This is a genomic window from Peristeroidobacter soli, from assembly GCF_004138485.1.
GTDB lineage: Bacteria > Pseudomonadota > Gammaproteobacteria > Steroidobacterales > Steroidobacteraceae > Steroidobacter > Steroidobacter soli.
The window spans coordinates 1,440,727-1,523,009 of the sequence record NZ_RYEV01000004.1; the positions used below are offsets into that span (position 1 = coordinate 1,440,727).

Below are 82,283 nucleotides of genomic sequence, written 5' to 3' on the forward strand. Positions count from 1 at the left end.
CGGCAGGTTACTCATTGTCGCGACCTTGTGAGATTTCCTCGGCGGCAGCTTCGATGATCCGGCGCACGCGCTCGGTCTCTGCTTCGCTCCAACCGCCACGATGAAACATCAGCGCCGCCCGCAACGTATGCATGGCGTGATGCAGATCTTCCGGCGGCATTTCGCCCGACGCCGCGCGCGCCGCCATCGCCATGCGCTTTCTGACGCTGTTCAGCATCGCTTCGTTCTCGCGCAAGTAACGCCGACCCTCGTCGGTGATCTCGTACAGGCGCTTGCTGCCTTCGGTCGTGGTGGAGCGCACCTGCCCCAACTCTTCGAGCAGCGTGAGCGTGGGATACACCGAGCCGGGACTCGGCGCATACGAGCCACCGAACTTCAGCTCGAGCTCCTTGATCAGCTCATAACCGTGGCGCTGCTTCTCCTCGATCAAAGACAGCAACATCAATCGCAGATCGCCGGGCCCGAACCGGCGACCACCGCCGCCACCGCCCCGCCCGAAACCGCCGCGGCCGCCCGGGCCGCCGAAAAACATGCCGCGCGGCCCGCCGCCGCCCCCTCGACCACCCCAATGACCGAAGTGATGGTGATGAGCATGGCGCTCGAAACCCTGGCCATGGTGGCCAAAAAACATTCTATGAAACATGAACTTAAACCTTTATTGGTACTTGAGTACGGGACAAACGATATATCGTTCCAATGTATCTTTCAAGAGCATCTTTCATCCGACCAACCCGTAAGGCCCGTCCGCGCGCCACCTCATGGCAAGATGCGCGCGCCCAGAACAAACACTCCAGTCCGCGCTCATACCGAGCGGTCGTCCATGCTCACCGATCCAACGTTCTATCTACTCGCCATCCCCGCGGTCATCCTGCTCGGCCTCGCTAAAGGCGGCTTCGCCGGCGTCGGTGCCATCGCCCTGCCCTTGCTCGCGCTCAGAATTTCGCCGGTGCAGGCGGCCGCGATCCTGCTGCCGGTCCTCGTCGTGCAGGACGCGGTGGGGGTGTGGGCCTTTCGAAAGAATTGGGATCGCGAGGTGCTCGCGTTGATGATTCCATCCGCGATGGCCGGCATCGTCGCAGCCTATTTTCTGGCCGCAAAAGTATCCGCGACCGTGGTGCTCGCGGTTCTCGGCGCGATCTCAGTCGTGTTCGCGTGCTATCGCCTGTGGATTTCTCGCGGCGGCCGCGTGCCCGTTTCCAGCAATGCCCCTCGCGCACTCGGCGCAGCGCTTGGCTTTGCATCGGGATTCACATCGCAAGTCGCGCATGCAGGCCAGCCCCCTTTTCAAATGTGGGTGCTGCCGAAAGGGTTGTCGCCTCAAGTGCTGGTCGGCACCACGGCGATCTTTTTCGCGGTCATCAACCTGTTCAAGATTCCGGCGTACATGGCGCTCGGACAGTTCACGCACGAGAACCTGACCGCCGCGGCGGTGCTGGTGCCCCTGGCAATCGCCTCGACCCTGCTCGGCGTGTGGCTGGTCAGGCGCGTCAACGCCGAGCGCTTCATCACTATTATTTATGTGTTGATGATCGTGGTGGGACTGGAATTGCTGTTCAAGGCGTGGCCCCACCTTGACCTCATAGATTAGAACCGATAGGTCAGTGTAGCCCCGTACATTCGTGGCGCCCCGAGCGAACCCGCACGGGAGGGAGCGGCACCGGGCTTCACGTTGGCCTGACTCAGATAACGCTCATCGAACGCATTGCGTATCCAGCCGGAGAGCGACCAGTCATTGTCCGCTGAGCTGAGCGCGAGCGAGGCGTTGAGCAATCCATAAGAGTCCTGCACGTTCAACGCGTCGTTATAAATGTGCCGGCGTGCGCAACTGGGGCCGGGCCGACGAGTTGCTCGGATTGATCGACTCCGCCCGCCGCGAGCAACCCGTGCATCTCGATTGCTATCCCTATACAGCCGGCTCCACCATCATTCGGCCCGACCTGGCCGACGGCGAGGTCGAAATCCTGATCAACTGGTCCACCCCCCACCCCGAAGTGGCCGGACGCACGCTGAAGAGCATCGCCGAAGAGTGGGGACTGACCGAAGCGCTCGCCGCCGAGCAACTCATGCCTGGCGGCGCCAGTTATTTTCAGATGCGCGAGCAGGACATGCGGCAGATCATGCAACACCGCCGCTGCATGATCGGCTCCGATGGATTGCCCCACGATTCCTTGCCCCATCCGCGCTTGTGGGGCACGTTTCCCCGCGTGCTCGGTCGTTATGCGCGCGATCTGCAGGTGCTCAGTCTGGAGACTGCCGTTCACAAGATGACCGGTCTGTCCGCGGCAACCTTCGCTCTTCGCGATCGTGGCCGGATCGCGGTGGGCATGAAGGCCGACATCACTGTTTTCGATCCGGAAACGATCATCGACCGCGCCACCTACGAATCCCCTGCTCAGATGGCCGAGGGAGTGGTGCATGTTTTCGTCAACGGCGCACTCGCATGGACCGAGCGCGCCGCGACGCCGACACGCAACGGCCGATTCCTGCCTCGTACTCTCTGAGTCTCAATACGGCCCACCGCTGCTCCCGTTTGAATTCGGGTTCACATTCTTGATGCATGCGCAGGGACCGATGAGTGGCCCAAGCTTCTCTTTCGCAAGCTGTTGCATGATGCGGTAGCCCGCTCGGTTTGGATGCACACCGTCGTTGCCGAGCTCTGGCTTGAGCTCACCGGCGGCCCCAGCGAGCGCTGCATGATAGTCGATGTATTCCAATCGATTCTGGGCCGCGTACTCACGCAACCAGGTATTGAGCGCCCTGATTGCCGGCACAGGGTCGATCTGGGGGCGCCAGTTGAATGAGGCAGTGGGCGGAATGCTGCCTAGAACGACACGGATGCCATTGGCCCGCGCCAGCTCCACCATGGAAAGGATATTGTTCTTCACGTCCTGAGCCGTCGTTGGCCCGGTGTTGCCGGCAACGTCGTTGGTACCGGCCATGATGTGCACGACCGTTGGCTTGAGCGCAACGACATCGGCACGAAAGCGCACCAGCAGCTGCGGTGTCGTCTGCCCGCCGATGCCTCGATTGACCACACCCTGCTCGAAAAATTTGGGATCCGCGAGCAACCAGTTCTCGGTGATCGAATCTCCAATGAAAACCACGCGAGGCCGTTCACCGCTGGCCTGCAGAGCTTCGTTGGCCGCGCGGTAACGACACAAGCCCGCCCAGTCCTGGGCACCGAGCCGACGATTCGCCTCGACGAAGCGGCTGAAATCGGGATCCTTGATCAGCCGCTCGATGTCGGCAGGCTCGAGCCGGCGAGATTTCATGAACAGATCCTCGAGCAGATCGCGTGCGCCAGCACTGAGAGGCGTGGCGGCAGGGCACGGCTGGTCGACGATACCCACCGGCGCCTTGGTCTGCTGAGGGTCCGCGCTCTGAGCCTGGACCAGCGGTGCCAGCAATAGCGCGGTCAGCACCGGCATCGACGACCACATCGGTTTCATCAGTTCCCCGTTTACTCTGACGCGCCCCGCGAGCGACATTAATCCCTTATGCAAACGATTGCTACAACTTTGCAGACAGATCCGATACAGTGCTCCCGCTCAACGAATCCAGGGGGAGTTCATGCGCATCCATCGCCTCCGGCGTGGCAATCGTTGCCGCGCCATCCAGCTTCTGGCGCTCGCCGGGCTGTGCTTCGCCGTGTCGAATGCAAGCCTGGCCCAGACCGCCTCGACACCACCGGCGGTCGAAATCGACCAGGACGGCACTGTGCATGTTCCGTCGCACAGCGTACCGATGTCCGCGTTCCTGAGCCCAGCAGGCAAGGCGTACGTCACGGAGCATCTGCTGAACATGCAGAACCCCGCGATGCGCGGCGAAGAAAACGGCATTCCTGTGCTGCTGAAAGGCTATCTCGCGCGCCAGAAGGCGCTGTTCGAAGTCGAGCGCAAAGACATTTCACTAGGTGGCGTGCACGCCTACGAGTACCTGCCGAAGAGCGGCGTGTCCTCGCCCAATCGCAATCGGGTGCTCATCAACCTCCATGGTGGAGGATTCATGGGCTGCTGGCCGGCATGCGCGGAACTGGAATCCATCCCGGTCGCCGCAATGGGACGCATCCGGGTGGTGAGTCTCGATTACCGGCAAGGTCCTAAACATCGGTTTCCCGCCGCGAGCGAAGACGTCGCCTCTGCCTATCGCGAACTGCTCAAGAGCTATCGAGCCGAAGATATCGGGATCTATGGTTGTTCCGCCGGCGGCATGCTCACCGGCATGGCGGTGGCGTGGTTTCAGCAGCATTCGCTGCCTCGCCCGGGAGCGGTGGGAATTCTTTGTGCGGGTATGACGCTCGCGCCAAACGGATTCGGCGGCGACGCCGCGTATACGAGCGCTGCGATTGGCGAGAGCCGCGTGCCGCCGCGCGCACCTCGCGGAGACACACCTGCAACTTCCGCCCTTCCCTACCTTGCCGGTGTATCGATCACCGATCCTTTGGCCGCCCCAGCCAGCTCGCCCGCGGTTCTCGCCAAATTTCCTCCCACGCTCATCGTCTCGGGTACGAGAGCTTTCGATCTGAGTTCCGCCGTGCACACGCACGCTCTGCTCGTGAAGCAAGGCGTCGAAACGGACCTGCATGTCTGGGAGGGCATGTTTCACGGCTTCTTCTACAACGTCGACGTGCCCGAATCTCGCGACTGCTACGACGTCATCGTGAAGTTCTTCGACAAACATCTGGGGCAGAAGACATGACTCGCCTCGACCGCCGCCAGCTGCTCACCGCAGGAGGCTCGCTGCTGCTGGCAGCAACTACAGCCCACTCGGCCGCCGCAACGACCAAACCCAGCGCTCCGCGCCGTCCCAGAATCCTGCCGCAGAGCTGGATCGATGCGCCGACCCTTCCGGTCTGGCCGGGCGACGCTCCCGGCGCATCCGATTTCAAGCCCCAGCCATTGCCGCCGGACTCACCGCCGGTGTTCTTGCGTAATGTTCTGAAACCCGATCTTCACGTGTTTCGACCCGAGCGCGCCAATGGTCACGCCGTGCTCGTCATCCCCGGCGGCGCGTACTGGTTCGTATCGGTGGCCAACGAAGGTGCGGAGCTTGCAGAACGCTTGACTCCCATGGGAATCACGGTCTTCGTGCTCACGTATCGCCTGCCTGGCGAAGGTTGGAAACATCGTGCCGACGTGCCGCTCCAGGATGCACAGCGGGCCATGCGTGTCATACGTTCCAACGCGTCGCGATTCGCGATCGACGCCGACAAGGTGAGCGTATTGGGCTTCTCGGCCGGCGGACATCTGGCCGCGACGCTCGCGACAAGCTACGCCGACCCAGCGTACGCCCGTGTCGATTCAGCAGATGAGCTGAGTGCGCAGCCACTCGCCGTCGCGCTGATCTATCCCGTGATCACGATGGACGCAAAGTGGACTCATGAGATGTCACGCAAGCTGCTGCTCGGTGACCAACCCAGCGATGCCGAGATCCAGCGGCGTTCGGCGGAACGACACGTCAGCGCCGGCACACCGCCTGGCTTTGTCGTGCACGCATACGACGATGAAGCCGTCCCCGTCGAGAACAGCATCCGCTTCGTGGACGCGATGCGCGCCGCGAAGCGACCGGTCGAAGCGCATTTTCTGCAGCAGGGAGGCCATGCGTTCGGCGTCGGCATCCCCGGCACATCATCGGACGAATGGACGCCGACCTTTGCCAAATGGCTCGCCAGAACGGCGTGACGCCCCTGACCTGAGGTCAGGGGCTGGCGGTTTCGCCGATCAGGTCCAGCAAGCCGTCGACGATGGCGGTTTCGGCGCAGCCGGGCTTCAGTTTCGAAGACACGACCTCGAACGTGTTGTAGCCGAACGCCGCATCGTTGGGGATGTAACCCGACGGTGCCGCGCCATTGGTGAGCGTCGCCATCATCGTATGTTTCAGCGGCGATTCCGACTTCAAGCGCTGGGCGATGGTGTTGAAGACCTCTGCGTTGACGCCGGCGATCGCGATGTCCCCCAGCCTCACCAGGCTGAGCTGAATCGGAATCGGATCGGCGTCCACGTACGTGCCGGCAAATCCAGCGCGACCGGTATCCGTGCGCTTGCGCCCCGGACAGCTCACTGATTTCTGCGCGCCCGCAATCCGTGCCTCGGTCATCGGACGCTCTGCATTCGCGCGCATGACGTGCAGCACCTCTTCGCCGAGCATCTGCCCCATCGAGTTTGCCATCTGCCGCTGTTGTTTCATCAGCTTCGCAACTCGGGGGTCGCGCTTGTTCAGGCCCTGCCCTCCCGGTGGCATGGCATTACTGATGTCGATGCCGCGAGTCGCATGTTCCTTGATACGAATGTCCCGTAAATCGTAGGTCTGTTGAAAGTAGATCGGATTCTGATCCCCGGCCGCGCCCGTGGACCAGACCGCCACAGCTTGATCGTCGAGGGAGTCCTCGATGTATCGCGAGGCCGCGCCGGGAATGTCGCCGCTGATCTGATCGAGCTGTCCATTCAGCACGGCATGCACGGCGTAGTTGTAGTACACCGCGATGGGGCGACCATCGAGCGCCTCGAAATCGAGGACCGCGACCGTCTTGTCGGAAACGCCTTCGTAGTTCGGCCCCTCCCACCACCGATGCGTCTTGGGATCGATGATGTTGCGGTTGACATTGATATAGGAAACACCCGTGCCGTAAGCGATGCGCGCGGGCTGCAGCCGGCCAGCTGCTTGCGAGATCGCCGCGACGATACGCGGCGCTAACTCCCGTGCGATACCGAAGGGGACGCTGTGGGTATGAGTGGCGGTGAGCAGCACATGACTCGCAGGAATTCGAAGCTCACGCTCCGCCTGCTGACTGACCTGTGTATAGACATCCGTGGGTAGGCCGCCAGCATCGACTGTGACCAATGCGGCCCGAGTCGCTCCGTCATCGACCACGATGGCACGAATGAAAATCGGATCGTTGATGCCCTCGTACCCTTTCGGTAGCGCTTTCTCACTGGGCGTGATGTCGGCTCGCGCCGCACCGACGCTCAGCGCCGCGCTGACTGGCGGCGAAGCGAGACAGCCAACCACCAAGCCAGCGACCACGAGCGATTGAAATGTCATGCGAGCTCCTCGATCGGTTACTGGAAGTCCGCTCGAAACCGCAGACCGACCGTGCGAGGCGTCGGCCCCGCACCGGAGTCCCGCCCGGCGTTGCCGATAATCGAAGGTCCTCGCTCGTCGGTGAGATTGTCGCCAATGAGCGCAACCTCGTACGCGCCCAAGCGCACGCCGAGCGTTGCGTTTATCAGGCTGTATGAGTCGGCATACTGCCCAATCGACTGCAAACGGTTGCCGACCTGGCCATAGCCCACGTTGCCGAAGCCCTCCAGCGCGTCCGTGAAGCTGGTGCTGTAGGAAACATCGAGGCGCGAGGTGCGCTGGATCGAGTTGACCATGCGCGAGCCCGGCCGGAACAACGGCAGCGCGGCTTGCACCGCCGGAGCGACTCGATCGAACTCCGATTTGTTGGCGTTACCGACCCAGCCGACGATGAGTCCCTCGAGCGGCGTGTGCCATTGGATCTCATAATCCAGCCCCTTCGAGGTCGCATCGCCGAAGTTCGAGAATCCGTTCACGCCGACGATGCCACCGGGAGTATTCGTCTGCAGGTTTTTGTACTCGGTCTGGTATAGATTCAAGCCGATCGAGAGATCGCGGCTCGGCAGGCGCCATTTCAGTCCGACTTCATAGTTCTTGGAAGTCTCCGGCTCGAGCGCGATGTCCGCTGGCACGCCCGCCAGCCGCAGCGACTCGGCTTGCACCTGCGATTGGACGATACCCGCCCGGAAGCCGGTGGACGCAGTGACGAACATGGTCAGATCGTCGGTCGGGAGCCAGGAAAGGTTCACACGCCAGGTGTCGACATCCTTGGTCGACTCCAACGAACTGGTCGCATCCTCGAACGTGCGCTTGTCGTGATACGTGCGCAGTCCCAATAGCGGCACGAGCTTGCCATCGAACAGGTCGTAGCTGACTTCACCGAAGAACGCGTAGTTCTCCGTCAGGGTGTTGTTATCGGCATCGATGGAGACGCCGGGGCGTTCGAGCTGATTGTCCTGCGGTCCTTCACCGTCCTGGTAGGACGCACCAACGACCCAGTGCAGCGGTCCCGCGCCGGTCGAGTACGCGCGCAGCTCTTGAGCAAACATTTCAGGATAGAACTGACTCGAAAAGAAGCCCGACGGGGATTGCGGAATGTTGATGCCGAAGTGACCTTTCAGATCGCTGGTGGCACTGGTGATCGAGAAGCTCTCGAAGTCGATGTTGGCGGTGAAGCTCCACAACTCGAAATTGCCGTCCGCAAAACTGTTCTGTCCAGCCGTATTCTGATAGTACGACCCCGAGACCGAAGCCAGATTTCCCGTGAACCCCTGCCTCGGACGAAACTTCCAGTATTGACCGTGCAAGCTGATGTTGTCGGTGGGCTTGAACAGCGCGGCGACCCGGATGTCGTCATCGTTCACCTCGTTGACCCCCTTCCGATCCGGCGTGCCGTCGTAAAGCCCGTTGTACGCGTCCGCCCAGCCCGGGTTGTACGAGTGACCGCCGCTGATACGAACGGCAAGACGATCCTGGAGCAACGGGATCGAAACCGCGCCCGCAACGCCATAGTTCATGGAGTCGGCGCCCTCGGTCGATCCGACTTCGGCTTCACCGATGAACTTGAAATCGTTGAGGTCCGGATCGCGTGAGTGAAAGATGAAGACACCGCCGGAAGAGCCCTGGCCGTACAGCGTTCCTTGCGGACCGCGCAGCACTTCCACCCGCTCTATGTCGATGAATCGCACCGGCGGTGCGATACCAAAATTGGTGACGATGAACGGCACATCGTCGAGGTAGTAGCCGATCGGCGAATCGCCGTTGGCATTGCTGCCGCCGGCACCGCGCAGATTGTAGGACCGCGACGCGACCGACTGCCGCTGCCCTTCGAACGCGCCGGGGATGGCGGTCACCAGATCGTCGATGGTCGCGATGTTCCTTTCCTTCAGCGACTCACCGTCGAAAGCCTGGATGGCCAGCGGCACCTCCTGCAACGATTGCGCCCCGGTCTTCGCCGCCGTGACCGTGACCTCTTCGAGTCCGGTACGCGACACATTGGAACGTTCAGCGTTCTGCGCCAAGGCCAGATTGGACATGGTCGCAAGCATGCCCAGGCTCACCAATCTCACTCTATCCACGATGCGCCCCCTTCTCGTTCGTTATCGGCTCTTCTAATTTGCAATCGGCAGCTCGAGCGCCGCGACGCGCCGGCTCCATCGGTTGCGGATGACGATACCCCGACTTTCCCGGTAATGCAATCGATTGCGCAACCGATGCAGGCGAGCCTACAGTCAGGCCATGAGTACAACGGTAGCGTGCATCGGCGAGTTGCTATGGGACATCCTGCCGGCGCACCGCGTGCTGGGCGGGGCGCCCGCCAATGTGGCCCATCATCTGTCGCGGCTGGGATGGGACTCACGGCTCATCACTCGCGTCGGCACCGACGAACGCGGCGAAGCTGCGCTCAGGACCTTGAACCAGCGCGGCGTACGGACGACGGACGTTCAAGTCGACCTGGCGCTCCCCACTGGCGCCGCCTATGTGAAGCTGGAAGGCGCGCAGGCACAGTACGAGTTCGAGACCCCTGCCGCATGGGATGCGATCGAGGCACCCGCTGCTCGCATGGATGCCGTGATATTCGGCTCGCTGGCTCAGCGTGACCCAAGATCCGCTGCAGCGATTCGCAAGCTGGTGCGCGAAGCCTCAATGTCGTTCTACGATGTGAATCTGCGAGCGCCATACACCAAACTCGACCTCGTCATCGAATCGCTGCAGCTTGCCACGGTGGTGAAGGTCAATGAAACCGAGATCGCCGCACTGGCATGTGAGCTTCGTCTGCCGATTCAGCCAGCGGAATTCTCAGCTGCCATCGCTGGCATGTTTCCCGTACGGATGGTGTGTGTGTCGTTGGGAGCACGAGGCGCGGGCCTTTGGAGCGGTGGCCGATGGATCGAACTGCCGGCTCCGCGTATCGCAGTTGTCGACACGATCGGTGCGGGCGACGCGTTCTTCGCGGGCCTGGTGGACGGCCTGTTGAGCGCGCGCTCGCTCGACGACGCGCTGTCACGCGCCATCACATTGGGCAGTTTCGTCGCAACCCGCTCGGGAGGCACGCCCGACTATCAGGCGCAAGACCTGGCACTCTGAGGACTCAAGCCGACGGGGTGGCTCGAACCTCGAAGCGGCGGCGGCGCAAGTCCACGTCGAGCTCGAGCTTGTGCCGTTCGAGCGACCACTGCATCGACAGTACATGCGAGGGCGCATCGCGTAGCGTGAACGTACCCTGCATCGCCGGGTGATGATTGCGTAGCCGGATCAACTCGAACAGGCGCTGCGTCATCGGTTTCGCAAGCGCCTCCTGGATTTCTTCCGGCGAGAAATAGTGCCGGTTGATATCTCGCCCCACGCCCGTGCGCGCGAGCAGGTCCATGTCGTTCGTGCCTCCGAGCAGACCGACATAGTAGATCTGAGGAATACCCGGCAAGAAAAGCTGGATGGCACGCGCCGCAAGATATGCCTCGACATCACGGCCACAAGCATCGAAGTAAGTGCAGTTCACCTGGTAGAGGTCGAGGTTGGATGCCGACTCGCCCGTCGCGAGCCGGCTCTGCCCACGGCTGTTTTCGTGAATGTAGTCCACCAGCTGCTCCAGCTCGCCTGGCGGCACCAGCCCCGGCCGACTGCCGGCGCTGCCGATATCGACGATGCCGATACCGTCGTGTGTATCCAGCACCGTGATGGAATTGTTCGGACGCAGCTGGATCCAGCGGGCCAGTGGGCCGGCATTCCCATGGCAGAACGCGTGCAGAATGAGTGGCGGCAATGCGAAGTCGTAGACCCAATCCACTTGTGCCGCGATGGCGAGCTGAGTCTCATAGTGCGAATGAATTTCGACCAGCACTTCCATGCCCCGCCGGCGCGCGTCATCGGTGAGCTCGCGAATGAAGGCAAAGGTCTCGGGCAGCATGAAGCAGCTCGTGCCACGCCGTTTGATGGCGTATCCCACCGCATCGAGGCGGATCGAACGCACGCCCGAGCGCTCGAAGCGCTCGAGGATCGAGGCGAGATAAGCCTTCCCTGCCGCGCCCTCCACATCGATGTCGATCTGGTTGCGGGTGAATGTGGTCCACACCTCGCGGGTCTCCCCACTTGCCAGTGTTACCTCACTGAAGGGGTGTGCGGACTGTGTTCGGTAGATGAGATCGAGTTCGGCCTGCGTGGCGCCACCGGGAAACACGGCACCCGGCTTCAGGACCAGGCCGCTCCAGGGCGATGCATCTCCTCGCGCGATGAAGTCGAGAAACTGCGGCGACTCGCTCGAGATGTGATTCACGATCAGGTCTGCCATCACCTCGACGCGCTCGCTCAACGCAGCGAGGTCGCTCCATGTGCCGAGTCGCGGATCGATCTTGGTATGATCCTTCGGATCGAAACCCGCATCGGCGCCGTCGATGGGATCGAAGAACGGCAGCACATGGACGCCTCCGAACAAACCCGCCAACGGACCGTCGAGCAACGCCGAGAGCTGCGCGATGCCGCCACCCGAGAGTCGATCGACATAACATACCAGTTGGGTTTGCGGCTTCATGGAGGAGCATGCTAGCGGTTTTGCAACAGTATGCAAACGATTGTAATCTGTGTAAAGTACGCCATCGCCGCTAGTGGACACCATGACGCGCACAGATCATCCGGCCACCGACTTCGTGCTCCGCGCCCTGCTGTGCGCCATGTTTTTCGTATTTGCGATGACCACCGACGCGGTCGGCAGCATCATTCCGCTGGTCATCGATGAATTTCATCTGTCGCTGTCACAGGCCAGCGCCTTTCAGTACGCGACCATGGGGGCCATCGCCGTAGGTGCCGTGCTCTTCGGATCCCTGGTCGAAAAGCTCGGACGCAAAGCGACCATAGTGATCGGCCTGAGCGCTTACGCGGCCGCCTGCCTCGCGTTTCTCGGCGGCAACTCGTTTGTGATATTCACCGCACTACTCTCTCTCGGGGGTGTGGGGATTGCCGTGTTCAAGGTCGGCGCGCTCGCATTGCTGGGTGATATCTCCCCGACTCAGACACGGCACACCTCGACAATGAACCTGATCGAAGGATTCTTTGCCGTGGGCGCCATCGTCGGTCCGGCACTGGTTGCGCTCCTGATCGCAGCAGACATGCATTGGAAATACTTGTATGCAATCGCTGCCGGGTTTTGTGGGCTACTCATCGTCATTGCGATAGCCACGCCTTTCCCGCGATATCAGCACGCCGGCACGGAGCGCGTCAGCCTCTGGCGCACCCTCTCGTTCGTTCGCGATCCGCACGCGCTCGGCTTCTCCGTTCTCATCATGCTGTATGTCGGCATCGAAACCGCCATCTATGTCTGGATGCCTACCTTCCTGAAGCTCGGCCCGTCCGGCGCAGTGTCCGCCTGGGCACTGAGCGCTTTCTTCATGTGCCGCGCGATCGGCCGTTTCCTTGGCGCCTGGCTGCTGACCCGCTTCTCCTGGCAAGCGACGCTAGGCGTCTTCAGTGTGGCCATCCTCGCGTGCTTCGCAGGCAGCTTGTTCGGCGGCCCCGCGCTCGCTGCGTACCTCCTGCCGGCCTCCGGCCTGTTCATGTCCGTGATGTATCCGAGCCTCAATTCCAAGGGCATCAGCGGATTTGCGCGTCATGACCACGCGGCGGTGGCAGGACTGATTCTGTTCTTCACCGCGATTGCCGCTGCAGCGGCCCCGCTGGCGATGGGCGCAGTGGGTGACGCGTTTGGGGGCGTCGGCGCGGGCTTCGGGCTGGCGACAATATGGGCCGCCTTGCTCGCTCTCGCGCTCATCTATAACTGGCTGCGCGATCCCGCCGGCAGTCGGCTGGCCAGAGTGGAAACCGAACGCGCTTCAGCCGTCCCGGGCCTGTCGTAAGACATGGGGTACACTGCGCCCGACGCAGGTCACCGACTGCCGGCTCCGAATGACCAAACGCACTCGAAAAACAGCTGACAAAGCCCCAAAGATGGCCGACATCGCCCGGCTCGCGGGGGTTCATGTATCGACTGTATCGCGCGCGCTCGCCGGCAATCCGTTGGTGGAAAGCACCCAACGAGAGAAAATCCTCAAGATCGCCCAAGACCGTGGCTATGTGCCGAACACAGCCGCCGCCAACCTGAGACTACGGCGGACCCAAACCTTGAGCGTGGTCATCCCGCTTCATCACGAGGCCGGCCAGGCGCTCACCGACCCCTTCTTCGTCAGCATGCTCGGCCACCTCGCCGATGAGATTACGCAACGCGGCTATGGGATGTATTTGAAGAAGGTGCTGCCGCCGGCGACCAACTGGCTGCAAGGGCTGGTTCAGTCGCATCGTGCCGATGGCGTCATTGTCATCGGGCAAAGCACCGAGCACGCGGCTATCGAAGCCGTCTCGAAAACCTATCCTCCATTGGTTGTTTGGGGCGGCCACTTGCAGCAGCAATCCTATTGCACGGTGGGTAGCGACAACGTGGGTGGAGCGCGTGCAGCCGTGGAGCATCTCATCCAGAGCGGACGCAAGCGCATCGTGTTCATGGGCGATTCGAACATCCCCGAGATGCGCCTGCGTCAGGACGGTTATCGACTGGCGCTCGCACAAGCATCACGGAGCGCCACTGCGGATGTGCAGATTCCCTCACATATGACCGCAGACGCTGCATACGAGGCGATGCGAGCATACATCCGCGAGGGCGAGAAGTTTGACGCCGTTTTCGCGGCCACGGATGTCATTGCCATCAGCGCTATTCGCGCGCTTGCCGCGTCCGGCCTCTCTGTGCCGAAGGATGTCGCCGTTGTCGGGTTCGACGACATCCCGATGTCCGCCTATACCAACCCACCGCTGACCACGGTGCGTCAGGATTTGCAGCGTGGCGCGAAGATCCTGGTCGACCTCGTGCTACGACGCATCGATGGCGAAGACACGCCTTCGGCCACCATGCCGGCTGAGCTGATCGTTCGGGAATCGAGCGGAGCGCGCCGCAAGTAGGATGCTTTCGACCACGGCGCGGCGGTAAGCCGCTGGAAAGTGCTCCCGATGGACACTCCTCACTGCAACGGGCCGCCTCGTGAGGCGACGTACTGCGACAGACACAGAGCCGTTCATGGCCGATAGGCCCAAAAACGACCTCTAAGAAATAGCATAATAATCAATAAGATGCGTTGCAGATGGTCGCATTCAGTTGCAGCCTGTGACACGGCTGTTAACATGCGCGTCCCGTCGGGGCATGGCGCAGTCTGGTAGCGCATCTGCTTTGGGAGCAGAGGGTCGCAGGTTCGAATCCTGCTGCCCCGACCACCTCACCCTGGAGCAGGGTTGCAGGGTTTAGCCGGATCAGGCCGCTCGTTCGTTACCGGACAGTCTCCCTCAACGTCGCCACTGCTTCATCACGCGCCACCGCGCGTACTGCTCGACCTTCGCCGCATCGTCGTCTTCACGATCCAGCAACCAGAAACTGAACCAGTCCAGATTCCGCTGCATCGAATAAAAGCGGTGCTCGGGTCGGTAGAAGCTATGTCCCTCCGCTGGATAGACGTAGAGCTCGACCGGGACGTTGCGGGCACGCAAGGCTGCGTACATCTCCATCTGATAGTGGGCAGCGAACGCATCCGCCTCCACCAGCACGGGCGCGCGTACCCGATGAGTACGCAATGCCGGCGACCTGGCAATGTAGTTATCCAACGTTGGCGGATATGGCGGACCGCCCCAATAATGCTCCTGGACGATCCGTCCGGCTTCCTTGCCGGTGTACCAGTACGTGCCAGGCTCGGCGAGGCTGCCACCATTCAGCACGCCAGCGACGCGGATCAGATCCGGCCTCTCGGTGATAGCGAATTGCACCCAAAAGCCGCCCCAACTATGGCCCGTGAAGCCTACCTTGTCGCGATCGATGAGCCCCTCGCCGGCCAGCCGTTCGATCGCGGCTTCGAGCGTCGCCAACGGCTCGAGCGCCAGTGCCGCCAGGCCGCTGCTGCCGGTCACACCTTGGTCCACGCGAGGGCCGTTGATCAGTAGCACGGCGATGCCCCGCTCGCTCAAAGGCTGTGCGGGATAAGACGTGAGCTGAGCGCTGGCGGCAGTCACGAATTCGCCATTGAAGTTGTACGCCATCACCAGCAACGGATAACCACTTTCGGGACGCTGCGTGGTAGGCGTCAACAAATAGCCGGTCGCCTCCAGGCCGGAACGATTGCGCCAGCGCAGTTCCTGCACGTGAGTAAGCGTCGCCGTGTCGAGGTCGGGGTTGATGAGCACGTTCTTCAGTACACGCTGCTTGCCCGAACGCAGATCGACGATGGCCAGTCGCGGCGGCAGATTGGGTGACTGCACGATGCACGCCACCTGCGTGCCCACCACCACGCCGCAGTCCGACACCTTGAACTCTTCCGAGGACAATCGCTGCAGCCGCGAACCATCGCCAGAAAGGTGATACAGACCAGTCTTGGCTCGACGCTCGCGCGTACCGGTCAGCTCGACGACAAAACCCGCTGCGGATTGCAGGAACGGTCCGAACTGCGCTGCGATGTCATCACGGATCTGCGTCTCTCGACCCGAGGCAATATCGATGTCGCTCAGCGTCCGACGCTGCAACATCTCCTGATAATGCATCACGGCCAGGCGCGCACCGTCGTTCGACCACGCCAGAGCATCGTGAGATTCGGAGACGTCCCACGCCTTGGACAACACCCTCACCTGCCCGCTGTTCATCTCGAGCAACGCCACGCCTGCGCCGAGATCACTCTTCGTTTGCTGGCCCTCGAAGGCGAACGCAATGCTCGCCGCATCGGGCGCCCACCTCAGCAGCGTGATCGCGGCGCCTTGCGCGGCTGTCGTTTGCCACAGCAATCGCGGTGCCTGCGAGTCCAAACAGTGCACGAACAACTGCGCCACGTACTGGTGATAGAGCGAGCCCATCGACATGTTTCGGTCGTCATACAGCACGCCCGCCCGCACATGCTCATCGCCCGCGACGGGAAAGACCTGGCTTCGCGCCGTAAAAGCGATACAACGCCCATCGGGCGAGGCCACGTACTCAATGACGCCGATCGGTGTCGTCTGCCCCGGCGTCATTTGCTTCGACCAGTCATCGGGCGCCGTCGTTCGATGCTGAATCAGCGGCGTCACCGTCCCATTCAGCGACGTCCGCCACAGCTGCTTCGAACCGCCGCGCGTCGACAGAAACGAAAGCGCCTGACCGTCGCGCATCCAGTGCAGCCCCGAGATTTCCTCTTCCTCGATGAGTTTGCGTGGCGCCCCGCCCGACACATCGGCCAGGTACAAGGCCGCGCGATAACAGTCGCAATCACGGAACGCCTGCTTCACCACGAACGCCACCTGGCGACCGTCCGGCGAAAGCTGCGGTTCACGAAACTCACGCAGCGAAACGATCTCATCCAAAGTGATCGGCGCCGGCGCAGTCGACGACCGAGTGCGCGTCAGCGCGATACGTGACTGCGCCTGAGGCTCGGCGAGCGCCGGTAGCGAAGCTAATGAGCACAGTGCTATCGCGCTGAGTATGGCCACCCCCGCAGGAGTGCGCATCATTGCCACCGCCCCGTCAGCTGCACGTAGACGTAGCGGCCGCGAATGTCCCCTTGCGCCGGGTCGTAGCCGACGATGCTCGATTGGAAGCTCGACACTTGCGGCAGGCGATCGAGCAGATTGACCACTCCCACATCGATGGCGAACGACTGCATCAGCCGGGACTGCGGCAGATATGCGCCGGGGTTGATCTGAGCGCTGGCGTCCATCAGCCAGAAGTTTCCGATCCTACGGTCACCGTCATAGTCGGTGTAGCGCCCCACGTAGCGCCCCACCACCCTCGTGCTGAGTGCCGCGGACTGCCACGCGAGCGAAGCCGAACCTCGCCATCGGGGTGCCCAGTTGCCGCTACTCTGCGCAAAGCCCGCTGCGTCGACGCTTGGCGCGCCAGGAATCAAGCTCACGTCGTACTTGTAAGTCTGAGTCGCGGCAAGCGATGGCTGCAGCTTGCCGCGACCGATCGCAATGGCATACGCAGCTCGATAGTCGAGGCCCGCGACCTGCAACTCTCCGAAGTTCACCGCGGTCGAATCGACTCGCGTGATCGGACAAGGCAACCCGCCGATACAGCTCGACGCTCGTGTAACGTTCGCACCGAACAGCGGCTCGTTGTCGATCAACGTCTGTGGCGACAGCGACTGCACGGCATGCTCCAGTCGCAGGTCCCAATGTGTGATCGACAACTGCAGATCAGGATTCTGCTCATCGGCGTACACCACACCAAACGAGGTCGACCGGCCGGTTTCCGGATCGAGCCCGGGATTGCCGCCGCTCACACAAGTCGTGATCCCGCCCTCGTGGTTGCGCAGGGGATCGACGATGGTGCAGGTGTTGGACACTACTTGCGGCCGATGCAGCGCGTACAGCGACGGGGCCTTGAATGCCCGGCCGTAGTCGGCACGTATCAGCCATGCCGCATGCGGCCGCCACTCCAACCCGACTTGCGGCGTCCATTCGCTGCCGAAGTCGTCGTAGTCATCGAAACGACCGGCGAGCGTGATGCCGAGCGTGTCGCGACGAGCACCCGACGCGTCGCCGCCGATCAACGGCAAGCGAGCCTCGGCAAACACGCTGCTGTTCTGGCGTCGGTACTCGCTGTACGTGTTGAGCGGGTAGTACGGCAGCTCGTTGATGATGTTCGTCGACAGTCGGGTCCGGTTGTATTCAGCTCCCACGGCCAACTGCATCGCGCCCGCCGGCAGCATCAGAGGCTCGCCCCGAAGCAGCGCCGAGACGGTCATCGTGCGGCCCTCATAGGCACGCCGCCAGTCGAAGAACAGCGAATCGAGCACCGCGCTTCTGGCAGGCACACCCGTGGTCAACGGATTGAGTGCGGTGGCCGGATCGCTGGAGTTCAAGGCACTCTGAATCGCCGCGACGTTGGATCCGCCGTGAGTCTGTCGCGTGTCGCTGTCATCACGCGCATCCGTGAACACCAGCTCCCAATCCCACATGCTGCCGAACTTGCCTCGGGCGCCGCCGACGAGATTCATGAAATCGCTGTGCAGCTCCAGGGTCGGAATCGGCACGTGATCGAAGAAGTAGGTGACGCCGACGGCCTGCCCGAAAGGATTGAACGGATTGTTCGCACCCAGCGTATACGCGGAATAGCGCGAAGCCGGCACCCCGATCAGATTCTGGCGAACCACGGCACTGGCCTGATCGACACGCGTCAACATGGCATTGAAGAACAACTCGGTCGCAGGCGTGAGCGCGTACTCTCCTCGCACGATCATCCCTACTCGTTCCGACTTCGGAATGATTCCGCTCTCGCCACGCACGTTGCAACTGTTCAAGGTGCCCGCGGTTGGCAAGAAGTCCGCTGTCGTCAACGTGCCACTCGCGCCGCTCGGAACAGCCGCGTATGAAGCGCCGCCAAGACCGGGCAATGGCGAACCATCGAGGCTGAATACATTCCCTGGATTGCAGGCCAGCGGCTCGATCGAGCCCACTGCATTGGTCGTCACTTCGCGCTCATCGGCCGTGAGTGTGGACCGCGTTTGATAGCTGCCGATCACCGACAGGTTGCCGCGCTCCCAGGTGCGCCCCCAACCCAGGTCCGCAAACTGCTCGTCCGTATCGTTCGCCGCTCCGTAGCGCAGATGCCCTTCGAAACCGTCGAGGTGTTCCTTCAAGGCGATGTTCACGACACCCGCGATGGCATCGCTGCCGTAAATCGCCGACGAGCCTTGCGCCAGAATCTCGACTCGCTCGACCGCCGCCAGCGGAATGTTGTTCAGATCGAAGTATGTGCCCCCCTGCGCGCCGGAGGTCACCACCCGCCGCCCATCCACCAGCACCAGGGTCGTGCCGAGCGGCAGGCCGCGCAGTTGCACTGTCGTGGCGCCGCCGAGGCTGGTGTAACCATTCTCTGTCCTCGCGACCGAGACTTCGGGCAGCGTATTGAAAAAGTCCGCCAGCGTGGTCTGGCCGCTCTGTTCGATCTGCGCGCGGCTATATCGTTTGACGTCCTGCGGACCTTCGGCGGCTCGCGCAATACGCGAGCCCGTTACCACGATCTCCTGAAGCTGCGCACCTTCCTGCAACGACTGCTTTGGCTCCTTCACACGAATCGCCACGGTTTTCTCGCTCACGAATTCGAATTGCAAGCCGGTCCCTGCGAGCAGTTTCTCGAGGGCCTCCCGACTCGTGGCGGCCACGTGTAAAGCCGGCGCCATGACATCGGCAACGACCGGTGGATCGAACAGAACATTCAGTCGGGCTTGCGCACCCAAGGCGCGTAATGAATCTGCCAGCGGCTGCCGCGGCAAATCGAACTGCATGGCCGATTGAGCGAAGGCCAGCGTGGCCGCACCCATCAGCAGCGTGCTCGCCACGAGATGGCGAACATGACGACGAACATTGAAAGACATGTGGTTCACTCCCCATTGCCGCCTTCCCTTGCGACGTTGCTGTTATCGAGGAGTTAGACACCGCGGCACCAGGTAACCCCCTCGCTACCTGGCGTGCCCCGAAATGACGATGCGTTCGGGCTCTTCCCGAATCATCAGACCGTGCGTCCTGGCCAGAGCGCGGGCGAACTCCACTGAGTCGCCGGCTTGAAAAATGCCGCTCACGCGCACTTCATTCGCTCCGTCGCCGATCTCGATCGGCAGGCCACTATAGCGATTCATCTCGGCAACGGCTTCCGCCAGCGGCGTCCGGTCGAGGGAGATCAGACCACGCTGCCACGCCGTGGCGCGTTCGATGTCCGGCCGGTCCAGGGTCGCGGGTCGATCGGTCGACAGCGTCAGACGCTGCCCTGGCGCGAGCACGACGGCTTGCGATACCGCGGGGCCCGCGGTTACCGGGTCGGCAGGAGCAATCGACACTTTTCCCTCGATCAGAGTGATTGCAATGTCATCGACAATCTTCCGCACGGTGAACGAAGTACCCAGCGCGCGGACCTCCTGCTCGCCAACCGCCACCACGAACGGCCAGGCCTCGTCGCGGGCGACATCGAAGCGAGCCTCACCGGATTGCAACAGCACCCGCCGCTGCGATCGATCGAAGCTCACCCGCAAGCGAGTCGCAGTGTTGAGCGTGACTCGAGTGCCGTCATCGAGCTTCACCGTGCGCCGCTCTCCCACACCTGACGACAGCGTCGTGCCGCCCAACCCCGGCACCAGGAACGCAAACGCAAGCATGGCGATCAGTATGCAAGCCGCCGACGCGCGCAACCACGCTTGGCGCCTGGAGGCTGCTTGCGCATGGCTGTGCGCCAACTTGCCTCGCTGACGGCTGAGCACGTTGCTCTTCAGACGGGACGACTGTTCCCACAGCTCCGTCATACGCTCGAACACCACGGGATGCACCGGGTCCGCCGCCAACCAGCGTTGAAAACTCTGCTCGTCCGCTGCGGTCCGATCGTTGCCATGCAGGCGAGCGAGCCAGGCCGCGGCTTCGGCTCGAACCGCCACGGACGACTGCGCCGCCGCCCCTGACTCGCGCGTCATGTTTTCTCCCTCTCCTCGTCGGCCTGCGACAGCGCCAGCATCGCACGGGCAATGCGCCGCTCCACCGCCTTGGCCGTCGTGCCACAGAGCGCTGCGATCTGCGTGTAACTCAACCCCTCCACCCGATGCAGCAGAAAGGCCTCACGGGTCGGCTCGCTGAGGCACCCGAGGGTGCGCTCCATCCGCCGCAGACTTTGCTCGGCTGCGAGCAACTCGTCCGATCCGGGAGACGCAACCTCGTCCTCCAAGATCAACATGCCGGCCTCGGCATTGAGTCGACGGCGAACATCGCGATGGGCGTTGATCGACAGCCGTATCGCGGTTCGAACCAAGAAAGCCTCCGGCTCGCGCACTTCTCCGCCTTTCTGGTAGTACGCCTGCAGCCGCAGGAAAGCGCTCTGGATCACATCCTCCGCATCCTCGGCTCGCTGAACCCTGCCGCGCAGCAGTCGCTGCAGCCGAACTCGCAGACTCGCCAATACGGACGTCGCAGTCATGTCAACGCAGTATGGATAGGGGAGCGCTACGAACCAAGCTGATTATTTTTGTGGATGTCGCGGGGGTTTCGGGACGCGGAGGTGTCCTTGCAGACAGCAGGCCGTACCACGGATGCGCATGCTTCCGGCCCACCAAGCGGTGAGTGAAGCTCGCCTCCTATCACGAGGAACCGAATCGAACCGTGCCGAGCCGCGCGTCGGGATTGAACAGTCTCTGCAAGTCTCCCGCGATCGCCAGGCGGTTCGCGGCGGTGTAGCGCTCATACATGGCAACGTTGTAGGGCCCGACGCCGTGCTCGGCGCTGAAGCTGCCACGAAACTGCCGCACGAGAGCATCGTAAACAAACTCGCGCACATGCTGGATGGTTGCCGCATCGGGCGGCACGCCGCAATCGTGCGGCCACACCAGATTGAGATGCAGGCCGCCATCGCCGAGGTGTCCGAAATCGCAGACCTGCAGGTGCGGCCAACGTTGCCGCAATTCCTGGATCATGAAGTCGCGCAACGCCAGTATCGCCGAGCGACGCACGGAAATATCGAATGCGATGACCGTGCCGGCGTCCCGCAAACAGTCGCTGATCCCATGTCGCAACTGCCAACTCTCCTCTGCCCGTCCAAGCAGTGCGTCCGCCAACGGCGCTTCGTCGCCATCGGCCAAGGCAGCCAGAGCACTTTCGAGAATACGTTCCAGATCGACGCCCATCGACGTGGACGCCGCCGATGTGAGCTCGACCAGGATCGCCAGTTCCGGCACGTCCGCGTCGAAAGGATTTCGGACCTGCGGACGAAAACGAAACACACACTCCATCGCGGCACGAGACATTGCCTCGAACGACGTCAGCAACTCTCCACAACTCATTTCGAGGGTACGCAGCAGTTCCATAGCTGACGCAGCAGTCCGCGGCACCAGTAGGGCTGTTGCACGCTGCCGCGGCAACGGATGGACTTCGAGCACAGCCGCAGTGATAAATCCGAAAGCGCCACTGGTTCCGACGAAAAGTTGTTTGAGATCGACGCCCGAATTGTCCTTGCGCAGGCCACTCATCAGCTCGAGGTGGGTGGCGTCCTCGTTCGCCAGCACGACCTCCAACCCCAGCAGGTTGCGCCGGACATCGCCGTACTTCATCAAGCGGGCGCCGCCGGTATTGGCGGCAATCATCCCGCCGATCGACGGATTGGCGCCGAGATCGATCGGGAAACAAAGGCCATGCGGGCGGAGCCGATCGTTCAAGGACTGCAGCAGGACCCCGGCGCCGACACGAACGGTACGGTTGTGAACATCCAGATCGATCTCGTGCCGCATGCGCTCGAAGCTGACGATGACCTGATCGCCGCTGTCATCTGGCGAAGCGGCTGCGACCAGACCGGTATTTGCTCCCTGCGCGATCAGACGCAGCCCATGCTTGTGAGCCCATCGCACGATTTGCTGAACTTCAAGCGCATCGCGAGGGCGGACGACACACGCGGCGCGGCCTGAGCCATATCGCGTGCCGCGCTCATATCCCGCAAGCTCGGCGGGGTCGGACAGCACAGCCTTAGGCCCGAGAAGCGCGATCAACTCGGTAAGCGTCGCATCCCGATCGACCATGTTTCGAAGATCCTTACGCGACCGCAGTCATCTTGAAAATGCCCTGCGCGTTGCCGCTGTCGAAGCTCAAGTCGAGCCGGCCTTGTGAGTCTGGCAGCGGATCGCGCTCGATAAATTCATAGAACGAACCGGGCACTGCGCGCTTCACCAGAGCACCCTCCTGGGCAACGAAATCGCGCTTCACGCTGGCAGCAAAATACGCCGTCTGCCGCACGCGGCCTGAGCCGGAGATCTCGACCGCGGCCTTCATCGGGCGCCCGAGAGCCTTCTGAGCATCGGCCACGGCCCCGATGTGTCGCACCCGCTCAGTGACGTGATTGAAAGCGTTGCCTTCCGTCGCGATCCAGGCCATCTCCGCCGATTCACGCAGCAGGGTCTCATAGTCCGCCAGGTTTGGTGCCGCGTGCTGTCGCTCGAAACACGGCACGATCTGCGACAACAACGTGCGCGCCTGGTCATAGGGCAGCTCACGCTCATGACGCAGGCGAGCCAGGGACAAATGCGCCTCCTTCGGTAAGGGGTCACGAGAGGTGCCGATGACGCGCTCCGCCGCGGCTCGAAACTCAAACGAAAAATCTGTCAGCGAAATCTCGCTGACGAAGAACTGCGCGATATCTTCAGGGTGATCTTTGTGAGTAAAGGCCCGCCCCACCATGTGAATGCGCGGCAGCGGGTATGTTCCAGTCACCTCGAAGCCCAGCGGTTCGAGAATGCGAGCAAACGCGTGATGACCACTGGGCAGCGCGAGCGGCGTCGAGCATGCGACCGTGCGTAGAGCGCCGTGATCGAAGTGCACGCGACCGCCTTCACTCACAACGTCGCCGACTCGCTGCGCGGCCGCTGGCACACGTTCCAGCAGATCCGCGAACAGAATCATATTCATCGCTTGGGCGAGCACCGCGCGCGGGACGCGGGCGTGGTGATCCTCGAGCAAGGACGGCGCTACGAAAACCTGCGCCAGAAGATTTCCCGCCCGCACTGGACCGACGCAGTCACGCAGCAGCTTTTCGAGGGTCGACGGTGTTGGATTGGTCATGGAAATAGTGTCACGGCACGTCGGCACTTGCGCAAACGATGTTGTCTCGTGCCATCATTAGAAAAACTCATGACCCCGGACGACGACCCATGCTGCGCTTCCTGCCCTCGATGATCAGCCTGCAGGCTTTCGAGTCGGCTGCACGTCATCTCAGTTTTTCCAAAGCCGCGGAGGAGCTGAGCATCACGCAAAGCGCGGTCAGCCAGCAGATGCGCTCACTCGAGACGCTGCTGCGAGTGAAGCTGTTTCACCGCACGCGACAACGGCTGTCGCTGACCGAGGCCGGTCTCGCCTATCTTCCGGACGTGCGGCAATGCCTGTCGCGCATGGAAGCGGCAACGTTGCAGCTGATGTCGCATCAGGGCACCGGCGGCGTGCTCAACCTCGCGATTCTGCCGACCTTCGGCACCCGCTGGCTCATTCCCCGCATGAGCTCCTTCGGGCAGGCTCATCCTCACGTGACGGTGAACTTCTCCACTCGTGCGGTGAAATTCGATTTCTCGACGGAACGGCTCGACGCGGCCATCCACTTTGGCGACGTCGCATGGCCGGGAGTCATCGCACACCGCTTGATGGGCGAGAACGTCGTGCTGGTCTGCGCCCCTGCCCTGCTCAAGCGTCTGCGCTCACCGAAGGACCTGGCACATCACACGCTGCTTCAGCACGCGACGCGTCCACATGCCTGGCAGGAGTGGTTGGCCGCGGTGGGCGTACCGGACGTGAATCCCATGAAGGGCCCCCGCTTCGAGCATTTCTCGATGGTCATCCAGGCCGCTGTCGCGAAGCTCGGCGTCGCCATCCTGCCCGAATTCCTGATCCAGCAGGAACTCGCCGCCGGCGAGCTGGTTCAGCCTTTCGAACATCCGGTGCGCAGCGCCCATGCTTATTATCTGGTGTACCCGGAGGAGAACCGTGACTTGCCGGCGCTCAAAGCATTCCGCGAGTGGCTGTTGAATCAAGTGGCGGCCGCCTGAGGCCGGACTCCCGCTCACGTTGGAAATGCGCGCTGGATCAAATCGGTGCACCGGCAGGCAAGCCCCTGCCTCGATGGCTCACTACTCTGAGGGATCGCAACCGGGGATGCCTCAACGATGAAGACACAAGCCGCAGTCGCCTTTCAGGCGGGCCAGCCACTGGAGGTGGTGACGTTGGACCTGGAGGGTCCGCGAGCCGGTGAAGTTCTGGTGGAGCTCAAGGCAACCGGCGTCTGCCACACCGATGAGTTCACACGCTCCGGCGCCGATCCGGAAGGCATCTTCCCCGCCATCTTCGGCCACGAAGGCGCGGGTATCGTCGTCGACGTCGGACCCGGCGTGACTTCCGTCAAGAAGGGCGACCACGTCATCCCGCTGTACACGCCGGAATGCAGACAGTGCAAGTCATGCCTGTCACGCAAGACCAATCTGTGTACCGCGATTCGCGCGACTCAAGGCAAAGGATTGATGCCTGATGGAACCTCGCGATTCTCTTTCGACGGCAAGCCCGTGTATCACTACATGGGCTGCTCGACGTTCTCGAACTACACGGTACTCCCGGAAATCGCCGTCGCGAAGATTCGCGAGGACGCACCGTTCGACAAGGTCTGCTACATCGGCTGCGGTGTCACGACCGGAATCGGTGCCGTCATCAACACGGCCCAGGTCGAACCTGGCGCGAACGTCGTGGTGTTCGGGCTGGGCGGCATCGGTCTCAATGTGATTCAAGGCGCGCGCATGGTGGGCGCGAACAAGATCATTGGCGTCGACATCAATCCCGGGCGCAAGGCACTCGCCGAACGGTTCGGCATGACTCATTTCGTCGATCCCAAGGAAGTGGGCACCGATCTGGTCGCGCACCTGATCGGCTTGACCGACGGTGGTGCGGATTACAGCTTCGAATGTGTCGGCAATGTCGATCTGATGCGCCAGGCCCTCGAGTGCTGCCATCGCGGCTGGGGAATGTCCGTGATCGTAGGCGTCGCGGGCGCGGGCCAGGAGATCAAGACGCGGCCATTCCAGCTCGTCACCGGCAGAGTCTGGAAAGGCACGGCATTCGGCGGCGCGCGCGGCCGCACCGATGTGCCCAAGATCGTCGACTGGTACATGGAAGGCAAGATCAACATCGACGACCTGATCACTCACAAGCTGCCGTTGAACCGAATCAACGAAGCCATCGATCTCATGCACAGCGGCGCTTCGATCCGGTCCGTGATCACTTACTAACCCAGGAAACCGACTCATGCCAATTTCGCTCCACCCCGCCATCGATAACGGCATTCAACCGGGCGTGAAGGATTTCGCCGGCGGCACGCTCACCTGCAAATGCGCGAGCGCTCCGGTCTGCGTCAGTCTCAAAGGCAATGTCGCCTTCAATCACGCCTGCGGCTGCACCAAGTGCTGGAAGCCGGACGGCGCGAAGTTTTCGATCGTCGCGGTCATCTCGCGCGACAATCTGAAAGTCACGACGAACGAGAGCAAGCTGAAGATCGTCGATCCGGCCGCAGTCATCCAGCGCCATGCCTGCTCCGGCTGCGGCGTACACATGTACGGTCGCATCGAGAACAAAGCTCATCCGTTCTACGGCCTGGACTTCGTTCATGTCGAACTGTCGAAGGACCTCGGCTGGGCGGCACCGGAGTTCGCTGCATTCGTTTCTTCCATCATCGAAGGCGGCGGTGCCAAGCCGGACGAAATGAGCGCAGTCCGCAGCCGGCTGAGCGAGCTCGGCTTGACGCCCTATGACTGCCTGTCGCCGCCCCTGATGGACCTGATTGCCACGCACACGGCCAAACAGAAGGGTGTGCTGGCGGCTTGAGATCAGCAGTCGTGGCAGTTTCGGCGCTGAGCACTCAACATCGCGGACGGCGACTGGCCGTAGCGACGCTTGAAGCTGCGGCTGAAATGCGATGAACTGCTGAAGCCGGCGGCGAAGGCGAGCTCGGTCAAGCTTGCCGTCCCGCCGGCCTTGATGATCTCGCGCCGACATCGCTCCAGTCGCGACGCCCAAAGATATTCGCTGGCGGTCGTCCCCTCTTCCGCGAAAGCGAGCTGCAAATAGCGCTTCGAGCACGCGAGTGCGGCGACGACCCTCTCGATATCCAACGCCGGATCGCCCAGATGCTCATCGATGTATGTCTTCGCTCGCCTCAGCAACGACGCGCGAGGCGTCAGATGCGACCGCGACCCGGCCTGCTGGAGCGACAATCGCAACGATCGTAGCAACAGATCCGCCATCTGTTCGCTGGCGCCCGCATCGACCCCGTCGAGCGAAGCTTCCACCAGCTCGCGCGTGACGTGACCGATGCCGCGTTGAGCCGCGAACCTTTGCGAGCCTATGTCGGCAAGATGCAGATCGTAGCTGGCCGCAAGATCCTGTGGGATGACGACGACGAGATGCTCGCTCAACGACGGGCTCAGCACGATATGCGGTCGAGAAACATCGTAGGCGAGGCAGTCACCCGCGTTCACATAGACGCGCGTCGCGTCCTGTTCGAAGACCGAGCTGCCCCGAAGCTGCAACATCACTTTCACGACTGCATGCTGCTCATCGCCGCGCGCATCGCTCACCGATGACAGCCGATGCGGGCTTGCAACGATGCGACTGAGCTTCAATCGCTCCAACGTTCGCGTCTCGATGCGTCCATCGATCGATTCCACGCCGTAGCCGCCCACCCTCATCGGCCCACACAGGCCCGCGAGCGTCCTGCCCCAACGAAACAGCCGTTCACCCGCAGCGATGTCCGCAGTCTCGAATACAGTTGTGCTCACCAGCCGGCTCTCGTTAGTTGGCCTGCCGGGATTCTAGCCCGGCCGCGTCGCTATTTCGCCGCGCTCCGCAGCGAAATGCCGTGCAGCCCCGCCTTGTTGCGAATGGCCGACTCCGTTCTGCGCAACCGCAGGGCGATGTCGGCAGGCGCAACTCCTTCTTGCGCGAGCTGGCGCAACTCGCGCAAGTCTTCCGACTTCCAGAGCTTGAGAGAGCTCGACGGCCGGCGATACGACACGGAGGACTGTTCGGGCAGGGACATCGTCAACACAACTCCAATGATCGGATTGACTGGCGCGGTCGAGTCCGATTAACTACGTTAACTATGTGATCAAGAATGAAGTGCCCCGCTGTGCCCTGTCAATCGATCATTCCCCGACAGCGGCCGCGCGACGGGCATTGAACGACTGCTGACTTCGATCGAGGAAAGTCGATGCGCACGACAATGTTCGGCGGACTGATGACCATGTTCGCGACCCTCACATCGGCGGCCCCGCCGACACTCTCCCCGCTGCTCGGCACGTGGCAAGCGGACATTGATCATTCCACCTTTCAGGGCCGCGCACCGTATCGCTCCGGCACGATGACCTTCTCGGCCGTCGATGGATCGAAAGTCCGCGTCGTGTCGGATGTCATGACCGCGAGCAGCGTGCCTTTCCATTTCGAGTACCAGGGCGCGGAAGACGATACTGTCGTGCCAGTCTCCGGCAATCCTTACTACGACAGCGCATCGAATGCCTGGACGGACGAGCGCACGCTGACAAGAACCGAGCGCCGAGCCGGCAAAGTCACGGGCACGACGTCGATGCAGCTCGCGCCCGATCGAAAGTCCTTTACGGCGAAAGGCCAGCGCCTGACGCCTGACGGCGTGAACTACGTTACGTCGATCGTGTGGACGCGCGTCGCTGCGAACGACGCACCCGTGCCGACGAAATCGGCAGCCGCCTCATCATCACCTGCCGGTGATGCAGCGAGAGGCAAGTCACGAAGCGGCGAGCTGTACTGCGACGCCTGCCACGGCGTCAATGGCAACAGCGAGAACGCAGAGTGGCCGTCGCTGGCGGGCCAGAATGCAACATACATCACCAGACAATTGCAGCTGCTGCGTTCGGGTACGCGATCGAGTTCTGAGATGCAGCCGATTGCCGCCACATTGAGTGACTCCGACATCGTCGATCTGGCCGCGCATTACTCTGCTCAGGCCTTGCAAGCCAGCACCGCAGACACCTCCGAGTCGAAGGCCATCGAGTCGTTGTATCGCGATGGCGATCCGACGCGTGCGATCGTTGCATGCAGCTCGTGCCATGGCGCTGACGGCCGTGGCAACGCGGTGACGGGCGATCCGGCCCTTCGCGCCCAGCAACCGGTTTATTCCAGCCGGCAGCTCGAAGCTTATGCGAAGCGCACGCGCTACACATCCGAACAGAAGAGCGGAAATCTGGAGACCATGTACACGATCTCGGAGAAACTCACGGCCGAGGAGATGCGCGGCCTGGCCGACTATCTCCACGCCATGCATTGAGCTCTACACCTCGAGGAGCTCGATCAGCTCGCCGGCGTGACCGACGATGGTCGCGACCCGGCCGCCGAATTCCTTCCCCAGCGGATTGTCCACTGGCGCCGCGATGAACTTCGACGCATGCCGCTCGAAACTGGAGCATTCGAAAGTGGCGATGGCGAGTCCGGGCGGCAGGCCTCCGGCGACACGCGGTCGAGGACGGCCCGGGCCCCTGTGCTCATCCACCTCGAGCCTGGAGCCGTTACTCAAAGTGACCGTCGCCAGCGCGAACGATGGCAGTCGACGGATCGGACTCGGATTGTTGCCAAACGTGCTGCGATAGAAATCGATCGAGCCCTGCAGATCCGGCGATGTTTGTGCCGCCAGAAAGCAGCGCCCCACGAACGACTTCGCTGCTGCCAGGTCCGGTCGCGGCTCGGTGATCCAGGTGAAGGCCAGGCGCTCACCGCCCGGCCCTTCCGCGCCCAGCGGACGAAAATACGGATAGATGGGAATCGTTCCCGGCGGTCCGCGCATCTTGAAAGGCGAGTCTTTCAAACGCGCATAGAGCTCGTCGCCATTTTGAACGGTGATCTCGGTGGTGCGCCAGCCGAAGGTTTCTTTGAGATCCAGCCCACCCCTGCACCTATGAGCTGCCGTCTGCTGATCATGATTTCTTCCCGAGATCGATAATCTTTTCTCCCAGCAACTTCCCGAAGGTGAGCGCTGGAGTCACGCTCGCACCGTTGGTGTGCGCTTTGCCGCCGGTCGAGGCGCCGAGAACCTCGCCCGCGGCGTAAAGGTTGGGAATGACTTTGCCCGCCTTGGTGGTGACCTGCAGATCCTTGTTCACGCCCAGCCCGGCGTACGATTTGAGCGTCCAGGTCTGCGATCGGATCGCGTAGAACGGTCCATTGGTGAGCGACACGGGCCGATGCTCGCGCATCAAGGGATCGCTCTTTTGTTGCTCGATGGCCTCGTTGTACGTCGCCACGGTTTTCTGCAGCGTGGCGGGATCGACTCCGGCGCGTACGCCCAGCTCCGTCCAGGTCGCGCCACGATGAAACATCGGATGTTTGTTGAATGCCTCGATCAATTGCTCGCGCTTCCAGCGCGGAATGAGCAGCGGCGCCTCATCGAGTACACGCTGGTCGAACACGGCCCAGAAACGATGACCCGGTTGTCGATCCATCGTGCGATCGCGCTCGCTCATGCTCGGATGATCCTCGCGAACGAATCGTTCGCCGCGCATGTTCACGTAGATCTCCCAGGGCTTGCGAATGCGGTGATCGATCATCATGTCGGCCGCAGCCGTCGACGGCCACTGATCGCTCTGAGCGATGGAGCCGTAATAGCCCACGTAATTCTCGGCGCAGCGCAGATAGCCGCCGGCAGCGAGCCCGAGCGTGAGCCCCGCCCCCTGGCTCGAAGGCATTGCCGCCCGTCGATAGAGCGGCACGCCATGCAAGGCTTCGAACATGCTCGGATTGCCCGCGCAGCCCCCGGTTGCGACGACGGTGTTGAGACCACGCACGTCCGAACGTTTGCCATTGCTGTCCTCGACCACGACGCCGTTGATCGCGCCTTTCGCATCCTGGATCAGATCGACCGCACCGGCGTCAGTCATGAGCGTGATGCGCCCCGACTGCACCCGCTTGTCGAACTCGGGTTTCATCACGGCGAGGATGGAGCGGCCGTTCTGCGCGCCCCAGTGATAGCGGGGCACGGAGTAGTAATCGTAGAGAGTGCCGACGGAGGGTTGTTCGTCCGGAATCTTCAGGCCGATGTCGGCGAGCCAATTGACCATGGAACCTGCGTTGTCCGCCCAAAGCCGCGCCATCTCGGGGACCGCAGTGTTGCTGCTGATCTTCATGATGTCGTCGTAGTGCTGTTGGGCCGAGTCCCGAATGCCCTTGGCCTTCTGGAACACGGTGCCGGCAGCGCCCATCATGCCGCCGGAAACCACCAGCGTGCCGCCGACGCTCGCACCCTTTTCGATCACGATCACGTTCGCGCCGCGGTCGGCAGCGAAGATCGCCGCGATCATGCCGGCGGTGCCGCCGCCGATAATTACGAGCGGGTTGGCTTGTTGCGCGTAAGCCTTTCGCATCGACCACGGCAATGTCGAGAGTGCGGTGGCCGCCGCGGCCGCTTTCAGCACGGAGCGTCGAGAGAAGGACGGAGTGTGCTCGCTCCGATCATCGTGGTTCGGCATGGGCTCGCTCGAAGAATGGGAGATCAGATTCGTTCGTCTTGATAGCGGCGCATGGCGTCCGCTATCGGACCGGGGTTGTTGTGCAGGTCACGCAAGACGAAGTTGTCAGGCAGCACCTTGGCCTGCTTCGACGACTTGAGCATGCCGACGACCTTCTCGCTCATCTCGCGGGCCGAGAACTTGAACAGGCCCGACTCTTTCGAGCCGTCTTCGATCACGATGAGCGCCACCGGTTGCGTGAGTTGGGCGAGTCGGGCATCGAAGCGCTGGCTGTATTCGAACGCCGCGGCATGACCGTATTCGTAGCGAGTCAATGGCCGCAGTTCCTCCACCGCCATTCGGCCCCACACTGTATCGTCGACTCGAGATTTTTCGCGCGACTTGATTCGCTTCGGCAGTCGCTCACAGAACAGCGTGAAGGCTTCTTCGGAAGACTCGGGGTGATGGACATTGTCCAGCAGCTTCTTCATCTCTTCCGGCGGCACGACCGACACGCCCGAGAGCCCCATCATCACGCGACGGACCATCCCGGGCTCGGTGGCCGCAATCTCGGCGACGATGCGCGAGCCGGTGTGGAAGCCGAAGACATCGATCTGACGCTGCGGCCCGTAGCCCAGATTCTTCAGTGCGACGCGCATCGCCGCCGCATAGTCTTCGATGCGGGGAATTTCCTTCGGCCCGTCCGATCCGCCGTGTCCCGGAGTGTCGAGCGCGATCACGACCCGGTCCTTGCCGAGCGCCTGCACCAGCTCGTTGTACTCGACCGAGGAATTGGGCGACTGGTGGAATAGAACCAGATCCGGTTTGTTCTTATCGCCGCCGCCCGGCGGCGCGACGGTCGAGTAGTGCAGCTGACCGTACGGCATATCGACGTAACCGTGGCGCAACGCCGGCTCGTCGGCGGCGCAGGCCGGCGCATGCATCGCAAGCACGGCCAGGCATGCCAACGCGGATCCGCAGCGAAACATGAACTTCTCCTCTGACGGGGACTTTCTCTCTCGTAGTTAACTACGTTTTCTACGCCAACCCAGAGGCAAGAGTCGCCGCAACCCTCGACACCTGTCAAGAACCAAGATCAGCGTCGCGAGGACAGCGCGATACCGCCGACGATGAGCACGAACGCGACGCCGTGAAACCAGCGAGGGGGCTCGCCCAGCACGGCGGACGACAGAATCGCCGCGAAGACCGGCGTCAGATTGTTGAAGAAGGACGCGACCGCCGGCCCGGCCCGCTCCACGCCCACGCCCCAGCAGCGATAAGCGATGAGCGACGGTCCGATCGCAACGTAGATCAACAGCGCCACGATCCAGCCGCTCCATTCCACATGCGCCAGTCCCGCCGACCATTCCCCGAACGCCGCGAGGCTCGCCCACAGAGCGCCGAACATGACCTGGGCCAGCAGGAACTCGGCCCACGGCCAGGAACGAATCGACGGCTCGCGCGGCCGCGCCAGCATCCAGCTATAAAAAGACCAGGAGATGATGGCCACCAGCACGAACAGATCGCCCGTAACGAGCTGCACGTTCGCGAGCGACTTCCAGTCGCCGCGGGACAATACGAGAAGCACGCCGGCGAGCGACACCAGGGCGCCGAGGATCTGCATCCGGTGCGGCTTTTCGCCGTACCAGAACGCGCCCACGCACAGCGTCCACACCGGCAGGCTCGACGTGATCAGAGTGACATTGATGGGCGTCGACGTTTGTAGAGCCAGATACTGAAAGGCGTTGTAGCTGCCGACCCCGAGTAGACCGAGCAACAGGAAGTAGCCGGCACGGCGCCACAGCGGACCGTCGGCACGCAGGATCCGGTGCCCGAGCGGCAACAGGATCGCGAAGGCCAGCGCCCACCTGAGCGCATTCAGTAACAAAGGCGAGATCGATCCGACCGACATCCGTCCCAAGATGGCATTCCCCGCCCACAGCAGCGGCGGCAGCATCAACAGGAGCGCGGTACGAGCAGTGAGTCCAGGGGCCATCGAGAATCGTCAGCGTCAACTTGGCCGGCCATGGTAGTGCACGCGCCCGGTGCATAGGTAATTTCCGGCGCCCCCGAACCGCGCGATGTACTGCTCCACTATAACAACCTAGTGCACATAGATAACTAAGTGTTGACGGTTAAATAAGTGAAGAGTTAGCCTGATTTCGAGAGCGGCAGACGCGCCTCGCGTCGCATTCCGCTGGCGAACAACTTCAACATGGGGAGCTAACGATGCCGATCCGTTTACCTGTCCGCCCGTCCCTTCTTGCCACTCTCACCGCGCTCGTTCCGGCGGTAGGTGGCGCTCAAACCGTATCCACGCCGCAATCGGAGGGGACGACGCTGGAGGAAGTCAGCGTGACCGCGGAGCGCTACCGCGCTACCGTTCAGACCACTCCGGTTGCCGTCACCGCCATTTCCGCCGAAGCCCTCGCCGATCGTCAGGTCGGTAACGTGCTGCAGGCCGCTGCTGACATTCCAGGCACGGTCATCATGCCGAACATCAACAGCAGCAATAACGCGCGCATCGTCATGCGCGGCGCCGGCCAGGAAAACAGCGGCATCAACTTCGACCAGGGCGTCGGCGTCTATATCGACGATGTGATTCAGCCGCGCGTCAACGGTGCCTTCTTTGATTTCTTCGACGTGAGCTCCATCGAAGTGCTGCGCGGTCCGCAGGGCACGCTGTACGGGCGCAACTCATCGGGCGGCGCCGTCAAGATCATCACCAAGCGCCCCTCCTTCACCTGGACCGGCGGCGCCGAGGCGGCCGCGGGCAACTGGAATGCGCTCAACGGCAAGGCCTATCTCAGCGGTCCGTTGATCGGCGACAAGCTGGCCTTCTCGTTGAGCGCCTCGAGCAACGAGCGTGACGGTTATTTGTACAACCCTTACTACGACAAGCGCGTCGGCGACGTGAAGAACAGCGCCGAACGCATCAAGTTCCTGTACACGCCCACCGACAATCTCGAGTTCCAGCTCGAATATCACTTCATCCAGGATTATTCGGAGTCGACGTACGGGGTGCCCCTGCTGGTGGCACCGAATGTCGTCGGCACGCAAGCGAACGGCACGCGCAATCGCAGCCTCACGATCACGGAGAACCTGGGCACGCCGGGCAACCCGTTCCTCTACAACGACGGCGGCTCACTGCACGCGAGCTGGAACGACGGTCCGTTTTCGGTGAATTACATCGGCGGCATCGGCAATCTGCGCACCTTCAGCGACGGCACCGTGCAGCTCACATTGACCCGCGCAGCGCAAGTCGCCTACGAGAACGGTACCGAAGCGCCGGCCGGCGCCAACGAAGGCCGCGCCCGCGTGCAGTGGTATAGCCACGAGCTCAACTCGACCTACTCGACGGAGCGCATCAAGGGCGTCGTCGGTCTCTACTATTACAACGAAGAAGGCTCCAGCCGATCCTTCGCGGCCGACAGCCCCACGATCGACCAGGACCGCGGCGTCGATGCCTGGGCCGCATACGCGCAGGGCACCTACACGCTCGACAACGGCCTGGGCTTCACAGCGGGCGTCCGGCATACGGAAGAAACAGCCGACTTCACTCAGTACTACCGCTTGCAGCTCGCCGCCCCTCAGTCCGATACAAAGACCTTCACTGCCGACACCATCAAGCTCGGCCTCAATTGGCAAATCACGGATGACATCCTGACGTACGCCTCCTATACCGAAGGCTTCAAGTCCGGCGGCTTCAATCCCGTGCCGCCAGCCAACAGCATCGGCGGCGGACAGATCGGTCGTCCGGTGCCCTACGATCCGGAGAACGTGGAGAGTTACGAAGCCGGCGGCAAATTCACGATGTTCGATCGTCGCGTGCGCCTGAACCTGGCGGTGTTCCGAGCCGAATACTCCGGCATGCAGCTGCCGCAGTTCTTCCCTGGCACGACCACGAGCTACACCACCAACGCCACCGGCGCGATCGTCGAAGGCATCGAGTTCGAGCCCACCTGGCAAGCGCTGGATGACCTGCAGATCTACGCCAGCGGCTCGTTGATGAGAGGTCACTACACCGCCTCGTTCAATTGCTCCCTGTCGACCACGCAGGTCGTCGATTGCTCCGGCAACGACCTGAAGGCGCTGACCCCGCGCAAGATGACCTTGGGCGTCAAGTACACGCCGCAGCTCGCCTTCGTGCCGGGACAGCTGACGTTCAATGGTTCCTGGAATTACAACAGCAGCTTCTACACCAACCTGTCGAACGAGCGGGCGGTGTTCCAGCCGGAACAGGCGGACCTGTTCAACGCGTCCATCGCCTGGACGGATGACTCAGGCAAGTACAAGGCGGCGCTCGAGGGTCGCAACATTCTCGACGACCACTTCATCATGAACGGCGTGCAGCTCGCGAGCCCGACGGCGCCGCAGATCACGGGCTATCCGAACGAGCCCCGCACCATCATGTTCCGGCTCGGCGTGAACTTCTGAGACATCGGTACACGGGCGCGGAGCGATAACTCCGCGCCCTCTGCACACCGCCCGGCATGCGAGCCCGCACCTGAGAAAGGCCGCCCCCATCGCGAGACCGCCGCCCACCCATCGGACCCGAGCAACAAAAAAGCCGTGACGCCGGCGTATCGGCGTCACGGCCTGGTTTGGAAATTCTACGCTTGTTACCTGGCGATATAGGTCGGCGCCTCGATCGGCGTCGGCGTGTCGGTCCAGCGGGTGCCCTTCGCGTAAGTCACTTCCAACCACACGACACCGCCCGTGCTGGCGGCGCTGGGCGACAGACCGACGATGGCCATCGGCGGACGCTCGAAGTAGAAGTGCTTGGACAACTTGAAGGTCTCGGGCTTGCCGCCGGGCGCGGAGTACGCGTCGATCGACAGATCGCCGTTGATGACGAAGTTGAACTGATGAGCGTCCTTGTAATAGTACGGCCGCAGCTGCGCCGGCGTCTTGGCATTCGCTTCCAGGAAGTACATCGTGGCGCGATAGCCGTGCGAGGGATCGTCGATGAGATATTTGACGTTGAGGCCGGGCACATCCTCGACCGGCTGCCACGGCATCTTTTCGAGCGTATCGATGATACGCGGCGTCGACCAGTGCTGGATCTTCTTGTAGTCCGGGTTGTATTTCATGCCGGGACCGGTGCTCGGCGGGCTGTTACGAACCGCCGGATCGACCGTGAACGAGCCCGCGTTCACATTGCTCTCTTCCATGATCATGATGACCGCGCCGATCTGCGAGGCCATATGTTTCATACGGCCCTTCTCGCCACCGTGCAGGCTGTAAGGCGGCCGCGACAGGAAGTTGCCTTCGCGGAAACGCTGCAGTGGACCAGCGACGTTGTCCGGCGTCGTGGACTCGTTGTTGGTGAAGTCGCCCTGGATGTTATAGGCCCACTCGTGGAACTCGTGATAGTGCACGTAGGCACCTTCGGCACCGGGCGGCACATACAGGATTCTCAGCGCGCCGCCATCATTGGGGGCCTGGAACAACGTACGTGTCCCCCAACCCGAACCGGCGCGAGGCGCGGCGATCGGCATTTTCTCGACATCGATCACGCGAATGGCGGCATGCGGCGCGGCGGCCGTCGATCGCTTTTCGTGCGCGGGAACATCGGCAGCGATCGACGGCGTCGCTACCAACGCCGCCGTGGCCCAAAGGGCGGCCGCGGCCAGGCGGTGAGTGTGCACAACTGAAGGCATATTGTTCTCCCGGGTCATTCTCAGGTTTCCACAAGCTCGATCAGCTCCCCGGCATTGCCGTACATCGTCGCGCAGGTCTTGCCGGAAAAAGGTTCGAGAGCATTCGGAGCAGCGGGCGCAATGAAGTCGCGCGAGTGCCTGGCCAGGTCGGAGCAGGAGAAAGTGACAACCGCCATGCCGGCCGGCAGCCCCTTCCCGATGCGCTCACGTTTCTTGCCGCTCGGCCCGTGCTGGTCCACTTCGATCTTGGCGCCGTCTTTCAAAGTGACGACGGACAGCGCCATGCTGGGCAGCTTGCGGATGGGGCTCGCGGTGTTGCCGAAGCGGTCCTTGTACCACTGCAACGAGCCCGGCAGGTCCGGCGACAGTTGCGTGGCGATGAAACATCGACCCACGAACGATTTCGCCACGGCCAGATCGGGACGGGTCTCGGTGATCCAGGTGAGCGCCAGGCGTTCGCCTGCCGGACCGACGGCGCCCATCGCTTTCAGATAGGAATAGGTCGGCACCAGTTGCGGCGGCCCGCGGACGATGAACGGCGAATCCTTCAGCCGCTGATACAGCTCGTCGCTGTTTTGAACGGTGATCTCGGTGGTGCGCCAGCCGAACGTATCTTTATCGTCGTGGCCGGCCGGGGCTGCCTGTTCGACGAAACGCAGGTACGTCGGCTCACCGCTGTCCGGCCCGAGAATGACGTATCCCTTGCCGGCCAGATCGGGTGCGCCCCAACTCGCCGCGGTCGCGGCCGGCAGCTTGCCTCGACTGACGAGGCGATAGCCCATGTACTTCGTCCAGGCCTGCTCCACTTCGGGCAAGCTCTTCGCCGTATGCGTGACGGCACGAATCGCGCCGAGCGTCGCATTTGGCGCGGGCGGTGCCGGTTGCGCACGTGCCGACATGCCCACCGACAGCACTGCGCTGCCACCCAACATCTGCAACACATCGCGTCGATTGATCATCGCAGCTCCCGCGTTTGATTTGAGAAGTGGTTCGAGTCGTGGCCGCTCAGGGCAGCGGCACCAGGCTGGTCTCGATGGCCCGATACTGCATGTCCCAATGATTGAGTGCGTGGGGGAACAGCACTTTGGTGACGCGCTCGAGACGATCGCCCTGGTTGCCGAGCGCCTCCCAGTTCTTCTGCATGATCTCCAGCAGCTTCGCGCCCGGTGGCGTTTCGTAATAAGTGATGATGGTGTAGGTGTTCTTGAAGAACGATCCGAAGTTGATGGAGGTGTCGGTGCGCACCTCGCCGTCCATCGTCACGCCGGGCTGCGGCACATAGAGCTGCGAGGATCCGCCGAGCTCTTCATTCTTATAACCAGTGCGGGCCGCCTCCGCTCCCTGCGGCGCCAGGGTCGTCACGATCGTCACTCCCCGGTAGCCGGGAATGCCTTTCATCACGGCATAGGTTTCGTTGTACGCCTCGAGAAAGGCCGACAGCTGCTTCGCCTCGACCTGGAAATATTCCTTGAACCAGTTGGTGCTGGAAGGATGCGGCTCGAGCGACAGTCCATCGGCGTCCTTGCCGCCGCTGGCCGTGCCCGGCTCGACCGGCAGACCGGTCTTGATCAGATGAAAACGTTCTTCCCAGAAATTGTTGGCCAGCGGATAAAGCGTGCGCGCCAGATACTCGGCGTACTTCTCTCCTTTGTGAGCGGCCGCGTGCCGGCTCTCGAGGTTGCCGCGGAAGGTCGCGGCGTCCTGCCACGTCTGCAGACTGTGCACGATCACGACATTGTGAGTCCGGCGCAGCAGGTTGCCGACGTTGATGACCTTCCTGGTCAGCGTCTCGCCTTCGAGGTGCACGCCGTAGTGCCCGAGAAACATTTTTTCGCCGAACAGGTTCGGCCGCGACGGATTCTCCGGATCGGGCGTATTGGTGAGGAACGTGTAGCCGCGGTATCCGGGAATCCGACGAGCCAGCGAATACACATCGCGTTTATAGACTTTGACGAATTCATCGAAGCGCTCCGGCTTCACATCCCAGTATTCCTCGACCCAGGCGGCCGGCCCGGTGCGCAGCCCCGCGGGCTCCTCAGCCCGGGATTCATTGGTCAGAAAGGCGGCACAGAGCAATACCAGCGACAACGTCAGCAGACCGCGGCGTGATCGAATCACAATCCATCTCCCCTGGCTCTTGTTGTGACCGCGACTTGCATCGCAGCTGAAAGTCAGGCTAGCTCACCTAGTTATCTACGTCAATTACGTTATCCAGACTCAGTCGCGAGAGGCCGGCGTGCTCAGATCGATCGTTACATTCGCGTTGGTTGCATTGCTGACGACATTGGCGTCGCCGGCGCATGCGGCGAGCGATGCTCTGCTCGGCCAGTGGGTGTTCGACGCCAGCCGCTCGACGTTTGACGGCGCCATGCCCTACCGCAGCGGCAGATACACATTCACGCGCACCGCCGGTGGCGTGCAAGTGCTGGCGGAAATCGTCGAAGCGAACGGTCAGCTGTTGCGCTTCGAATATCTGGATCGCGAGGACGGCAGCTTCGTGCCAGTGAGCGGCAACCCGTTCTATGACAGTCAATCGACAGCCTGGGTCGACAGTCGCACCGCCGTGCGCACCGAGCAGCGCCAGGGCCAAGTCACCGGCACTACGACATTCAGTGTTTGCGCGGATGGACGCTCCTACTCGGCACGAGCCAGTCGCAGGCTGCCGAACGGGCGTTTGTACACCTCGGTGATCTTCTGGAACCGGGCGCAGACCGCGCCGGGGTCTCGGCGTCAGTGATCGCGGTGTATACTTACACCTAGTTAACTTTCATAGACATGGAAAACCAATATGACCAGGACGAGCGCCGCTCCCGTCAAGGCCGCACGCCCGCGGCAGGCCATCCAGAAGTCCACCAGCGTGGTGGCACCGAAGCTGTCACACATCATCGCCGACCGGCTGCGCGAGCAGATTGCCCGCGGCGAATTGCGCCACGGTGACACCCTGCCGCCCGAGGCAGAGCTGGTACGGCAGTTCGGCGTGTCCCGCCCCATCCTTCGCGAGTCGTTGCGCGTGCTCGAGGCGGAAAGTCTGATTGCGCTGGGCCGGGGGGCGCGCGCCGGCGCCATGGTGCTGTCGCCGAGCACCAACACAGCGGCGAAGTACGGCGGGTTATATCTTGCGACTCACGGCACGACGCTTGGAGAGATTCACGAGGTGCGCACGCTGCTGGAGCCGACACTGGCGGCGCTGCTTGCCGAACGCCACGACCAGACAGTCCTCGACGATCTGGCCGAATGCGTGGCGGACCAGCATACCGCGGCGGAGGCACGTGATCACGCCGCCACGATCGGCGCCATCAACGAATTCCATCAACGCATGATCGGCCATTCGAAGAACAGCGCCCTGCGCCTGCTGGTTGGCATCATCAGCGAGCTGTCGGTGTCGAGCTATCCGAAGCTGTTGCTGAGCCGGCCGAACCAGAAGGCCATCTGGACTCGAACCGAGGAGTCCGTCGCTGCCCACGAACAGGTGTTGAAGTTGATCGCGGGTGGCAAATCGGCCCAGGCGGAAACGTTCTGGCGCAAGTACATGCAGGAGACCGCGGACTTCCTGGTGAAGCACGGCCTGGCCAGCATGCGCGTCGACAGCATCTGACCCCCACTCCGAAGGGTCGACAGCACTGATCGCTGTCGACCGCTGCGCCGAGGGCCCGCAACTTCAGGCAGGCTTGCGCGCGCTGATATAAGTCCAGGGAAAGCGCCACGCCTTCACGGCCGCGAGATCGACGTCGGCCGTTTCGCTGAACGGTTCGATCCTGATATCCACGAACCCCTTCGCAGCGAGCGTCTTCGGCAGGTCCAGCTCCGCCAGCGGCTGCATGTAGGGTTCGTTGTTGCGACGGCCATGCCCGTAGTGCAGGAAGCGCGTGAACGGATCGGGCATGTGCCAGAAATCCAGGTGTACCATCCGCCCGCCCGGCTCGAGCAGCCGGAAACACTCATCGAGGACCCGATCCAGCACCTTGAGCGGGATCTCGTGCAGGAACATCGTCGATGTGACCAGATCGAAACTGGCGTCGGCGAAACCGGGATTGCTGGCATCGCGCTGGGCAAAACTGACATTGGTCAGTCCCGCCTTGGTCGCGTTGCTCGCTGCCAGCTTCAGGCAGGGCGCGGCGAGATCGATGCCGCGAATCGATGCCTCCGGCAGTTTGCTGGCAAACGGCATCGTGCTCTTGCCGAAGCCGCAGGCGAGATCGAGCACGCGCGCCGGCCTGCCGCCCTCGAGAATCTTGTCGGTGAAGCGGGCGTGCAGATCGCCGTGCGAGGCGCCTAACAGCGGCGTCGTGCTGCGCGCACCGTGTTGATACACAAGTCCTGCCGTGGGCTCGGACCACACACCGCCCGGGTGTTGATGAATATCGGTCGCGACGTAATAAGAAGGCATGCGCAGCGCCGGATCCAGCTCAAGATTCGACGACTGTCCCGCCGCGCCGTCGAGGTCTTTCAACACCTCATCGGCATGCTCGCGATAGTAATGCGCCAGACCGTAACGCCCGGAATACTTGGCGATCTGCAGGTGGCGCTCCAGCCAGGCGAAGTATCGATACACGGTTAGATCTTCCGCGACCGCCGCCACTTGCGGGACCGTGGTCGGCTCGACGCCCTGCGCGGCGCACCGCTCACCATACTGCTCTCGCAAGTTGGTATAGAGCTGCGTGGTCCAGAAGCCCTTGGCCGCCAGAATGAAACGCTGCGCGGAATCGAATGAAGTCTCGGCGGTCACTGCGGATTCTCCTCTGTACGCGCGGTGCGGGCGAGACTGAATCTGCCAGCGGCGCCGCGCGCCTGTTGCACACCCAATAGCGGACGAAACAACGCTTCCGCCAGCGCCGCGGCATCGGCGTGCTCTGCGGCATGCGCCTCTGCATCGGGAACCAGGCCGGCGGCGCTCAGCCGACGCTCGAGCACGTGCACGCGATCGAGCAACACGTAATGCTCGGTCGCGAGCGCGAGGACCACGCCCATCAGCCGGTCCACGGCCGGATCTTCGAAGAACACCTGCTCGCTGCGCTGCTCGCCGTCGCTCTTGTCGCTCGTCATATACATCCGCCCTCGCCCACTCGGTGGCGCGATTGTAGAGGGCGCCGGGTTAAATATTCAACCTAGTTAACTATGTTCTTCCCCGTAACGGCTCCGGGGAGTTGCGCACTTACGGTAAACCTAGTTAACTTCGTCGGGAATATAACGGGGAGCGGATTGCATGAACACAGACGAGCGCGACCAGGGCGACTACCCGAGCGCGACCTATAGCTGGTATGTGGTCGCAGTACTGACGCTCACCTACACCGTCTCCTTCGTCGACCGGCAGATCATGGCGCTGCTGATCGAGCCGATCCGCCGCGACCTGCAGATCTCCGACACGCAAGTGAGCTTGCTGATCGGACTGGCGTTCGCAGTGTTCTACACGCTGCTCGGCGTTCCCATCGCCCGCCTCGCCGACCGCCGCAGCCGGCGCGTGATCATCGCGGCCGGCATCACCATCTGGTGCTTCATGACCGCGGCATGTGGCGTAGCCCGCAACTATCTGCAACTGTTCGCGGCCCGAATCGGCGTCGGCGTCGGTGAAGCCGCACTGAGCCCGAGCGCGCTGTCGATGCTCAGCGATTACTTTCCGAAGCGCACGCGAGGCCGGGCGGTCGCCGTCTACAACACAGGCATCACGTTGGGTACCGGCCTGGCGATGATCGTCGGCGGCCAGGTCGTCATGCACGTCGCCAATGCGCCGCCAGTGGTGCTGCCGGTCGTCGGCCAGCTGTACGCCTGGCAGACGGTGTTCATCGTCGTCGGCCTGCCAGGTTTGCTGATGGCGTTGCTGATGACGACGGTGAAAGAGCCGCGACGGCGCGAACAGATGGTCAACGAGCGCGGCGATGCCAACCTGGCCTTCAGCGAGGTCGTGAAGTTCGTCGGCGACCGCTTCCGCATGTACGGCAGCCATTTCTTCGGCATGTCGACGGTGGCCATTCTCGCTTACGGCTTGTTTGCCTGGGTGCCCTCGATGTTCATTCGCACCTGGGGCTGGACGATTGCGGAGATCGGCCTTGCCTACGGCATCGTCACACTGGTGGCGGGCCCCGTGGCAGTGCTGTTCGTTTCCATGGTGAGCGAGCGGCTCATTGCGCGCGGCTATCAGGACGCACAGATGCGGACCGCGCTGATTTCCATTCTGGTCGGCGTAGCCGGCGCCATTGCTACCGCGCTATCGCCCTCGCCCGAGCTCGCCGTCGCGATGCTGCTGCCAGCATCGGTGGGCACGACAGCGGCAACTGCCGCAGGACTCTCGGGCCTCATGACAGTCACGCCCAACCAGATGCGCGCACAAACATCTGCTCTCTATTATCTGGTCGTAAATCTGTTCGGCTTGACGGTCGGCCCGACCGGCATCGCGATGTTCACGGACTATGTGTTCGCGGACACGAACATGCTGCGCTACTCGGTCGCGTCGGTTGCCACGATCGCGGGTGTGATCGCAGCCATCGTGCTCTCTTACAACTTGAAGCACTATCGCCGCAGCTTCGCGGAGTCGCAGAGCTGGAGCGTGAGCTGAGCCCACAAAAAACCCGTCATCCAGCCACTGGATGACGGGCGCTCGAGACGCTCAGTCCTATTGAATCCGCTTCACATCTTCGATCGGGCCGCCGCCGTGCTTCAGGCCCTTGGCGTACGTGACTTCCAGCCAGATCGCGCCACGCTCACTGACCGAGCCGGGGCCATAGCCCCAGATCGAACGCGGCGGCTGATAGATGAAATAGTCCTCGGATACTTTGACAGCCTTGCCCGCGTCCTTCGGATCCTTGAACTGCCACACCTTCATCTCGCCCCATACCATGTAGCGCAGGCGATTGGCGTTTTCGAAATACGTCTTCTGCCACTCGGGCGGCGCGGTCCAGCCCGGCGGAATCTTCACCAGCTGCGAACGAAAGCCGTCGGCGGTCGCATCGTCCAGCCATTTCACGAACCGACCCGGCACTTGCGGATCTTCTTCCCAATCCACGTCGCGCACGCTGTCGAGCAACCACGGACGAGTGAACTGCTTCACCTGACGATAGTCGCCGACCGTGCCGGGCGGCGGACCTTTGCCGTCGCGCCCGCGATACACGCCGGGCTCGCCATTGCGGTTCGTGTTGATCACGTGACCGTCGCCTTCTTCGAAGATGATCAGGTTGTAAGGCAGCTGGTTACGCATGCCGCCGACGTTCCAGGAGCCGCCGTGCAATGAATAGGGAGGCCGCGACAGCCAGCCGCCTTCCTTCTTGCGATAGAGCATGCCGTTGTGCTGCTCGGGGCTGACGGGCTCGGGCATGATGGAGTCGCCCTTCAGCGTGTAACCCCACTCGTAGAACTCGTGGTAGTGAGACACGCCATCGGGCTTGCCCAGGTTCATGTTGAACGTCGGCTGATATTCGAGATGAATCAGCTGGCCCACCGGCAGCTCGCTGCCCGGCCCGGCTTCGGGACTCTGGAAAATGGTTTTGGAGGTCGGTCCGAGCGGCGGCTTCTTCAGCGCCGAGCCCGGCGTCGCGTCGAACGGATACTCGCGCACGTACACGAAGCCGAGTTGATTCCAGGTGTCCGGCCTGGCCTCGAGAATGCCGATGATGGGCTTGGTGTTCGCCGGCGGCGCCGGAGTCGTGTCCTGCTTGGCGTTCTGTGCCAGCGCCGCGCTGCTGAGCACCGCGGTCACTGCGACGGCGAGCCACGAGCGCCGCCAACTCTTAGGTTTGTTCATTGTCCGCTCCCACTAGATTCGTAAAACGATCGAATCGATTCTCAGAACTCCGTGCCGAAACGCAGGAAGTACTCGCGCGGCGCGTTCGGGAACGCGCTGACGGCGGGACGCACGGCATTGGTCTGCTGCAGACCTGCCAGCGAGTAGTGCTTGTTGGCGATGTTTCGTACATCCAGCGTCACGTTGTAACGCTGCTGCGGGCTGGTCCAGCTGAGGCCCGCGTTGTAGATGCTCGCCGCGACCGTGCGCACCAACGGACCCTCGTTGGCCACGTTGTTGAAGTAGTCGCTGTGATTGTTCCAGGAGCCGTTGATGCGCAGCTCGCCGGGCATCGGCAGCATCGGCGAGAAACGGAAGCCCAGTTGATACTTCTCCGGAATCAGACCGACCAGGTCGCGATCGCGACAGTCGATGAAGGCGCCGTACTGGTTCGCGCAAATGAACGAGCCGGTGTATTCGCCGGTGTTGAGCGAGGCGTTACCGTACAGCTGCAAGCTGTCGAGGACCTGCCAGGTCGGCTCGAACTCGATGCCTTTGACGATGCCGCCGGTCGCGTTCGAGGTGTAGATGGTGCTGGTGCCAGGGAAGAACACCGGCAGTTGCATGCCATCGTACTCGGCGCGGAATGCCGCGAGATTGAAACGCATCGTCCGATCCGGCGTCGTGTACTTGATGCCCACCTCGTAGCTGTCCACTTCCTCGGGATTGTACGGCGTCGGCGAACCGATCTGCCCGGTGCCGGTGTTGGAGCTGGGCGGAATCGGATTGAAGCCGCCGCTCTTGAAGCCCTGCGTGTACGAGGCATAGAGCAGCAAGTCATCGGTCGCCTGCCAGTTCACGCCGAACTTCGGCGTGGTCGCGGTGAACGTCTTGCTGGCGCTCTGCGGAGTGGCGAGTTGTTGACGATAGAACTGGGTGAAGTCCGCCGTCTCGCGCGTGTAGCGGATGCCAGCCGTCAGACCCACGCCCCAACCGACCGTATACGTGCCCTGCGCAAACACCGCGCTCGCCTCGGTCAAACGGTCTTGATCGATGGTGGGACTGTCCGCGGTGGTCGCACGACTCTGACCCTCTTCATCGAAGTAGAACAGACCCACCACGCCTTTGAACTGCTCGCTGCTATAGGTCGCGACGAACTCCTGACTCCAGAACTCGTTGCGCGTGGTGCCTTCGTTGGTGCTCGGCGCGGTCACGTTCAGGCCCGCGTCTTTCTGCGCCTGCTGAGCCAGCGAGACGAAGTTCGTCGAGCCGGTGCTGTAGGTACGCTGATTGCCGTAGCCGGTGATCGACGCCAGCTCCAGGTTGTCGTTGACGGAGAAACGGATGTTGAGTGCGCCGCCGGTGTTGTTGATCGAGCCGGCGCCGAACGGGCCGTAGATCTCGGTGCGCGTCAGATCGCGATTGAAGGTGCCGTTCGCCTCCGGCATGTTGATGCCAGGAAATACTTGCAGCGGCACCGGCACGCCCGCTTCCGAATAGTCCTGCAACGCGAACGCGGACAGCTCGACCTCCAGCCGATCCGTCGGCGTGTACAGCAACTTCACCCGCTCGCCGCGAGTATCCATGTTACCGATACGACGGCCGTACTCGACACCATAGATATAGCCGTCACGCTTGCGCATCAGGCCGCTGGCGGAAAACGCCAGCTTGTCGGTGATCGGGCCGCTCAGCCAGCCTTTCGCGGACCATGCATCATAGTTGCCGGCACCGATCTCGGCCTTGCCGGTCCAGTCGAACTCCGGACGCAAAGTGGCGAGCTTGATTGCGCCGCCCGAGCTGTTACGACCGTACAGCGTGCCCTGCGGGCCGCGCAGCACCTCCATATTCGCCAAGTCGAAGAACTCGAAGAACGCGCCGTTGATTCGTGGCTGGTAGACGCCATCGATATAGATGCCGACGGCGGGATCGAAATTGATGCCGGCGGTGCTCTGCCCGACGCCGCGCATGATGATGCGAGCGCTGGTGTTGCTGCCCTGAGCCGGCGTGATCATCACGCCCGGAATTTCGGTGGCCGCGGTCAACACGTTGGTCACCTGTCGTTCCATCAGAGCTTCGGCGCTGATCGCCGTGATGGCCACCGGCGAGCTCTGCACGGTGGCGGCGAAGCGCTCCGCCGTGACTGTCACTTCCTGCAGAACGGCGCTCGACTCGGTCTGCCCCGTCTGGTCCTGCGTCGCCTGCTGCCCGAATGCGTTGACCGCCGTCAACGCCAGACCGGCACACAACGCAGAACGCCCCGAACGAACCACGAACTTACTCAACGTCATGACTCTCAACCTCTCCCCTCTTCTGTAATATTTGATGCGTCGACGGCTGCTGCCTCATCGGGCCAGCTTGTTTATTGCGTGATTCTCCAGGTCGCGGGCTGTCAAACACTCACTTGGTTAACTACGTTCACTCAACGGTGCCCAACCCGGGCTCCCCTGTCAAGCGCCTTTGGCAGGCGCTCGCGGTCCACGGCCGGCGCGCGGCCAGAGCCTGCTCGAACGCCTCGATCTGCGGCATCTGGCGCAGCGCGAGGCCGATCTCATCGACGCCCTCCAGCAGGCAGTCGCGCCAGAAAGCGTCCAGGCTGAAAGCGATCGGCTCGCCGTCGCCGTACCGGATCGTTTGCGATGGCAAATCAACGGTGAGCGACGGATCGCTCGCGGCGTGCAGAATTTTTCTAAGCGCGGCCGCGTCGACGACGCTGATCAGCGCCGGCAGCACACCGTTGCGCAAGCAATTGTTATAGAAGATGTCACCGAAGCGGGGAGCGATCACGACACGGATACCGTAATCGCCGAGCGCGTACACGGCCCCTTCTCTGGATGACCCGCAACCGAAATTCTCGTCGGCCACCAGGATGCGCGCGGCACGGAACGGGTCGCGATTGAGGATGAATTCCGGTCGCTCCCGCCCCTCCATCTCGAAGCGCAGGTCATGAAACAGAAAGCGTCCATAGCCGGACGCGCGGTCGAACTTCAGGAAGCGCGCGGGAATGATCTGATCCGTATCGACATTGACGCCTTCGATCGGTGCCGCGATGGCGCGGAAGTCCCGGAAGTGGCTCACGCGCGTTTCCTCGTCGGCAGGCGGCGAACATCCGAGAGTCGTCCCGTGACCGCAGCGGCGGCCGCCATCGCCGGACTCATCAGATGCGTGCGAGCGTTCGGCCCCTGTCGACCCATGAAATTCCGGTTCGAGGTCGATGCGCAACGCTCGCCTGGCGCGACAACGTCACCATTCATCGCGACACACATCGAACATCCGGCGTGTCGCCATTCGAAACCAGCGGCGAGAAAGACCTGATCGAGCCCCTCGGCCTCCGCCGCACGGCGCACCGACTCCGAGCCAGGCACGACGATCGCGGGCACGACCGCTTTGCGACCGGCCGCAACCGCGGCCGCGGCTCGCAAATCTTCGATGCGACTGTTGGTGCATGAACCGATGAACACCCGATCGATGGCAATGTCGGTCAGCGGCGTGTTCGGCTGGAGCCCCATGTATTCCAGAGCTGCGTGCGCGGTTGCCCGCTCAGCGCCGCTCAGCCGTTCGGGATCGGGAACACGCGCATCGATCGGCAACGCTGCATCGGGACTGGTACCCCAAGTAACCATGGGTGCGATGGCGGAGCCATCGATCTGAATCTCCTTGTCGAACACTGCGTCTGGGTCTGAACCGAGCGTTCGCCAATAGGCGACCGCGGCATCCCAGTACTGTCCGTCCGGCGCGAACGGCCGCCCAAACAGGTACGCGAACGTCGTGTCGTCAGGCGCCACCATGCCGCAGCGTCCACCCAACTCGATCGACATGTTGCACAGAGTGAGCCGCTCCTCGATGGACATCGCGGCAACGACGCTGCCGGCGTACTCGATGGCGTGGCCAACCGCCCCTGCCGATCCGACCTGCGCGAGAATCGCGAGCATCACGTCTTTGGCGGAGACGCCCGACGCACGCGAGCCCGTGACATTTATCCGCATCAGAGACGGCCGCTTCAGCCAGACGGTCTGCGTTGCCAGCACCTGGGTCGTCTCCGACTGACCGATGCCGAACGCAATGGCGCCCAACGCCCCGTGCGTGGAGGTGTGGCTGTCGTTACAAGTGATGACCATTCCGGGCTGCGTGAGCCCCAATTCCGGAGCGGCGACATGGACGATGCCTTGCCGCTCATCGCCGATATCGAACGCACGGATGCCACTCCATCGCGCGTTATCACTGAATTGCTGAAGTACCTTCGCGATGGCAGGTGTCGCGGCACCGGCAATGTCACGTGCCTTGGTGGGCACGTAGTGGTCCGCAAATCCGACGACGCGCTCGGGACATCGCACCTGAAGGCCACGGCGTTTCAGATCGCCGAACGCGTGAAAGGCACCTTCGTGCACGAAGTCCCGATCGACGTACAGCAACGACGGTCCCTGCGGCCAGCGCAGTATCTCGTGTTGCTGCCACACCTTGTCGAATAGCGTGCGAGGCGAGTCAGCGGCGGCTTGCTCGGCGTGCATCGTTCGACCTCAGCGCGTCGTTTGCCTGCGGAACTCCGCCGCAATGTGCTGCCCAGTCGCCACCCATACCTTGTCGTGACCGGCGATGTATTCGAGCGCTTCGCGCAGATAGGTCGCCCGATACGGGACTCCCATGATCCACGCGTGCAGCGGCAGACTCATGATGCGGCCCCCGTAGCGCTCGGCCTCGCGGTACAAAACGTCGAAACGATCTTTGGTCTGCGCCAGCCAGTCTTCCTCGGTGTGACGGAACTCCTGCAGAATCATTCGATCGTCACTCTCATGCACCAGGGGCATGGACAGCACGTCCTTGCCGCTGGTGTGCATCTCATAAGGCATGTCGTCGTTGGCCCAATCGCAGCAGTACTCGATGCCGTGCGCGGCGAGGATGTCGAGCGTGTGCCACGACTGCGAGCGGCCCGGCGAGAGCCAACCTTTAATCGACTGACCCGCGGCGCTCGCGAGAACATCGCAGGAGCGTTTGACCAGCTCCGCCTCCTGCACCTCGCTCAAGCCGCTGTGATGCAGATGCCCCATGTCGAGCCCATGCCCGACGATCTCGATCTTGCGACCGACCAGGTCGCGCAGCAGCGAGGGATAGCGCTCCGCAATCGCTGCGTTCACGAATGTGGACGCGGCGAGCTTGTAACGATCCAGCAGATCCAGAATGCGGAAGATGCCGACTCGATTGCCGTAATCGCGATTCGTGTAGTGACGATAGTCCGGATACGGCATGGTCAATCCGCCCGGCGCGAGGAACGGCGTCGCCGTCATGTTCAGCGGAAACCACTGCAGGATCGGCGTGACCCACAGCGCGACGCGTGCTCCGCCCGGCCATTCGATCCGAGGCCGGTCGGTCAGGCTCGACCACGGATAACGGTCGTGATCCATGCCATGACGGCGCATCGGATATTGCATGTATTCCGGCGGCAGACTCATGACTTCACCTCCGCGCCGGCTGTCAACATGTCGTCGTAATAGTGGCTGTAGAAATGCTCGGCAATTTCACGGCCGGTCGCGAGCCAGACATCGTCATGTCCCGCGATGTGCTGTAACGCCTCGGCAAACGGTTGAATGCGATGCGGATGACCGACCAGGTACGGATGCAGCGGAATGCACATCACCGTCCCGGAGCGCTCGCCTTCGGCGTAGAGCTGGTCGAACTGACGCTTGATGGTCTCGCCGTAATGGCGCGGCGGGCACTGATTGGTCAGATAGGCGATGACGTCGTTCATCTCCAGCGAATACGGAATGCTGATGAGCTTTCCGGACTTCACTGCGACCGGCATCGGCTGATCGTCGTGGAACAGGTCGCACGTGTAGCGAATGCCCGCCTCGGCCAGCAGGTCCATGGTCCACACGTTGTTCGACAGTGCCGGCGACAGCCAGCCGGCGATGCTCTGCCCGGTCCACTTGCGCACCGTCTCGATGGAGTCGACGATGATCTCGCGCTCCTGCTCGATCGACATGCCATAGGTGTAGCGCGTGTTGTAGATGCCGTGCGAGTAGAACTCCCAGCCGCGCTCGTTACATTCCTCGATGATCTCCGGGTGGTGCTCGCACATTGCGACATTCAAGGAGACCGAGCCGCGAATACCGACGGCGTCCATCGCATCCATCATTCGCTGCCAGCCGGCGCGATTGCCATAGTCACGATGCGAATAGGCCAGCACGTCCGGCAGCGGCCGCGCCCACGGCTTGCGCTTTGGATTGGGCGGCGGATCGAATTCGTAGAACTCGATGTTGGGGGCCACCCACACCGCGATGCGGGCGCCGTTCGGCCAGGTGATTTTCGGGCGCCGGTGGTACGACAGGAAGGAGTAGAGCTGGGGATCGGCCTGATTCGTCATGCATGCGCACCGGGTTCGCAGGTCTCGTAGTAGCGCAGCACATCGACCACCGGCAGCACGCCGCCATACTTGATCGCAATGTCGTACAGGTTGGCGAAGTGCGGGCTCTCGTGTTTGTCGGCGACGCACTCTTCGGCGACCATCGTGCGATAGCCGCGCGACACGCTTTCGACGACGCTTGCCCGGACGCAGCCCGACGTCGAGCCACCGGTGATGATGAGCGTGTCGCACTGATGCCAGACCATCAGCGACTGCAGATTGGTCTCATGGAACACGGACGGCATGCGCTTGTGCATGATGATGTCGCGCTGGGCATCGATCTGCAGGCGCGGATCCAGCTGCGCACGCTCCGAGCCATGTTTGATGTTCTGTAACGAATCGGGCGTGTTGGTGCGGGTTCCCCATACGCCGCAGTCCTCTCCGGATTCGAGATACGCCACGTACGTCCACACCACCGGCAAGTGCCTGGCGCGCGCCGCGGCGGCCAGCTGATTCACGTACTCGAGCTGACGAGGATCGGTTTCGTAAGCAGTGGCGAACGTGCCCACCGCGGTATATGCCTTCTGCAAATCGATGTTGACCAGCAAAGGTCGGCGCCCGAAGGGCATGTGGGGACGATTGGGACGCTGCTGCAACTCCCGGTAGAGCTGCCGAGCCGTCTTGTCGGAAGATTCCATTGAGCCTTTCCCGCGGGGGCGATTGGATGTACTCTTACAACTAAGAACACTTAGTTACCTACGTTTGATAATCGCCACATCCGGTTGGCAAGTCAAGCACGCAACGTCCCGGTGCACGGCCCCGCCGCAGCGCCCCCCGATCGCACACAACAAAAGCCATGCTGCATTCGACGCAACCCCGCTCGCAGGCCGCCATCGCCGCCCGACTGAATTCGCTGGTAGGCGCCGACCGAATCACGATCGCCCCCGGTTGCTACGATGCCTTGTCGGCAACGCTGATCGAGCGCACGGGTTTCGAGTGCGCGTACCTCTCGGGTGCGAGCATTGCCTACACGCGCTTCGGCCGACCCGACATTGGATTGGTGTCGATGAGCGAAGTGGCCGAAACGATCTCGGCGATCCGCGAGCGCACTCCCATCCCGTTGATCGTTGACGCGGACACGGGCTTCGGCAACGCCGTCAACACGTACCGGACGGTTCAGCTGTTCGAACGCATGGGCGCATCGGCTATCCAGCTCGAAGATCAAGTCATGCCGAAGCGCTGCGGACACCTGCGCGGCAAAGCGCTGATCTCCGGCACAGAAATGGCAGGCAAGATCGATGCCGCCTGCAGCGCGCGCGTGCATCGAGAGACGATGATCATCGCTCGCACCGATGCGCTCGCCGTCGAAGGCTTCGACGCCGCGCTCGAGCGAGCGGAACTCTACGCGCAGGCCGGCGCCGACATGCTCTTCATCGAAGCGCTGCGCACCCATGAGCAGATGGAGATGGCCGTCGCGCGCATCGAGGACAAGGTGCCCTTGCTGGTGAACATGGTGGAAGGCGGCGACACGCCCATGGCAAGCGCGGCCGAGCTGGAACGACTGGGATTCGCCGTCGTGATTTTTCCGGGCGCTCTGGTCCGCGCCCTCACCTTCCAGGCCCTGCAGTTTCTCGAAACGCTACACCGCGACGGCGACACACGCGGCTTCGCCGACCGGATGATGAATTTCCCGGAGTTGCAGGCGCTGCTCGGAACGGAAGAGATTCTCGAACAGGGACGGCGCTGGGAGCGACCGTAGCCCCGTCATCACCTGCTCCAAGGCGGAGCTTCTTCGGCATCGAGTTGGTACCGCTCGACGGCGGCGGCAACGATATCGTCAGTTGCGTCACCGGCATCGGCCAGCGCACTCAGCGCGGCCACGGCGATATGTTGCCGATCCACCTCGAAGAATCGTCGCAAGGCACAGCGCGTGTCGCTGCGGCCGAAGCCGTCGGTGCCCAAGGCGACAAAGGGAGCGTCGACGAAACTTGCGATGAGGCCGGCGTATGCGCTGACGTAATCGCTCGCCGCGACAATCGGTACGGCTCCAGTCAAACACTCACTCACGAAACTGGTGCGCCGGGTTGCTTTACGATGCAGCCGGTTCCAACGCTCGACCTCCCGTGCCTCGCGCGCCAGCTCGCTGAAACTCGTGACGCTCCAGACCTCCGCTTCGATGCCCCAATCATCTTTCAACAGAGTCGCCGCCGCCAGCGCCTCTCTGAGAATGGCCCCCGAGCCCAGCAGCCGGATCTTCGGTGCCGTGCACGGCGAGATTCGATACATTCCTCTGATGATCGACTCGGCCACGCCCTCGGGCAGCGAGGGTTGCGGATAATTTTCGTTCATCACCGTGATGTAATAGAAAACATCCTCGCGACGTTCCAGCATCTGTCTGGCCCCGTGATCGAAGATCACCGCGAGCTCGCTCGCGAACGCAGGATCATAGGCTCGGCAGTTCGGAATCGCGGCCGCGGCGAGGTGGCTGGAACCATCCTGGTGCTGGAGCCCTTCCCCGCCCAACGTGGTACGACCCGCGGTAGCCCCGATCAGAAATCCACGCGCCCGCTGATCCGCCGCCGCCCAGATGAGATCGCCGACGCGCTGGAAGCCGAACATCGAGTAGTAGATATAGAACGGCAACAGGGGCAGGCCGTGCACGCTGTACGAGGTTGCGGCCGCAACCCACGACGACAGCGCTCCCGCTTCGGTGATTCCCTCTTCCAGCAACTGCCCATCGCGCGATTCACGATAGGCGAGCATCGAGCCGCCATCTTCGGGCGTGTACAGCTGCCCGACGGGCGAGTAAATGCCGATCTGGCGGAACAGATTGGCCATGCCGAAGGTGCGAGCCTCGTCGGCGACGATGGGCACGAGGCGCGGCCCCAAGGCTGGGTCGCGCAACAGATTGCTCATCATTCGGACGATCGCCATCGTGGTCGACATCTCTTTGCCATCGGCGCGCAGAGCGAAGCCCGCGTACCCCTCGATCGCCGGCACCGTCAACGACTCGCTCGCCGAGCGTCGGGCGGGAACGCTGCCCCCCAAGGCGGCGCGGCGTTCCCGTAGATAAGTCATCTCCGAACTGTCGCTCGCCGGTCGCAGGAAGGCGAGCGAGGTGACTTGCTCATCGCTCAATGGCAACTTGAAACGATTGCGGAACTCGAGCAGAGCCTGGTCGTCGAGCTTCTTCTGCTGGTGGGAAGTGTTGCGCGATTCGCCGATCCCCCCCATGCCATAGCCTTTCTTGGTCTTGGCCAGAATGACCGTCGGCTGTCCGCGATGCTCCTGAGCCGCGCTGAATGCCGCATACAGTTTGCGAAAGTCATGACCACCCCGCTTCAGAGCATCGACCTGCTCCGCGGACATGTGCGCTACGAGCTGTTGCAACTCCGGAGTGAGCTTGAAGAAGTGCTCCTTGTTGTACGCGCCGTCGTTCGCCCCCAAGGTCTGGTAGGCGCCATCGACTGTTGCGGCCAGCTTTCGCAACAGGACATGCTGCTCGTCACGAGCGAACAGCGCATCCCAATCCGATCCCCACAGCACCTTGATCACATTCCAGCCGGCGCCGGCGAACAGGCTCTCCAGCTCCTGAATGATCTGACCGTTGCCGCGCACCGGACCATCGAGACGCTGCAGGTTGCAATTGATGATGAAGGTGAGATTGTCGAGCTGCTCGCGCGCCGCCAGCGTCAGCGCCGCGATGGACTCCGGCTCATCCATCTCGCCATCGCCGAACACGCCCCAGACATGTCGCTCGCCGCCGTCCATCAAGCCGCGGTGCTGCAAGTAGCGCATGAAACGCGCCTGATGGATCGCACTGATGGGACCGATGCCCATCGAGCCCGTCGGGAACTGCCAGAACTCCGGCATGAGCCAGGGATGGGGATAGGAACATAGCCCACCGCCGCCGACTTCCTGGCGGTAGCGCGCCAACTGTGCTTCATCCAGCCTGCCTTCCAGAAAGGCTCGCGCATACACCCCCGGCGCCGAATGCGGCTGGAAGTAGACCAGATCGCCCGCGAATCCCTCGCCGGCGCCGCGAAAGAAATGATTGAAACCGATCTCGAAGATCTCCGCCGCCGAGGCAAAGCTGGCGATGTGTCCGCCGAGCTCGCCGTAAGCCTTGTTGGCACGAACCACCATGACGAGCGCGTTCCATCGCATGATCGCGGTGATGCGCTCTTCCAAGGCGACATCTCCCGGATGTGGCGTCTGTTGATCGAGCGGGATGGTATTGCGATACGCCGAGTAGGGCCGGTTGCGAGACAGGGCCCCCAACTCGTGTGCCCGGGACTCGAGTTGGCTCAGTAAATATTCGGCTCGTACCGGACCGGCCGCGTCGATGACTGCCTCGAGCGACTCGAGCCATTCCAGGGTTTCGCCGGGATCGGTGTCGGCTGCGTCGATCGGGCCAGGGTCTCGGTGAGCTGCCATATATTTTTCGTCTGTCGTTCGGCCGCGTGGCTGGATCGCCCAGTGTATGATCGGCGCACACGCACCTTCTGCTGAAATGAGCCGGCTGCGGCTGAGTCGCCGGCACTTCGTGCTGCACTTGCCGGCTTTGGAAGCACACTATGCTGCCCGTCAATCTGGACCGCATCGATATCCGTATTCTCACCGAGCTGCAAAACGACGCTCGTTTGACCAATGTCGAGCTGGCACGACGCGTCAACCTCTCTCCTTCGCCGTGCCTGGCAAGAGTCCGCGCATTGGAGCGAGCCGGTATCGTGAATCGGTATGTGGCCTTGGTGAATCCCGCGGCCGTCGGCCTTGGGCTCAACGTGTTCATCCACGTCAGCCTGGAACGACAGGTCGAAAAGACCTTGCAACAGTTCCAGAGCGCGATCCATCGCTACCCGGAAATCGTCGAGTGTTATTTGATGACCGGCGACGCCGACTTCATGCTGCGCGTCGTGGTGCCGGACGTGCAGGCGCTGGAACAGTTCATTCTGAATGGCCTCACCAGGATCTCCGGTGTTGCCAGCATTCGTTCGAGCTTCGCTCTGAAGCAGGTGAAGTACGACACCGCGTTACCGCTGGCAGCGCTCAAATCCGGTACGACGATCGAGCGCCGGGCATCGAAGCGCAGCGCGTCGGGCGCGTCGCCTCGCGCGAGGCAGATGCGTGGCTGACGTCGACGGTCCGGAGGTACTGTGACCTGATCAACGATCACGGACCTCCCGCCGCCGTCCAGCCGCTTTCCGCCGCTATCGCCGCAACCAGCGACGACGCACAGCTCGTGAGATTCTTCTCCTGAGCGCAATTCACCGTGATCTGCTTGCGAGCGTCGTTGACAGCGAGGACCAGCCGCACTTCGATATGACCCGCATCGGTCTTGTACAGACCGGTCGGCTTCACCGCGCCAGCCATTCGATCGGCGTCGACGAAGACAAAGGCCGGCTCGGCGCTCTTGGACTCCATCTCGCGAATCGCATCGGTCAAAGCATCGCCGAGCGCCAGGTCATCGGCACCCGACTCGTGCAATAGAACGGGCCGCAGCACCAGCATCTTCGGCGTACGCAATGGCACGCGCTGTCGGGAAGCGCTATCCAGCAGACCGATGTCGAAGCTTCGGGTCTGCCCCTTGGGCGTGGCCACGTAGGGCTTCTGCACACCGCCCACGCCCCGAGCCAGCTTCACGACTTCGTCGACCGCATAGTCCATCAGCGGCGCGACATTGACGAACTTATCCTCGCGGAGCATCGCGCCTCTCATGGCTTTCAGGATCGCGTGAGTCAACAGTCCCTGACGATAGGGAGTGGCCTCGTAGCTGACGCGATCCGCCGCCGCGCCGATGAGAACGTAGAGCCCCGCGCGATCCTTCATACGATCGATGGCGCGGACCTGATCGGTCGGCACACTGCGTTCCACCGTGAGGCTGCTTTCGAACGCCCCGGCCGCGCAGGTATCGAGCACCACCGCCTGTTTCTCCGCGTCGGTCTTGAGCCAGGCGGCGATCTCCCGGCCGCTGATGGTCCGACTGGCTCGAATGCCGGGATCGGAAAGGTCGAGGGAATCCACCTCCTGGGTCGGGAAGAAGTACTCACCTCCAAACGACAGCCCATGACCCGAGAAATAAACAACGACCACATCCTCGGACCTGGCGGCGCCCAGGCGTTCGAAGGCCGCTTTGATATTCTGCTTGGTGGGCAAGCGCTCGGCGCGCTGACCGCTGGCGAGTAAATTGATATCGATATTGCCCACACCGAACAGCTGCGCACCTCCCAATTCCAGGGCATAGGCGATATCCGCGGCGTCCTTGGCCGCGAACTTCAGATCGATTTGTCGGCTCGGCTGCGAGTAATTGGAGACGCCCACGACAACGACCCAAAGTTTGGGAGCGACCTCATCAGTGCGGGAGTCCGGCGAGGCGAAATAGGTACCGCCACGGCTGCGAAGATAGCCCTCTTGATTGAACGCCTGGACCTCGAGCGCATTGTCGCGGCCATCGCGCAGTCGCGAACGATACTCCTGCAGGCTGACATGAATTTCCGCTCGAGCGGCATTCGGATCGAGATCCCGTGGCCGGGCGTCTTCCGCGATCTCTTTGCCATTCAACTTCAATCGCACCGGCCCGATGCCGCCACCTCGATTCGAGAGCTTGATGACGAGGTCCGAGTCGACCGCCGGATCGCCAATGACTTCCACGCGCGGGTGCAGAGCGACCTGACCGAAGCTTGCCACCGACGGCAGTTGCTCGGAGCTCATCTTTCGCGCCAGCAAGCCCGGCACGAAGAACCGCTCCTTCAGCTGATCGAGCTCGATCGTCTCGCGACCGACCACCCAATACAGCGGTGAGGACTCGCCGCCCTGAGGCGCGTCGAATCGACCGTCCGGGTCCACGACCACGGACTCGCGATCTCTGAAACTCACGATGGCCGCCAGCTCGCTGCCGGTGTCCTCGCGCCAGATACGCAACGTGCCATCACCACTCGTCGAAGCGATCAATCCATCCGGCAGATAAGTGGCCGAGCTCACCCAATCCGTATGCCCTGTCAAACGTCGCGTGAGCGAGCCGGTGGCCGCATTCAATATCTGCACGCCGCCTCGACCGCCGCCGATGAGCATTCGGCTGCCATCGGCGGAAAGTTCGAGCGAAGTGGACTGACCGTCGACATGAAACTCGCCGACAGTCTCGCCATGTTGTAGCGTGAGTACGCGCACCGATCCGTCATCGCTGCCCGCAAAAACTCTGCTGCCGTCGGCGGATAACGCGAGCGAATTGATCCCGGGCATGAATGTGCCGCCCAGACCATTGGACACGGCCACGGCGCCACCCGCTTCCCAAAGCATGCGCTGCCGCTTGATGTCCCAGAGCCGGACCTTGTTGTCCCCGGCGCCGGTGACGAGGAACTGTTCGTCCGGCGAAAAGAGCACGGCGTGCAGTCGTCGCGCGGAATGAACCAATGTCGCGCTCAGTCGCCCGCTGTCAGTTTCAAACACACGCGCGATGCCATCTGCGCTTGCAGTGGCCACTCGCGCGCCACTGGCGCTGAACGAAGCGGCATTCACGTTCGTCGACGGGTCGTTCCCCATTTCATAGACGGGTTCCGCTCCAGCGCGAGGGGCTGCGGCCGGTCGAGCGCCGGGATCGCTTTCATAGGTCTGAAGAAGACGTCCGGTCTGTGCGTCCCAGAGCTGCGCCCGACTCGCCGCGGAGGTCAGAAGTTTTGCCGAATCGGGCGAGAAAACGATCGATGCGAGGGAATCGGTTCGAGACAGCGCCCACGTGGTGCCCGCCCCCGTTGCGATCGTAAACAATCGAACGGTGCCATCGCTGTTGGCCGAAGCAAACTTGAGTTTGTCGGGCGAGACCACCGCCGCTCGCGGTACCGCGACTTCGCCGCCGAGCCGGACATCGAAGCGCTGATTCGTCACGTTCCAGCGCCGCACCACGCCTTCGTCGCCGGCGATCAAGATGGAATTGCCGTCGCCACTGAACACCGCGGCCCGGTTCGCCGCGCGGGGCCGTTGCACGGCCAGCACCTCCACGAATCCCGGATTCGCGCCGTTGCTCCACAGGCGCACGGTGCCATCGAAGCTCGCGGTCAAGATCTGGCGACCGTCACTCGAGATCGCCACGCCACTCAAATTCTGGGCGTGACCGCCGAAGTGGCGCAGCACCTTGCCGGCGCGAAAGTCCCAGAGCCTGGCATCGTTGATGTCACTGACCCCCGCCTCATAGCGACCGCCGCCTGTCACCAGCTGCGCTTCATCGCGCGAGAACGCGATGCTTCGCACCGGGCTGCCATGCTCGAGGCGTCGTAGCAACTTGCCATCGGCGGCGCGCCAGACTCGGATGGAGCCATCCAGACTGGCCGAAACGATCTCGCGGCCGCCGGACAGGAAACGAACCGCCATGACCGCCTGCGAATGACCGGACAGCTCACGCATCAGCCGACCGGTGTTCGCGTCCCAGATGCGCACCGTGTTGTCGAGTTGCATGTCGGGCGGATCGTAGCCGCCACCGGTCGCCAGCCACTCTCCATTCGGCGAAACCGCGATGGCCTGGATGAAACTGCGATGCCCTGCCATCGTTCGCAGCAGCGCGCCCGTTTCCAGCGACCAGACTCTCAGCACATTGTCCGAGCCGGCCGCGTACATGCGCTTGCCATCCGGCGAAATCGCCACACTATTGATGCCGCTGCGAGGCGCGTCGAATCGATAAATCTCGCGACCGGACTCCATGTCCCAGAGGCGGACGCTGTCGTCCCATGAACCGCTCAACAGCCACTTGCCATCGGGCGACAATGCCAACGAGGTAATCACCGAGCTGTGGCCCAGCGGCACCTTCAACTCCGCGGTGTCCACGCTGTCGAGGCGAGGCGCGGCGAGCACCGGACCGCTGAAGACCGACGCGACAGCGAGCAGCGCCAGCCTCCAGGCAATGACAATCGCCCCATTCATCCGTTGCATCTCGTCCCTCACTGTCGTTGTTTTATCTGGATGTCACGACCGGAGCCGAAGTCGAACAACACCGGCTGCTGCAACACCCGTTGTTGCAGGCCGGCCTCGCCATCGGCGGCCGGCACATAGTTGCCGCCCTTGATCTGGAACTGCCCCGCCGCCAGTTCCAGATACAGTTCCGGCACACGCGTGACGGCGTAGTTCATCCATTCGGTCAGCATGATTTTGTTGTCGCGACTCACGTCGGCCCGGAATTCCTGCAAGCCATCGTTGAGCAATGCATACATCAACAATCCGAGCCGCGTACGGCTGGTCTCGCGCGCGTACTGGTCCTTGCGACTGCCGACCAGAATTCTCATTCTTTTATCGTAGGCCAGCTGCCCCAGCCCGCGATTGCCCAGCGGCGCCGGCTTGAAACCGCCGTGCTGCAGGCCCGCTTCGGCATGGCAAGCATCGACGATCATGACCAGATCGCGGGCATCGACGCCACGCAACCAGCCGGCCAGCTGATCGCTCGATATCGCCCTCTCGAACAACGCCGGCGGCTGCAGCCCATGGTCGATGTTTGCAGGCAGCAGATAGAACTGCCCCGCCGCATCCACCAGACCATGGGTCGATACGATGATGAACACCATGTCGTCCGGATTGGCCCGGCGAAGCTGGTCCGCATTCGCAACTCCGGCCAGGGCGGCCATCTGCTCTCGATCTCCGGCGAGAGCTCTGATGGCGGCGCGAATATGCTCTCGGCTCGCCTGCATGACCGCCGGCTGTCCGGACGGCAGCGCTGCATGAGACAACAAGGAAACCCAGACCACCTCATCCACAACCGTTCTCAAGCCAGCTTGGAGCATCGTGCCCGATTCCACCGCGTCGTTCATCGCATAGCTGAGATTCCACGCGGCATCGCTGAAGGCATTCACCCCGACGGTCAGCAGGTACGCCCGTCGCGGAATTTTTGGCCGGTTCGGCAAGTCGACCTGCAAGGTCGCGGCCTGGCTCTTGATTCGATTCACATTGAACGCATACGCCGAGAACACCACCCGCTTCGCATCCATCGGCACGCGCACCTTGAACGGGAGTTGACGAGGGCCGTCACTCAGCGCCACGACTTTGTGAGTTCGCTGCCAGCGCGACAGTGCCTGCTGAGACGTTTCATTGGCGGGCGGCGCGTCTTCGACATCCGCGGGGAGCTGCTCTATCAGTTGGCCATCGCGAAACAATCTCACATCATAGACATCGGTGGCGTGCGTCTCATGTCGATCGCCGATGCTCACATCGCGCCGGGCGCCGGACACTTCGACCATGACGAGCATCGAGCTCGCATCGTCGGGCGAGGGCTCCGCGGAGAGTATCTTCACCGTCGGCTGCACCAGATTCAGATTCGACGGCAACGGCTCGCTGCTCATCCCTTCGCCAGCGAGCAAGCGCGGCCCGACACCCGGTGAATAGCCGTCCCGATAAAACGCTTCGATGGGCAACACGCCGTCCCGCAGCGGATGGCGAAATGACAATCCCAGCGTTTGATCGACGTTATCAGTATCGAAGGCGCCGGAGGGCGACGCCACGATCCAGCCACTACGCGCCAACTGTTTCAACACCAGCAGGGGCGGACTCGCCGTGGGCCGGTCCGATGCCGCACGCCACAGCGCCACGGCGTTCCTCGACGTGACCCCGACCACCAGGGACATATCATTCTGCTCGGCGACGCGAGCCACGGCACCGGGCGCTCTAACGTAACTCAACGATGCGTCGGGGTCGTCACGATTCCAGAGGCGCAGCTCGCCGCCGTCGGTACTCGCCGCCAGCCGTCGCGAGCCCAGAAACTGCAAGTACGTCAGCGTCGCGCCGCCGATCCGCAATGTTTCCGCACGCGTGATCTCTTTCTTGCCGACGTTCCATAGATCGACGCGCCCGTCGCCATACCCCACCGCGAACGCCGTTCCATCCCCGGCGACCGCAATGGCGCGCACCGTGCCGGCGCCGGTCGGCGGCGGAACAGTTCCCTTGCGCTTCGGCCGCACCAGATATTCCACCCGGTCGCCACCATAGTGCCTCAGCAAGAAGTTGCCATCGTCGCTGATCGCGAGCGCCGCCGGGTGGGTTTCCTTATCCAGTGTCCAGAGCTTCTTGCAGGCGTCGACACTGAAAACCGCCACCGCATCGTCGGCCCCCATCCGGCCGCCCGCGATCACGATGGCTCGCGCGTTCTCGGAGAACGCGTGCGAACGAAGCCCGAGAACCGGCCGGCCATTGAGCGAGCATCGGGACAACTTTGCGCCCGACGGCAGCGCCCGCCGTTCGATGGCAAAGTCATCGTGAAAGCCCTCGAACACGGAACGGATCAGATTGGCCTCGCCCTCCTCGCCAAAGATCACTAGCTCGGCGCCCGCGGGGTCGCTCGCGGATTTGCGGAGCCTGGTGACACCACTTTGCTCGCCGTCCACGTCCATCGTCCTGGCAAACGACGACAACGGCTGATCCGAACGCAGGTCGAAGGTGCTGACATTGCCCGCGCCGTTGTTCACCACCAGGCGGTTTCCGGCAAGAAACATTGCATCCAGCGCGGGACGCGAGCTCGCCGTCAGTCTGCCGACGTTGACGCCGCTCAGCTCGATGGGAGATCGAGCAGCCTTGGTGGGAGCCGCGGACATGAACACATCGCGGCCCATGCCATACGCCAGCCACTTGCCATCGGGTGAAACCGACACCGAACCGATATCCGGTTTCGGATTCCATCCCCGGTGGTCAGCCTGCAATTCCCGGATCAACCGGCAGGTGGAAACATTGTAGGCGACCACTCTTGCGTCCGGCCCGTAGATGACCACCTGCGCAACGGCGACGACCCCGTCGGCCGTTGCGAAATAACGCCGGGGATTGATCCGGTACTGTGCAAAACCCAAAGGATCTTTGCGAATGTCCTCCGGGCGCAGCGCCGTGAGCATGGGAATACGACAACTGTTGTTCCGCCACCGGACGGCGTCCGCCCGGATCTCGGCGCTGACATCGAATGATCCCGGATACTGTTCATAGGCCACCTGCCCGTCCGCCTGCCAGGCCACTCCGAGCGGCTGCTTGTCATCCGGATCCCCGAATCGTTGGACGGCAATCGTCGGCTGACGCCCCGACACGTCCACCATCAGCAATCCATCGGGGGTCGTCAGCGCCAGTCTGGTTCCGTCCGGCGACAGCGCGGACGCCTGCCATTGAGGAATCTCCTGCGAGCTCAACTCGCGATGTTCCGCCAGACTCCAGAGGGTGAAACGACGTTCCGCAACCACCATCAGTCGGGAATGATCGGAGTTGAGGTGCAACGAACGAACTTCACCGCCGCGCACGCTGAACCGCTCACGTTCGTTTTGCCGTCGCAGCTCCCAGAAAACGACCTCGCCTCGACGCGTTCCCGCCAGCAACAGATGGTTGCGTACGCTCACCGCCAGCGCGGAAATCTGTTCTCCACTCGAAACCGCACCATATTCGCTCGCGTACGCCACGTCCCACAGATGTATCGCGCCGCCCTCGTCCGCCGACGCCATGACGCTGCTGTCTTCGGAGAAGATCGTTTGTATGACGTCCGCGGAGTGGCCCGCCTGGACATAGAGATCGAAACTCACATCGACGGCCTCGGCGCTCCACGCCGACGCCCGGCTGTCGAACAAACTTACAAACAACGCACTCGCAGCGAACGAGACGATGGCAATCACTGCGCGCCGAGCTAGACTGCATCCCTGCCTCACTGATGTATCACCAAAAAGAAAGGGACACAGAATGTATCAGGAAAGGTGCAAGCGGTTCGGCATTCACGGGGCACATCTGATTCTGGGCGCGTTCGCGACGTTGCTGGCGGCGGGATGTTCCTCCGACGCTCAGACTCAGAATAACAAAGCCGCGAATATCACTTCCGTCGCCGCGACCGGCGGCGGTGCGAATGAATGGTGTACCCTGGACGCGCCCGCCCAAGTCAGCGCGGACGGCATCGTACGGCTCGGCCTGATCGTCGGCGTGGGCACGTTTCAAAACAAAGACATCAAGCCGCTGCTCGCGCCCGCCGAGGATGCACGAACGCTGGCGGATCTGATCACCGCGCCCACCGGCTATGGCTTTCCGAAATCGAATGTATGCGTGCTGACCGATCGGCAGGCCACTCGCCCGGCGTTTGTGAGCTCTTTCCAACGCGCGCTGAGCGATCGAGCGAAAGCGATCGGCGGCAAGCACCCGGTCCAGGTGCTGGTGTTCTTCTCGGGTCACGGCAGCTACACCGTCGACCATTCCAAGGATGAGCCGGACGGCAAGGACGAGTTGCTGATCCTGCACGATTCCTGGGCGGGCGGAGTCAGCCCGCTGCGCGACGATGAATTCAACGGCATGATCGCCGGCCTGCACCGGCAGACACAGGACATCGTAGTCATCCTCGACTCCTGCCACTCCGGCTCGGCCACCAAGGGCCTGAGCACGGAGGACGTCGTCGAGAAAATGACGCCCCCCCAGAGCGGGGTCGTCAGCGGCGACGACAATGGCCCCGAGCTCGACAGCTTGCCCGGTGTGGTTCGGCTCGCCGCCGCACGGGACGGAACCGCGGCATTGGCACCGAAGAATGGCGGCCGAAGTTACTTCACCGTGGCACTCGAGGACGTGCTGGCGAAAGTCGAATCGCAACCGCTGTCCTGGGAACAAGTCGCGCGCCGCATGCGCATCCAGTTGAGTGAGGCCACGCTGGGACGGCAACTGCCCGTGTTCCAGGGCGACCTGACCAAACTGGTGTTCTCCGACCAGGATCGCGCCCGCCCCTATGGCTGGGTCGTCGATACCATCCAGGGTGAGAATTTGAATCTGCGCGGGGTGCCGCTGCCGGGCTGGAGCCTCAACGCCGAGCTGCGCATCTATGCTGGCAATGTCGATCGCGGCGACGTTTCCGACCCGCAGGCCGCGAAGGCATCGGCCAAGATCATGGACTTCCACGGCATCACGGCCAAAGCGAAAGTCGTCGAGCCGCCCAAGTCGGAAATAAAGCCCGGCGACATCGCGGTGCTGAGCATTCGCGGCGAGGACTCGTTACGTCTGCCGGTAACGATCGCGACCACGGGCAAATACAAGCTGTCGCCGAAGAGCGCCGCGGAAATCACCGCGCTGATCAATTCACCGGAGTACAGCGATTTCATGACGCTCTCCGATAAGAGCGGCGCCTTCATCGTGGAAAGCGCGGGCTCGGGCCAATTTGCCATCCGCGGACCGGAAGGTGTCGTGCGCATCTCCAAGCTGGGCCCGGCGCCAGGCATGGTGCCGCACAGACTGAAGAGTTTCGCCCGCCAGCAAATCCTTCTGTCCATGGAAGGCGAGCCCGGCATGAGCATGCGAAACAACGACACCCTGCGCGTGCGCCTGGTGCGGCTGCCGCCCGCCGAGCGGGATGAATGCCCCTATCGCGAGCGCGCCCTTCAACAATGGGTCGAGCAATGCCCCAACCAGGAACATCTGATTCCGGTCTGCTCGCAGTGGCGGGTCGAAGTCGCCAACACCGGCTCGCGCTCGCTGCGGATCGGTGGCGCGGTGCTGTTCAACGACGGAGCAACCCTGGGCCTGCCCGTCGACGGCGACAATCTGGTGCTGCCGCCGGACGGCACCTTCCATCCGCTCGACCCGGGCGGCATCGAAAGCAAGCCGCCATTGAACGTTCCGGAGTATGTCGTGGTATTCGGCACCGACCAGACGCTGGATATCGATTGGGGCCTGCTGCAGGACCCCGTCACCCTGAGGAAGGGCGGCGAACATCCACTCGCCAAGACCATGCGGGGTCTGCTCGGCGAGGGCATCGCGAAGAGCGGCAACTACTATGCGAACACGGGCACGACGCCGTGGACGTCGACGACGCTGCCCTATCGCGTCCTCACCAATCCACAGTTCGAAGCTCGCGATGCCGCGGCCCGCAGTTGCCCGACGCCGGACGATAAGGAATATACGTTGGCGGCGTTCGATATCGACCCGTACCTGCCCGCCGCCGACAATCCGCTGCACAAGGTCCTGAGCTCCGGCTATCAACTCGCCAATCGGGCCTTTGCCAACGGTGCGCTCGACGGTGTGCCGTATCGTCAGCATGGCTGGAGCAAGGGCAGCGGCAAAGCGCTACCGGCGGATGACGCGGCGAACCTGAAAGAAGGCATCGATTGTTCACGAGCCATCTGGTACGCGTTCACGCGCAGCGGTGCGCCGTACACCAGCCGCAAATGGCATGGCGGTTACCTGTCGACGGCGGAAATGTTCGACGCCGAGGCCGGCAGTTGCTCGACCAGCACGCCGAAGAAATCGCTGATGCACGAAAACTTCGACAGCTGCATGGGCGAGGACCTGCGCACCGGCGATGTGCTGGTCTATCAAGGCCCGCATCCCGACACCGGCAAGTGCGTCGGTCATACCGTGATGGTCGTCGACCCCGAGCAGTTCGTCGGCTGGGGCTCGCATGGCTGGGACGGCTCGACCGACGATGAAGGCAAACGCCTCAACGACACCGGCGTGGAATATCAGAAGATCCTGCAAGCTCGTTGGAACCGCTGGGATCGCACTCAATACAAACTGAAAGCGTGCTGGCGGCACCGCCAGTTCGTCGAGAAAAACCAAACCGTGGCGATCGCCAAGGAGCAAGCACGATGAATGAATCGAGACGTCACGCCCTGCAAGGCATGAGCATGCTACTGGCGGCCGCGGCTTGCGCCGGGTGCAGTCCGGAAGCGACACCCGCCGCAGCAGCGGGCAATCCGAGCGAAGGCGTTCCCCCTCCCACGGCGGCCAACCCATCGGCTGAACCGAAGATCGACGAGGCAACCCTCGACTTCTGGACGAAATCGGTTCGTGAGCCGGCCGAGCTCTACGCCGCCGGCATGGAACCGATGTCCGCAGCCATCGCCAATCCGGAGTTCCTGTTCTATCACCCCGAGAAAGGATTTCTGATGGCCTCGGACCCCGAGGCCGGCGCGTTACCCGACAAGGGCAACCTGCAAGCGATGCTGCGCGTGGAACGGTTTCGGCCGGCCGCGAAGGACCGCACCGACCTGGGCAATCTGCAGCAAGGCTCGCTGCGCATCGATTTACAGCAAACCCAGCCGATGCCGGGGCTGGCGGAAGCGCTCGCCTGGTCGGCGGTGGCGGCATTTCTGCCCGAGACCGGCGGCAAGCTGCCCGCGCTGAAGAATCTCGAGTTCAACCCCGGCACCGCGTGGGGCAATCTACAGACCGTGCCGATTCCCGAAGGCCTGGGCTTCTGGAGCTGGAACTTCTTCGTTCAGCGCAAGGAAAGCAACTGGAGTCGCTTCTTCTCCTTCCTTCGCGAAAGCGCACAGGTCGCGGTGCCCTTCCTCGGCCTGCCGGCGATCGCGGTGAGCGCGCTTCAACAGGTGGATAAGCTGGTCGGTTATCTCCAGTCGACCGACCGGACCCAATGGCTGCTGCAAAGCACGGCCATCCCGGTATTCGGCACCAAGGCCGCCGCCGATAAAGTGGGCAGCTCGGGAGTCGGATTGCGCACCGGCCGATACCTGGTCGTGCCGACCGACCAGGTCGGCAAGATCGCGGATGTCGCCTCGAAGGCGATGCTCACTCGCGAAGGCCTGGTGGTACCCAAGGGCACCAATCCGTTGAAGGTGTTCGAAGCCGCGGAACAGTTTCTCCCGGAGGTGCGCTACCTGAGCGTGTATGTGAAGGCGGACGTCTCGTAGTCCGACTGCGCCATACCAGAAATCAACGAGTTGCTCTCCATCGCCGCTCGACCGTCGGTCGGGCGGCGCTGCCCGCCAGGTAGAGTTTTCCTCGCTCCCTCCTCGACTTACCGGAGCCGGATCCGTACCATCTGCGCCCCTGGTCGCCGGGACAGTGCCAGTCGGGCCCGCGCCGACCGCTTTGTCGTTTTCCGGACGCAACGCGCCCGTAGCTCAGCTGGATAGAGCATCGGCCTTCTAAGCCGGTGGTCGGGGGTTCGAGTCCCTCCGGGCGCGCCAATTTTTGTCGCCTGGCAACGCTCGAACTTCTAGTGTTCCAGGCGAGTTCGTATATACTCTGCGCCCCGCGTCGGACGGCCCCTCGATGGACCGCTCGCCGGGAGCCACAGCGATGTGGCGGATTGGACAATGGTGGACGTAGCTCAGTTGGTAGAGCCCCGGATTGTGATTCCGGTCGTCGTGGGTTCGAGCCCCATCGTCCACCCCAAATTCTAAACGGCGCCGGCCTCTTTCCGGACGCCGCCACGAAGCGGAATAAGTGGGCTGCTAGCTCAATTGGTAGAGCAGCTGACTCTTAATCAGTTGGTTATAGGTTCGAGTCCTATGCGGCCCACCACTTTCCCGCTTTGAAATCCGCGAGTTACGAGCTCGGCGCGACTACGAAACTCCTGCTTCCATAAAATTGGCTATAAAATTCGTTTCGGCAAAAAAAACGGCCTCGCACCGGCGGTTCGACGCAACAACTTCATGAAGGGCAAGCCGGCGAAGAGAGCTTGAGCCACCCTCCTGTGATGCGCAAAAATCACTCCAGGCCGTTCTCGGCTGGATCGATTTGATCACGCGCGCGCCAGCGAGTACTCGTGGTGCAACCCGCCGAGTATTGGCTCGCCATGAACCGAGCGAAAGTCATCGAGTCGATGCCGTGACTTCGACAATGGCACCGACAGATCGGCGGGAGGATCGGGGACGCCTGGACCCAACGCAGAATGCGGGCGTCCGCGGTTGTAATGCGCCACCCAAGATTTGAGCGTCTGGCGCAGATGTGCTTCCGAGAGTGGAATGAGCCAGTCCAAACACTCTCGGCGAAGGGTGCCGATGACGCGTTCACAAATGGAATTCGCTTTTGGACTTCTCGGCAGGCTCTTCAATACGCGCAGACCCAACCGCTGGATGCACTCATCTACCTCGGTCGAGAAGATGCTGTCCCGATCGTGCAACAGGTACGCGTATTGCTCCTCGTATCCGACCGCCTCGCGTAGTTGCTGCCGCGTCCATTGCGCGGTCGGATGCGCTGTTACGTTAAAGTGAATCAGTCGACTGCTATGATGTTCGATGACGACGAGCACGTACAAGACCCGGAACGTGCTGGTCACCGCAACACAGAAATCACACGCGATAATGGCTCGTGCGTGATTGCGAAGGAAAGTCGACCATCGTTGATCGCCGCGTGGCCGTCCTGGTGCAGGTCGCGGCATGTACTTGCCCACCGTGCGTGGTGACACTTGCAGGCCGAGCTTCAACAGCAATTCGTTCGCGATGCGCTCTTGACCCCATGCTGGATTCTCTCGTGCCATCCGTCGGATCAGTTCGCGTAGCTCTTTCGGAATGGGTGGCCGCCCTGACCGACACTTCCACCGCCACCACAGCCGGAACCCCGCTCGATGCCAGCCAATCAGCGTTTCAGGCCGGACAATCACCAATGCAGATCGCCAGTCGAACCAGCGCGACAGGAGCGTCAATGTGACCCGGGTGGCGGCATCGACCCGCCTCGGCTTCACACCGCGTTCGCGATACAGCGCCAGCTGGCGACGTAGAAACAAAATCTCCGCTTCCAACGATTCGCGCGGCCGAAGCAAGAGCCCGCACCACTGGAGCAGGTCCCAGGCCAGGCGAACGATGATGGAGAACGCGCTCAGCACGCCGCGATGATGCCATAGTTACGGCAACTGGCCACTCCAGAGGCCGAGATCGAATTTTTGCGGACCACAGCGAATATCTCGACCAAACCTTCTTCTGGAACGGCCTCGATCTCCATCGCAAGCTGGATCGTTTCGCCCTTTATTACAACCACCGACGCGTTCATGCCGGATTGAATGGTCGGACGCCTGTCCAGCAATGCGGCATGACTGCGGGCGCGCGATTTGCTGGTGTGGAACCAATCGAAGCTCCGGGCTGGCGCTGTCTTCTCAATCACTGCCGCGTCCTCAGTGCGCAGTCGGATCCGACATCAAATTGCAGTGGGCCAGTCGTCAGCACCGACCGCACCACCATCAGAGCGTTATACCAATCGAAACAGCGCGACAGCAGCGCCAATGCCAGTCGGGTTGGCGCATCCACCCGCCTCGGCTTCGTCCCGCGTTCGCAGTACAGCGCCAACTGCCGGCGCAGAAGCAGTATCTTCGCCTTCAATGACTCGCTCGGCCGAAGCGAGAGCCGACACCTCAGGATCAGATCTCAGGTCAGTCGGACAATCATGGAGGACGGGCCCAGCACGCCACGATCATGCCCACGGCTGCACGTCGGCCCCGCATCTCAGAGACCAGATCGAATTTTCGCGAAGGACAGCGGACGATCACCGGAATGGCGCGAGGTGTTCGCCGCGAGTCCCGCGCCCTGCTGTTGGCGGTAGGCGCTCCGGATGTCGTTTTACAGCGTGCTGCCGGACGATGCTGGCATCGCGCAGGGAGGCGAGCGGCCTGCGCCCGGTCATGGAAGAATTCACACCTCTCCACCACCCACCCATGGGTGAGGCTGCAACAAATGCTCGTCCCGATTGAGGGCTTCCACAGGACGCAGGTCTACCGCTTACGGGCGGAACGACCGCGACGGTCAAGAAAATCGCTCAGCGCTTGCGCCACTCGATCATTCTCTGGGTGCTGCGCGCTCAAGCGCTTCAGAACGTCGATGGCGCGATCGGGCGAGTTCTTTTCGAACAGCGCAACCGCGTATACATAGCCGTAGGTGACGTCACTCGGTGACAGTTCGTGAGCACGCTTGAGATGTTTCAGCGCTTCATCGTACTCTCGCGACCTTACTTGCTGCAGGCCCATGGCGTAGTGAACTGCCGCGGCGTCTGGCGCGAGGTCGAGCGCTTGATCGAGCGTGACCCGTGCATCGCCTTCTCGTTGCAGCTGACGATATAGATCAGCGAGATTCAAGTACGCTGGGATAAACTGGCGATCCAATCGCAGGGCGTCGCGATACGCGCTCTCCGCCAAGGCTGCCTCACGCCGATTCACATAAAACAGCCCCAGGTTCACCAGATTGCCTGGCATGTCGGCGTTAGCGCGCATCGACGCAACGTATTCGCTGAACAACGCCACCAACTGAGTGCGCTGCTCGGCGGCCAAGCCGCCCGTATCGATAGCCGAGAGCAGCGGCGCGACCTGCATGCGCACCGACTTCGAGGGATCGCCGGCTAACGGCCGAAGCATCTGCAACCGCTGCGCGGGATCCACCGCCTCAAATCCCTCCGTCGCTGCGCGCCTCACCAGCGGATCCGAGTCGCTAAAGTATCGGCGCGATTCATGTAACGTGTTGCTGCTGGGCCGCTGCCCCAAGCTGCTCAATGCAGCGGCACGCGCGATGCCCGGCATGGTGGAGTCGGCTGCGAGCTGCAGCCAGGCCGCGTCGTCGGCACTGGTCAGCAGATCGCTGAAATGCCGGGCAACTTCCTTGTCGGCGCTCCGCCGCCAATCCTCAACGCGCGCAGCCGCCCACTTCGGCCCCTGCTTCGCATGACATTGACCGCACGCGTTGGGCATGCCGTACTTCACCGAAAGATCGGGCCGCGGAATGCGGATGCTGTGATCGCGCCGGTCATCAACCACCATATAAGTCGTTACCGGCATGTGACAATTGGCGCACTCCGCCCCTTTCGAGCCTGCGGCGTGATGATGATGAGCGGCCCTGTCGAACACGCCCGGATCGTGACATTGAGCGCACACGTCGTTATCGGTTGCGCGCAATTTTAAGGAATGTGGGTCATGGCAGTTGCTGCACACAACACCGCGCGCGTGCATCTTGCTCTGAAGAAACGAACCCAGCTCGTAGTCCTCATCGAGGATCTGCCCATCGGCATGATAGGTCGGCGGCATCGGCAAACTCAGAGAATACGCCTGGTGATACGCTGGCATGCGAAACTTCTGCTCGGAACTCACGAGGACTTGGCGGCGAGAGTGGCACGGCCCGCACGCATCCAGCTGCCGGCTCGATTGTGCGGTGGACAGGCTGGCATTGGTCGCTTGCGCGGTCGCTACCCCCGGCGCACGTGAAAACTTCGCTTTGGCGGCGACATCGATAACGAGCCCCTTATCCGCTGACGTCGCAGCTGCCGAATTGGGGTCTTTCGCCCACTTCACATGTTCGCTGCCGGCGCCGTGGCACGCTTCGCACGCGACATCTATATCGGTCCACGTCGTTGCATAGGTGCCCTGGGCGGCGTCGTAGTTCTTGCGCAGGCCGGTGCTATGACACTCGGCGCAGCGGCTGTTCCAGTTGTAGTAGGGGCCAGTCCAGTGTAGCGGATCGTCGTGCCGGACGCGCTCCCCAGCCTGCAAATCAAACCAACGCTGCCCGCCTTGCGCTTTGGGCCGGCTGTCCCACGCGGCTGTCAGTGCTTGATAGCGTCCGCTTGGAAACGCAACGAGATACTGTTGCAGCGGATATGCTCCGAACGTGTATTCGATCTTGAACGCCTCTGGCTTTCCCTGGGCGTTGTCGGTTTCGACCCAGTACTCCTCGCCGCGCCGAAAGAAGCGCGTGGCCCCGCCGAAGCGCCGCAATGCCGCGTTCTCGAAATCGCCCAGCACCGCCGGGTCATCGGCCGGCTGCATCGCCAGGTCATGATGCGAGCCGCGCCATGATTCGTACTGAGCGCGATGGCAACCGGCACACGCAGCGCCGCCCACGAAATCGGCGCTGCTCGCCTGCACCCTCTGCACCACTGGCGCTTGGTGTCCTTTCTCAGACTGCGGCTTCTCTGCCCGCTCGGATCCCTCGCAGGCGCCAAGCGCGCACAACACGAGCCACAGACATGCCACCCTCCATCGCACCCAACCCCGACACTTGAAATCGAGCGACGATCGAAGTGACCAACAAGCCTTAAACGATGGGGGCGATGGCAACACGACCTGGCGACCGGTGAACGACGCCTTCGCCTCGCTGACGACTAGCAGCCATCGGAACACTCGGCGCTTGGTGATACTCGGTCGCAAGTTCCCGATCCGCGACGCAGTTCCATGGCACTGCTTACCGACTGACTGGCTTCCAGCAGGTCGTGACCTCCGCTTTGAGAACCCGCGTAGCTCAAACGGTGACCGATTCAGGGTCGCGAGCTGAGCGAGTCCGACAGAGAGATCTTCATTCGGGTCATCAAGTTGGTAGCGCAATCGGATTCTTTGCCGGATACTTGCAATCCCACGGCGGGCTGCTGCGGCAGCCGCGGGCATCCACAATTGAGTGGGCGATTGAATTCACTCTCACCGCTTGACGCCGGCCGTTCGTGCTTCGTCGACAAGCGCTATTACTCATGCTCCACTTCTACACAAGTGTCGCCGATCGATCTGGACACATGCCTACGACTGCGTGGTAACGGCGGACGGGTTTCAGCCCAGGTTTCAGCCCTCCCCCCCCCAGCTCCGCCTGCTCCTCAAAGGACTGGCGCACACAAAATCTTCGAAGTCGTGCAGCCGTTCAGCACGTTCGACCACCGCAATTGCGTGGAAGATCTCACGCACCTGAGCAGCTTAGACAGAACAACACTAACGGTCACGATCAACTATCTTCGGATGACAATGATCAATGATCCAAATCTCTGACGATTGATACCGCTGCGAGTTCCGTACTCTCAATGCGCTGAGCAACCTCTCTATATAACCGCCATCCGAAAACGTTTGTGCCCACGCCCTAGGTAGAGCAGCGAAAAACTTTCGCACCACTCATCGGAACGGCATCGTCTCGTCTCGCGCAGAAGAGAGAACCTCTAGAGACGGACGCGCCCACGGATACTCAGCATGGTACCGTGATACGCCCGTCTAGCCTCTCGAGCGCAACGGAGCATCGCATCTGCAATCTCGTCCAGAGGATTCCGCAGTATGGCTCGTCAAGACATCATACTGATTCTGGGAAGCGGTCGTTCCGGCTCGTCCGCGCTCGCACGCGTTCTATCCTTGTGCGGATGCTCGCTTCCCGCATTGGTTTTTGGCGCCGACGAGGGAAATCGCAGAGGGTTTTGGGAACCCGCGGTCGCAGCGAATCACAATCTGGATTTCTTGCAGCGGCAAGGCTGGTTTGCGGCCAACTCCATCCATCATCCTCTCAGCAAACTGTCGTGCTGTGACAATGATCGAGAGGAATACATCGCCAAGATCCGCGAATTCCTGGCGACGTGTGCCGGCGACGCGCCACTGATCATTAAAGAGCCGCTGATCGACGAACTTACCGACTTCTGGTTCGAGGCCGCACGCGACACGGGGCTCTCCATTAAGATCGTCATTACGATCCGCCCACCCCACCAAGTATTCGCATCAGGTCGAAAATTTGCGTCTGAACTGGCCTGGACCCAGCACCCTCTAGAGCGACAAAGCGTCTGGTGGCTTCGGACAAACTTGTTGGTGGAACGGCAATCCCGCAACCATCAACGTGTCTTCGTCGACTACATCAATCTAATGAAGGACTGGCGCGTTGAAATTAACCGAGTGTCAAGAGCACTGTCGGTCGATCTGCGCCCCGACGAGGCGGCCATCGATCGCTTTATGAGCCGGGACCTTCACCGGCAACGCTCCTCGGCTTCCCAGAATCCAGAGACCTTTGCCTCTTCGTGGATTCAACGCAGTTACGATGTGCTCTCCAAAGCTGCCCAGGGTGAGCCTTTGGACCTCGCGCAGTTGGAGGAGATTTCCCGCGAATTCAGCAAGAGCGAACCTGCGCAGAGGGAGCTATTGGCGGGAATCGACCTGCAACCGTTACGGGAGTATTTCGGTCGCCGACCTGTTTGGCGGGCCGGAGTAGATTATTAGGCCCAGCTCTTCACCGGTACCGCTGCTTCGAAGCGGTGGCACCAGCGCGCAATGTCACCGCAACATCCCCACGTTGTCCGTCATTCGCCGTTCCAGCCACCCTGGCCAGTCTGCCTGCTCTACCGAAATTACTCGCGATCCACTGCGCCGGAGCTCGATGTGCGCTCAGTGCCACGATAGCGATTCAAACGTTCGGTGAGTTGCTCGACGAGCTTCGGGTGCTGCGCATACACGTTCTCCCGCTCGCCGAGGTCATTTGAGAGGTCATAGAGTTGCCCCGGCGGTTGGCCCACCGGCGGACGCTGTGCGCACGGATTGGAAAGCAGGGCGCCCTCGCCGAATCCCTCAAACATCGATCTCATGCAGCCTGAAGGAATCCATTTCCACTGATTCCAGCGCAGCGCTAGCAATCGCCCGTCGGGCCCTACTGCTTCGTGCACGAGGACTTCGCGTCCCGACTGGAGAGACTTGCTGAGAAAGACAGGCAAGAGATTAAAACTGTCCTCGGCTGTGCTGGCTGGAATTGTCTGCCCAGTCACACTGGCCACGGTGCCCATGATATCTGTGAAGGAAACGAGCGTCGTACTCGTCGTGCCTGCAGCGATTTCCCCCGGCCAGCGTGCGACAAACGGGATCCGATGGCCGCCCTCCCAAGCATCGCCTTTCATGCCGCGAAGACCACCCACCGCTCGATGGCCGTACCTCAGGATATCCGCCTCGTACCACGTCGGCCCGTTATCACTGGTGAAGAGAAGCAGCGTGTCGTTTGCTTTACCTGCACGCTCCAGCGCGTCAACAATCCGTCCCACCTCCGCGTCCATCTGCATGACGAAATCCCCGTACATGCCGGCGCCGCTTTGGCCGCGGAAGGGTTCAGTGGGCAGCCACGGCGGGTGAGGCGCGGTCAGAGCGACATACAAGAAAAAGGGTTGTCGGGCGCCCGCCTGCGCTTGGAGATACTCCACTGCGCGATCCGCCAAGCGCCCCAACACCTCTTCATGCTTGAAGTCTGTGCTGATCATGCCGGCCCGCCAGAACTCGCCCTGAATCGATCTCATGCCTGGCGTATGGTGCTCAGGTATGCTCGTGCGTGCGCCTTGCTGGAACCGATCGTCCTGCAGAAAGACATACGGCGGAACGTCTAGTGAGGCGGCGAGCCCAAAGTAGCTCGAAAAGCCGTGGCCTATGGGCCCGCCTCGTAGTGGCTGAGTGTAGTCAGAAGGGCTGGGATGCACGCCCAGTCCCTCGAATCCCAGGTGCCATTTCCCAATCATCGCCGTCGCGTAACCGGCTTGTGACAGCACCGACGCGAGCGTGGGTTGCTGAGGCGCTATGAGCGCCTGCGTCTCAAACTTTCGATCGTTACGAAACAGGCGCCGTCCCGTAAGCAACTCATAGCGACTCGGCACACAGGTTGCTGCCGAGTGCGCGTCCACGAACCGCATCCCCTGCCGAGCCAATTGATCAATGTGAGGCGTGCCAATCTTTGATTCGGGGTTGTAGGCGCCCACGTCGCCGTATCCGAGGTCGTCGGCTAGGATGATGACGATGTTGGGCGGGGGCGCCGCAATAGCTGACGAATGGATGCAGAAAGCCAGGAGCACTGCAGCAACCCGGGGCAGCGCCGATGCTATCTCACGCTCGAATATGACTCGATGAGCCGAGCCTGTTAACTCAATAGATGCCCTCATTCTTCGGAAGATCGCCTGAGAGGCGACACAGGCCCGAGGCGTCTTTCAGATCGATCCGCGCGCGGGCAATACTGCTCCAGGTCAACCACCTGGAATCAGCGCCGCAGACGATGAAGCGCCGACGGCTGAGCGTGGATGCCTGATCGGAGATGGTCGAGAAGTTCAAAGCCAGCGGGCAATCCGAGGGGTGTTCGGCCAGCAAGCACAGTGAGCCTAGCGAGCTTGCGCAGATGGCACACAAAGTTTCGGTTGGAGCCCACCGGGAAACGGCCTGCGACGCGCGAGAATACCGCAGCAGGTGCTGCGCTACCTCCTTATCCGATCTGGGCGGACCACCGGCACGCAGCGGATAGTTGGAAGCTCGATTGGACTTCAGTGGCGGCAGTGGTTCTTCAACTGTCACGCAGTTGGTGGACGCACGATGTTCCTCCGGGAGGGTTGGCTCATCAACCGAGCGGCAACGTAAGGATCCACAGTCCCAGCATCGTATAGGTGATCATGAGGATCAGTAGCGGCAGCTGACTCAGGAGCGCCGCGCCTCGTTGCGGAAAGGCTCGCACGGCCTCGTAGTGCCCCAACACCACGCTCATCACGTGCCCGAGCAGGCCCACGGTAAGCTGCATATGCCACACTACGCCATGTCCAACGCTCCCCCGGGCGACTTCCTGCAGCGAAGCCTCGCGCATGAGTTCGACGCCGATTAGGCCTGCGAACGACGCCAGCCATACCCGACACTGTACGATGAGAAGCGTATAGTAGTGCGCGAATTGATACGCGAAGGCGATGGGCACAAGCGAATATGTAAATCGAAGTGCGAGTTCTCGCAGCGCGAGCGTCGATCGGGTCAGCCCCTTGGCGACGAGCAGCGTCGCCATGAAAATCACGAGGTAGATGACTGGAAACACCAGCAGGCCGAGCTGACGGTACGCGAGGAACATTCCCACTAACAAATTCTGCGCCTTGCCCAGATCCTCCCCCAGAGAGGCTGTAGCCACTTCAGCATGTTCGTCCAGAAGAGCCCCGTCCACAGCTGCGTGTCGTGGATGCCGTCATAGGCGGTCGAGGAGAGCATGAAGAGGACGAAGAGCAGCAGGCTGATGCGCTCGGGACCCTCGCTTAGCAATCCCGAAAATGGTGCACGCAGGCGAATCGCGCGAAGACCCTCCGCCTCATCACGGAGGTACTCCACCGGCGCCATCTTTCCACCGATGCGGAAGAGCACGGCGAACACGTCAGCCTGCTCGAACCAGTCACGTCTGCCGAACAGGGCGATGCCCAGCAGCGTCACCGCAGTGTAAGCGAGCAGCATCCTCGACGTCTGTTCGAGAAATAACACAACGGCTGCTCAGCACGCCTCACGCACCTGGCACCTCATCTATGCATCGCGTGGTGTCATCGAAAAGGTGATTTAGCATCAATGAAATCAATCCGGTACCCCCCCGCCTGCGAGCTACGCTACCCGAGTATGACGACATAAATTTGCACGGGAGGGTATCCAGGCACCCGAACGCCTTCTTGTGATTCACACTGCGGACTACGGATGTATGGCATGGAGGCTACTACAGTAAGCCGCTCCATATAGGATCTCCACCCCAGAGCGGATCAGATCGACGATTTTCTGGAGCAGCGACTCTATCATCATCGACATACGGATCAGCTCAACGACTCATCGCAGACGGCGATCGAAGATATCTGGGTGCTGCGTCTTTACCAATTTCTTCCGCGGCGGCCAAGGATGAGCGCATGGATATGAACGGTGTCGACGAACTCTACGCAGCGTACCGCCCACGAGGGCCGCAATTTGGCCTGTTCACGCCCGAGCTTGGCACCACGTTGAATGAATACTTTCAGCGTCGGCCAATCTGGACAAAAGGGCGAGAATACTGAGCAGCACACTTGCAAAGCGATGCCTTCGATGCTTACTCCATGCGACAAGATTCTTACGTTGATCGTCCTATTCGCCCTCCACGTTACTTTCGCTACACCCTCACATTGCGCTTCTTCCTCAGACAATTCCAATGATGTCGACTCAGTTCAATCCGACGCGAACAACTGGCCGATGGTCGGACGGGATCATTTCAATACGCGCTACTCTCCGCTCGCACAGGTAAATGCGGACAACGTGCAGCAACTCGGCGCCGACTGGGTTTCAGAGCCGTTCGATGAGAGCGGGACATCCTCGGTCACTCCAGTGATCGAGCATCGAGTGATGTTCGTAAGTGCCGGGAGAAAGGTCTACGCGTTGAATGCCCGCACTGGCAACCGCCTTTGGACATACAATACCGTGCCTGATAATCCCTCGGAATCGGCGCGGACAGCACGGAGCGGCAAGCGCGCGTCTCCGCACGCCGCACCGAACCGACGGGGCGTTGCCGTCGGGAGAGGCTTGGTCTTTGTCGGTCTGATGGACGGCCACGTGATCGCGCTCAAGCAGACGACGGGCGAACTCATCTGGATCCAACAAACAGGAACCGAAGAACCGAAGAAGGAACAGCGCGCATCGCCCGCACCTACGTATGTAAACGGCGTGGTTTTCTCGGGACTGTCGAATGGTGACGCGCGTCTTCGCGGACGACTCACTGCGCTCGATGCGGCGACCGGACACGTCCTGTGGCAGCTGTTTGCGATTCCAGCGCCCGGAGAACCCGGGCACGAGACGTGGCCATCATTCAACGATGCTTGGAAGCTCGGCGGCGCCGGGATTTGGACCAACGCGGCGGTAGATCCGGAACTTGGTCTGGTCTATGTGACGACAGGCAATGCCGTGCCACCTTTCGCTGGGGATTTCCGGCCGGGAGATAATTTGTACACGTGCTCGGTTCTGGCAGTGGACATGAGATCCGGGAAGCTGCGATGGCACTACCAGCTTGTACGACACGATGTATTCGAAGCTGACGCCGGGACGCCTGTGATCCTGTACGATGCAAAGGTGAACGGCCGGATACGCAAGGCACTTGCGGTCGTAAGATCTGACGGCTACCTATACCAACTCGATCGAGCAAACGGCACGCCACTTCTGGCCACAGAAGAGCGACCAGTGCCTCAATTGCGGTCTCAAATGACCTCTCCCACACAGTCCTTCCCCGTCGGTGGCGAAAGTATCTTGATGAACTGTGAACAGTGGAAGAAGGAGAGCATTCCGGCGGGCTTCGTTCTGGGATGTATGTGGACACCGCCGGCATCTCCCCCGCCCTCGAAAGATCCCCCCAATGTCTTGGCCCCGATGCCGTGGGTGCGCACAAGCCCCATGGCGTATAGTCCACATACTGGATTCTTCTACGTGCGAGGGATTTCTTGGTTGGGCTGGCCCAGGCGGGCGCATGACCCCTACTACTTCGACTTCTCAACAGCACCCGGGCTGAAAGTGCATGGAGAGTTAGCCGCTATTGACAGCAGAACGGGAAAGATCGCTTGGAAGCGACGAACACCGGTCATGACCGTAGCGGGCCTGCCGACTCAGGTTAGAAGCGGCCCCATAGTGACAGCAGGTGGAGTCATGTTCCTGAGCGCGGAAGATGGCAACGTCGAGGCCTACGATTCACGAACGGGAGATGTTCTCTGGAAATACCAGACCGGCGCAGGTAGTGGCGCCGGCTCTCCAGCCTCCTACGAGATTGACGGAGAACAATACATTGCCGTACCCATGGGCGCGCGAGTTTGGGCGTTCAAGCTTCGTAGCCGGGAGATCGCGCCCGCGCTCAGTACACCCAGTCTGCAGGAAGAGGAAGCCTTCTCTGGTCCAATCGTGGACACTGAGGAAATCGAGACGACCTCCCTAAAGCGCTCACTCTTTGGGTCGGGAACTCGGTACTTTATCGATGAGTACTCATTCAACCCGTATCGTGCCCGCGTGAAAGTGGGAGCCAAGGTGCTATTTGTCAACAATGGCAACCTCCGCCATGAATTCGCAGCAACCGACGGTTCCTGGAGCACGGGACCGCTGAATCCTGCTCAAGAAGCCTGGATTACCTTTGATACAGTCGCGCGGCACACCTATATCTGCAGGGATCATCCATGGAGTTATGGGCAGATCATCGTGTTAGACGCACCCACAGATTCCCATCGAACGTCAACCACCTCACCTACTCCACCGACCCATCGAGGCGAGGTCACTGAGCAAGTGAATCGGGGCAAGGAATATTTCAACAAGAGCTGTAGCGTATGTCATGGGGAAGATTTGAGCGGACGAGCGGCAGCACCGGCGCTCCTGGGCGCGGCCTTCACCGCACGCTGGAGGAATGCCACCGTCGTGGATCTATTCGACAACGTGCGCGCGACGATGCCGCAGACGAGCCCCGGGAGCCTCGATCGACAAACCTACATCGACATCGTCTCCTACCTCCTGAGGGCCAATGACCTTTCCAGCGGTGCGAATCCCCTGACCTATGACCCCGAAGCGTTGAGGCACATCAAAATTGAGTCGATCAAGTGATCGAGTAGTCGATCGGTATCCACCCGATTCATTCGGGGCGCATCCAGCACATTCGCTCCGCGAGCCTACCCGCTAGCCTAGATGGGTCCATCGTGCAGCAGTTCGAGTGCGATGCCATTGCAATGGTCAGCACATGACCGCGCCGATCAATGGTGAGGCGCTGCCTCACGGGAGCTGCTATCACACTGCACCGATTGCTATTTCGAAGCGCCGCAGAACTTCAGATGGTGCGACTGGGAATTCGGAGAGCGCGACATTGCCGACGTAGCCAATGGCGATGTGTCCTTCGCGGGAGGTGTAGTAGCCAGCGCAGATCAGCTCTATGAGTCGATGCGAGAAATCTTTAGTCGACGGCGTGATAAGCGAACAGGCAAATACAGCATCTTGGTCTTGTCGATTTGCATCTGAAAACGATGTACCGATCTCTTGGCGCGCCAAATGATCCAGCACAACAAGGCCTTCGAGGATGACGATGCGGTCCGTACGCATTTGCCGGTACGGTGCGCTGAGCCACTCATCCAGAAACTCATATACACCCAAGTCCTTCGCCGATGGGTGCGGAGGCTCGGCAGGCAGCACAATCTCGGACAGATCGCTGAGCGTCGCCAGCTGTAATTTGCTCAGTGTGCGCGACCAAGTGACCATGCGCTGCAGCCTATCCGGATCAGTGCCGTAGCCTCTTGCCGTTTGCATGGTGATTCGACCTGCAGAGGCACGCTGGCTATTCGCCGCCAACGCAATGACGCTGATGTACTTCAATGCCGTGCGTCGAGTCATGCCATCTGCAGGCATTCAGATCTCCTTCCGGATGAAACTGTCCGCGAGATGATCACTCGCCCGCCACGAGAGCGCCATGATGGTATTTGTTGGATTCTTGTCAGCGTGACTGGCGAAACTTGCGCCATCCGCAATATAGAGGTTACGTACGTCCCAGGTGTGACCAGACTTCGTCAGTACCGAGTTCCTCGCATCTATCCCCATGCGGGCGGTGCCCAGCTCGTGAAAGAGCTCCCCGGCCCCAAAGATGGGGCTACCGATGGCATTCTTCAGTACGCGCGGTGTGCCGCCCATTGCAACGATCATGTCGCTCATTGCCGAGACGGCGTGCCGCGCTTGCTCGATTTCCTGGCGACCGAATTTCCAGTGAAAGCGTAGGACTGGAATCCCCAGCGATCCTGCACGCTCGGATCGATCTCGCAATAGCAATTCTCGTTCGGAACCATGGCACCGACCGACCCCAATGTAATCTTCGACCCGAACTCATAGCGCAGTCGCTTTCGCAGTGCATGGCCGTAGAGAGGCCGGCCGGCACTGCTTGGAGTTTCTTTAAACATCTCGACGGTGGGCATGACCCGTCCTCCCTGCATCTGTATGTGATACTCGGTGGAGAATGACAGTCGGCCGGTGCGTTGATCTCGATGACCCCACCAGGGCACATAGGAATGCCCATTGTTGGAAGTTCCGTCGTCGTGAAAGGGAGCTAGCTCTTGCAGTACGGGAAGGTGGCCAGTGACTGCTGTCGCTACGGTATTGCACGATTTCCTCCGTTGAGACCCACCCAGTTTCCTGGGTTGGGGACCACCTGATTTCCTGAGTTCGGGACCACCCGATTTCCTCGGTTGGGGACCACCTGGCGGAGCGCTTTTCGAGGCGCCGCCGGCGCCGAGGAGTGGCCCGCCGATGTCCAGAGTCGATCCGTCCGAGCCTGTCGCACAGGCTCATCCCACCGAGCCCG

General features: G+C 62.0%; 63 protein-coding genes and 4 tRNA genes (1 of these 67 running past the window's edge). 25 read left to right on the plus strand and 42 right to left on the minus strand.

The annotated features are described in order from the left end of the window. Nucleotides 1-15: the 5' end (the start) of a siderophore-interacting protein gene (locus tag EKO19_RS21235; RefSeq protein WP_129778427.1), read on the minus strand. Its footprint begins 777 nt before the window's first position; only the first 15 of its 792 coding nucleotides appear in the window; its start codon is at nucleotides 13-15; its stop codon lies beyond the left edge, outside the window. After that, nucleotides 8-442, minus strand: coding sequence for a PadR family transcriptional regulator (locus tag EKO19_RS21240; protein WP_217705496.1), 435 nt, complete (start codon nucleotides 440-442; stop codon nucleotides 8-10). The genes EKO19_RS21235 and EKO19_RS21240 overlap by 8 nt, the downstream gene beginning before the upstream one ends. Between EKO19_RS21240 and EKO19_RS38880 the strand changes: the two genes are divergently transcribed. Next, a complete protein-coding gene (locus EKO19_RS38880; RefSeq protein ID WP_217705497.1) occupies nucleotides 407-1,588 on the plus strand; it encodes a sulfite exporter TauE/SafE family protein in 1,182 nt (393 codons plus the stop codon). The genes EKO19_RS21240 and EKO19_RS38880 overlap by 36 nt on opposite strands. Here the strand turns inward: EKO19_RS38880 and EKO19_RS39945 are convergent. Beyond that, nucleotides 1,585-1,788 carry a TonB-dependent receptor gene (locus EKO19_RS39945; RefSeq protein ID WP_157995371.1) on the minus strand — a complete coding sequence of 68 codons (204 nt, stop codon included), beginning with the start codon at nucleotides 1,786-1,788 and terminating at the stop codon, nucleotides 1,585-1,587. The genes EKO19_RS38880 and EKO19_RS39945 overlap by 4 nt on opposite strands. Before the next feature lie 29 nt (nucleotides 1,789-1,817). Between EKO19_RS39945 and EKO19_RS21255 the strand changes: the two genes are divergently transcribed. Continuing rightward, entirely contained in the window at nucleotides 1,818-2,501 is a 684-nt protein-coding gene (locus tag EKO19_RS21255; protein WP_217705498.1) for an amidohydrolase family protein, read from the plus strand. A gap of 3 nt (nucleotides 2,502-2,504) precedes the next feature. Here EKO19_RS21255 and EKO19_RS21260 read toward each other — a convergent pair whose 3' ends face one another. Further along, nucleotides 2,505-3,449 carry an SGNH/GDSL hydrolase family protein gene (locus EKO19_RS21260; RefSeq protein WP_217705499.1) on the minus strand — a complete coding sequence of 315 codons (945 nt, stop codon included), beginning with the start codon at nucleotides 3,447-3,449 and terminating at the stop codon, nucleotides 2,505-2,507. 121 nt (nucleotides 3,450-3,570) lie between these two features. On the opposite strand from EKO19_RS21260, the gene EKO19_RS21265 reads away from it, so the two are divergent. Beyond that, nucleotides 3,571-4,698, plus strand: coding sequence for an alpha/beta hydrolase (locus tag EKO19_RS21265; protein WP_129778431.1), 1,128 nt, complete (start codon nucleotides 3,571-3,573; stop codon nucleotides 4,696-4,698). Then, nucleotides 4,695-5,681 carry an alpha/beta hydrolase gene (locus EKO19_RS21270; protein WP_129778432.1) on the plus strand — a complete coding sequence of 329 codons (987 nt, stop codon included), beginning with the start codon at nucleotides 4,695-4,697 and terminating at the stop codon, nucleotides 5,679-5,681. Before EKO19_RS21265 ends, EKO19_RS21270 begins: the two co-directional genes overlap by 4 nt. A 16-nt stretch (nucleotides 5,682-5,697) precedes the next feature. On the opposite strand, the gene EKO19_RS21275 is transcribed toward EKO19_RS21270, so the two are convergent. Together EKO19_RS21275 and EKO19_RS21280 are read right to left on the minus strand one after the other, a co-directional pair. Beyond that, nucleotides 5,698-7,041: a neutral/alkaline non-lysosomal ceramidase N-terminal domain-containing protein gene (locus EKO19_RS21275; protein ID WP_129778433.1), complete on the minus strand. Its 1,344-nt coding sequence runs from the start codon at nucleotides 7,039-7,041 to the stop codon at nucleotides 5,698-5,700. A 17-nt stretch (nucleotides 7,042-7,058) separates the two neighbouring features. Continuing rightward, complete coding sequence (locus EKO19_RS21280; RefSeq protein ID WP_217705500.1) at nucleotides 7,059-9,158, minus strand: TonB-dependent receptor; 2,100 nt, start codon at nucleotides 9,156-9,158, stop codon at nucleotides 7,059-7,061. A 160-nt stretch (nucleotides 9,159-9,318) separates the two neighbouring features. Between EKO19_RS21280 and EKO19_RS21285 the strand changes: the two genes are divergently transcribed. Continuing rightward, nucleotides 9,319-10,167: a carbohydrate kinase family protein gene (locus tag EKO19_RS21285; RefSeq protein ID WP_129778434.1), complete on the plus strand. Its 849-nt coding sequence runs from the start codon at nucleotides 9,319-9,321 to the stop codon at nucleotides 10,165-10,167. A gap of 4 nt (nucleotides 10,168-10,171) precedes the next feature. Here the strand turns inward: EKO19_RS21285 and gtfA are convergent, their stop codons facing one another. Continuing rightward, nucleotides 10,172-11,608, minus strand: a complete 1,437-nt coding sequence (gene gtfA / locus EKO19_RS21290) for a sucrose phosphorylase (protein ID WP_129778435.1) — start codon at nucleotides 11,606-11,608, stop codon at nucleotides 10,172-10,174. Between the two features lie 82 nt (nucleotides 11,609-11,690). Between gtfA and EKO19_RS21295 the strand changes: the two genes are divergently transcribed. The 3 genes from EKO19_RS21295 to EKO19_RS21305 all read left to right on the plus strand — a co-directional run bounded on the left by EKO19_RS21295 (nucleotide 11,691) and on the right by EKO19_RS21305 (nucleotide 14,328). After that, the gene (locus EKO19_RS21295; RefSeq protein WP_129778436.1) at nucleotides 11,691-12,926 is read left to right on the plus strand and encodes an MFS transporter; all 1,236 of its coding nucleotides are present in this window, start codon (nucleotides 11,691-11,693) and stop codon (nucleotides 12,924-12,926) included. A gap of 91 nt (nucleotides 12,927-13,017) precedes the next feature. Beyond that, the gene (locus tag EKO19_RS21300; RefSeq protein ID WP_129778437.1) at nucleotides 13,018-14,019 is read left to right on the plus strand and encodes a LacI family DNA-binding transcriptional regulator; all 1,002 of its coding nucleotides are present in this window, start codon (nucleotides 13,018-13,020) and stop codon (nucleotides 14,017-14,019) included. Between the two features lie 232 nt (nucleotides 14,020-14,251). Further along, nucleotides 14,252-14,328, plus strand: a tRNA-Pro gene (locus tag EKO19_RS21305). Nucleotides 14,329-14,397: 69 nt separating this feature from the next. On the opposite strand, the gene EKO19_RS21310 is transcribed toward EKO19_RS21305, so the two are convergent. The 6 genes from EKO19_RS21310 to EKO19_RS21335 form a co-directional block, all read right to left on the minus strand. Further along, complete coding sequence (locus EKO19_RS21310; RefSeq protein WP_129778438.1) at nucleotides 14,398-16,575, minus strand: prolyl oligopeptidase family serine peptidase; 2,178 nt, start codon at nucleotides 16,573-16,575, stop codon at nucleotides 14,398-14,400. Further along, nucleotides 16,572-19,445, minus strand: coding sequence for a TonB-dependent receptor (locus EKO19_RS21315; RefSeq protein ID WP_129778439.1), 2,874 nt, complete (start codon nucleotides 19,443-19,445; stop codon nucleotides 16,572-16,574). Before EKO19_RS21315 ends, EKO19_RS21310 begins: the two co-directional genes overlap by 4 nt. Before the next feature lie 84 nt (nucleotides 19,446-19,529). After that, the gene (locus EKO19_RS21320; RefSeq protein WP_129778440.1) at nucleotides 19,530-20,528 is read right to left on the minus strand and encodes a FecR family protein; all 999 of its coding nucleotides are present in this window, start codon (nucleotides 20,526-20,528) and stop codon (nucleotides 19,530-19,532) included. Next, nucleotides 20,525-21,025, minus strand: a complete 501-nt coding sequence (locus EKO19_RS21325) for an RNA polymerase sigma factor (RefSeq protein ID WP_129778441.1) — start codon at nucleotides 21,023-21,025, stop codon at nucleotides 20,525-20,527. Before EKO19_RS21325 ends, EKO19_RS21320 begins: the two co-directional genes overlap by 4 nt. Nucleotides 21,026-21,185: 160 nt before the next feature. Continuing rightward, on the minus strand, nucleotides 21,186-22,613 hold the full coding sequence (locus tag EKO19_RS39950; protein WP_129778442.1) for an FAD-binding oxidoreductase: 1,428 nt from the start codon (nucleotides 22,611-22,613) through the stop codon (nucleotides 21,186-21,188). 13 nt (nucleotides 22,614-22,626) lie between these two features. Further along, nucleotides 22,627-23,649 carry a 2-oxoadipate dioxygenase/decarboxylase family protein gene (locus EKO19_RS21335; RefSeq protein WP_129778443.1) on the minus strand — a complete coding sequence of 341 codons (1,023 nt, stop codon included), beginning with the start codon at nucleotides 23,647-23,649 and terminating at the stop codon, nucleotides 22,627-22,629. Between the two features lie 89 nt (nucleotides 23,650-23,738). On the opposite strand from EKO19_RS21335, the gene gcvA reads away from it, so the two are divergent. From gcvA to gfa, 3 genes are all read left to right on the plus strand, one after another. Continuing rightward, nucleotides 23,739-24,623, plus strand: coding sequence for a transcriptional regulator GcvA (gene gcvA / locus EKO19_RS21340; protein ID WP_129778444.1), 885 nt, complete (start codon nucleotides 23,739-23,741; stop codon nucleotides 24,621-24,623). Nucleotides 24,624-24,740: 117 nt separating this feature from the next. Beyond that, nucleotides 24,741-25,850: an S-(hydroxymethyl)glutathione dehydrogenase/class III alcohol dehydrogenase gene (locus EKO19_RS21345; RefSeq protein WP_129778445.1), complete on the plus strand. Its 1,110-nt coding sequence runs from the start codon at nucleotides 24,741-24,743 to the stop codon at nucleotides 25,848-25,850. Nucleotides 25,851-25,866: 16 nt separating this feature from the next. Beyond that, a complete protein-coding gene (gene gfa, locus EKO19_RS21350) occupies nucleotides 25,867-26,442 on the plus strand; it encodes an S-(hydroxymethyl)glutathione synthase (RefSeq protein WP_129778446.1) in 576 nt (191 codons plus the stop codon). Nucleotides 26,443-26,444: 2 nt separating this feature from the next. Here the strand turns inward: gfa and EKO19_RS21355 are convergent, their stop codons facing one another. Together EKO19_RS21355 and EKO19_RS21360 are read right to left on the minus strand one after the other, a co-directional pair. Next, entirely contained in the window at nucleotides 26,445-27,395 is a 951-nt protein-coding gene (locus EKO19_RS21355) for a helix-turn-helix domain-containing protein (RefSeq protein ID WP_129778447.1), read from the minus strand. A 50-nt stretch (nucleotides 27,396-27,445) separates the two neighbouring features. Next, nucleotides 27,446-27,655: a hypothetical protein gene (locus EKO19_RS21360; RefSeq protein WP_129778448.1), complete on the minus strand. Its 210-nt coding sequence runs from the start codon at nucleotides 27,653-27,655 to the stop codon at nucleotides 27,446-27,448. A 171-nt stretch (nucleotides 27,656-27,826) separates the two neighbouring features. Here EKO19_RS21360 and EKO19_RS21365 point away from each other — a divergent pair, with 171 nt between their 5' ends. After that, nucleotides 27,827-28,915 (plus strand): c-type cytochrome, encoded by a 1,089-nt coding sequence (locus tag EKO19_RS21365; protein WP_129778449.1) that lies wholly within the window; start codon nucleotides 27,827-27,829, stop codon nucleotides 28,913-28,915. Between the two features lie 3 nt (nucleotides 28,916-28,918). Here the strand turns inward: EKO19_RS21365 and EKO19_RS21370 are convergent, their stop codons facing one another. The 4 genes from EKO19_RS21370 to EKO19_RS21385 form a co-directional block, all read right to left on the minus strand. Then, complete coding sequence (locus tag EKO19_RS21370; RefSeq protein ID WP_129778450.1) at nucleotides 28,919-29,449, minus strand: VOC family protein; 531 nt, start codon at nucleotides 29,447-29,449, stop codon at nucleotides 28,919-28,921. Between the two features lie 109 nt (nucleotides 29,450-29,558). After that, complete coding sequence (locus EKO19_RS21375) at nucleotides 29,559-31,106, minus strand: FAD-dependent oxidoreductase (RefSeq protein WP_129778451.1); 1,548 nt, start codon at nucleotides 31,104-31,106, stop codon at nucleotides 29,559-29,561. A gap of 23 nt (nucleotides 31,107-31,129) precedes the next feature. Next, the gene (locus EKO19_RS21380; protein ID WP_129778452.1) at nucleotides 31,130-32,074 is read right to left on the minus strand and encodes an alpha/beta fold hydrolase; all 945 of its coding nucleotides are present in this window, start codon (nucleotides 32,072-32,074) and stop codon (nucleotides 31,130-31,132) included. Nucleotides 32,075-32,181: 107 nt separating this feature from the next. Then, nucleotides 32,182-33,081, minus strand: coding sequence for a DMT family transporter (locus EKO19_RS21385; protein WP_129778453.1), 900 nt, complete (start codon nucleotides 33,079-33,081; stop codon nucleotides 32,182-32,184). Between the two features lie 233 nt (nucleotides 33,082-33,314). On the opposite strand from EKO19_RS21385, the gene EKO19_RS21390 reads away from it, so the two are divergent. Then, nucleotides 33,315-35,522 carry a TonB-dependent receptor gene (locus EKO19_RS21390; protein WP_129778454.1) on the plus strand — a complete coding sequence of 736 codons (2,208 nt, stop codon included), beginning with the start codon at nucleotides 33,315-33,317 and terminating at the stop codon, nucleotides 35,520-35,522. Nucleotides 35,523-35,707: 185 nt separating this feature from the next. Here EKO19_RS21390 and EKO19_RS21395 read toward each other — a convergent pair whose 3' ends face one another. Genes EKO19_RS21395 through EKO19_RS21405 form a run of 3 tightly spaced genes read right to left on the minus strand, consistent with a single transcriptional unit; the run spans nucleotide 35,708 to nucleotide 38,866 of the window. Next, nucleotides 35,708-36,748: a cupin domain-containing protein gene (locus EKO19_RS21395; protein WP_129778455.1), complete on the minus strand. Its 1,041-nt coding sequence runs from the start codon at nucleotides 36,746-36,748 to the stop codon at nucleotides 35,708-35,710. 20 nt (nucleotides 36,749-36,768) lie between these two features. Beyond that, nucleotides 36,769-37,707, minus strand: coding sequence for a hypothetical protein (locus tag EKO19_RS21400; RefSeq protein ID WP_129778456.1), 939 nt, complete (start codon nucleotides 37,705-37,707; stop codon nucleotides 36,769-36,771). A gap of 46 nt (nucleotides 37,708-37,753) precedes the next feature. Further along, nucleotides 37,754-38,866, minus strand: a complete 1,113-nt coding sequence (locus tag EKO19_RS21405) for a hypothetical protein (RefSeq protein WP_129778457.1) — start codon at nucleotides 38,864-38,866, stop codon at nucleotides 37,754-37,756. A 118-nt stretch (nucleotides 38,867-38,984) separates the two neighbouring features. Here EKO19_RS21405 and EKO19_RS21410 point away from each other — a divergent pair, with 118 nt between their 5' ends. Continuing rightward, the gene (locus EKO19_RS21410; protein ID WP_129778458.1) at nucleotides 38,985-39,485 is read left to right on the plus strand and encodes a hypothetical protein; all 501 of its coding nucleotides are present in this window, start codon (nucleotides 38,985-38,987) and stop codon (nucleotides 39,483-39,485) included. 51 nt (nucleotides 39,486-39,536) lie between these two features. Further along, nucleotides 39,537-40,343 carry a FadR/GntR family transcriptional regulator gene (locus tag EKO19_RS21415; RefSeq protein WP_129778459.1) on the plus strand — a complete coding sequence of 269 codons (807 nt, stop codon included), beginning with the start codon at nucleotides 39,537-39,539 and terminating at the stop codon, nucleotides 40,341-40,343. Nucleotides 40,344-40,406: 63 nt separating this feature from the next. On the opposite strand, the gene EKO19_RS21420 is transcribed toward EKO19_RS21415, so the two are convergent. Together EKO19_RS21420 and EKO19_RS21425 are read right to left on the minus strand one after the other, a co-directional pair. Next, entirely contained in the window at nucleotides 40,407-41,474 is a 1,068-nt protein-coding gene (locus tag EKO19_RS21420; protein WP_129778460.1) for a class I SAM-dependent methyltransferase, read from the minus strand. After that, nucleotides 41,471-41,797 carry a hypothetical protein gene (locus EKO19_RS21425; RefSeq protein ID WP_129778461.1) on the minus strand — a complete coding sequence of 109 codons (327 nt, stop codon included), beginning with the start codon at nucleotides 41,795-41,797 and terminating at the stop codon, nucleotides 41,471-41,473. Before EKO19_RS21425 ends, EKO19_RS21420 begins: the two co-directional genes overlap by 4 nt. A 154-nt stretch (nucleotides 41,798-41,951) precedes the next feature. Here EKO19_RS21425 and EKO19_RS21430 point away from each other — a divergent pair, with 154 nt between their 5' ends. Then, nucleotides 41,952-43,298: a spinster family MFS transporter gene (locus EKO19_RS21430; RefSeq protein ID WP_129778462.1), complete on the plus strand. Its 1,347-nt coding sequence runs from the start codon at nucleotides 41,952-41,954 to the stop codon at nucleotides 43,296-43,298. Between the two features lie 57 nt (nucleotides 43,299-43,355). Here the strand turns inward: EKO19_RS21430 and EKO19_RS21435 are convergent, their stop codons facing one another. From EKO19_RS21435 to EKO19_RS21465, 7 genes are all read right to left on the minus strand, one after another. After that, nucleotides 43,356-44,480, minus strand: coding sequence for a hypothetical protein (locus EKO19_RS21435; RefSeq protein ID WP_129778463.1), 1,125 nt, complete (start codon nucleotides 44,478-44,480; stop codon nucleotides 43,356-43,358). 41 nt (nucleotides 44,481-44,521) lie between these two features. Next, nucleotides 44,522-46,747: a TonB-dependent receptor gene (locus tag EKO19_RS21440; RefSeq protein WP_129778464.1), complete on the minus strand. Its 2,226-nt coding sequence runs from the start codon at nucleotides 46,745-46,747 to the stop codon at nucleotides 44,522-44,524. Between the two features lie 127 nt (nucleotides 46,748-46,874). Continuing rightward, nucleotides 46,875-47,534, minus strand: a complete 660-nt coding sequence (gene leuD, locus EKO19_RS21445; RefSeq protein ID WP_129778569.1) for a 3-isopropylmalate dehydratase small subunit — start codon at nucleotides 47,532-47,534, stop codon at nucleotides 46,875-46,877. Next, nucleotides 47,531-48,964: a 3-isopropylmalate dehydratase large subunit gene (gene leuC / locus EKO19_RS21450; protein WP_129778465.1), complete on the minus strand. Its 1,434-nt coding sequence runs from the start codon at nucleotides 48,962-48,964 to the stop codon at nucleotides 47,531-47,533. Before leuC ends, leuD begins: the two co-directional genes overlap by 4 nt. 9 nt (nucleotides 48,965-48,973) lie before the next feature. After that, on the minus strand, nucleotides 48,974-49,903 hold the full coding sequence (locus tag EKO19_RS21455; RefSeq protein ID WP_129778466.1) for a polysaccharide deacetylase family protein: 930 nt from the start codon (nucleotides 49,901-49,903) through the stop codon (nucleotides 48,974-48,976). Continuing rightward, entirely contained in the window at nucleotides 49,900-50,814 is a 915-nt protein-coding gene (locus EKO19_RS21460) for a polysaccharide deacetylase family protein (protein ID WP_129778467.1), read from the minus strand. The genes EKO19_RS21455 and EKO19_RS21460 overlap by 4 nt, the downstream gene beginning before the upstream one ends. Next, nucleotides 50,811-51,491 carry an isochorismatase family protein gene (locus tag EKO19_RS21465; RefSeq protein WP_129778468.1) on the minus strand — a complete coding sequence of 227 codons (681 nt, stop codon included), beginning with the start codon at nucleotides 51,489-51,491 and terminating at the stop codon, nucleotides 50,811-50,813. The genes EKO19_RS21460 and EKO19_RS21465 overlap by 4 nt, the downstream gene beginning before the upstream one ends. Nucleotides 51,492-51,649: 158 nt before the next feature. Between EKO19_RS21465 and EKO19_RS21470 the strand changes: the two genes are divergently transcribed. Then, entirely contained in the window at nucleotides 51,650-52,552 is a 903-nt protein-coding gene (locus EKO19_RS21470; protein WP_129778469.1) for an isocitrate lyase/PEP mutase family protein, read from the plus strand. Between the two features lie 8 nt (nucleotides 52,553-52,560). Here EKO19_RS21470 and mdeB read toward each other — a convergent pair whose 3' ends face one another. Continuing rightward, entirely contained in the window at nucleotides 52,561-55,230 is a 2,670-nt protein-coding gene (gene mdeB, locus EKO19_RS21475; protein ID WP_129778470.1) for an alpha-ketoglutarate dehydrogenase, read from the minus strand. Nucleotides 55,231-55,370: 140 nt separating this feature from the next. Here mdeB and EKO19_RS21480 point away from each other — a divergent pair, with 140 nt between their 5' ends. Further along, entirely contained in the window at nucleotides 55,371-55,928 is a 558-nt protein-coding gene (locus EKO19_RS21480; RefSeq protein ID WP_129778471.1) for an Lrp/AsnC family transcriptional regulator, read from the plus strand. Nucleotides 55,929-55,965: 37 nt separating this feature from the next. Here EKO19_RS21480 and EKO19_RS21485 read toward each other — a convergent pair whose 3' ends face one another. Together EKO19_RS21485 and EKO19_RS21490 are read right to left on the minus strand one after the other, a co-directional pair. Next, on the minus strand, nucleotides 55,966-59,703 hold the full coding sequence (locus EKO19_RS21485) for a caspase family protein (RefSeq protein ID WP_175597143.1): 3,738 nt from the start codon (nucleotides 59,701-59,703) through the stop codon (nucleotides 55,966-55,968). Between the two features lie 17 nt (nucleotides 59,704-59,720). Next, nucleotides 59,721-63,404, minus strand: a complete 3,684-nt coding sequence (locus EKO19_RS21490) for a WD40 repeat domain-containing protein (RefSeq protein ID WP_129778473.1) — start codon at nucleotides 63,402-63,404, stop codon at nucleotides 59,721-59,723. Between the two features lie 64 nt (nucleotides 63,405-63,468). On the opposite strand from EKO19_RS21490, the gene EKO19_RS21495 reads away from it, so the two are divergent. The 5 genes from EKO19_RS21495 (at nucleotide 63,469) to EKO19_RS21515 (ending at nucleotide 68,022) form a co-directional block, all read left to right on the plus strand. Beyond that, complete coding sequence (locus tag EKO19_RS21495) at nucleotides 63,469-66,345, plus strand: caspase family protein (RefSeq protein ID WP_157995372.1); 2,877 nt, start codon at nucleotides 63,469-63,471, stop codon at nucleotides 66,343-66,345. After that, nucleotides 66,342-67,406 (plus strand): hypothetical protein, encoded by a 1,065-nt coding sequence (locus tag EKO19_RS21500; RefSeq protein WP_129778475.1) that lies wholly within the window; start codon nucleotides 66,342-66,344, stop codon nucleotides 67,404-67,406. Before EKO19_RS21495 ends, EKO19_RS21500 begins: the two co-directional genes overlap by 4 nt. A 202-nt stretch (nucleotides 67,407-67,608) precedes the next feature. After that, nucleotides 67,609-67,685 (plus strand) — tRNA-Arg (locus tag EKO19_RS21505). A 132-nt stretch (nucleotides 67,686-67,817) separates the two neighbouring features. Beyond that, nucleotides 67,818-67,893, plus strand: a tRNA-His gene (locus EKO19_RS21510). A 53-nt stretch (nucleotides 67,894-67,946) separates the two neighbouring features. Continuing rightward, nucleotides 67,947-68,022, plus strand: a tRNA-Lys gene (locus EKO19_RS21515). A 220-nt stretch (nucleotides 68,023-68,242) separates the two neighbouring features. Here the strand turns inward: EKO19_RS21515 and EKO19_RS21520 are convergent. The 3 genes from EKO19_RS21520 to EKO19_RS21530 all read right to left on the minus strand — a co-directional run bounded on the left by EKO19_RS21520 (nucleotide 68,243) and on the right by EKO19_RS21530 (nucleotide 72,349). Next, nucleotides 68,243-69,325 (minus strand): integrase core domain-containing protein, encoded by a 1,083-nt coding sequence (locus EKO19_RS21520; protein ID WP_129778476.1) that lies wholly within the window; start codon nucleotides 69,323-69,325, stop codon nucleotides 68,243-68,245. Next, nucleotides 69,319-69,600 (minus strand): hypothetical protein, encoded by a 282-nt coding sequence (locus EKO19_RS21525; protein WP_129778477.1) that lies wholly within the window; start codon nucleotides 69,598-69,600, stop codon nucleotides 69,319-69,321. Before EKO19_RS21525 ends, EKO19_RS21520 begins: the two co-directional genes overlap by 7 nt. A gap of 604 nt (nucleotides 69,601-70,204) precedes the next feature. Beyond that, on the minus strand, nucleotides 70,205-72,349 hold the full coding sequence (locus tag EKO19_RS21530) for an ammonia-forming cytochrome c nitrite reductase subunit c552 (RefSeq protein ID WP_217705501.1): 2,145 nt from the start codon (nucleotides 72,347-72,349) through the stop codon (nucleotides 70,205-70,207). Nucleotides 72,350-73,501: 1,152 nt separating this feature from the next. Here EKO19_RS21530 and EKO19_RS21535 point away from each other — a divergent pair. Next, nucleotides 73,502-74,425 (plus strand): sulfotransferase family protein, encoded by a 924-nt coding sequence (locus EKO19_RS21535; protein ID WP_129778479.1) that lies wholly within the window; start codon nucleotides 73,502-73,504, stop codon nucleotides 74,423-74,425. 128 nt (nucleotides 74,426-74,553) lie between these two features. On the opposite strand, the gene EKO19_RS21540 is transcribed toward EKO19_RS21535, so the two are convergent. From EKO19_RS21540 to EKO19_RS21550, 3 genes are all read right to left on the minus strand, one after another. Then, nucleotides 74,554-76,029 (minus strand): sulfatase-like hydrolase/transferase, encoded by a 1,476-nt coding sequence (locus EKO19_RS21540; RefSeq protein ID WP_157995373.1) that lies wholly within the window; start codon nucleotides 76,027-76,029, stop codon nucleotides 74,554-74,556. Nucleotides 76,030-76,562: 533 nt separating this feature from the next. Continuing rightward, nucleotides 76,563-77,111: a hypothetical protein gene (locus EKO19_RS21545; RefSeq protein ID WP_175597145.1), complete on the minus strand. Its 549-nt coding sequence runs from the start codon at nucleotides 77,109-77,111 to the stop codon at nucleotides 76,563-76,565. Further along, nucleotides 77,060-77,452, minus strand: coding sequence for a hypothetical protein (locus tag EKO19_RS21550; RefSeq protein WP_129778482.1), 393 nt, complete (start codon nucleotides 77,450-77,452; stop codon nucleotides 77,060-77,062). The genes EKO19_RS21545 and EKO19_RS21550 overlap by 52 nt, the downstream gene beginning before the upstream one ends. Nucleotides 77,453-77,953: 501 nt before the next feature. On the opposite strand from EKO19_RS21550, the gene EKO19_RS21555 reads away from it, so the two are divergent. Next, nucleotides 77,954-80,548: an outer membrane protein assembly factor BamB family protein gene (locus tag EKO19_RS21555; protein ID WP_129778483.1), complete on the plus strand. Its 2,595-nt coding sequence runs from the start codon at nucleotides 77,954-77,956 to the stop codon at nucleotides 80,546-80,548. Nucleotides 80,549-80,728: 180 nt separating this feature from the next. Here the strand turns inward: EKO19_RS21555 and EKO19_RS21560 are convergent, their stop codons facing one another. After that, nucleotides 80,729-81,340, minus strand: coding sequence for a gluconate 2-dehydrogenase subunit 3 family protein (locus EKO19_RS21560; protein ID WP_129778484.1), 612 nt, complete (start codon nucleotides 81,338-81,340; stop codon nucleotides 80,729-80,731). Next, nucleotides 81,341-81,754: a GMC family oxidoreductase gene (locus EKO19_RS21565; RefSeq protein ID WP_322095749.1), complete on the minus strand. Its 414-nt coding sequence runs from the start codon at nucleotides 81,752-81,754 to the stop codon at nucleotides 81,341-81,343. Nucleotides 81,755-82,283 lie beyond the last annotated feature (529 nt).

Excerpts from the sequence above, each read along its gene's own strand:
- EKO19_RS21430 (WP_129778462.1), top strand. The coding sequence starts at position 41,952 with ATGAACACAGACGAGCGCGACCAGGGCGACTACCCGAGCGCGACCTAT.
- EKO19_RS21460 (WP_129778467.1), bottom strand. The coding sequence starts at position 50,814 with ATGACGAATCAGGCCGATCCCCAGCTCTACTCCTTCCTGTCGTACCAC.
- EKO19_RS21465 (WP_129778468.1), bottom strand. The coding sequence starts at position 51,491 with ATGGAATCTTCCGACAAGACGGCTCGGCAGCTCTACCGGGAGTTGCAG.
- EKO19_RS21315 (WP_129778439.1), bottom strand. The coding sequence starts at position 19,445 with ATGTCTTTCAATGTTCGTCGTCATGTTCGCCATCTCGTGGCGAGCACG.
- EKO19_RS21500 (WP_129778475.1), top strand. The coding sequence starts at position 66,342 with ATGAATGAATCGAGACGTCACGCCCTGCAAGGCATGAGCATGCTACTG.
- EKO19_RS21485 (WP_175597143.1), bottom strand. The coding sequence starts at position 59,703 with ATGAATGGGGCGATTGTCATTGCCTGGAGGCTGGCGCTGCTCGCTGTC.
- EKO19_RS21275 (WP_129778433.1), bottom strand. The coding sequence starts at position 7,041 with ATGACATTTCAATCGCTCGTGGTCGCTGGCTTGGTGGTTGGCTGTCTC.
- EKO19_RS21560 (WP_129778484.1), bottom strand. The coding sequence starts at position 81,340 with ATGCCTGCAGATGGCATGACTCGACGCACGGCATTGAAGTACATCAGC.
- EKO19_RS21360 (WP_129778448.1), bottom strand. The coding sequence starts at position 27,655 with ATGTCCCTGCCCGAACAGTCCTCCGTGTCGTATCGCCGGCCGTCGAGC.
- EKO19_RS21425 (WP_129778461.1), bottom strand. The coding sequence starts at position 41,797 with ATGTATATGACGAGCGACAAGAGCGACGGCGAGCAGCGCAGCGAGCAG.
- EKO19_RS21440 (WP_129778464.1), bottom strand. The coding sequence starts at position 46,747 with ATGACGTTGAGTAAGTTCGTGGTTCGTTCGGGGCGTTCTGCGTTGTGT.
- EKO19_RS21380 (WP_129778452.1), bottom strand. The coding sequence starts at position 32,074 with ATGTTTCGCTGCGGATCCGCGTTGGCATGCCTGGCCGTGCTTGCGATG.
- leuC (WP_129778465.1), bottom strand. The coding sequence starts at position 48,964 with ATGCACGCCGAGCAAGCCGCCGCTGACTCGCCTCGCACGCTATTCGAC.
- EKO19_RS21395 (WP_129778455.1), bottom strand. The coding sequence starts at position 36,748 with ATGCCTTCAGTTGTGCACACTCACCGCCTGGCCGCGGCCGCCCTTTGG.
- EKO19_RS21310 (WP_129778438.1), bottom strand. The coding sequence starts at position 16,575 with ATGATGCGCACTCCTGCGGGGGTGGCCATACTCAGCGCGATAGCACTG.
- EKO19_RS21240 (WP_217705496.1), bottom strand. The coding sequence starts at position 442 with ATGTTGCTGTCTTTGATCGAGGAGAAGCAGCGCCACGGTTATGAGCTG.
- EKO19_RS21335 (WP_129778443.1), bottom strand. The coding sequence starts at position 23,649 with ATGACCAATCCAACACCGTCGACCCTCGAAAAGCTGCTGCGTGACTGC.
- EKO19_RS21300 (WP_129778437.1), top strand. The coding sequence starts at position 13,018 with ATGGCCGACATCGCCCGGCTCGCGGGGGTTCATGTATCGACTGTATCG.
- EKO19_RS21480 (WP_129778471.1), top strand. The coding sequence starts at position 55,371 with ATGCTGCCCGTCAATCTGGACCGCATCGATATCCGTATTCTCACCGAG.
- EKO19_RS21435 (WP_129778463.1), bottom strand. The coding sequence starts at position 44,480 with ATGAACAAACCTAAGAGTTGGCGGCGCTCGTGGCTCGCCGTCGCAGTG.
- EKO19_RS21325 (WP_129778441.1), bottom strand. The coding sequence starts at position 21,025 with ATGACTGCGACGTCCGTATTGGCGAGTCTGCGAGTTCGGCTGCAGCGA.
- EKO19_RS21270 (WP_129778432.1), top strand. The coding sequence starts at position 4,695 with ATGACTCGCCTCGACCGCCGCCAGCTGCTCACCGCAGGAGGCTCGCTG.
- EKO19_RS21320 (WP_129778440.1), bottom strand. The coding sequence starts at position 20,528 with ATGACGCGCGAGTCAGGGGCGGCGGCGCAGTCGTCCGTGGCGGTTCGA.
- EKO19_RS21495 (WP_157995372.1), top strand. The coding sequence starts at position 63,469 with ATGTATCAGGAAAGGTGCAAGCGGTTCGGCATTCACGGGGCACATCTG.
- EKO19_RS21375 (WP_129778451.1), bottom strand. The coding sequence starts at position 31,106 with ATGCCGAACCACGATGATCGGAGCGAGCACACTCCGTCCTTCTCTCGA.
- EKO19_RS21415 (WP_129778459.1), top strand. The coding sequence starts at position 39,537 with ATGACCAGGACGAGCGCCGCTCCCGTCAAGGCCGCACGCCCGCGGCAG.
- EKO19_RS21455 (WP_129778466.1), bottom strand. The coding sequence starts at position 49,903 with ATGAGTCTGCCGCCGGAATACATGCAATATCCGATGCGCCGTCATGGC.
- EKO19_RS21295 (WP_129778436.1), top strand. The coding sequence starts at position 11,691 with ATGACGCGCACAGATCATCCGGCCACCGACTTCGTGCTCCGCGCCCTG.
- EKO19_RS21390 (WP_129778454.1), top strand. The coding sequence starts at position 33,315 with ATGCCGATCCGTTTACCTGTCCGCCCGTCCCTTCTTGCCACTCTCACC.
- EKO19_RS21385 (WP_129778453.1), bottom strand. The coding sequence starts at position 33,081 with ATGGCCCCTGGACTCACTGCTCGTACCGCGCTCCTGTTGATGCTGCCG.
- mdeB (WP_129778470.1), bottom strand. The coding sequence starts at position 55,230 with ATGGCAGCTCACCGAGACCCTGGCCCGATCGACGCAGCCGACACCGAT.
- EKO19_RS21260 (WP_217705499.1), bottom strand. The coding sequence starts at position 3,449 with ATGAAACCGATGTGGTCGTCGATGCCGGTGCTGACCGCGCTATTGCTG.
- EKO19_RS21265 (WP_129778431.1), top strand. The coding sequence starts at position 3,571 with ATGCGCATCCATCGCCTCCGGCGTGGCAATCGTTGCCGCGCCATCCAG.
- EKO19_RS39950 (WP_129778442.1), bottom strand. The coding sequence starts at position 22,613 with ATGGTCGATCGGGATGCGACGCTTACCGAGTTGATCGCGCTTCTCGGG.
- gtfA (WP_129778435.1), bottom strand. The coding sequence starts at position 11,608 with ATGAAGCCGCAAACCCAACTGGTATGTTATGTCGATCGACTCTCGGGT.
- EKO19_RS21285 (WP_129778434.1), top strand. The coding sequence starts at position 9,319 with ATGAGTACAACGGTAGCGTGCATCGGCGAGTTGCTATGGGACATCCTG.
- EKO19_RS21470 (WP_129778469.1), top strand. The coding sequence starts at position 51,650 with ATGCTGCATTCGACGCAACCCCGCTCGCAGGCCGCCATCGCCGCCCGA.
- EKO19_RS21535 (WP_129778479.1), top strand. The coding sequence starts at position 73,502 with ATGGCTCGTCAAGACATCATACTGATTCTGGGAAGCGGTCGTTCCGGC.
- gfa (WP_129778446.1), top strand. The coding sequence starts at position 25,867 with ATGCCAATTTCGCTCCACCCCGCCATCGATAACGGCATTCAACCGGGC.
- EKO19_RS21555 (WP_129778483.1), top strand. The coding sequence starts at position 77,954 with ATGAATACTTTCAGCGTCGGCCAATCTGGACAAAAGGGCGAGAATACT.
- EKO19_RS21345 (WP_129778445.1), top strand. The coding sequence starts at position 24,741 with ATGAAGACACAAGCCGCAGTCGCCTTTCAGGCGGGCCAGCCACTGGAG.
- EKO19_RS21365 (WP_129778449.1), top strand. The coding sequence starts at position 27,827 with ATGCGCACGACAATGTTCGGCGGACTGATGACCATGTTCGCGACCCTC.
- EKO19_RS21400 (WP_129778456.1), bottom strand. The coding sequence starts at position 37,707 with ATGATCAATCGACGCGATGTGTTGCAGATGTTGGGTGGCAGCGCAGTG.
- gcvA (WP_129778444.1), top strand. The coding sequence starts at position 23,739 with ATGCTGCGCTTCCTGCCCTCGATGATCAGCCTGCAGGCTTTCGAGTCG.